This is a genomic window from Stenotrophomonas sp. STEN008 (assembly GCF_056760435.1).
Map to the genome: position 1 here is coordinate 111,019 of NZ_JBRRET010000001.1, position 113,471 is coordinate 224,489.

At 67.3% G+C, this 113,471-nt stretch carries 103 protein-coding genes and 2 tRNA genes (2 of these 105 only partly in view); 48 read left to right on the top strand and 57 right to left on the bottom strand.

Features of this window, described 5'->3' with window-relative positions; genetic code table 11:
- Positions 1-322: the final stretch of a bifunctional phosphoribosylaminoimidazolecarboxamide formyltransferase/IMP cyclohydrolase gene (gene purH, locus ACVOME_RS00570; protein WP_065174411.1), read on the top strand. 1,262 nt of this gene lie to the left of the window's left edge; only the last 322 of its 1,584 coding nucleotides appear in the window; the start codon falls outside the window, past its left edge; it ends in the stop codon at positions 320-322.
- A 61-nt stretch (positions 323-383) separates the two neighbouring features.
- The gene (gene purD, locus ACVOME_RS00575; protein WP_481504589.1) at positions 384-1,670 is read left to right on the top strand and encodes a phosphoribosylamine--glycine ligase; all 1,287 of its coding nucleotides are present in this window, start codon (positions 384-386) and stop codon (positions 1,668-1,670) included.
- A gap of 81 nt (positions 1,671-1,751) precedes the next feature.
- On the opposite strand, the gene rpoH is transcribed toward purD, so the two are convergent.
- The 6 genes from rpoH to rhlB form a co-directional block, all read right to left on the bottom strand.
- The gene (gene rpoH, locus ACVOME_RS00580) at positions 1,752-2,627 is read right to left on the bottom strand and encodes an RNA polymerase sigma factor RpoH (protein ID WP_053515659.1); all 876 of its coding nucleotides are present in this window, start codon (positions 2,625-2,627) and stop codon (positions 1,752-1,754) included.
- A gap of 277 nt (positions 2,628-2,904) precedes the next feature.
- Positions 2,905-3,618 carry a uracil-DNA glycosylase gene (gene ung, locus ACVOME_RS00585; protein ID WP_481504590.1) on the bottom strand — a complete coding sequence of 238 codons (714 nt, stop codon included), beginning with the start codon at positions 3,616-3,618 and terminating at the stop codon, positions 2,905-2,907.
- Positions 3,615-4,457, bottom strand: coding sequence for a response regulator (locus tag ACVOME_RS00590; protein WP_481504591.1), 843 nt, complete (start codon positions 4,455-4,457; stop codon positions 3,615-3,617). Before ACVOME_RS00590 ends, ung begins: the two co-directional genes overlap by 4 nt.
- 7 nt (positions 4,458-4,464) lie before the next feature.
- Positions 4,465-5,412: a permease-like cell division protein FtsX gene (ftsX, locus tag ACVOME_RS00595; RefSeq protein WP_481504592.1), complete on the bottom strand. Its 948-nt coding sequence runs from the start codon at positions 5,410-5,412 to the stop codon at positions 4,465-4,467.
- A gap of 3 nt (positions 5,413-5,415) precedes the next feature.
- Positions 5,416-6,102, bottom strand: a complete 687-nt coding sequence (ftsE, locus tag ACVOME_RS00600) for a cell division ATP-binding protein FtsE (protein WP_053515652.1) — start codon at positions 6,100-6,102, stop codon at positions 5,416-5,418.
- A 123-nt stretch (positions 6,103-6,225) separates the two neighbouring features.
- Positions 6,226-7,953, bottom strand: coding sequence for an ATP-dependent RNA helicase RhlB (rhlB, locus tag ACVOME_RS00605; protein WP_065174408.1), 1,728 nt, complete (start codon positions 7,951-7,953; stop codon positions 6,226-6,228).
- A 523-nt stretch (positions 7,954-8,476) separates the two neighbouring features.
- Between rhlB and trxA the strand changes: the two genes are divergently transcribed.
- Together trxA and rho are read left to right on the top strand one after the other, a co-directional pair.
- The gene (trxA, locus tag ACVOME_RS00610; protein ID WP_025878607.1) at positions 8,477-8,806 is read left to right on the top strand and encodes a thioredoxin; all 330 of its coding nucleotides are present in this window, start codon (positions 8,477-8,479) and stop codon (positions 8,804-8,806) included.
- 417 nt (positions 8,807-9,223) lie between these two features.
- A complete protein-coding gene (gene rho / locus ACVOME_RS00615; protein ID WP_481504593.1) occupies positions 9,224-10,975 on the top strand; it encodes a transcription termination factor Rho in 1,752 nt (583 codons plus the stop codon).
- A gap of 78 nt (positions 10,976-11,053) precedes the next feature.
- Here the strand turns inward: rho and ACVOME_RS00620 are convergent, their stop codons facing one another.
- A complete protein-coding gene (locus ACVOME_RS00620) occupies positions 11,054-13,585 on the bottom strand; it encodes a glycoside hydrolase family 3 protein (protein ID WP_481504594.1) in 2,532 nt (843 codons plus the stop codon).
- A gap of 341 nt (positions 13,586-13,926) precedes the next feature.
- Here ACVOME_RS00620 and ACVOME_RS00625 point away from each other — a divergent pair, with 341 nt between their 5' ends.
- On the top strand, positions 13,927-14,934 hold the full coding sequence (locus ACVOME_RS00625; protein ID WP_053515642.1) for a LacI family DNA-binding transcriptional regulator: 1,008 nt from the start codon (positions 13,927-13,929) through the stop codon (positions 14,932-14,934).
- A gap of 20 nt (positions 14,935-14,954) precedes the next feature.
- Here ACVOME_RS00625 and ACVOME_RS00630 read toward each other — a convergent pair whose 3' ends face one another.
- Both ACVOME_RS00630 and ACVOME_RS00635 read right to left on the bottom strand, forming a co-directional pair.
- Positions 14,955-16,232 (bottom strand): sugar MFS transporter, encoded by a 1,278-nt coding sequence (locus tag ACVOME_RS00630; RefSeq protein ID WP_481504595.1) that lies wholly within the window; start codon positions 16,230-16,232, stop codon positions 14,955-14,957.
- A 39-nt stretch (positions 16,233-16,271) separates the two neighbouring features.
- Positions 16,272-16,613, bottom strand: a complete 342-nt coding sequence (locus ACVOME_RS00635; protein WP_481504596.1) for a hypothetical protein — start codon at positions 16,611-16,613, stop codon at positions 16,272-16,274.
- A 28-nt stretch (positions 16,614-16,641) separates the two neighbouring features.
- Between ACVOME_RS00635 and ACVOME_RS00640 the strand changes: the two genes are divergently transcribed.
- The 3 genes from ACVOME_RS00640 (at position 16,642) to ACVOME_RS00650 (ending at position 22,465) form a co-directional block, all read left to right on the top strand.
- Positions 16,642-19,635 carry a TonB-dependent receptor gene (locus tag ACVOME_RS00640; RefSeq protein WP_111186563.1) on the top strand — a complete coding sequence of 998 codons (2,994 nt, stop codon included), beginning with the start codon at positions 16,642-16,644 and terminating at the stop codon, positions 19,633-19,635.
- A gap of 123 nt (positions 19,636-19,758) precedes the next feature.
- Complete coding sequence (locus ACVOME_RS00645; RefSeq protein ID WP_065174396.1) at positions 19,759-20,775, top strand: cupin-like domain-containing protein; 1,017 nt, start codon at positions 19,759-19,761, stop codon at positions 20,773-20,775.
- Positions 20,776-20,890: 115 nt separating this feature from the next.
- The gene (locus tag ACVOME_RS00650) at positions 20,891-22,465 is read left to right on the top strand and encodes a sensor domain-containing diguanylate cyclase (RefSeq protein ID WP_053515759.1); all 1,575 of its coding nucleotides are present in this window, start codon (positions 20,891-20,893) and stop codon (positions 22,463-22,465) included.
- A gap of 17 nt (positions 22,466-22,482) precedes the next feature.
- Here ACVOME_RS00650 and aceK read toward each other — a convergent pair whose 3' ends face one another.
- The 10 genes from aceK to ACVOME_RS00700 form a co-directional block, all read right to left on the bottom strand.
- On the bottom strand, positions 22,483-24,213 hold the full coding sequence (gene aceK / locus ACVOME_RS00655) for a bifunctional isocitrate dehydrogenase kinase/phosphatase (RefSeq protein WP_481504597.1): 1,731 nt from the start codon (positions 24,211-24,213) through the stop codon (positions 22,483-22,485).
- A 92-nt stretch (positions 24,214-24,305) separates the two neighbouring features.
- Positions 24,306-24,665: a hypothetical protein gene (locus ACVOME_RS00660; RefSeq protein ID WP_074900004.1), complete on the bottom strand. Its 360-nt coding sequence runs from the start codon at positions 24,663-24,665 to the stop codon at positions 24,306-24,308.
- 53 nt (positions 24,666-24,718) lie between these two features.
- Complete coding sequence (locus tag ACVOME_RS00665) at positions 24,719-25,135, bottom strand: roadblock/LC7 domain-containing protein (protein WP_065181544.1); 417 nt, start codon at positions 25,133-25,135, stop codon at positions 24,719-24,721.
- Positions 25,128-25,676, bottom strand: a complete 549-nt coding sequence (locus ACVOME_RS00670; protein ID WP_065174394.1) for a GTP-binding protein — start codon at positions 25,674-25,676, stop codon at positions 25,128-25,130. The genes ACVOME_RS00665 and ACVOME_RS00670 overlap by 8 nt, the downstream gene beginning before the upstream one ends.
- A complete protein-coding gene (locus ACVOME_RS00675) occupies positions 25,669-26,634 on the bottom strand; it encodes a hypothetical protein (RefSeq protein WP_197601421.1) in 966 nt (321 codons plus the stop codon). The genes ACVOME_RS00670 and ACVOME_RS00675 overlap by 8 nt, the downstream gene beginning before the upstream one ends.
- A 308-nt stretch (positions 26,635-26,942) precedes the next feature.
- On the bottom strand, positions 26,943-29,165 hold the full coding sequence (locus ACVOME_RS00680) for an NADP-dependent isocitrate dehydrogenase (RefSeq protein WP_065174392.1): 2,223 nt from the start codon (positions 29,163-29,165) through the stop codon (positions 26,943-26,945).
- Positions 29,166-29,460: 295 nt separating this feature from the next.
- Positions 29,461-29,967 (bottom strand): hypothetical protein, encoded by a 507-nt coding sequence (locus ACVOME_RS00685; RefSeq protein WP_053515624.1) that lies wholly within the window; start codon positions 29,965-29,967, stop codon positions 29,461-29,463.
- Between the two features lie 47 nt (positions 29,968-30,014).
- Positions 30,015-30,308 carry a LysM peptidoglycan-binding domain-containing protein gene (locus tag ACVOME_RS00690; RefSeq protein ID WP_053515622.1) on the bottom strand — a complete coding sequence of 98 codons (294 nt, stop codon included), beginning with the start codon at positions 30,306-30,308 and terminating at the stop codon, positions 30,015-30,017.
- A gap of 296 nt (positions 30,309-30,604) precedes the next feature.
- Positions 30,605-31,423 (bottom strand): NADPH-dependent 7-cyano-7-deazaguanine reductase QueF, encoded by an 819-nt coding sequence (gene queF, locus ACVOME_RS00695; RefSeq protein WP_481504598.1) that lies wholly within the window; start codon positions 31,421-31,423, stop codon positions 30,605-30,607.
- A 578-nt stretch (positions 31,424-32,001) separates the two neighbouring features.
- Positions 32,002-33,321, bottom strand: a complete 1,320-nt coding sequence (locus tag ACVOME_RS00700; RefSeq protein ID WP_053515620.1) for a M20 family metallopeptidase — start codon at positions 33,319-33,321, stop codon at positions 32,002-32,004.
- Positions 33,322-33,506: 185 nt separating this feature from the next.
- On the opposite strand from ACVOME_RS00700, the gene ACVOME_RS00705 reads away from it, so the two are divergent.
- The 9 genes from ACVOME_RS00705 to ACVOME_RS00745 all read left to right on the top strand — a co-directional run bounded on the left by ACVOME_RS00705 (position 33,507) and on the right by ACVOME_RS00745 (position 48,983).
- Entirely contained in the window at positions 33,507-34,748 is a 1,242-nt protein-coding gene (locus ACVOME_RS00705; protein ID WP_053515617.1) for an efflux RND transporter periplasmic adaptor subunit, read from the top strand.
- 74 nt (positions 34,749-34,822) lie between these two features.
- Positions 34,823-38,056, top strand: coding sequence for an efflux RND transporter permease subunit (locus ACVOME_RS00710; RefSeq protein WP_164151977.1), 3,234 nt, complete (start codon positions 34,823-34,825; stop codon positions 38,054-38,056).
- A gap of 31 nt (positions 38,057-38,087) precedes the next feature.
- Complete coding sequence (locus ACVOME_RS00715; protein WP_053515614.1) at positions 38,088-41,210, top strand: efflux RND transporter permease subunit; 3,123 nt, start codon at positions 38,088-38,090, stop codon at positions 41,208-41,210.
- Between the two features lie 222 nt (positions 41,211-41,432).
- Positions 41,433-43,490: a TonB-dependent siderophore receptor gene (locus ACVOME_RS00720; RefSeq protein ID WP_164151976.1), complete on the top strand. Its 2,058-nt coding sequence runs from the start codon at positions 41,433-41,435 to the stop codon at positions 43,488-43,490.
- A 96-nt stretch (positions 43,491-43,586) separates the two neighbouring features.
- Positions 43,587-45,767 carry a YccS family putative transporter gene (gene yccS, locus ACVOME_RS00725; RefSeq protein WP_065174388.1) on the top strand — a complete coding sequence of 727 codons (2,181 nt, stop codon included), beginning with the start codon at positions 43,587-43,589 and terminating at the stop codon, positions 45,765-45,767.
- A gap of 75 nt (positions 45,768-45,842) precedes the next feature.
- Positions 45,843-47,732 carry an MFS transporter gene (locus ACVOME_RS00730; protein WP_164151972.1) on the top strand — a complete coding sequence of 630 codons (1,890 nt, stop codon included), beginning with the start codon at positions 45,843-45,845 and terminating at the stop codon, positions 47,730-47,732.
- A gap of 182 nt (positions 47,733-47,914) precedes the next feature.
- The gene (locus tag ACVOME_RS00735; protein WP_053515606.1) at positions 47,915-48,202 is read left to right on the top strand and encodes a CD225/dispanin family protein; all 288 of its coding nucleotides are present in this window, start codon (positions 47,915-47,917) and stop codon (positions 48,200-48,202) included.
- Positions 48,203-48,232: 30 nt separating this feature from the next.
- Complete coding sequence (locus tag ACVOME_RS00740) at positions 48,233-48,511, top strand: CD225/dispanin family protein (protein WP_065174386.1); 279 nt, start codon at positions 48,233-48,235, stop codon at positions 48,509-48,511.
- Between the two features lie 52 nt (positions 48,512-48,563).
- Positions 48,564-48,983 (top strand): DUF2752 domain-containing protein, encoded by a 420-nt coding sequence (locus ACVOME_RS00745; protein ID WP_053515602.1) that lies wholly within the window; start codon positions 48,564-48,566, stop codon positions 48,981-48,983.
- A gap of 68 nt (positions 48,984-49,051) precedes the next feature.
- On the opposite strand, the gene ampE is transcribed toward ACVOME_RS00745, so the two are convergent.
- From ampE to ACVOME_RS00770, 5 genes are all read right to left on the bottom strand, one after another.
- Positions 49,052-49,939 carry a regulatory signaling modulator protein AmpE gene (ampE, locus tag ACVOME_RS00750; protein ID WP_053515600.1) on the bottom strand — a complete coding sequence of 296 codons (888 nt, stop codon included), beginning with the start codon at positions 49,937-49,939 and terminating at the stop codon, positions 49,052-49,054.
- Positions 49,940-50,083: 144 nt separating this feature from the next.
- The gene (gene nudC / locus ACVOME_RS00755; RefSeq protein WP_164151968.1) at positions 50,084-50,989 is read right to left on the bottom strand and encodes an NAD(+) diphosphatase; all 906 of its coding nucleotides are present in this window, start codon (positions 50,987-50,989) and stop codon (positions 50,084-50,086) included.
- 118 nt (positions 50,990-51,107) lie between these two features.
- On the bottom strand, positions 51,108-51,500 hold the full coding sequence (erpA, locus tag ACVOME_RS00760; protein WP_053515598.1) for an iron-sulfur cluster insertion protein ErpA: 393 nt from the start codon (positions 51,498-51,500) through the stop codon (positions 51,108-51,110).
- 31 nt (positions 51,501-51,531) lie between these two features.
- Positions 51,532-51,996, bottom strand: coding sequence for a bactofilin family protein (locus ACVOME_RS00765; RefSeq protein ID WP_053515596.1), 465 nt, complete (start codon positions 51,994-51,996; stop codon positions 51,532-51,534).
- Between the two features lie 4 nt (positions 51,997-52,000).
- On the bottom strand, positions 52,001-52,744 hold the full coding sequence (locus ACVOME_RS00770) for a DUF6776 family protein (protein ID WP_053515594.1): 744 nt from the start codon (positions 52,742-52,744) through the stop codon (positions 52,001-52,003).
- 179 nt (positions 52,745-52,923) lie between these two features.
- On the opposite strand from ACVOME_RS00770, the gene ACVOME_RS00775 reads away from it, so the two are divergent.
- The 3 genes from ACVOME_RS00775 to ACVOME_RS00785 are packed head-to-tail and all read left to right on the top strand — an operon-like array spanning position 52,924 to position 57,627.
- Complete coding sequence (locus ACVOME_RS00775) at positions 52,924-53,541, top strand: DUF4126 domain-containing protein (protein WP_053515592.1); 618 nt, start codon at positions 52,924-52,926, stop codon at positions 53,539-53,541.
- 44 nt (positions 53,542-53,585) lie between these two features.
- On the top strand, positions 53,586-55,463 hold the full coding sequence (locus ACVOME_RS00780) for an EAL domain-containing protein (protein WP_065174381.1): 1,878 nt from the start codon (positions 53,586-53,588) through the stop codon (positions 55,461-55,463).
- Position 55,464: 1 nt separating this feature from the next.
- Complete coding sequence (locus ACVOME_RS00785) at positions 55,465-57,627, top strand: ATP-binding protein (protein ID WP_065181535.1); 2,163 nt, start codon at positions 55,465-55,467, stop codon at positions 57,625-57,627.
- A 1-nt stretch (position 57,628) separates the two neighbouring features.
- Here ACVOME_RS00785 and bfr read toward each other — a convergent pair whose 3' ends face one another.
- From bfr to ACVOME_RS00800, 3 genes are all read right to left on the bottom strand, one after another.
- Positions 57,629-58,099 (bottom strand): bacterioferritin, encoded by a 471-nt coding sequence (gene bfr / locus ACVOME_RS00790; protein ID WP_005414691.1) that lies wholly within the window; start codon positions 58,097-58,099, stop codon positions 57,629-57,631.
- A 143-nt stretch (positions 58,100-58,242) separates the two neighbouring features.
- Complete coding sequence (locus ACVOME_RS00795; protein WP_032951724.1) at positions 58,243-58,452, bottom strand: (2Fe-2S)-binding protein; 210 nt, start codon at positions 58,450-58,452, stop codon at positions 58,243-58,245.
- Between the two features lie 108 nt (positions 58,453-58,560).
- On the bottom strand, positions 58,561-59,178 hold the full coding sequence (locus ACVOME_RS00800) for an RNA pyrophosphohydrolase (protein ID WP_053515586.1): 618 nt from the start codon (positions 59,176-59,178) through the stop codon (positions 58,561-58,563).
- 121 nt (positions 59,179-59,299) lie between these two features.
- Here ACVOME_RS00800 and ACVOME_RS00805 point away from each other — a divergent pair.
- Both ACVOME_RS00805 and ACVOME_RS00810 read left to right on the top strand, forming a co-directional pair.
- A tRNA-Met gene (locus ACVOME_RS00805) sits at positions 59,300-59,376 on the top strand.
- A 52-nt stretch (positions 59,377-59,428) separates the two neighbouring features.
- Positions 59,429-59,503: transfer RNA gene (locus ACVOME_RS00810), tRNA-Gln, on the top strand.
- Positions 59,504-59,778: 275 nt separating this feature from the next.
- Here the strand turns inward: ACVOME_RS00810 and rpsI are convergent.
- Together rpsI and rplM are read right to left on the bottom strand one after the other, a co-directional pair.
- Positions 59,779-60,171, bottom strand: coding sequence for a 30S ribosomal protein S9 (gene rpsI / locus ACVOME_RS00815; RefSeq protein WP_053515585.1), 393 nt, complete (start codon positions 60,169-60,171; stop codon positions 59,779-59,781).
- Between the two features lie 2 nt (positions 60,172-60,173).
- Positions 60,174-60,602, bottom strand: coding sequence for a 50S ribosomal protein L13 (gene rplM, locus ACVOME_RS00820; protein ID WP_005414692.1), 429 nt, complete (start codon positions 60,600-60,602; stop codon positions 60,174-60,176).
- 195 nt (positions 60,603-60,797) lie between these two features.
- Here rplM and coq7 point away from each other — a divergent pair, with 195 nt between their 5' ends.
- A complete protein-coding gene (coq7, locus tag ACVOME_RS00825; RefSeq protein WP_053515583.1) occupies positions 60,798-61,442 on the top strand; it encodes a 2-polyprenyl-3-methyl-6-methoxy-1,4-benzoquinone monooxygenase in 645 nt (214 codons plus the stop codon).
- A 61-nt stretch (positions 61,443-61,503) separates the two neighbouring features.
- On the opposite strand, the gene ACVOME_RS00830 is transcribed toward coq7, so the two are convergent.
- Positions 61,504-61,824 (bottom strand): DMT family transporter, encoded by a 321-nt coding sequence (locus tag ACVOME_RS00830; protein WP_005411314.1) that lies wholly within the window; start codon positions 61,822-61,824, stop codon positions 61,504-61,506.
- 167 nt (positions 61,825-61,991) lie between these two features.
- A complete protein-coding gene (gene speD, locus ACVOME_RS00835; RefSeq protein WP_019661504.1) occupies positions 61,992-62,786 on the bottom strand; it encodes an adenosylmethionine decarboxylase in 795 nt (264 codons plus the stop codon).
- Positions 62,787-62,935: 149 nt separating this feature from the next.
- Here speD and crp point away from each other — a divergent pair, with 149 nt between their 5' ends.
- Both crp and ACVOME_RS00845 read left to right on the top strand, forming a co-directional pair.
- Positions 62,936-63,625 (top strand): cAMP-activated global transcriptional regulator CRP, encoded by a 690-nt coding sequence (gene crp / locus ACVOME_RS00840; protein WP_010482649.1) that lies wholly within the window; start codon positions 62,936-62,938, stop codon positions 63,623-63,625.
- A gap of 62 nt (positions 63,626-63,687) precedes the next feature.
- On the top strand, positions 63,688-64,449 hold the full coding sequence (locus ACVOME_RS00845; protein WP_065181533.1) for a sulfite exporter TauE/SafE family protein: 762 nt from the start codon (positions 63,688-63,690) through the stop codon (positions 64,447-64,449).
- Positions 64,450-64,627: 178 nt separating this feature from the next.
- Here ACVOME_RS00845 and ACVOME_RS00850 read toward each other — a convergent pair whose 3' ends face one another.
- The 9 genes from ACVOME_RS00850 to ACVOME_RS00890 all read right to left on the bottom strand — a co-directional run bounded on the left by ACVOME_RS00850 (position 64,628) and on the right by ACVOME_RS00890 (position 72,274).
- Positions 64,628-65,344 (bottom strand): haloacid dehalogenase-like hydrolase, encoded by a 717-nt coding sequence (locus ACVOME_RS00850; protein WP_053515578.1) that lies wholly within the window; start codon positions 65,342-65,344, stop codon positions 64,628-64,630.
- Entirely contained in the window at positions 65,341-66,135 is a 795-nt protein-coding gene (trpC, locus tag ACVOME_RS00855; RefSeq protein ID WP_164151962.1) for an indole-3-glycerol phosphate synthase TrpC, read from the bottom strand. Before trpC ends, ACVOME_RS00850 begins: the two co-directional genes overlap by 4 nt.
- 74 nt (positions 66,136-66,209) lie before the next feature.
- A complete protein-coding gene (gene trpD / locus ACVOME_RS00860) occupies positions 66,210-67,241 on the bottom strand; it encodes an anthranilate phosphoribosyltransferase (RefSeq protein WP_476340197.1) in 1,032 nt (343 codons plus the stop codon).
- A gap of 18 nt (positions 67,242-67,259) precedes the next feature.
- Positions 67,260-67,847: an anthranilate synthase component II gene (locus ACVOME_RS00865; RefSeq protein WP_065181530.1), complete on the bottom strand. Its 588-nt coding sequence runs from the start codon at positions 67,845-67,847 to the stop codon at positions 67,260-67,262.
- A 108-nt stretch (positions 67,848-67,955) separates the two neighbouring features.
- Complete coding sequence (gene trpE / locus ACVOME_RS00870) at positions 67,956-69,431, bottom strand: anthranilate synthase component I (protein WP_065174375.1); 1,476 nt, start codon at positions 69,429-69,431, stop codon at positions 67,956-67,958.
- Positions 69,432-69,606: 175 nt separating this feature from the next.
- Positions 69,607-70,536 (bottom strand): lipid kinase YegS, encoded by a 930-nt coding sequence (gene yegS / locus ACVOME_RS00875; RefSeq protein WP_283219186.1) that lies wholly within the window; start codon positions 70,534-70,536, stop codon positions 69,607-69,609.
- A gap of 206 nt (positions 70,537-70,742) precedes the next feature.
- Positions 70,743-71,225 (bottom strand): GNAT family N-acetyltransferase, encoded by a 483-nt coding sequence (locus tag ACVOME_RS00880; RefSeq protein WP_065174518.1) that lies wholly within the window; start codon positions 71,223-71,225, stop codon positions 70,743-70,745.
- Between the two features lie 12 nt (positions 71,226-71,237).
- Positions 71,238-71,915, bottom strand: coding sequence for a ribulose-phosphate 3-epimerase (rpe, locus tag ACVOME_RS00885; RefSeq protein ID WP_065174373.1), 678 nt, complete (start codon positions 71,913-71,915; stop codon positions 71,238-71,240).
- A gap of 29 nt (positions 71,916-71,944) precedes the next feature.
- Entirely contained in the window at positions 71,945-72,274 is a 330-nt protein-coding gene (locus ACVOME_RS00890; RefSeq protein ID WP_005411327.1) for a J domain-containing protein, read from the bottom strand.
- A gap of 141 nt (positions 72,275-72,415) precedes the next feature.
- Here ACVOME_RS00890 and ACVOME_RS00895 point away from each other — a divergent pair, with 141 nt between their 5' ends.
- The 8 genes from ACVOME_RS00895 (at position 72,416) to ACVOME_RS00930 (ending at position 80,173) form a co-directional block, all read left to right on the top strand.
- Positions 72,416-73,342 carry a phosphoribosylaminoimidazolesuccinocarboxamide synthase gene (locus ACVOME_RS00895; RefSeq protein ID WP_053515559.1) on the top strand — a complete coding sequence of 309 codons (927 nt, stop codon included), beginning with the start codon at positions 72,416-72,418 and terminating at the stop codon, positions 73,340-73,342.
- Between the two features lie 118 nt (positions 73,343-73,460).
- Positions 73,461-73,946, top strand: a complete 486-nt coding sequence (locus tag ACVOME_RS00900) for an Mpo1 family 2-hydroxy fatty acid dioxygenase (RefSeq protein ID WP_053515557.1) — start codon at positions 73,461-73,463, stop codon at positions 73,944-73,946.
- A 319-nt stretch (positions 73,947-74,265) separates the two neighbouring features.
- On the top strand, positions 74,266-77,094 hold the full coding sequence (locus ACVOME_RS00905) for a monovalent cation/H+ antiporter subunit A (protein WP_065174372.1): 2,829 nt from the start codon (positions 74,266-74,268) through the stop codon (positions 77,092-77,094).
- Positions 77,094-77,471 (top strand): Na+/H+ antiporter subunit C, encoded by a 378-nt coding sequence (locus ACVOME_RS00910; RefSeq protein WP_053515553.1) that lies wholly within the window; start codon positions 77,094-77,096, stop codon positions 77,469-77,471. The genes ACVOME_RS00905 and ACVOME_RS00910 overlap by 1 nt, the downstream gene beginning before the upstream one ends.
- Complete coding sequence (locus ACVOME_RS00915) at positions 77,468-79,003, top strand: monovalent cation/H+ antiporter subunit D (RefSeq protein WP_053515551.1); 1,536 nt, start codon at positions 77,468-77,470, stop codon at positions 79,001-79,003. The genes ACVOME_RS00910 and ACVOME_RS00915 overlap by 4 nt, the downstream gene beginning before the upstream one ends.
- Positions 79,000-79,506 carry a Na+/H+ antiporter subunit E gene (locus ACVOME_RS00920; RefSeq protein ID WP_262101382.1) on the top strand — a complete coding sequence of 169 codons (507 nt, stop codon included), beginning with the start codon at positions 79,000-79,002 and terminating at the stop codon, positions 79,504-79,506. Before ACVOME_RS00915 ends, ACVOME_RS00920 begins: the two co-directional genes overlap by 4 nt.
- Positions 79,503-79,787 carry a K+/H+ antiporter subunit F gene (locus tag ACVOME_RS00925; protein WP_053515548.1) on the top strand — a complete coding sequence of 95 codons (285 nt, stop codon included), beginning with the start codon at positions 79,503-79,505 and terminating at the stop codon, positions 79,785-79,787. Before ACVOME_RS00920 ends, ACVOME_RS00925 begins: the two co-directional genes overlap by 4 nt.
- Positions 79,784-80,173 carry a Na+/H+ antiporter subunit G gene (locus ACVOME_RS00930; protein WP_053515546.1) on the top strand — a complete coding sequence of 130 codons (390 nt, stop codon included), beginning with the start codon at positions 79,784-79,786 and terminating at the stop codon, positions 80,171-80,173. Before ACVOME_RS00925 ends, ACVOME_RS00930 begins: the two co-directional genes overlap by 4 nt.
- Before the next feature lie 64 nt (positions 80,174-80,237).
- On the opposite strand, the gene ACVOME_RS00935 is transcribed toward ACVOME_RS00930, so the two are convergent.
- Positions 80,238-81,203: a sodium:calcium antiporter gene (locus ACVOME_RS00935; RefSeq protein WP_481504599.1), complete on the bottom strand. Its 966-nt coding sequence runs from the start codon at positions 81,201-81,203 to the stop codon at positions 80,238-80,240.
- Between the two features lie 73 nt (positions 81,204-81,276).
- Positions 81,277-81,933 (bottom strand): hypothetical protein, encoded by a 657-nt coding sequence (locus tag ACVOME_RS00940; protein WP_053515542.1) that lies wholly within the window; start codon positions 81,931-81,933, stop codon positions 81,277-81,279.
- A 121-nt stretch (positions 81,934-82,054) separates the two neighbouring features.
- Between ACVOME_RS00940 and ACVOME_RS00945 the strand changes: the two genes are divergently transcribed.
- A complete protein-coding gene (locus ACVOME_RS00945) occupies positions 82,055-82,579 on the top strand; it encodes a hypothetical protein (RefSeq protein WP_262101380.1) in 525 nt (174 codons plus the stop codon).
- A 3-nt stretch (positions 82,580-82,582) separates the two neighbouring features.
- On the opposite strand, the gene hmgA is transcribed toward ACVOME_RS00945, so the two are convergent.
- Positions 82,583-83,881, bottom strand: coding sequence for a homogentisate 1,2-dioxygenase (hmgA, locus tag ACVOME_RS00950; RefSeq protein WP_481504600.1), 1,299 nt, complete (start codon positions 83,879-83,881; stop codon positions 82,583-82,585).
- A gap of 83 nt (positions 83,882-83,964) precedes the next feature.
- Entirely contained in the window at positions 83,965-85,077 is a 1,113-nt protein-coding gene (gene hppD, locus ACVOME_RS00955) for a 4-hydroxyphenylpyruvate dioxygenase (RefSeq protein WP_481504601.1), read from the bottom strand.
- Between the two features lie 129 nt (positions 85,078-85,206).
- Here hppD and ACVOME_RS00960 point away from each other — a divergent pair, with 129 nt between their 5' ends.
- A complete protein-coding gene (locus ACVOME_RS00960) occupies positions 85,207-85,701 on the top strand; it encodes a MarR family winged helix-turn-helix transcriptional regulator (protein WP_065174367.1) in 495 nt (164 codons plus the stop codon).
- Between the two features lie 43 nt (positions 85,702-85,744).
- Here the strand turns inward: ACVOME_RS00960 and ACVOME_RS00965 are convergent, their stop codons facing one another.
- The 4 genes from ACVOME_RS00965 to ACVOME_RS00980 all read right to left on the bottom strand — a co-directional run bounded on the left by ACVOME_RS00965 (position 85,745) and on the right by ACVOME_RS00980 (position 90,186).
- Complete coding sequence (locus tag ACVOME_RS00965) at positions 85,745-86,884, bottom strand: hypothetical protein (RefSeq protein ID WP_481504602.1); 1,140 nt, start codon at positions 86,882-86,884, stop codon at positions 85,745-85,747.
- 131 nt (positions 86,885-87,015) lie between these two features.
- On the bottom strand, positions 87,016-87,615 hold the full coding sequence (locus ACVOME_RS00970) for a thioredoxin family protein (protein WP_053519849.1): 600 nt from the start codon (positions 87,613-87,615) through the stop codon (positions 87,016-87,018).
- A gap of 16 nt (positions 87,616-87,631) precedes the next feature.
- Complete coding sequence (locus tag ACVOME_RS00975; RefSeq protein WP_053519850.1) at positions 87,632-89,131, bottom strand: peptide MFS transporter; 1,500 nt, start codon at positions 89,129-89,131, stop codon at positions 87,632-87,634.
- A 179-nt stretch (positions 89,132-89,310) separates the two neighbouring features.
- Positions 89,311-90,186 (bottom strand): tryptophan 2,3-dioxygenase, encoded by an 876-nt coding sequence (locus tag ACVOME_RS00980; RefSeq protein ID WP_053519851.1) that lies wholly within the window; start codon positions 90,184-90,186, stop codon positions 89,311-89,313.
- 335 nt (positions 90,187-90,521) lie between these two features.
- Between ACVOME_RS00980 and pdhA the strand changes: the two genes are divergently transcribed.
- From pdhA to ACVOME_RS01000, 4 genes are read left to right on the top strand one after another with little or no spacing between them, the layout of a single operon-like run.
- Entirely contained in the window at positions 90,522-91,604 is a 1,083-nt protein-coding gene (pdhA, locus tag ACVOME_RS00985; RefSeq protein WP_053519852.1) for a pyruvate dehydrogenase (acetyl-transferring) E1 component subunit alpha, read from the top strand.
- Positions 91,597-92,664, top strand: a complete 1,068-nt coding sequence (locus tag ACVOME_RS00990; RefSeq protein WP_053519853.1) for an alpha-ketoacid dehydrogenase subunit beta — start codon at positions 91,597-91,599, stop codon at positions 92,662-92,664. Before pdhA ends, ACVOME_RS00990 begins: the two co-directional genes overlap by 8 nt.
- A gap of 1 nt (position 92,665) precedes the next feature.
- On the top strand, positions 92,666-93,019 hold the full coding sequence (locus ACVOME_RS00995; RefSeq protein ID WP_053519854.1) for an SH3 domain-containing protein: 354 nt from the start codon (positions 92,666-92,668) through the stop codon (positions 93,017-93,019).
- Complete coding sequence (locus ACVOME_RS01000) at positions 93,016-94,401, top strand: dihydrolipoamide acetyltransferase family protein (RefSeq protein ID WP_053519855.1); 1,386 nt, start codon at positions 93,016-93,018, stop codon at positions 94,399-94,401. The genes ACVOME_RS00995 and ACVOME_RS01000 overlap by 4 nt, the downstream gene beginning before the upstream one ends.
- Positions 94,402-94,570: 169 nt before the next feature.
- Here ACVOME_RS01000 and ACVOME_RS01005 read toward each other — a convergent pair whose 3' ends face one another.
- The 3 genes from ACVOME_RS01005 to ACVOME_RS01015 all read right to left on the bottom strand — a co-directional run bounded on the left by ACVOME_RS01005 (position 94,571) and on the right by ACVOME_RS01015 (position 96,422).
- Positions 94,571-94,957, bottom strand: a complete 387-nt coding sequence (locus tag ACVOME_RS01005; protein WP_111186830.1) for a VOC family protein — start codon at positions 94,955-94,957, stop codon at positions 94,571-94,573.
- Positions 94,958-95,079: 122 nt separating this feature from the next.
- Positions 95,080-95,787, bottom strand: coding sequence for a helix-turn-helix transcriptional regulator (locus ACVOME_RS01010; protein ID WP_065174363.1), 708 nt, complete (start codon positions 95,785-95,787; stop codon positions 95,080-95,082).
- Entirely contained in the window at positions 95,787-96,422 is a 636-nt protein-coding gene (locus ACVOME_RS01015) for a Rossmann-fold NAD(P)-binding domain-containing protein (protein WP_053519858.1), read from the bottom strand. Before ACVOME_RS01015 ends, ACVOME_RS01010 begins: the two co-directional genes overlap by 1 nt.
- A gap of 105 nt (positions 96,423-96,527) precedes the next feature.
- Between ACVOME_RS01015 and ACVOME_RS01020 the strand changes: the two genes are divergently transcribed.
- Entirely contained in the window at positions 96,528-98,066 is a 1,539-nt protein-coding gene (locus ACVOME_RS01020) for a GGDEF domain-containing protein (RefSeq protein ID WP_053519859.1), read from the top strand.
- A 52-nt stretch (positions 98,067-98,118) separates the two neighbouring features.
- Here the strand turns inward: ACVOME_RS01020 and ACVOME_RS01025 are convergent, their stop codons facing one another.
- Positions 98,119-99,045, bottom strand: coding sequence for a DUF808 domain-containing protein (locus ACVOME_RS01025; RefSeq protein WP_053519860.1), 927 nt, complete (start codon positions 99,043-99,045; stop codon positions 98,119-98,121).
- Positions 99,046-99,255: 210 nt separating this feature from the next.
- Here ACVOME_RS01025 and ACVOME_RS01030 point away from each other — a divergent pair, with 210 nt between their 5' ends.
- Together ACVOME_RS01030 and ACVOME_RS01035 are read left to right on the top strand one after the other, a co-directional pair.
- The gene (locus ACVOME_RS01030) at positions 99,256-100,899 is read left to right on the top strand and encodes an ABC1 kinase family protein (RefSeq protein ID WP_227255316.1); all 1,644 of its coding nucleotides are present in this window, start codon (positions 99,256-99,258) and stop codon (positions 100,897-100,899) included.
- A 283-nt stretch (positions 100,900-101,182) separates the two neighbouring features.
- On the top strand, positions 101,183-103,288 hold the full coding sequence (locus ACVOME_RS01035) for a phosphoglycerol transferase I (protein WP_346480341.1): 2,106 nt from the start codon (positions 101,183-101,185) through the stop codon (positions 103,286-103,288).
- 527 nt (positions 103,289-103,815) lie between these two features.
- Here the strand turns inward: ACVOME_RS01035 and ACVOME_RS01040 are convergent.
- A complete protein-coding gene (locus ACVOME_RS01040; protein WP_262219057.1) occupies positions 103,816-106,209 on the bottom strand; it encodes a DUF3772 domain-containing protein in 2,394 nt (797 codons plus the stop codon).
- A gap of 140 nt (positions 106,210-106,349) precedes the next feature.
- Complete coding sequence (locus ACVOME_RS01045; RefSeq protein WP_053520409.1) at positions 106,350-106,598, bottom strand: hypothetical protein; 249 nt, start codon at positions 106,596-106,598, stop codon at positions 106,350-106,352.
- Positions 106,599-106,780: 182 nt separating this feature from the next.
- Here ACVOME_RS01045 and ACVOME_RS01050 point away from each other — a divergent pair, with 182 nt between their 5' ends.
- From ACVOME_RS01050 to ACVOME_RS01060, 3 genes are all read left to right on the top strand, one after another.
- Positions 106,781-107,275, top strand: a complete 495-nt coding sequence (locus ACVOME_RS01050) for a lipocalin family protein (RefSeq protein ID WP_053520408.1) — start codon at positions 106,781-106,783, stop codon at positions 107,273-107,275.
- A gap of 9 nt (positions 107,276-107,284) precedes the next feature.
- Entirely contained in the window at positions 107,285-108,493 is a 1,209-nt protein-coding gene (locus tag ACVOME_RS01055; protein ID WP_065181517.1) for an NAD(P)/FAD-dependent oxidoreductase, read from the top strand.
- A 125-nt stretch (positions 108,494-108,618) separates the two neighbouring features.
- Positions 108,619-109,101, top strand: a complete 483-nt coding sequence (locus ACVOME_RS01060) for a hypothetical protein (protein ID WP_074900053.1) — start codon at positions 108,619-108,621, stop codon at positions 109,099-109,101.
- Between the two features lie 76 nt (positions 109,102-109,177).
- On the opposite strand, the gene ACVOME_RS01065 is transcribed toward ACVOME_RS01060, so the two are convergent.
- Positions 109,178-109,612, bottom strand: a complete 435-nt coding sequence (locus tag ACVOME_RS01065) for a PepSY domain-containing protein (RefSeq protein WP_262218987.1) — start codon at positions 109,610-109,612, stop codon at positions 109,178-109,180.
- A 147-nt stretch (positions 109,613-109,759) separates the two neighbouring features.
- Between ACVOME_RS01065 and ACVOME_RS01070 the strand changes: the two genes are divergently transcribed.
- Genes ACVOME_RS01070 through ACVOME_RS01080 form a run of 3 tightly spaced genes read left to right on the top strand, consistent with a single transcriptional unit; the run spans position 109,760 to position 112,049 of the window.
- Positions 109,760-110,050, top strand: a complete 291-nt coding sequence (locus ACVOME_RS01070; RefSeq protein ID WP_053520369.1) for a PepSY domain-containing protein — start codon at positions 109,760-109,762, stop codon at positions 110,048-110,050.
- The gene (locus tag ACVOME_RS01075; protein ID WP_053520370.1) at positions 110,050-110,709 is read left to right on the top strand and encodes a response regulator transcription factor; all 660 of its coding nucleotides are present in this window, start codon (positions 110,050-110,052) and stop codon (positions 110,707-110,709) included. Before ACVOME_RS01070 ends, ACVOME_RS01075 begins: the two co-directional genes overlap by 1 nt.
- The gene (locus ACVOME_RS01080; protein ID WP_197572272.1) at positions 110,706-112,049 is read left to right on the top strand and encodes a sensor histidine kinase; all 1,344 of its coding nucleotides are present in this window, start codon (positions 110,706-110,708) and stop codon (positions 112,047-112,049) included. Before ACVOME_RS01075 ends, ACVOME_RS01080 begins: the two co-directional genes overlap by 4 nt.
- A gap of 27 nt (positions 112,050-112,076) precedes the next feature.
- Here the strand turns inward: ACVOME_RS01080 and ACVOME_RS01085 are convergent, their stop codons facing one another.
- Positions 112,077-112,397, bottom strand: coding sequence for a DUF6122 family protein (locus ACVOME_RS01085; protein ID WP_065174355.1), 321 nt, complete (start codon positions 112,395-112,397; stop codon positions 112,077-112,079).
- A gap of 43 nt (positions 112,398-112,440) precedes the next feature.
- On the bottom strand, positions 112,441-113,471 hold the 3' portion of the coding sequence (speA, locus tag ACVOME_RS01090; protein WP_053520373.1) for an arginine decarboxylase. Its footprint extends 859 nt past the window's final position; 1,031 of the gene's 1,890 nt are visible here — the last part of the coding sequence; its start codon lies beyond the right edge, outside the window; it ends in the stop codon at positions 112,441-112,443.

Here is a 113,471-nt window from a genome sequence, read left to right on the forward strand (position 1 = left end):
CGCCAAGTTCGTGAAGTCCAACGCGATTGTGTACGCCAAGGACAACCGCACCATCGGCGTCGGTGCCGGCCAGATGAGCCGCGTGTATTCGGCGCGCATCGCCGGCATCAAGGCGGCCGACGCGAACCTGGTGGTTGAAGGCTCGGTGATGGCTTCCGATGCGTTCTTCCCGTTCCGCGACGGCATCGATGCCGCCGCCGCCGCCGGCATCAAGGCGGTCATCCAGCCGGGCGGCTCGATGCGCGACGCCGAGGTGATCGCCGCCGCCGACGAGCATGGTCTGGCCATGGTGTTCACCGGCGTGCGCCACTTCCGCCACTGATCCGCATCACCAAGCCGGGCCCTGCCCGGCTTTTCTTTTCTGCTTACGAGAACCCTGTCCCATGAAGATCCTCGTCATCGGCTCCGGCGGCCGCGAACACGCCCTGGCATGGAAGCTGGCCCAGTCCTCCCGCGTCGATGAGGTACTCGTGGCACCCGGCAACGCCGGCACCGCCACCGAAGACAAGTGCCGCAACGTGGCGGTGAAGGTCACCGACATCGATGGCCTGCTGGCCCTGGCCCAGGCCGAAGGTGTTGAACTCACCGTGGTCGGCCCGGAAGTGCCGCTGGTGGCAGGCGTCGTCGATCGGTTCCGTGCCGCCGGCCTGCGCATCTTCGGGCCAACCGCCGCCGCTGCCCAGCTGGAAGGCAGCAAAGCCTACGCCAAGGACTTCCTGGCCCGGCACAACATCCCGACCGCGTTCTACGCCGTGCACACCGACGTGGAGGCGGCACTGGCCTACATCCGCGAGAAGGGTGCGCCGATCGTGGTGAAGGCCGATGGCCTGGCCGCCGGCAAGGGGGTGATCGTTGCAATGACCCTGGCCGAGGCCGAGGATGCGGTGCGCGACATGCTCTCCGGCAACGCATTCGGTGACGCCGGCGCACGCGTGGTGATCGAGGAATTCCTCGACGGCGAGGAAGCCAGCTTCATTTCGATGGTCGATGGCGTGCATGCGCTGCCGATGGCCACCTCGCAGGATCACAAGCGAGTCGGCGACGGTGATACCGGGCCGAACACCGGCGGCATGGGCGCGTACTCACCGGCCCCGGTGGTCACGCCGGAGGTGCACGCGCGGGTGATGCGCGAGGTGGTGAACCCGACCGTGCAGGGCATGATCGCCGACGGCGTTCCGTTCACCGGCTTCCTTTACGCCGGCCTGATGATCGATGCCAGCGGCGCACCAAAGGTGATCGAGTTCAACGTGCGCTTCGGTGACCCGGAAACCCAGCCGGTGATGCTGCGCCTGCAGTCGGATCTGGTCGGGCTGGTGGAAGCCGCCATTGATGGCCGCCTGGACCAGGTGCAGGCACAGTGGGATGCGCGCCCGTCGCTGGGTGTGGTGCTGGCCGCGAAACCCTACCCGGAATCGCCGGTCACCGGCGATGTGATTTCCGGCCTGGATGAGGTGCCGGCCAGCGCCAAGGTCTTCCATGCAGGTACTGCACTGGACGCGCAGGGCCGGGTGGTCAGTGCCGGCGGCCGCGTGCTGTGTGTGGCGGCGCTGGGTGACAGCGTGCGTGATGCGCAGGCCAATGCCTACGCCGGTGTGGCCAAGGTCAGCTGGGCCAACGAATTCCACCGCAACGACATCGGCTGGCGCGCGATCGCGCGTGAGCACGCGTAAAAGGCAGCGGCCTGCTGCTTGGCAGGCTCAACAAAAAACCCGGCAATGCCGGGTTTTCTGTTGGATACCTGTGACGTCACATCACGCGGTGAACAGCGCCTTCATCTTCTTCAGGGCATTCGCCTCGACCTGGCGGATGCGTTCGGCCGACACGCCGTACTCGTCTGCCAGTTCCTGCAGCGTCACCTTGCTGTCCGCATCCAGCCAACGGCGGCGGATGATGTCACGCGAACGCGCATCCAGTTCGGCCATGCCTTCGCGCAGCAGCTGCAGCTGGTTGTCCTCGCTGTCGGCACGCTCGTAGGCCATCGACGGATCTTCATCGTTGGCCACCAGGTATGCGGCCGGCGACGGCGGCGCATGATCATCATCCTCGTCGCTGGGCGCATCGAAACCGATATCGCGACCGGACAGGCGCGACTCCATTTCCATGACCTCGCGCTCGGACACGTTCAGATCCTTGGCCACCGCGCTGACTTCCGCGGCGTTCATCCAGCCCAGGCGCGTCTTCGACTTGCGCAGGTTGAAGAACAGCTTGCGCTGCGCCTTGGTGGTGGCGACCTTGACGATGCGCCAGTTCTTCAGGATGAACTCGTGCATCTCGGCACGGATCCAGTGCACGGCGAAGGAAACCAGGCGCACGCCCATGTCCGGGTCGAAGCGCTTGACCGCCTTCATCAGGCCGATGTTGCCTTCCTGGATCAGGTCGCCCAGGGCGAGGCCATAGCCGTTGTAGCCGCGGGCCACGTGCACCACGAAGCGCAGGTGCGAATGCACCAGCTCACGGGCAGCGTCCAGATCGTTGCCGTCGCGGAAGCGACGGGCCAGGTCCTGTTCGTCATCGACCGACAGCACCGGGATCTGGTGCACGGCACCGATGTAGGCGTCCAGCGAACCGAGCGCACTGGGAATCGGGAGATTGTTTGCCACAAGGGCAGTAGAGGTGTTCTGGCTCATAGGCACCCATCTTAGCAGTCCGGGATTTGGACTGCTAAAGGAGGAAAAAGTTCCAGCATCCTATTGATGCAACACTGGTCCCAAACAGAGCCCTACCGTAGCGCGATTTGATGACAGTGGCGAGCGCGCTTTTCGGGATTCACAATCCCTTGGAATTCAATCAATTACCTGCCGGGAACCGGCCGATTCCGGTCAAGCGGAGCTGAACGGGCCGTTCCGGAGGCCCATTCAGGCCAGGAAACGTTGCCCGGTGTTCAGGCCCGGCTGCCGGCGGAGGTCAAAGCGCCGCGCGCGGCGGCAGCGACCAGTCGACCGGCGCCTGCCCGCGACGCTGCAGGTAGTCGTTGGCCATCGAGAAATGCCGGCAGCCGAGGAAGCCACGATGGGCCGACAGCGGCGAGGGATGCGGGGCTTTCAGCACACGATGGCGCCGGGTATCGATGACCTTGCCCTTCTGCTGCGCGTAGGCCCCCCAGAGCATGAACACCAGGCCTTCGCGTTCGCGGTTGAGCACATCCACCACGTGGTCGGTGAAGCCTTCCCAGCCGCGGCCCTGGTGGGCGCCGGCCCTGCCCTCCTCCACCGTCAGCACGGCATTGAGCAGCAGCACGCCGCGCTGCGCCCACGGCACCAGGCAGCCGTGATCGGGACGGGGGATGCCGAGGTCGCCCTCGATCTCCTTGTAGATGTTCAGCAGCGATGGCGGCACCGGAACGCCGGCGGGCACCGAGAAGCTCAGTCCGTGCGCCTGGCCGCGCCCGTGGTACGGGTCCTGGCCCAGGATCACCACTTTCACCTGTTCGAACGGCGTGGCGTCGAACGCCGCGAAGATCTGCGGCCCCGGCGGGAACACCGCCGCGCCGGCCGCCTTGCGCTGGCGCAGGAAGGTGGAGAGTTCGCGCATCTGCGGCTGCAACAGGTAATCGCCGACCTGCTGCTTCCAGCTCGGTTCCAGCTGGATCGTCGGGGTGTCCACTACGTCATCGGTCATCGCAACAGGGGTCCATCGTTCAAGCGGGCCAGGCGCAGCTGGAACAGCACCTTGGTCACCAGCAGGCGCTCCTCGATCGGCTTCAGCACCAGATCATTGGCACCGGCCTGCAGCAACCCGGTCTGGTTGTGTGGATTGCCGTCGCCGGTCATCACCAGCACCGGCAGTCGGCGTTTGCCGTAGCCGAAATCCACGCGCACGCGCTGCACCACGTCGCGTCCGCTCAATTCGCCCTTCAGGGTGACGTCGGTCAACACCAGGTCGATGCGGTGGCGGCTGCGGCCCAGCGATTCGGCCGTGAGCAGGGTGAAGGCCTCTTCGGCACTGACCACGTGCAGCACGTTGAGCTGCTGGCGTTCGAGCATGCGCTTGGTCGCCTCCGCCACCACCCGGCTGTCCTCGATGTAGAGGATGGTCGCCCCGGGAATGGTCTGCGGCTGCACATAGCCACGGATGAAGGTCGCCAGGGCCTCATGGCCCAGCGCCTTGTCGAAATAGTCGGTGACGTACTCGGTGAAGCGCCGCTGCTCCAGATGCTGCTGCGCATCGCCGGAGACGACGATCACCGGCACGTATGCCTGGCCGGCAGCTTCGCGGACCGTCCGCGCCAGCGCCAGGCCGTCGCCATCACACAGGGTCAGCGAGGTGGTGACCAGGTCCACCGGCCCCTGCGCCAGCGCCTGCTGGGCACCCTCGATGCTGTCGCAGCCGATCACCTCCACGCCCGGCAGATCACGCTGCAGCACGTCGGCGATCAGCTTGCGCACCAGTTTGGAACCGTCGACCACCATCACCCGCGTAGCGGGCCCTCCAAGGTGCTTCAGCGCTTGCGGTTGCATGCCGGTCTCAGGTGTCGGTCGGGCGGGTCTGACGGAGGAAGTGGCCGGTGACCAGCCACGCGCCCAGCCAGCCCAGCAGCAGCGTGCCCAGCAGGACCAGGCTGCCATGCAGCAGGTCCAGGCCATGCAGCACGAACGGGCTGCCGTAGCTGCGTGACAGGTCAGCCAGCGGCGCGCGCAGGGCGGCACCGGCAATACCGATCAGGGCCAGCGCCACCGCGCCGGCGCCCAGCCCGTACCAGGCGCCCAGATACAGGAAGGGCCGGCGGATGAAGCCATCGCTGGCGCCGAGCAGCTGCAGCACGCCGATCTCCTCGCGCCGTGCCTGGATGTCGAGGCGCACGGTATTGCCGACCACCAGCGCGGCGCCGACGCCGAGCAGCACCGAAAGCACCTGTACCAGCCGCGCGCCGAACGCCAGCCACGCATCCAGACGCTGGCGCCACAGCGCATCGTGCTGCACCAGATCGGCCTCGGGCAGGCTTTCCAGCGCACGCGCCAGACGCGCATCGTCCTTGCCCTGCCCCGGGGTGATGACCAGCAGCGAAGGCAGCGGATTGTCGTTCAGCGCGTCGATCGCCTCGCCAAGGCCGGCATCGCGCAGCTCCTGCAGCCCTTGCTCGGGCGTGCGCACGGTCACCTCGCCGACGTCATCGCGGTCGCGCAGCTGGCCGGCCAGGCGCAACGCACCCGGGCCATCCACCGTGCCCTTGAGGAAGACATTGATGTCGCGCGACTGCTGCACGCTGCCGGCGAAATGCTTGAGGTTGTCCAGCGCGATCGACAGGCCCAGTGGCAGTGCCAGCGCCAGCGCCATGACCATCACCGTCAGCAGGGTCGCCCACGGCTTGCGGCAGGCGCGGCCCAGGCTGAACACCACGCTGTGCACGTGGTGCTGGAACCACACGCCGAGACGCGAGGGTGCGGCGGCTTCGCTGTTTTCGTTCTTCGCCATGCGTTACTCCGCCAGATCCTGCGGCGAGATGTCGTCCACCAGCCGGCCGTGGTCGAGAATCAGCACGCGCTTGCGCATGCGACGCAGCAGGGGAAGGTCGTGGCTGACCACCAGCACACTGGTGCCGCGCGCGGGCAGCTCGGCAAACAGGGCCATGATCTCCGCCGCCAGGGTCGGGTCCAGGTTGCCGGTCGGCTCGTCGGCAACCAACAGCTTGGGTTCACCGACGATGGCGCGGGCGATGCCCACGCGCTGCTGTTCGCCGGCCGACAGCTGCGATGGCAGCGCCTTCTCGCGATGGCCCAGGCCCATCCGTTCCAGCACGGAACGCACGCGCTTGCCGATGTCGCCACGGCGCGTACCGCGCAGGATCAGCGGCAGTGCCACGTTCTCGGCGATGGTCCGGTCCATCAGCAGGCGATGGTCCTGGTACACCGCACCGACCGCGCGCCGATGGCGCGGGACGTCGCCGCCGCGCACCTTCAGCAGGTTGCGCTCGTCGAAGACCACCGCGCCGCGGCTGGGCCGCTCGTCGAGGTGAATCAACTTGAGCAGGGTGCTCTTGCCCGCCCCGGAATGGCCGGTGACGAACAGCATTTCGCCCGGCGCGACCTCGAAGCTGACGTCGATCAGGGCTTCGTGGCCACCGGCGTACTGTTTGCTGACATTGTCGAAGCGCAGGACACTCATGCCCCGATTATGCAGGACCGGCGCGAAGTATCGATAGCGCCGGGACGCGCCCGGGTGGAATCGTTGATCTGCCGCTGCGCGCGCTGGGCATGGCCCGGCGCTACCGCTGACCGGGCGCGCCGATCAGCCGCCCGACAGCATCCGGCGGATCTTGCGGCCGATGCGGGTCAGGAACGAGTCGGCGGCGTCGGTGCTGCGCACCGGCTTGGCCACCACGTGAACCGGCGTCACCGGCGAGGCACCGTTGCCGGCGCTGCCGTTGGCGACCATCGCCTCGCCACCCTCGACCGGACGGCCATGGCGACGACGACGGCGCTTGCGCGGCTTGCGCTCGCCGTCCGCCGCGAGCTCCGGAGCACCTTCGGCACGCGGCGGACGCGGCGGGCGCGGGGCCTGGGCCGGGGTGCCGGACCCGGCACCTTCCACCGGCGCGGTCGCGCCCTGCTCGCCTTCCACCCGCGGCTTGCGCGGACCACGCGAGCGGCGTTCGCCGCTGCGCTCGCCATCGCGGCGCTCGCCACGGCCGGCGCCGGAGCGACCACCGCTGCGGCCACCGCCACGACGCTCTTCCTCGGCGGCGCGGGCTTCGCGCGCCTCGCGGAAGATCTGGCCGACGCTCTCGTTCTCGTCACCGTCCTCGCCAGCGACCGTGGCCGGGCGTTCCGGACGCGGCAGTGCGGTCATCAGTTCCTTGGTGACCGGCTCGGACGGAATCTTCTGTTCGATGTAGGCCTCGATGTCCGGCAGGCTCATCGCATAACGCTCGCAGGCGAAGCTGATCGCGTCACCCTCTTCGCCCAGGCGTGCGGTACGGCCGATGCGGTGCACATAGTCTTCGGCGTCGAACGGCAGGTCGTAGTTGTAGACGTACTTGATGCCGTCGATATGCAGGCCGCGGGCAGCCACGTCGGTGGCGACCAGGATTTCCAGCTGGCCCTTCTGGAAGCGGTTGAGCAGGCTCTCGCGCTTCTTCTGCGGCACGTCGCCGGACAGGACGCCGACCCGGTACCCGGCCTTTTCCAGCGAACGCGCCACGCGCTCGACGAAGACCTTGGTGTTGACGAAGACCATGGTGCGGGCGCCCTCGCTGCGCGAGAGCAGGCCCAGCAGCAACGGGATCTTCTCGTCGTCGGCCGGGAAGTAGATCTTCTGGCGCACGCGCGCGGCGGTCACTGTTTCAGCTTCGACCACCAGCTTCTGCGGCTCGTTCATGTGCTCGTAGGCCAGCTCCAGCACGCGATGGCTGAGGGTGGCGCTGAACAGCAGGGTCTGCCGGGTGGTGCGCTCGGGCATGCGGCGCAGCAGGAAGCGGATGTCCTTGATGAAGCCCAGGTCGAACATGCGGTCGGCTTCGTCCAGCACGCAGATCTCGCAGGCGTGCAGCGAAACCACCTTGTGCTGCTTGACGTAATCGATCAGGCGGCCGGGGGTGGCGATGATCACATCCACGCCCTGCTGCAGGATCTCGCGCTGCTTGTCGTAATCCACGCCACCGTAGACGAGGGCGAAACGCAGGCCCAGGTCGGAACCGAACTTCACGGCGTCCTTGTGGATCTGGATCGCCAGCTCGCGGGTGGGCGCCAGGATCAGCGCGCGCGGGTCTTCCGCCTTGCGGTCGGCCAGCGCCGGGCGGCTCAGCAGGCGGTTGACCACGGCAACCAGGAACGCCAGCGTCTTGCCGGTGCCGGTCTGGGCCTGGCCGGCGACATCACCACCGGCCAGCGCGACCGGCAGTGTCAGCGCCTGGATCGGGGTGCAGCGGGTGAATCCGGCTCCTTCAAGGCCGGCCTGCAGGGCCGGATGCAGCTCAAAGGAGGAAAAGGTCAAATCGGTCAGCGGTTTGTCGCTCATGAGTCCGTCTTGGTATGGCCACCGGCCAGCGGGCGGGCGGCACTGCATCGTCTGGGGGCACCGTCGCAAACTGCGGCCCCTGCGGCGGGTCGGCGGACCGGGGACCACCGGGTCCGCGCGCCGCTCAATGCCCCAGTTTAACGCACTCCGGCGGCCAAACCGGAATGAACCGTCTCACACAACCGCGAGACAGGCCCGTGCGGGACGCCTCTTCACCCAGCCACACCGCGCTTGAACAGCCCTGCCGGGGTCGCTGGAGTCCGCGGCTGCCGGCCCCCACTTCAGGAAGACAGTGAAATCCGACACATACCGCGCTTCGAAGCGATCACGATACGCTGGGTTCCAGCCGGCCACTGTCCATGCCCCGCGATAGGGGTACACTGCCGGCCGTGAGCGTCCAGGCATCCCGCCGAACGCACCGCGGCAGGACGCCGCGAGGCAACGACGAGGGTCGCGCCACCGGGCAAGGCCCAGTTCACCCACCTCCGGCCTGGCCGGGTGCAATCCAAGACGAGAAACCAAGATGAGCGACAAGGTTGTACACGTCGGCGATGCCGACTTTGATAGCGCCGTGCTGAATTCCAAGGAACCGGTGCTGGTCGATTTCTGGGCCGAGTGGTGTGGCCCGTGCAAGATGATCGCCCCCGCGCTGGACGAGCTGGCCGATGCCTACCAGGGCCGCGCCAAGATCGCCAAGGTCAACGTCGACAACAATCGTGCGCTGGCCGCCAAGTACCACGTGCGTTCGATCCCGTACCTGGTCGTGTTCAAGGATGGCGAGAAGGTCGGCGAGCAGATCGGCGCGGTGGGCAAGGCCCAGCTGGCCGGCCTGCTGGACAAGGCCCTGGCCTGACCCTGTAACGACTCCGGCAGCCGCCCGGTGCGGCTGCCGGCCGGCGCGGGCCCCCCCCGCCGGCATGGTGTTGCCCGCGGCCCCAGCCCCGCGCCCCCGGCCGCGCCGAGTGTCGGGGAATACGGCCCCGGGGGGCGGGGGCGCCCCGCCCGGGGGGCGGGCCGGGGGCCCCGGCCGGGGCCCCGCCCCCTACCCCCCCCCCCCCCCCGCGGGGGGGGGGGCCCGGCCAGGCGCGGACCGCGCCTGCATGAATGCTGTTCCCGGCGACCCTTGCACGGCGCCGCGGGCCGATGATAGTGTCGGCATATCCGGCCGCGTTCGCGTGCCGCACCTTCTGGACGCAGTTTCTTCCAGACCCATCCCCAACGTTCGCCGCCCCAGCCGGGCGCTCGCACCTTCAAGCGAGGAATAACGCTCTTGTCCGATAACACTCCCGAAACCGGCAGCGCAGAAGCGCCCGCCGAAAAGCGCGTGCGCAAGGCCCGCGTGACCAAGGCTGCCGCACCGGCCGCCGCCGAAACCAGCGCGCCCCCCGCGCAGCCGACCCTGCCGCTGGCCGCCGCGCCCGAAGCACCGGCGCCGGGCGCAGCCGCTCCCGCGCCGAGCGCGCCCGCCGCCGAGGCCCCTGCCAGCAGTGGCGGCGGTGAAGGCGGTGAGGGTCGCGAATCCGGCCAGCCGCGGCAGCAGAACCCTCAGGGTGGCGGCCAGCATCAGCACAACCAGAATGGCCAGCAGGGCCAGCAGGGCCAGCAGGGCCAGGGCCAGGGCAACCGCCGTGACCGTTTCCGCAACCGCCGCGACCGCGACCGCAACAACCGCTTCCGCGATGACGGCATGCCCAACGAGGGCGGCGAGCAGCAGGCCTTCGTGCCGCGCGTGCAGCCGACGGTGCCGGAAGGCTTCCCGGTCTATTCGCTGAGCGATCTCAAGCGCATGCCGGCACAGAAGCTGCTGGAAATCGCCGAACAGCTGCAGATCTCCGAAGGCGTGGCGCGTGCCCGCAAGCAGGATGTGATCTTCGCCCTGCTGAAGGTGCTGACCCGCCATGGCGACGGCGTTGCCGCCGATGGCGTGCTGGAGATCCTGCCGGACGGCTTCGGCTTCCTGCGCGCGGCCGAAGCCAGCTACCTGGCCGGCCCGGACGACACCTACATTTCGCCCAGCCAGATCCGCCGTTTCAACCTGCGTACCGGCGACCACCTGTCCGGCCGCATCCGCTTCCCGAAGGACGGCGAGCGCTACTTCGCGCTGTCGATCGTGGACACCATCAACGGTGAGCCGCTGGAAGCGTCGAAGAACAAGGTGCTGTTCGAGAACCTGACGCCGCTGTTCCCGCGTCGCCGCTTCACCCTGGAGCGCGGCAACGGTTCGTCGGAAGACATCACCGGCCGCATCCTCGACCTGATGGCCCCGCAGGGCAAGGGTCAGCGCTCGCTGATCGTCTCCCAGCCGAAGGCGGGCAAGACGATGATGATGCAGCAGGTCGCCACCGCGATCACCACCAATCATCCGGACGTGCACCTGATCGTGCTGCTGATCGACGAGCGCCCGGAAGAAGTGACCGAAATGCAGCGCACCGTGCGCGGCGAGGTCATCAGCTCGACCTTCGACGAGCCGGCCGCACGCCACGTGCAGGTCGCCGAAATGGTGATCGAACGGGCCAAGCGCCTGGTCGAGCACAAGAAGGACGTGGTGATCCTGCTGGACTCGATCACCCGCCTGGCACGCGCCTACAACAACGTCGTGCCGAGCTCGGGCAAGGTGCTGACCGGTGGTGTGGACGCCAACGCCCTGCACCGCCCGAAGCGCTTCTTCGGTGCCGCGCGCAACGTTGAAGAAGGCGGCAGCCTGACCATCATCGCCACCGCGCTGGTCGACACCGGCTCGAAGATGGACGAGGTGATCTACGAAGAGTTCAAGGGCACCGGCAACAGCGAAGTGCACCTGAGCCGCCGCATCGCCGAGAAGCGCGTGTTCCCGGCCATCGACATCAACCGCTCCGGCACCCGCCGCGAAGACCTGCTGATCGAGCCGGAACTGCTGCAGAAGATCTGGATCCTGCGCAAGCTGCTGCATCCGATGGATGAAATGGCCGCGATGGAATTCCTGCTCGACAAGATGAAGAACACCAAGTCCAACGACGAGTTCTTCGGTTCGATGAAGCGATAAGAAAAAAGCCCCGCACTGCGGGGCTTTTTTTGCTCGGGAACGGCGCATTCGCCGGGCATGGCCCGGCGCTGCCTTCGGTTACGGGCAGGCCACCGCGCCCTCGGCGGTGGCCGTGTTGGCCGTCAACCTGACCTGGGTGAATGCCGCGGCGAACGGCGCGTCGGCGCTGACCACGAAGGGGGCTTCCACCGCGCCCAGGTCCACGCCGCGCTTTGCAAAGCAGGCCAATGGCACGGTCACCGTCTGCTTCTGCCCGGGCGCCAGCGCGACCAGCTGCGGGGCGATGTCCACCCCACCCTCACAGCCGCTGCCACACTGCATGGTCACCTTCACCGGCGATGCCGGGCGCTTCACCAGCTGCACATCGAACTGCAGCGCGCCGTTGCTGCGCGCCAGTGCGCCGAGATTGCGGCGCGAGGTGCTGCGTGCGATCAGCTGCGCCGGGGCCCGCCAGGTCACCTCCTTGGCATCCTGCTGGGTGTTCACCTGCACGGTGCGCACCTGCACCACCGGCTTGGCGGTGGGCCAGCGCAGCGTAGCGTTCAGATCATTGCCAAGCGGTTGGGTCGCTCCCGCGGCGGCAACGTGCAGGGCGAATGGCGGCGTGTCGGCGCGGTTGAAGATCGGCAGCACGGTGACTTCGCCGCAGCTGTCCGGGTCAGCTTCCTCGAGCCTGGCGACCTTGCCGCCCTTGGCGTAGCTGAGGCCATAGCCAAGCGCGAACAGCGCCGGCTTCTTCGCGTCGGGCTGGTCGATCGGTGCCGGGCACGGAACGCCCGGCCACGGGAAGCTGAGGCGTCCACGGAAGTCGTGTGCCGGCTTGCCGCCCTTGCCCGCCACCAGCACATCAGTCACGCCCTTGCCTTCGGTGCCCGGCAGCCAGGCGGCGACGAAGGCGCTGGACAGATTGAGCAGGTCGTTGACATACATCGGGCGACCGGACAGGTAGACGGTCACCACCGGCTTGCCGGTTGCAGCTGCGGCCTTCAGCGCGGCCAGGTCCTGCGGGTAGGCCCGGCTGTGGCTGACGGTATCCGAAGCGAGAATATCGCCGTTGGTTTCCGCATAGGGCGTCTCACCGATCACCGCCAGCACCACATCGAAAGCCTTCGGATCGACGCCTTGGCCATCGGCGCTGAAGCTGACCTTGTCCGCACCCAGTTCGGCGCGCAGCGCGCCCAGCACGGAATCGGCGTTGGGAAAATCGGAATTCCTGTTCTCGGTGCCCTGCCAGGTCAGCGACCAGCCACCGGACTGGTCGCCGATGCTGTCGGCGCTCTTGCCGACCACCAGCACCCGCGCATCGCGGCGCAGCGGGAGTGCCTCGACTTCATTCTTCAGCAGCACCAGCGATTCGCGCACGGCACGCCGGGCCAGGTCACGGTGCTGCACGGCACTGGCATCGCCGGCGTAGCGGCTGTCGGACGGCTTGTGGTCGAACAGGCCCGCGCGCAGCTTCACCCGCAGGATGCGGGCGACCGCATCGTCGATGCGCGCCAGCGGAATCTCACCGCTCTTGACCTGCGCGGTGGTGTTGGCGATGAACGCTTTCCAGTCGTCGGGCACCATCACCATGTCGATGCCGGCATTGATGGCCTGCGCACAGCTGTCGTTGCGGCAGCCGGGCACCTGCGCGATGCCGTTCCAGTCGGAGACGACGAAGCCATCAAAACCCATCTTGTCCTTCAACGCATCGGTCAGCAGCGCCCTGCTGCCGTGCATCTTGCCGTAGTCCACGCCTGCGGCGCGGTCGTTCCAGCTGTTGAACGAGGCCATCACCGTCTGCGCACCCTCGGCAAGCGCACCGTAGTAGCCCTGCGCGTGGACGTTGATCATGGTGTTCTTGTCGACCAGCGCCTCACCCTGGTCGCGGCCGTTGTCGGTGGCACCATCGCCCAGGTAGTGCTTGGCGGTGGTGACCACGTTACCGTCGTCCTTGAAGGTGCCCTGTGCTCCCTTCACGTAGGCGTGGGCGTAGCTGCGGATCACCGCCGGGTCGGACGAATAGCTCTCATAGGTGCGGCCCCAGCGAGGGTCATGGGCCACGGCCAGGGTGGGTGCGAACACCCAGCCGATGCCGGTGGCGCGCACCGAGCGCGCGGTCGCCTCGCCGATGCGTTCGATCAGTTCGGCATCGCCGGCCGCGCCCAGGCCGATGTTGTGCGGGAACAGGGTCGCACCCAGCACGTTGTTGTGGCCGTGCACCGCATCGGTGCCCCAGATGAACGGCACCGGCGTCTTCGCATCGGTTGCCAGCGATGCAGCGTGGTAGGCATCGGCCAGCTGCAGCCAGTCCTGCACGCTGGCGTGCTTGTCCATGCCCGGCCAGGAGCCACCGCCATTGAGGACCGAGCCGATGTAGTAGCGGCGCACCTCGTCCGGCGTGATGGTCTTGATCTCGGCCTGGGTCATCTGCCCGATCTTCTGCGCCAGCGTCATCTGCGCAAGGATCTCCTGCACGCGCCTTTCGATATCCGCATCAGCAGCGATCACGCTGTGGACGCGCGGCCAGTCCTGCAGGCGTTCGCCCGTGGACGGCGCGGCACCCGCTGATGCGGCCAGGGCGGCCAGCAGACAGCCGGCAAGAAGGGTCTGGGTGGGGCGCTTCACTGGGTACTACCTCCGTGGATGACGTTCCTGGCGTGCGGGACTGCAGCGGCACGTCGGCATGGGCGATCGGACGCCCGTCCTGACAGCGCTGTCATATAAGCCTGCCTGCATCGTGTCAATGAGCGATCGCACATCCTGTGGCGGCAATCGCGTAACGGCGGGCTTTGCGGCCGACGCAGCACACGGCCCGCGGCGGTGGGTGTTGCGACGCGACAAGAATTCAGGACGTGCCAGTCCCCCTCGCGTCGTGGCACCATCCGCCTGCTCCGGCAACGCCGACATCGCAGGTACGCACTACCATCGGCGCGTAGCCGCCGCCTTCCAGGAGGATCCACCGCATCATGCGCAGTCGAATCGAGGATGTCGCCGCCGTTGCCGGGGTATCGATCAAGACGGTGTCCCGCGTGCTCAACCGCGAGCCCAACGTGCGCGAGCAGACCCGCGAACGGGTGCTGGCGGCCGTGGCGCGCCTGGGCTACAAGCCCAATCTCTCCGCGCGCAGCCTGGCCGGACAGCGCTCGTACGCGCTGGCACTGGTCTACAACAATCCTTCGCGCAACTACCTGATGGAAATCCAGAACGGCATGCTCGAGGCCTGCCACGCACAGCACTACAACCTGATCCTCGGCCCGGTGGGCACTGGCCGGCGTACCCTGCCCGACATGACCGCGCTGTTCGAGAACTCGCGTCCGGATGGCGTGGTGTTGATCCCGCCGCTGACCGACGACGAAGTAGTGCTGTCGTACCTGGAAGAGCATGACATTCCCTTCGCCTGCATCGCCCCGCGACACCCGGAGGGACGCATCGGCGTGCGCATGGATGAAACCACTGCGGTGGTCGAGCTGATCGGCCACCTGGTCGCGCAGGGCCACCGCCGCATTGCCCACATCAAGGGGCCGCGCGCGCATGGTGCCTGCCAGTGGCGCTACGCCGGTTACCGCCAGGCCCTGCGGCAGGCAGGTATCGCCTACGATCCGGCGCTGGTGGTCAACGGCCAGTTCTCGTTCGAGTCCGGCGTGGACGCAGCCAACCTGCTGCTCGACATGGATGAGCCTCCCACGGCAATCTTCGCCGCCAACGACGACATGGCCGCGGCCGTGTATCGCGTCGCGGGCGAACGCGGGCTTCGCGTGCCGCGCGACCTCTCGGTATGCGGTTTCGACGACACGCCGATCGCAGGGCACATCTACCCTGCACTCACCACCGTGCGCCAACCGACCTCGCACATGGGGCGGCTGGCCACCGAACAGCTGATCGAGCACATCCGTGCCGAAGCCGCTGGCCGCATGATCACGGTCGAGCACGCGGTACTCGAACGCGAGTCGACCGCCGCACCACGGCGACGTTGAGCCAGCGGCGAACCTGCGGCTCACTCGGCAGGCAGCCGCGAACCCTTCCATGCATAGAAGGCAATGTAGAGATAACACAGCGCCGGCAGCAGGAACGACAGCTGCAGGCCATGATTGTCGGCAAGCCAGCCCATGGCCAGCGGAATGACCGCACCGCCGACGATCGCCATCACCAACAGGCTTGAAGCCTGTCCGGTGAAAGCTCCAAGGCGGGTGATCGCCAGCGCGAAGATGGTCGGAAACATGATCGAGTTGAACAGTCCGATGCTCACCACCGCCCACTTGGCCAGGCCACCCGTGGTGGAGACGGTGATGCCGAGCAGCAGCACCACCGCGAGCGCGAAAAGACCGAGCAGCCAGCGCGCATCCAACCGCGCCAGCAGCGCCGCGCCGAGCAGGCGCCCGACCAGCGCACCGCCCCAATAGAGCGAGACATAACCGGTGGCCTCCTGCTCGGTCATGCCCTGGCCGATGCCCGGCGAGGACAGGAAGTTGACCAGCACGCTGCCGATGGAAACTTCCGCGCCCACGTAGCAGAAGATGGCCAGCACACCCAGTCGCACATGGCGGTGGCGCAGGACGTCCCACGGCCGGCTTCGCGCGCCGGTGCGTTCCTCCACGCCGGGAATGGTGGGAAGACGGAACATCCAGATCGCTGCCGCCAGCAGGAACAGGACCACGGCCAGGCCGAAGTACGGCAGCTGCACCGATTGCGCTTCGGCTGCACGGTAGGCCAGTGCTTCGGCCTGCGGCAACAGCGCCAGCTGCTCCTCGCTGCGCGGCTGCGCCGACAGGATCAGCAGGCCACCGAACAACGGTGCCAGCGTGGTGCCCAGCGAGTTCATCGATTGCGCCAGGGTCAACCGGCTGGAGCTGGTGCGCTCCTCGCCCAGCAATGCCACGTAGGGGTTGGCCGCCACCTGCAGCACGGTGATGCCGGTGGCCAGCACGAACAACGCCGCCAGGAACAGCCCATAGACATGGGCGGCCGCAGCCGGCCAGAACAGCAGGGAGCCGACGCCTGCAATGGCCAGCCCGGCGACGATGCCGCGCTTGTATCCCACCGCAGCCACCAGCCGGCCCGCAGGCAGCGACATCAGGAAGTAGGCGCCGAAGAAGGTGAACTGGATGAGCATCGCCTGCACCCAGCTCAGCGCGAACGCCGCTTTCAGGTGCGGAATGAGGATGTCGTTGAGGCAGGTCAGGAAGCCCCACATGAAGAAGATGGCGGTGACCACCGCCAGTGCGCGGGTGGTGCCCTGCACGTGATGTCCTCGAACGGTCGTTACTGTGTCCATTGCTTGTCCTTCCAGTCAGTGATCGAAGCCATCCTGCGGTCATGCGTGACATTTGCAGCCATTGTGATTGTCCAGCGCTGTCAGTCCGACGAATGCCCTGACACGTGCGGGCTGAAAGCTGATCCGCGCAGTTTTGTTCTGCACCGCACAACACTCTCCTGCCCCCGTGTTGGCAGCGCTGTCATCCCTGAAAAACCGCTGCAGATGCCGTCGCACAAGGCGTTGTTTCCGAAGCGACGAGGTTCTGGCAACGATTTCACAGCGCGCCTTGCGACCGCCGACGCGGCGCACTTCATGGCAGTTTGTTGACAACGCTGTCAAGCGTCGCTCCAATCCGGGCCACATGCAGTAGTCCGTGATTGAACGAAGCAGGATCGCCATTACCGAATTCCCTGGGGAGGGAGCTTCCATGAAGACGTACAAGGCAGTACCTCGCAAGACGATGCTCACTTCCGCGCTGCTGGCTGCGCTGGCCGCCCCGGCATGGGCACAGGACGCACCCGGCACCAACGAACCAGTCGATCCGACCACGCTCGATGCGGTGCAGGTCACCGGTATCCGCGGCAGCCTGACCTCATCGATGAACCTCAAGCGCGACAGCCAGGGCGTGGTTGACGGCATCGTCGCCGAGGACATCGGCAAGTTCCCGGACACCAACCTGGCCGAATCATTGCAGCGCATCAGCGGCGTTTCCATCGACCGCACCTCCAGCGGCGAAGGGTCCAAGGTGACCGTGCGCGGCATTGGTCCGGACTACAACCTGGTGCTGCTGAACGGGCGGCAGATGCCGGCGTCGAATCTGGGCAACGGCGGCGGCGGCCTGTCCGGCTCGCGCTCGTTCGACTTCGCCAACCTCGCTTCCGAGTCGATCTCTGCGGTGGAGGTATACAAGACCAGCCGCGCCGACAATCCTGCCGGTGGCATCGGTGCCACCATCAACATCAAGACGCTGCGGCCGCTGGAGTCCGAGCCGGTGATCAGCCTTGGTCTGAAGGCGGTCAACGATTCGTCCAACGACAACCTGCCGCGGACCCTGCGCGGCTCCAACGTCACCGGTGAGCTCTCGGGCATCTTCAGCCAGCGCTACGCCGACGATCGCTTCGGCGTGACGTTCAGCGCCAGCCACCAGGAACGTGATTCCGGCTTCAACCAGGCCACCGTGGCCGAGGGCTGGGCCACGTTCAAGGGCGACGAGAGCGCGGACTGGCGGGCACTGCCGCTGCCGGGCCAGGGGTATTCCGACCGCATCACCAACCGCCCCGGCCCCGACGACGTCTACGCACGTCCGCAGAACACCGCCTACAACGTCAATGGCGTGCAGCGGCAGCGCACCAACGCGCAGGCGACGTTCCAGTGGAAGCCGGCCGACAATGTCACCACCACGCTGGACTACACCTATGTCGAGAACAAGGTGCAGCAGCAGCGCAGCGAGCTGTCGGTCTGGTTCAACTATGGTCCGGGCGACAGCATCTGGACCAACGGCCCGGTGTCCGCGCCGATCATCTACAGCGAGGACATGACCAATTCGGACGTGTCGATGGGCGGCGCCAAACTGGCCACCAAGACCGACATGCACTCGCTGGGCTTCAACGTCGACTGGGAAGTGAACGACGCGCTGGACCTGTCCTTCGATGTGCACAACGCCGAGTCGGAATCGCGGCCGGACAGTCCCTATGGCTCGGCGGGCGTGCTCGGCGTGGCCGCCTTCGTGCGTGGCACCACCACCGTCGACTACAGCGGCGACCTGCCGATCATCAACATCGCACTGCCGCCGGGCGGCGTGCAGGCCTCCGACGCACTGGTCACCGGCTCGGTGTTCCAGAACAGCTACAACAAGTCCAAGGTGCAGCAGTACCAGGGCCGCGGCACGTTCCGCTTCGCCGACTATTCGGCGCTGGACTTCGGCGTGGGCCACACCCAGGTGGAGAACCGCTCTGCCTCGGCCATCATGCAGCGCAACAGCTGGGGCGGTCTGGGCTCTCCGGCCGACTACGCCGATGACATCTGGTACGCCGACAACATGGGCAAGTACTTCAAGGCATTCTCCGGCCACAACGATCCGCGCCTGACCGGCCAGTTCCTGGTGTTCGACTTCGACCGCCTGATCGATCGCGCGGCCCAGGTCGGCACCGATTCCGATCCGGCCTGCCCGAGCTGCTACTACGCACCGACGGAGTACTCCGAGGACATCCGCACCACCGAGAAGTCGAAGAGTGCCTACCTGCAGTACCGCACCACGTTGGATTGGTCGATGCCACTGCACGTGGCCGTCGGCGCGCGCTACGAGCAGACCGAGGTGGAGTCGAATGCGCTGGTGCGCGTACCGACCGGCATCAGCTGGAGTTCGGCCAACGAGTTCAACATCGACTACGCCGCCGATCGCGGCTTCGTCGGTGGCAAGGGCAAGTACGACTACGTGCTGCCGAACGTTGATCTGAAACTGGACCTGGCCGAGACGCTGGCGCTGCGCGGCAGCTACAGCCGCACCCTGGGCCGGCCGAGCTGGACGCAGATCCAGAGCGGTCAGTCGCTGGCCGACATTGTGCGCACCCAGGGCGGCACCGGCACCCGCGGCAATCCGGGTCTGGAGCCGCTGATCTCGGACAACTTCGATCTGTCGCTGGAGTGGTACTACGGCGAGGCCAGCTATGCCTCCGTGGGCTTCTTCCGCAAGAACATCAAGAACTTCATCAGCGACACCATCGTGCGCGAGAACGCCGGCACCCTGCATACGCCGGTCGGTGGCGCGTACTGGAACGAGGCACTGGCATCGGGCTGCGGCACCACCGACATGCCCTGCATCCGCGACTACATCTTCACCAACCATGCCGGGGATCCCGGCGTGACCTATACCGGGCGCAATTCGGCCGGGCAGATGACCGGCACCATCGTCGGCCAGCCCAACGACCCGGTGGCCGGTTTCGACATCACGGTACCGGCCAACCAGCACTCGGATCACCTCGACGGCTGGGAAGTGGCGGTGCAGCACCTGTTCGGCCAGTCCGGCTTCGGCGTGGCCGCGAACTACACCAAGGTGAAGTCGGGGCTGACGTTCAACAACCTCAGCCTGGGCGACCAGTACCCGATGATCGGCCTGAGCGATTCGGCCAACGTGGTCGCGTTCTACGACAAGAACGCCTGGCAGATCCGCGCGGCCTACAACTGGCGCGACAAGTTCCTAAACGGCATCGGTGGCCAGGGCCCGAACCCGAACTACACTGCCGCGTACGGTCAGCTCGATCTCAACATCAGCTACGCGGTCAGCGAACAGCTGACGCTGAGCCTGGAAGCAATCAACCTGACCGACGAGACCATGCGCACCTATTCGCGGCACACCAACATGCTGCGTTATGCCACCCAGACCGGTCCGCGCTACATGTTCGGCGTCCGCTACAAGTTCTGACCGGCGGCGGAGGGCTCGTGGAGCCGGGTTCATGCCCGGCCCACGCCGCACGGGTGCATGATGCGCGGACCCAAGGCCGCCGGGCACGGGCCCGGCCCTCCATCACGACCAGGATGTCCACGCATGCTGCCCCACCCCCGACCCATCGATGACGTGCGGGACCTGGACCCGGATGAGCTGCCGGCCCGGCTGCACACCTGGACCACGCCGAAGGTGATCCGCGGGCTGGTCGCGCACTGGCCCCTGGTCGCGGCCGCGCGCCGCTCGCCTGCGGAGGCGGTTGCGCACCTGGCCGCGTTCGACCACGGGCAGATGCCGGTGACCGCGACCACTGCAGCACCCGACGCCGGCGGCCGGCTGTTCTACAACGCGGACATGAGCGGCTTCAACTTCCGCCGCGAGCAGGTACCGTTGAAAGTGGTGCTGGCCACGCTGCTGAAGTACGCCACCGATCCGGCGCCGCCATCGATCTACGTGGCATCGACGACGCTGGACAGCTTCCTGCCCGGCTTCACCCGGGCCAATCCGCTGCAGCTGGGCGTGGACGAACCTCTCAGCAGCATCTGGATCGGCAACCGCTCGCGCATTGCCGCCCATCAGGACGTACCGGACAACCTGGCATGCGTGGCGGCCGGGCGCCGCCGGGTGACGCTGTTCCCACCGGACCAGATCGACAACCTGTACATCGGCCCGCTCGATTTCACTCCCGCAGGGCAGGCGATCAGCCTGGTCGATTTCCACGCACCTGACCTTGATCGCTTTCCGCGCTTCCCGCAGGCGCTGCAGCAGGCGCTGGTGGCCGAACTTGAACCGGGCGATGCGGTCTTCATCCCTTCACTGTGGTGGCACCACATGGAAGGTCTGGAAACATTCAATGTGCTGGTCAACACCTGGTGGCGGCCGGTGCCGGCCTGGATGGACTCGCCGATGAATGCCCTGATGCTGTCGATCCTGGCCCTGCGCGGATTGCCTGCGGCACAGCGCGCGCAGTGGCGCGCGATGTTCGACCACTATGTGTTCGCCGACAGCGAGGCAGCGACCGCACACATCCCGATGCAGGCGCAGGGTGTGCTGGGAACGCTCGACGCAGCGGCGGCCGCGCACGTGCGCCAGACCCTGCTGCGCCGCCTGCAGCGCTGAGGCCGCCGGTCGCGCCGGGCTTCACCCGCGCCGACGCCGTTTCTGGCGATAATGCTGCCTGCATTCCGCCTGCGCCTGCCCGCATTGCGGTCCCCCCCGCCCCATCCTGCTCCGCATGCGCCTGATTTCGCCCCGCCTCAACCTGGGCAAGCTGATCCTGGCCCTCGCCCTGCTCAGCGCCATCATCGCCCTGGCCAATACACTGCTGGCCAGCTACCGTGTGCAACGCGACCAGCTGGTCGGCAACACGCTGGAGGCCAACCGCGTCTATGCCAGCAAGCTGGCCGAGACGACCCAGAACTTCCTGCTGTCCGCCCAGCAGCAGTTGGCCTACAGCGCGACCCGGCTGGGCGAGGCGGACATGGATCCGCGCCAGGCGCAGGGCGAAGCCAGCCGCCTGCAGCTGCAGTCGAGCAGCTTCAACTCCTCGCTGGTCGTGGATGCCGATGGCCTGGTGATCGCCACCTCGCCCCAGACGCTGCAGCTCCAGGGCGAGATCCTGCACAGCGCGGGCAACAATGCGGCACTGGCCTCCCGTCAGCCGATGATCAGCGATCCCTACCAGTCGGCCACCGGCAAGCTGCTGGTCTCACTGTCGCATCCGATTTTCGACGGCCAGGGCCGGTACCGCGGCTATATCAGCGGCACCCTGTACCTGCGCCAGCGCAGCGCGCTGCATACGCTGCTGGGTACGCATTACTATCGCGACGGCTCGTATCTGTATGTGGTCGACCGCCATGGCCGCCTGCTGTACCACGTCGAAGGCGAGCGGGTGGGCGACTATGTGGTCGGCAATCCGGCGGTGACGGCGGTGATCCACGGTGAGCGGGGAGCGCAGCAGGTACGCAACAACCGCGGTGTATCGATGCTGGCCGGCTATGCCCCGGTCGCTGTCACCGGCTGGGGCATCGTCGCCCAGCGGCCCACCGAAGCCACCCTGCAGCCACTGTCGCGGCTGATGTCGGCGGTGATCTGGAACGCGATCCCGCTGGGTGTGTTGTCACTGGTGATCACCTGGTGGTTCGCCCGGCGCATTTCGCTGCCGCTGTGGCAGCTGGCGCGCAACGTGCAGGCCGGCGAGGACACCGGCAACGCGATCAGCCATGTCAACGGCATCCGCGCCTGGTACTTCGAGGTTGCCCAGCTCAAGCATGCGGTGCTGCACAGTTTCAACGCACTGCAGGACCGGATCGGCACGCTCAACCGCGCCAGCCGCACCGATCCGATGACCGGTCTGTTGAATCGTCGCGGGCTGCAGCATGCGCTGGATGCGCTGCAGGCGCAGGGCATTCCCTTCGCGATCCTGGCGCTGGACATCGATCGCTTCAAATCGATCAACGACGGCCATGGGCATGACGTCGGTGATGCCGTCATCGTCCATATCGCCGAGCAGATGCGCCGCCACTCGCGCGAGAGCGATCTGTTGTGCCGCGCTGGCGGCGAGGAGTTCCTGCTGCTGTTGCCGGGTATCGGTACCGAGCCTGCGCGCCAGGCCGCCGAGCGCCTGCGCCAGCACATCGCCGATCACCCCTTCGCACCGGTCGGCACGATCACGGTGTCGCTGGGCGTGGCCCATTTCCCCAGCTTCCATGCCGATGCCGAGCAGGCCCTGCGCCTGGCCGACAAGGCCCTGTACCTGGCCAAGGAACAGGGGCGCAACCGGGTAATCGTCTACCCCCACGCAGACTGAAGCGCAGGCGCGCGGGGCTACGCCAGCCGGTGGCTGGCGGCATAGGGCGGCGTGTCCGGATAGTCGCCACTGGCGAAGCGGGCCTGCAGGGCCTGCCACCAGCCGGGATCGAACAGGTGCCGATAGTGCTCACGCACGGCCGCCAGTTCGCCGGCCGGCAATCCCATGAAGGGGCCGAAGCGTTCGGGGAACACATCGCGCGGGCCAACGTGGAACCAGGGCTCGTCGGCCATCGCCTCTTCCGGCGAGCTCGGCTGCGGCCAGGCACGGAACACACAGTCGCTGACGAGGCACAGTTCGTCGTAATCGTAGAAGACCGCGCGGCCGTGACGTGAAACACCGAAATTCTTCGGCAGCATGTCACCGGGGAAAATGTTGTTGCGCGCCATGTCGGTGATCGCCTGCGCGTAGTCGAGCACCGCAGCGCGCACCGGCTCTGCGCCCTGCTCGCGCAGGTACAGGTTCAACGGGCGGAAACGGCGCTGCACGTAGCACAGCGCCACTTCCACTTCGTCGTCATCGACGCGGATGCTCTGCGCGCACTGGCCCAGCAGTTCGTCAAGCAGCACCGGCGCAAAGCGGTCGCGCGGGAAGCGCAGGTGCCGATAGGGTTGCGCGTCCAGCAGGCGGCCGACACGGTCCAGGTTGAACACCAGCGCGTACTTCTCTTCCACCTGCTGCCGTGACATCGCCTTCGGCCAGGCGAAACGATCGCGGATGAGTTTGAACACCAGCGGATAGCTGGGCAGGGTGAACACGGCCATGACCATGCCGGGGGTGCCTTCGGCGTGGACCAGGCGCTCGTGTGGATGTTCATTGAAATGGCGGAAGAAGGTGCGGTAGCGCTCGGTCTTGCCCTGCTTGGCACGGCCCAGCACGGTGTAGATTTCGTCGATCGGCTTGCCCGGCAGCAGGCTGCGCAGGAACACCACGGCGTCGCCGACGGTGGCCAGGTCGGCCTGGAAATAGCTGCGCGACACGCCGAACAGGTGGGCGACATCGCGGCGACGGGTCAGCACTGCATCGGCACGCAGGCCCTGTTCGTCGTTGACCAGCGCGATCACGCAGGGCGAGAAGCGATGCTCGCCGAAGACGCGCCCTACCAGATAGGCGCGACGCTCGCGGTAGAACACGGTATCCAGCAGTTCGATGCTGCGCACCGGCGTGTCGCCCCAGTGCGCAAGATCATCCTGCAGCCGCACGGCGATGGCGGCGGCACAGCGCAGCTGGTGCGCGTAGGGAACGTCGAAGCGATAGTCAGCCAGTACGCGCTGCAGCGCCTCCACCGGGCGCGTCGGCGAGACCGCATAGGTGTGGCGGGCGACCGGATGGGTGATCGCATCGGACGGCTCGACATCGAAGGCGATGAACTCCACCGCCGGGTCCACGCCGCGGGTGGCGAACAGCCGCCGCGACAGCGTGTTGTAGAAGGTCTTGTACAGCTCGGCGTCGATCAGCCCCTGCAGCAGTGCGCTGTAGGCGCCGTGCACCTGCAGCCACAGCGACCGCTCGCCGATCGCCTCGCCGGCAAGCCGGCGCAGTGCATCCATCTGCTCGGCGATGCACAGGTCGTACAGGGCGATGCGCTCGACGGCGTCCTGGCGGGCACCGCTCCAGTCGCGCTGCTCGAAGCGCTGCCGCGCGCGGGCGGTGATCGCCGCGAAGCGGGCATGGTACTGCTCGAATCCATCGCGGATGGCGCCGGCGATGCGCGGCGCCAGCTCGGCAGCGATGTCAGGCGTGGACATGCAGGGCTCACCGGAGAAGATGGCTCAACCATACGCCGGCGTGGGGTGGAATGGGTAGAGCCGGGTCCTGCCCGGCTCCAACAGGCATCGGCTCAGATGGCCAGCTCGGCCTCCACTTCCTGCACCTTGCGCCGGGCCAATGCCAGATTGGATTTGCTACGGTCCAGCACGATGTAGAAGAACAGGCCCTTCTTCCTGGCCACCGGGCGCATGATGTGGTACGCCCTGCCCAGCGAGATCAGGATGTCCTCGATGCTGTCGTTGAGGTTGAGCGACGCTGCGGTTTTCATCTTCGCGCGGATCACTTCAGTGTTGCCGGCTGCCGCCACTTCCATGTCCATCCCCGCACCGGCTTCGCCCAACAGCATGCCGCTTTCATAGTCGACCAGCGCCACGGCCTGCGCGCCATCGATACCCATCAGTGCATTCAACGATTCATTCAATCCAGACACGTTGCACCCCTTGTCGGTGTAGGTTCGAGCCCCTCGTTCCCCTGCGGCCGGGCTCACGGTCCGCCGAGTTCGGCCAGGATCGCCTGGCCACATTCCCTGCTCTGCCACAGCACCTGGCCGATCACGCTGCGCTGGTCGCAGGCTGCCATCAGCAGCAGCGGCGCACGCCCTTCACCGTGAATGGCCAGCATCAGCACCTTGCCGCCCGCGGCTTCCAGCATCAGCGTCTGCAGGTCTCCCAGGACCAGCTCGCGCCCTACTGCTGCCGCCAACGCCAGCATTGCGCTGGTCATCGCGGCCAGGCGTTCACCACGCCCTTCGGCGCCGGCGCTGACCAGCGCGAAGCCATCGACACTGGCCAGCACCACGGTGCGCACCCCTTCCACCCGGTGCTGCAGGTCCTGCAGCAACGGCTGCAGGCGTTCGCGCTGGCGTGCATCGGGCAGCAGTGCGGCCTGTCCGTCAGCCATGCGCGGTCACCAGCGCGTACGCTTCGATCTCGCTCATCAGCACATCCATCAGCAACAGCCCCTGTTCGCGGTCGCGCGCATCCAGCGGCAGCAGCGGCAGCGGTTGGCCGTCGATCTGCGCATGTGCTGCCCAGTGTTCCATCGCGGCCGCCGGTGCCTGGTCCAGATGGGTCACCGCCACCACCAGTGCCAGCGCCGGTCCGAACGGCCGCAGCACCTGCAGGTAGCCGTCCAGTTCGGCAGCCACGCCGGCACGTCGGCCATCGAGCAGCAGCACCGCGCCGCGCGCGCCCTGCAGCAGGATCGGCCACAGGAAATCAAAACGTTGCTGACCCGGTGTACCGTACAGGCGGAGGCGCTCGCCATTGGGCAGATCGATGTCGGCGTAATCGAGCGCCACCGTGGTCGATGCCTTGTCGGCGCCAAGCCGATCGCTGTTGGCGACGTCGGTGTCCACTACCGTGCCGGCGGCGATGCTGCGCACCAGCGTCGACTTGCCGCTGCCCATGCCACCCAGCACGACCACCTTGTGCTCACGCATTGCGTTCGCTCCCGCGCAGGTGGCGCCACAGCCGGGCCAGCAGCCCATTGTCGTTGCCCGTGCCGCGCATGACCGTCACCGTCGCCGCAGGCGCCGGTTGCAGCTGCGCATAGCCACACAGATAAGCGGCGTGCACGAAATCGCGTACTGCAGCCTGCGGAAGGTCGAGCAGCACGGCACACTCGTCCACCGTACAGGCGCGCTTGAGCAGCAGCGAGCACAGGCGGAAGCCATCGTGATCGTGGCCCAGTACGCGGAAGTCAGGCCAGCGCAGCAGTTTCACCGAGGCGACGCGCAGGCGCTCGTCCAGGGCCTGCCAATGCGGGCTGCGCTGCGCCCACTGCCACAGCAACGGGCGCAATGGCTGCCGGGTGCGATCTGCCGCCTGGGCCTGCAGCTGCGCTGCTGTCAGCGCATCGAGCCAGAGCTGTTCGAACCCCCGCGCAAGGCGTTCGACCAATGCCACGACGGGCTCGTGCAGTGCGATGGCCTGGTCCTGCTCCAGGTCCAGCAGCAGCAGGGGCGCAGCGGCATCCCCCAGCAGCGCGTATCCCTGCCGCAGTGGCAAGCGCTCGCGCAGCAGGCGGGTGATCGCGTGTGCACCATCGGCCAGGCGGATCGGCGCGGGCACGTGTGGAATTACGGGTTCCGGTGGGCGCTGCATGCCACGCAGTGCGCGGCCGATGGCGCCGTCATCGAGCACACGCTGCTGGCCATCGCCGTCGCGCAGCTGGCCACCGGGATCTTCGATCCAGCACTGCAGGCGGGGCCGCTGCTGGCGCATGCGCAGGGCCGCGTTGCGCAATGCGGGCGTATCGCGGATGACCAGCAGATCACAGTCGTCCAGATCCTGGCTGCGGCGGATCTGGCCGTCAGGCAGGGCCGAAGCGATGCGCAGGCGCCTGAGCAGGGCCTGCTCTCCCTGGATATCGGTTCCCACTACCAGCACGCGTGCCATCCGTGTTCCCCGTGCGACCGCCTCCCCGGCGATCTCGCGTCGCCAAGGCTAGGTCATCGCCCTCGGCGTCCGTCGTGATCGACCGCTCAGATTGACAGTGCCCGCGCGTACGCACGCATCGGTTCTGCGACGGCCATCGCGGGCAAGTTTCATGCCGTATTGACGGCATTCCGACAGCTGACGGAAGTCACGTTTTCATCGCTTGGGGTCAGATCCCTTTTGCATGGCAAAAGGGGATCTGACCCCGGAGCCAAAAAGAAACCCGCGCCGAAGCGCGGGTTCCGGGGTCACGACCGAAAGGCGATGGATCAACCGCGCAGCTGCTCCAGCGCGGCGTTGAAGGTCGCGCTCGGGCGCATCGCCTTGCTGGCCTTTTCCACGTCCGGGCGGTAGTAGCCGCCGATGTCCACGGCCTTGCCCTGCACTGCGATCAGCTCTTCGACGATCTTCTGCTCGTTGTCGGTCAGGGCCTTGGCCAGCGGGGCGAAGCGTGCCTTCAGTGCGGCATCCTCGTCCTGCGCGGCCAGGGCCTGCGCCCAGTACAGCGCGATGTAGAAGTGGCTGCCACGGTTGTCGATGCCACCGAGCTTGCGCGAAGGCGACTTGTCGTTGTCCAGGAACTGGCCGTTGGCTTCGTCCAGCGCCTTGGCCAGTACACGGGCTGCTGCATTGTCGTAGCGGTTGCCCAGATGCTCCAGCGACGCTGCCAGCGCCAGGAACTCACCGAGCGAATCCCAACGCAGGTAGTCCTCTTCAACGAACTGCTGTACATGCTTGGGAGCCGAGCCGCCGGCACCGGTCTCGAACAGGCCACCACCAGCCATCAACGGCACGATCGACAGCATCTTGGCGCTGGTGCCCAGCTCCATGATCGGGAACAGGTCGGTCAGGTAGTCACGCAGCACGTTGCCGGTCACCGAGATGGTGTCTTCGCCCTTGCGGATGCGGGCCAGCGAGAACGCGGTGGCTTCCACCGGCGGCAGGATGCGGATGTCCAGGCCGGCGGTGTCGTGGTTCTTCAGGTACTGCTCGACCTTGGCAATGACCTGCGCGTCATGGGCGCGGGCAGCGTCCAGCCAGAACACGGCGGGGGTGCTGCTGAGGCGCGCGCGCTCGACCGCCAGCTTGACCCAGTCCTGGATCGGGGCGTCCTTGGTCTGGCACATGCGCCAGATGTCACCGGCCTCCACCGCGTGCTCGAACACCACGCTGCCCGCGTCATCGGTGACCTTGACCACGCCGTCGGCGGCGATCTGGAAGGTCTTGTCGTGCGAGCCGTACTCTTCGGCCTTCTGCGCCATCAGGCCGACGTTCGGCACCGAGCCCATGGTGGCCGGGTCGAAGGCGCCGTGCGCCTTACAGTCGTCGATGACGGCCTGGTAGACGCCGGCATAGCAGCGGTCCGGGATGACCGCCTTGGTGTCCTGCAGCTTGCCTTCGGCATTCCACATCTTGCCGGAGTCGCGGATCATCGCCGGCATCGAGGCGTCGACGATCACGTCGCTCGGCACGTGCAGGTTGGTGATGCCCTTGTCCGAGTTGACCATGGCCAGGCCCGGGCGCTGCGCGTACTCGGCCTTCAGGTCGGCTTCGATGGCGGCGCGGGTGGCCTCCGGCAGCGACGGCAGGCGCGCGACCAGGTCTCCGATGCCGTTGTTGGCATCGAAACCGGCCTGCCGGATGGCGTCGGCGTGCTTGGCCAGCACGTCCTTGTAGAACTCTTCCACGACCACGCCGAACATGATCGGGTCGGAGACCTTCATCATGGTCGCCTTCAGGTGCAGCGAGAACAGCACGCCCTGGCTCTTGGCATCGGCGATCTGCGCGTCGATGAAGGCAGCCAGCGCCTTGCGGCTCATCACGGCGGCATCAACGATCTCACCGGCCTTGACCGCGGTCTTTTCCTTCAGCACGACGGTGCTGCCGTCATTGCCATGGAAGGTGATCTTCAGGGTGCCGGCGTTGGCGAGGGTTGCCGACTTTTCGCTGCCATAGAAGTCGCCCGCGTCCATGTGCGAGACGTGCGACTTCGAATCGGCGGACCAGGCGCCCATGCGATGCGGATGCTTGCGGGCATAGTTCTTCACCGACAGCGGCGCGCGACGGTCGGAGTTGCCTTCGCGCAGCACCGGATTCACCGCGCTGCCCTTGACCTTGTCGTAGCGCGCCTTGTAGTCGCGCTGCTGGTCGTCGGCCGGCGTTTCCGGGTAGTCCGGCAACGGATAGCCCTGGTCCTGCAGCTCCTTGATGGCCGCCTTCAGCTGCGGCACCGAGGCGGAGATGTTGGGCAGCTTGATGATGTTGGCGTCCGGCGTGGTCGCCAGCTGGCCCAGCTCGGCCAGGTCGTCACTGACCTTCTGCTCCTCACCCAGCAGTTCCGGGAACTGCGAAAGAATGCGCCCGGACAGCGAGATGTCGCGGGTTTCCACCACGATGCCAGCGGTGGCGGTGTAGGCATCGACGATCGGCAGCAGCGACTGGGTGGCCAGGAACGGGGCTTCGTCGGTCAGCGTGTAGAGAATCTTGGACATGGGGGACTTGGACTCTGTAGCAGTGCTCAGGGAAAGCCCGGCGGCAGCGCCGGACCACGTGCAACCGTGTCTCGCGCGGGGCCTGGCCCCACGCTTTCCCCCGTCGCCGTCAGGGTGGGCGCGCGGCGGGGAAACCCCTGCATTGTCGCGTTTTCAGCCGCGCGGGGCAAAGCCGCGCCATACGCGCCGGTACTGCAACGGAGTGATTCACCCGGCTGGGGGTGTCACGCAAAAAAAAGACGCAGCCTCGCGGCTGCGTCCATCGTGAGCCCTGCCGGGAGAGAGTCGGCAGGACTTACTTGACCTCGAACTCCTGCGGCGTTCCGGCCGCCTTACCATCAACCATGACTTCGGCGCGGTACTTGCCGGCCGGCCAGCCATTGGCATTCTTGAAGGTGATGTTGGTGGTCTCGGCACCGCTGGTGTTCAGCGTGGCATTCTGCTCGCCGGCGACCTGACCGTCCTGGAAGGTCAGCTTGGCGCCGACGTTGACGTTGTTGGCAGCACCGTCTGTGCGGACCGACACGATCACATCGTCCTTCGGCGCGAACAGTGCTGCCGGAGCGACGGACTTGTCCGCTGCCGCCGTCTTGCCGACGGAGACGGAGGAGACGGCTACTGCCGCCTCAGACATCGGCGGCGGCGCGCCGGTCATCGGTGCCGGGGCCGTTTCGGCCGGGGCGGTGGCAGCGGGCGCTGCATTGCTGTCGGTCGACTCTTCCTTCTTCTTGCAACCCACCAGGGCGACGCTGCCCAACAGGGCGGTCAGCAGGGCGGTCTGGAGCGGCGTGGTCTTGATCATTCGGTGTTCCTCCCAGGATTGTCGGATGGCGTGCGGGCGCGGCCGGCTTACTTCGGTGGCAGTTTCAGGGTCTGGCCAGGGAAAATCTTGTCCGGGTCATCGAGCACGTCCCGGTTGGCTTCGAAGATCTTCTTCCAGGCATTGGCGTCGCCAAGATGCGCCTTGGCGATCTTCGACAGCGAGTCCCCCTTCTGCACGGTGTAGGTGCCGCCGCTGACCACCTCGGCGGTGCTGTCCACCGAGCCGCTGACGCCGGAGAAGTCCGCCTTCGGTGCCTGCTGGGCGGTACTGTCGACGCTGGCGCTGACGCCGGAGAAATCAGCTTTCTTCTCGGTACTCATCCACAACTCCCGTCTGCATGACTACGTGGTTCGCACGGTGCCATGGCGGTTGTTAAATGGGGATGGTGCAGATGTGAAGCCGCCCCCCCGGGGGGCTGAACAATCGGGAGATGGACACCCCCTGCCCGCTGCTCCACCGGTAGCGGGGGGGGGGGGGGGGGGGGGGGGGGGGGGGGGGCCGGGCCGCCCCCGGCGGGGGGGGCCGGGGCCCGCCCCCCCCACCGGGGGGGGGGGGGGGGGGGGGGCGGGGGGGGCGGGGGGGGGGGGCGGGGCGCTACCTTAACCGCCTGGGGGGTTTACGGGCGCTGCTCGCGGTAGGTCGCGGCCGGGGCCGCGATGCCGGGGCTGGCGCGCCATGGATTGATGTCGAGGCCGCCGCGACGCGTGTAGCGCGCTTCCACTTCCAGCCACTGCGGCCGGCAGCGCGCGGAGACCTCGCTGAAGATCCGCTCCACGCACTGCTCGTGGAATTCCGCGTGCTCGCGGTAGCTCACCAGATAGCGCAGCAGGCCGGCCCGGTCGATCTTCGGCCCCCGATAGCGCAGGCTGACCGTGGCCCAGTCCGGCTGGCCGGTAACCGGGCAGTTGGATTTCAGCAGCGCGGAGACCAACGTCTCCTCCACGGGCTGCGCAGCGTCGGCCGAGAGGAAGTCCGCCTGCGGGGGGCCGTAGCAGTCGATCTCCAGGTCCAGGCCGTCGATGGATTCGCCCAGCGGTACCGGGCGCAGTTCGGGCAGGCCGAACGCCACCTGCACGGGTGCGCCGGCACAGGCTGACAGATCGTCGACAAGACGCGCATGCAGTGCCTCGGCACTGTCGATGCGGGTGCTGTTGAGGGAATTCAGGTACAGCTTGAACGACTTCGATTCGATCAGGCACGGCGAGGTGCAGGGCACCTGCACGGTGGCGACGGCCACCTGCGGCTTGCCACGCGGGTCGAGCCAGCTCAGCTCGAACGCATGCCAGCGATCATGGCCGACGAACGGCAGCGCGGTGTCGTCGAGGCCGATCTCGGCGCGGGCGGCGCGGCGGGGGATGGGAAACAGCAGGCCGGGATCGTACTGCGACGGGTAACTGACCTCGCGACCGAGGCTGGAATCCTGGGGGGTGTTCATGGTGCGCATTGTATCGCGACGGGGCCGGGCCTCCGGCCGGGCCGGCCAACGGCGGAGCCCCTCCGTGGTGGTTTTGTCGGTTGGTCGTGGAAGGCGGTCTATCGGCTTGGGGCGGGGGGGGGGGGGGGGGGGGGGGGGCGGGGGGGGGGGGCGAAGGGGGGGGGGGGGGCGCCTCAACCCGGGGGGGGGGGGGGGGGCCCGGCCCCCCCCCGCCGCCCCCCCCCCCCCCCCCCCCACCCCCCCCGGCCCCTGACAGTTCCCTGCACGCAGCCACCACCACGGGAAAGATCAGAAAAATCAAAATCAAAAGCCAATCCTTCAGACATTCCCGATGTCTGCCTGTGTCGACCAAGGTCGACACCTACCAGCAGCCGCGTGAACCTGTCGGGGGCGGGGCGGTGTGGGCCTGCAGGACCGTTGGCGCCATGGATGGCGCCATCGAGCCCCCATGGACGGGTTTACGGCGTGTCCTGCAGGCCCACACCGCCCCGCCCAACCAACAGAAATCCAGCACCGCTTTTGCCGTTGACGTTGCCGTTGCTTCAGGGGTGCAGGGCTGCAAGCCCTGCCGCAAAGCCTCACCCTGCCGGGGTGCCGGCACCATGCAGGTAGTCCAGGCTCACCTGCAGCAGTGCACGCAGTCCCACGTCCAGCGCCTTCTCATCCAGCAGGAACTTCGGCGAATGATTGGCCGGTGCCGTCGCCGGATCGATGCCAACGCTGGTGGAGCCGACGAAGAAGAACATGCCCGGCACCTCCTTGGCATACAGCGAGAAGTCCTCCGCGCCCATCTGCAGGGGCGGTTCGTACACGTTGTCCTTGCCCACCACCGCCTGCAGGCTCGGCAGCATGCGCGCCGTCAGCGCCGGATCGTTGACCGTGGCCGGGTTGCCCTCTGATTCGTAGATGTCGGTGACCGCCTTTGCCCCGTGCGCGGCCGCAGTGTGCTCGGCGACGTTGCGCAGGTCAGCGAAGATCTGCTGGCGCATGCCCTCGTCGAACGTGCGGATGGTGCCGACCATCTCCACCTCGTCCGGAATGATGTTGTAGCGGATGCCGCCGTTGATCGCACCGAAGGTGAGCACCGCCGGCTGCTTGGACAGATTCGCGCGACGGCTGACGATGGTCTGCGCGGTACCGACCAGATCGGCCGTGGCAACGATCGGGTCGACACCGTTCCACGGCGCGGAGCCATGCGTCTGGCGACCGATCACCTTGATGCCGAAGCGGTCCGAGGCGGCCATCAGCGGACCGCCACGCACGGCGATCTGACCGGCCTGCACGCTGGAGAACACATGCAGGCCGAACACGGCTTCCGGCTTGAAGTCGGCGAACAGGCCCTCCTTCAGCATCAGCGCGGCACCGCCTTCTTCCGGCGGCGGCGCGCCCTCCTCTGCCGGCTGGAAGATCAGCATGACCTGGCCCGGCAGGTCCTTCTTCATTGCCACCAGCGCCTCGGCCACACCCAGCAGGGTGGCGGTATGGGCATCATGGCCGCAGGCATGCATCACGCCCACCGTCTGCCCGCGGTACTGATCGGTCGCCTTCGAGGCGAACGGCAGGCCGGTCTGTTCGGTCACCGGCAGCGCGTCCATGTCGGCGCGCAGGGCGATCTTCGGACCCGGCCTGCCGCCTTCGATGATCGCCACCACGCCATGATGGGCAATGCCGGTCTTCGGCTTCAGGCCCATTGCGCGCAGGTGCTTGGCGACCTCGGCCGAGGTCCGTACTTCGCGGTTGGACAGCTCCGGATGCTGGTGGAAATCACGGCGCCACTCCACCACTTTGGCCTGCAGCCGCTGTGCGGCCGCGGTCACCTCGGGGCGCTGCCCGTCCTGGGCATGGGCAAGGGCCGGCAGGGCCAGGATCAGGGCGGACAGCAGCAACGAACGGCGCATCTCGGTACTCCACGGCAGGGTTCTGCACCTGAATGTAGGGCAACGCTGCCTTTACGGGAACCTCCACGGCCGGCACCGGTCCTAGCGCCCGTCCCATCCGTCATGCAGGAAACGTGATGTGGCACAGGTATGCTTTGCGCATTGCCCACCGGGCCCCGCCCGTCCAGCCCTCTTGGAGTCCTTGAATGTCACGTGTTTGGAAGATCGTGCTGCTGGTCGTGGCCGTACTGGTGCTGGCCGTGGTGGGCCTGCGCGTGCTGGGCGGTGGCAAGGACAAGGCCGGCAGGCCCGGCGTCGCCGCCGGCCAAGGTGGCGATGACGCCGATGCCGCACCGGTACCGGTGACCGTGGTCGACGCCGTGCGCCAGGACGTGCCCGTCTACGCCAGTGCGCTCGGTACGGTCACCGCGATGAATACCGTCACGGTCAGCCCTCAGGTCGGCGGCCAGCTGATGAGCCTGAACTTCCGCGAAGGCCAGGAAGTGAAGCAGGGCGACGTGCTGGCGGTGATCGACCCACGTACCGCCCAGGCCAGCTATGACCAGGCCGCTGCCGCCAAGCGCCAGAACGAGGCGCTGCTGGCGACCGCGCGCTCCAACTACCAGCGCTCCAATGCCCCCGAGTACCGCCAGTACGTCGCCAAGACCGATCTGGATACACAACGCAACCAAGTGGCACAGTACGAAAGCGCAGTGGCCGCCAACGAGGCGAGCATGCGCTCGGCGCAGGTGCAGCTGCAGTACACCAAGGTCACTGCGCCGATCTCCGGCATCGCCGGCATCCGTGCAGTCGATGCCGGCAACGTGGTCAACGCGGGCACCGCCCTGGTCACCCTGACCCAGATCCACCCGATCCACGTGCTGTTCAACCTGCCCGAACGCCAGCTCGGCGATGTGCGCCAGGCACAGGCGGCCGGCAGCGTTCCGGTGGCTGCGCTGGACCGTGCCGATTCGCACGTGCTGTCCGGCGACGGCAAGCTCGATGTGGTCGACAACCTGATCAGCGCCGACAGCGGCACCTTCAAGGCACGCGCGGTGTTCGACAATGCGGACAACGGCCTGTGGCCGGGCCAGTTCGTCAATGTGCGCATGCAGCTGCGCACCATCGGCGGCGGCGTGGTGATTCCGACCCAGGCCGTGCTGCGTGGCCCGGACGGCGAGTATGTCTACGTCGTGCAGGGCGACAACACGGTGAAGATGCAGACCGTGCGCAGCGGCGTGGAAGTGGGCGACAGCCACGTGCAGATCGCCGAGGGCCTGAAGGGCGGCGAGCGGGTGGTCAGTGAAGGCCAGTTCCGCCTGAAGCCCGGCAGCAAGGTCACGGCCCTGAAGCCCGGCGAGACCCCGGCTGCACCCACCGAGGCCGAATTGAAGGCCGCCGAACAGAAGAGTGGCGGTGCAGGCCGCCGCGGTGGTGGCCCGCGCTGAGCGCAGGCCACCGATTCCTTTCGCGCCGGCATCGACGCCGGCGCTGCCATTGAAGCGCCAGCAAGGATCAGTCCGTGGGCTTTTCGACGATCTTCATCCGCCGCCCGATCGCCACCTCGCTGCTGATGGCGGGCCTGTTGCTGCTGGGCATTCTCGGTTATCGCAAGCTGCCGGTGTCGGCACTGCCGGAAATCGATGCGCCCAGCCTGGTGGTCACCACCCAGTACCCGGGTGCCAATGCCACCACAATGGCCTCGCTGGTCACCACCCCGCTGGAGCGGCAGTTCGGCCAGATCTCCGGCCTGGAGCTGATGACGTCCGATTCGTCGGCCGGGCTGTCGACGATCATCCTGCAGTTCTCGATGGACCGCGACATCGATATCGCCGCGCAGGACGTGCAGGCGGCGATCCGCCAGGCCACCCTGCCCTCGTCGCTGCCCTACCAGCCGGTCTACAACCGGGTGAACCCCGCCGATGCGGCCATCGTCACCCTGAAGCTCACCTCGGACACGCGCCCGCTGCGGGAGGTCAACAACTACGCCGATTCGATCCTGGCCCAGCGCCTGTCGCAGGTGCAGGGCGTGGGCCTGGTGTCGATCGCCGGCAATGTCCGCCCGGCGGTGCGCATCCAGGTCAATCCGGCGCAGCTGTCGAACATGGGCCTGACCCTGGAAGAACTGCGCAGCGCGCTCACCCAGGCCAACGTCAATGCGCCGAAGGGCTCGCTGAACGGCAAGACGCAGTCCTACAGCATCGGCACCAATGACCAGCTGTCCAGTGCCGCCGAATACCGCGACACCATCATCAGCTACAAGAACGGCCGCCCGGTGCGGCTGTCGGACGTGGCCGCGGTGGTGGACGGCGTGGAGAACGACCAGCTGGCCGCATGGGCCGACGGCAAGCCGGCTGTCCTTCTCGAAGTGCGCCGCCAGCCGGGCGCCAACATCGTGCAGACCGTCGAGCGCATCCGCGCGATCCTGCCGCAGTTGCAGGGCGTGCTGCCGGCCGACGTGCATCTGGAGATCTTCAACGACCGTACCGAGACCATCCGCGCCTCCGTGCACGAAGTGCAGTTCACCCTGGTACTGACCATCGGCCTGGTCGTGGCGGTGATCTTCGTGTTCCTGCGCCGCCTGTGGGCCACGATCATTCCTTCGGTGGCGGTACCGTTGTCGCTGGCCGGCACGTTCGCGGTGATGGCGTTCACCGGCATGTCGCTGGACAACCTTTCGCTGATGGCACTGGTGGTCGCCACCGGCTTCGTTGTCGACGATGCCATCGTCATGATCGAGAACATCGTCCGTTACATCGAGCAGGGCAAGAGCGGCAAGGAAGCGGCCGAGATCGGTGCGCGCCAGATCGGCTTCACCGTGCTGTCGCTGACGGTATCGCTGGTGGCAGTGTTCCTGCCGCTGCTGCTGATGCCCGGCGTCACCGGCCGCCTGTTCCATGAGTTCGCCTGGGTGCTGAGCATCGCGGTCGTGCTGTCGATGCTGATCTCGCTGACGCTCACCCCGATGATGTGCGCCTACCTGCTCAAGCCCGACGCGCTGCCGGAAGGCGAGGACGCGCATGAACGGGCGCACGCGGCCGGCAAGCAGACCGTGTGGAGCCGCACCGTCGGCCTGTATGAGCGCAGCCTGGACTGGGTGCTGGACCACCAGCGCCTGACCCTGGCCGTGGCCGGCGGCGCCCTTGTGCTGACCGTTCTGCTGTACGTGCTGATTCCCAAGGGCCTGCTGCCCGAGCAGGACACCGGCCTGATCACCGGCGTGGTGCAGGCCGACCAGAACATCGCGTTCCCGCAGATGGAGCAGCGCACCAGGCAGGTGGCCGAAGCGCTGCGCAAGGATCCGGATGTGACTGGCGTGTCGGCTTTCATCGGCGCTGGCAGCATGAACCCCACGCTCAACCAGGGCCAGTTGTCGATCGTGCTGAAGGAGCGCAGCCAGCGTGATGGGCTGGACCGGATCCTGCCGCGCCTGCAGGAGGCCGTCGCCGGGATTCCCGGCGTAGCGTTGTATCTGAAGCCGGTGCAGGACGTCACCCTCGACACCCGCGTGGCCGCGACCGAGTACCAGTACTCCCTGTCGGACGTGGACGCGGCCACCGTCGCCACCCAGGCCACGCGCCTGACCGAGGCCCTGCGCCAGCGGCCGGAGCTGGCCGACGTGGACAACAACCTGTCCAACCAGGGCCGTGCCCTGCAGCTGACGATCGATCGTGACAAGGCCAGCGTGCTGGGCGTGCCGATGCAGACCATCGATGACACGCTCTACGATGCGTTCGGCCAGCGCCAGATCTCGACCATCTTCACCGAGCTCAACCAGTACCGCGTGGTGCTGGAAGTGGCACCGGAGTTCCGCACCAGCACCGCGCTGATGGAGCAGCTGGCGGTGGCCTCCAACGGTGCTGGCGCGCTGACCGGCACCAACGCCACCAGCTTCGGCCAGGTCACCTCCTCCAACTCCTCCACGGCCACCGGCATCGGCGCGCAGAACACCGGCATCACGGTCGGTGCCGGCAACATCATTCCGTTGTCGGCGCTGGCCGAAGGCCAGGTGACCAGCGCGCCGCTGGTGGTCAGCCACCAGCAGCAGCTGCCGGCCGTGACCGTCTCGTTCAACGTCGCGCCGGGCTATTCGCTGTCCGAAGCGGTACGCGCGATCCAGGAGACCAAGGACAGTCTGGACATGCCGGCGCACCTGCATGCCGAGTTCATCGGCAAGGCCGCCGAGTTCACCGGCAGCCAGACCGATGTGGTGTGGCTGCTGCTGGCCTCGCTGGTGGTCATCTACATCGTGCTGGGCGTGCTGTACGAGAGCTACATCCATCCGATCACGATCATCTCGACCCTGCCGCCGGCAGGCGTCGGCGCGCTGCTGGCGCTGATGCTGTGTGGCCTGAGCCTTTCGGTGGACGGCATCGTCGGCATCGTGCTGCTGATCGGCATCGTCAAGAAGAACGGCATCATGATGGTGGACTTCGCGATCGAAGCACGCCGCGCCGGTGCCAACGCGCATGAAGCGATCCGCCGCGCCTGCCTGCTGCGCTTCCGCCCGATCATGATGACCACGGCTGCGGCCATGCTCGGCGCGCTGCCACTCGCGCTGGGTACCGGCATCGGCTCGGAACTGCGCCGTCCGCTGGGCATCGCCATCGTCGGCGGCCTGCTGCTCTCGCAGCTGGTGACGCTGTACACCACGCCGGTGATCTACCTGTACATGGAGCGCTTCTCCGAGTGGCTGGCGCGCCGCCGCGAGCAACGCGCACTGCGCGAGGGCACGCTGCAGGAGCCGCAGGCATGACCCCTGCCCCGCTGCTGCGGGGGGCCGCGCGATGAACCTGTCCGGCCCCTTCATCCGCCGCCCGATCGGTACCGCCCTGCTGGCCATCGGCCTGTTCATGGTGGGTCTGATCTGCTACCTGAGGCTGGGTGTATCGGCACTGCCGAACATCCAGATTCCGGTGATCTTCGTGCACGCCAGCCAGGCCGGTGCCGACGCGGCGACGATGGCCTCCACGGTCACCGCACCACTGGAGCGTCATCTGGGCCAGCTGCCGGGCATCGACCGCATGCGCTCGTCGAGCTCGGAAGGCAGCTCGCTGGTGTTCATGATCTTCCAGAGCGACCGTGACATCGATTCGGCGGCGCTGGACGTGCAGACCGCGATCAATTCCGCTCAGGCCGATCTGCCCTCGGGCATGGGCTCTCCGATGTACCAGAAGGCGAATCCGAACGACGACCCGGTGATCGCCATCGCACTGACCTCGCAGACGCAGTCGGCCGATGAGCTGTACAACGTGGCCGACTCGCTGCTGGCCCAGCGCATCCGCCAGATCAGCGGCGTGGCCTCGGTGGACATCGCCGGCGCGTCGACGCCGGCAGTGCGCGTGGACGTCAACCTGCGGCTGATGAACGCGCTGGGCCTGACCGCCGACGACCTGCGCAACGCGGTGCGCGCGGCCAATGTGACCTCGCCGACCGGCTTCCTCAGCGATGGCAACTCCACCACCGCGATCATTACCAACGATTCGGTGGCCCGCGCTGCGGACTTCGCCAACCTGGTGGTGAAGACCGAAGGCGACGGCCGGGTGATCCGCCTGAAGGACGTCGCCAACGTCTACGACGGCCAGCAGGACGCCTACCAGGCGGCATGGTTCGACCACAAGCCCGCGGTGGTCATGTATGTGTTCACCCGCGCCGGCGCCAACATCGTGGAGACCGTCGACCGGGTGAAGGCGCAGATCCCGACGCTGCGTGACTACCTGCAGCCGGGAACCACGATGACGCCATACTTCGACCGCACGCCGACGATCCGCTCGTCGCTGCACGAAGTGCAGATCACCCTGCTGATCAGCCTGGCGATGGTGGTGCTGACCATGGCGCTGTTCCTGCGCCGGCTCGCCCCGACCCTGATCGCGGCCGTGACGGTGCCGCTGTCGCTGGCCGGCGCCGCACTGGTGATGTATGCGCTGGGCTTCACCCTGAACAACCTGAGCCTGCTGGCGCTGGTGATCGCGATCGGCTTCGTGGTGGACGATGCGATCGTGGTGATCGAGAACATCATGCGCCACCTCGACGAAGGCATGCCGCGCCTGCAGGCAGCGTTCACCGGCGCACGCGAGATCGGCTTCACGATCGTCTCGATTACCGCCTCGCTGGTTGCGGTGTTCATCCCGCTGCTGTTCGCCAGCGGCATGATGGGCGCGTTCTTCCGTGAGTTCACCGTCACCCTGGTGGCGGCGATCGTGGTGTCGATGATCGTCTCGCTGACGCTGACGCCGGCGCTGTGCAGCCGGTTCCTCAGTGCGCACGACCATCGCGCGGCACCCTCGCGCCTGGGCCGCTGGCTGGACGCCGGCCACGAACGCATGCTGCGCATCTACACGGTGTTCCTCGATTTCTCCCTGCGCCACGCGTTGCTGCTCTCGCTCACGCCGCTGATCCTGATCGGCGTGACCGTCTTCCTGTTCGGCGCGGTGAAGAAGGGCGCCTTCCCGCCACAGGACACCGGGCTCATCTGGGGCCGCGCCAACTCCAGCGCGACCGTGTCCTTCGAGGACATGGTCAACCGCCAGCGCCGCATCACCGACATGCTGATGGCCGACCCGGCGGTGAAGACCGTCGGCGTGCGCCTGGGCAGTGGCCGCCAGGGTTCCAGCGCGCAGTTCAATGTCGAACTGAAGTCACGCAAGGAAGGCCGCCGCGAGACCACCGCGCATGCACTGGCGCGACTGAGCGCCAAGGCCGACCGCTATCCCGACCTGCAGCTGCGGCTGCGCGCCATCCAGGATCTGCCCAGCAACGACGGCGGCGGCTCCAGCCAGGGCGCGCAGTACCGCATCTCGCTGCAGGGCAACGATCTGGCGGCGCTGCAGGAGTGGTTGCCGAAGCTGCAGGCGGAACTGAAGAAGAACCCCAAGCTGCGCGATGTCGGCACCGACGTGGACAACGCCGGCCTGCGCCAGAACATCGTGATCGACCGCGCCAAGGCCGCGCGACTGGGCGTCTCGGTCGGTGCCATCGACGGTGCGCTGTACGGTGCATTCGGCCAGCGCCAGATCTCGACGATCTACTCGGACATCAACCAGTACAGCGTCGTGGTCAATGCCCTGCCTTCGCAGACGGCGACCCCCACCGCACTGGACGAGGTCCATGTGCGCGCAGGCAATGGCGAGATGGTGCCGATCACTGCGGTGGCCACCCAGGTACCGGGGCTGGCGCCTTCGCAGATCACGCATGAGAACCAGTACACGACGATGGACCTGAGCTACAACCTCGCCCCCGGCGTCAGCATGGGCGAGGCAAAGGCGATCATCGATGCGACCGTGGCCGGCATGCGCATGCCGGGCGACATCCGCCTGGCCGACGATGCGGGCTTTGGCTTCAATTCCGATCCCAGCGACATGCTGATCCTGGTATTGGCGGCGATCCTGACCGTGTACCTGGTGCTGGGCATGCTGTACGAAAGCCTGATCCATCCGGTGACGATCCTGTCCACGCTGCCGGCGGCAGGCGTAGGCGCGCTGCTGGCCCTGTTCGGTACCAACACCGAGCTGTCGGTCATCTCGATGATCGCGCTGGTGCTGCTGATCGGCATCGTCAAGAAGAACGCGATCATGATGATCGACTTCGCGCTGGTGGCGCAGCGCGAGCACGGGCTGACCCCGCGCGACGCCGCACGCGAGGCCAGCATCGTCCGCTTCCGGCCGATCATGATGACCACGATGGTGGCCATCCTGGCTGCGGTTCCGCTGGCGATCGGCCTGGGCGAAGGGTCGGAGCTGCGCCGGCCGCTGGGCATCGCGATGATCGGTGGCCTGCTGTTCTCGCAGAGTCTGACCCTGCTCAGCACGCCGGCCCTGTACGTGATCTTCTCCTGCCTGGCCGAGCGTTGGCGGGCGCGGCGCGCGCGCAGGCGCGAGGCGAAACTGCTCAAGCGCGCGCAGCGCGCCTAGCCTCGGTAGCGCCGGGCCACGCCCGGCGCGCCGCTACCACCCGGGCGACGCTCACGGTTTGACGCGCTGTAACGAAAAGAGAACAATTCGCAACCAGCCATGGTCCTGCGCCCCTGCGGCGCCCCGCTCCCAGTTCACGGACAGCCTGCGTGATCCCAGCCACTGCCTCTTCCCCCAACCATGGGTGGATGGCCTGTGGCCGTCCGCCGAGGAATCCGATCGATGCCTTCGTTCCGCACCCCGCGCCTGGCCCTGCTGGCCGCCGCCCTGTCCACCGCCTGCGCAGCCCATGCGCAAGCCCCGGCTGATGCCCGCAGTGCCACCAACCTGGACGCCATCAAGGTGGTCGGCGAACGCACCCACACCGAGGCCGGCGCGCTGGGTGACCGTGCCCTGCGCGATACCCCGTTCGCCATTACTGCGGTCGGCCGCGAACAGCTCGAGCAGCGCCAGGTCGTATCGCTGGGCGAAGCCTTCCTGTTCGATCCATCGGTCACCACCCAGGTAAGCGCCTACGCCAGCGGCTGGAGCTCGCCCATCCGCAACCGCGGCATCGATCTGAACTACGACAGCTACCGCGTGAACGGTCTGCAGGTGTCCTCGTGGGGCACCGAATGGCCGCTGGAAGTGATGGAACAGGTGGACCTGCTGAAGGGCCCCGGCGGCTTCCTGTACGGCTTCGGCGCGCCCGGCGGCATCGTCAACTACATCACCAAGAAGCCGACCGATACCCCTGCCTTCTCGGCGCAGCTGGGCTGGCGCGAACAGGCCATCATCAGTGGTGGTGTCGATGCTGGCGGCCGCTTCGGCAACGAAGATATGTTCGGCTATCGCTTCAACGCGTATCAGGAGAAGGGCGAAACCTTCAACAGCGGCCATGTCGACCGCAAGGTCGGCGCGCTGTCGCTGGACGCGCGCCTGAGCGATGCGCTCACCTGGACCTTCGACGGCGTGTTCCAGTCCCGCGACCTGAGCGAAGAGTCGCCGCAGTACTACTTCATCGGCATGACCTCGCTGCCGCGGCCGATTGCCGGCGACGTCGACAACAGCGTGCCGGGCACCTACTACGATACCCGTTCCAGCCTGCTGTCCACGGCGTTCACCTGGCAGATCAACAGCGGCTGGAAGGCCAGCCTGAGCTACGGCGTCACCACCTCCTGGAACGACGTCAACAAGATCTTCGCCTACATCGACGATCCGAACGGCGACTACAACGTGAATGTGTATGAGCTCGGCGGCAAGAGCCAATGGAAACTGGCGCAGGCGCTGGTGCAGGGCGGCTTCCGCACCGGCCCGCTGCAGCACCAGCTGGTGGCCGGCGTCAGCCACCAGACCGGGCTGGGCTGGGACCGCCCCTACGAGTGGAACACCATTGGTCGCGCCAACCTGTACCAGCGTTCGGCCATCCGCCACGACGCGGTGGGTTCGCGGGTGATGACCCGCGGCGATGAAACCGTGCAGCAGGCCGTATTCGCCAGCGATACCGTGGACTTCGGCGGGGGCTGGTCGGTGCTGGCCGGCTGGCGCTACAACGACTTCGAGACCAAGGGCCGTTACCACACCTACCCGGTCACCCCGACCTATGCGGTGATGTTCAAGCCCAGCGAGGCCGTGACCCTGTACGCCAGCTACATTGAATCGCTGGAAGCCGGCAGCCGCGTGGGCAACCCCTACATCAACGCCGGTGATGTGCTGGGTCCGACCATCAGCAAGCAGTACGAGGTCGGCGCCAAGGTGGAAGCCTCGCGCTGGAATGCGAACGTGGCCGCATTCCGCCTGGAACGCGGTGCCAACATCGACCAGCCCACCGACGCCGGCCTGCGCCTGGTGCAGGATGGCATCACCCTGTACGAAGGCGTGGAAGCCAGCGCCGACCTGCACCTGACCGATGCGCTGACCGTGGGTGGCGGCGTGACCTGGCTGGACCCGACCTACGACAGGCTGTCGCCCGACAATGCCGCGCAGGAAGGCAACCGCACCGTCGGCGCCGCGCGCTGGAGCGGTGTGCTGCATGCCAGCTACCAGCTGCCGTGGGTCGATGGACTGGAAACCTATGCTGCCGTGCGCTACTACGGCGATGTCTGGTACGACGCCGACAATACCCTGAAGCTGCCCGACTACACCCTGGTCAATGCCGGTGTGGGCTACCGCCTGATGGCGTCGGGGCACCCGGTCACCCTGCGCGCCAGCGTGGAGAACCTGGCCAATCGCAGGTACTGGTCGAACGCGGGCGTCGGCCTGCCGCGCACCTTCGCGGTGAGCGTGCGCTGGGAGATGTAACCCGGCTTGTGCGGGTGCGGACCGTGGGTCCGCACATTGAACACCGCACCCACGCGCACACCGCCATAATGGAGGCAATCCGCCGCCCGAGCCTGCATGTCCGCGTCCCATTCCCGCCTCAGCCGCCTGTGGGCACACGAGAAAGCCAGCTATGGCCTGCGCGTGTTCATCGCCCTGTCGGCTGCGATGGCCGTGTGCTGGCAGCTGGACGCGCTCCCCGCGCTGCCCGGGGCGTTCCTTGGCATCATCGCCAGCGCGATCGCCGAAACCGACGACAACTGGTGGGGCCGCACCAAGGCGGTGCTGCTGTCGCTGCTGTGCTTCTGCATCGCCGCCGCCTCGGTAATCGCGCTGTTCCCGTGGCCGTGGCTGTTCATCGGCGCACTGGCGTTGTCCACCTTCGGCCTGACCCTGCTGGGTGCTCTGGGCGAACGCTACGCCTCCATCGCCCAGGCCACGGTCACCCTGGCCATCTACACCATGATCGGGCTGGAACAGCATGGCGGCGCCGGAGATCTGCCACGTGCCTTGCATGCGGTCAGCCACCTGCTGGCCGGTGCGGTCTGGTATGGCCTGCTGTCCATCGTCTGGACCGCGCTGTTCGCCAACCGCCCGGTGCGCGAACGCGTGGCCCGTCTTTACCAGGAACTGGGCCGCTACCTGCAGCTGAAAGCCGCCTTGTTCGAGCCGGTGCGTGAGGCCGACCTGCAGCGCCGCCAGCTGGACCTGGCCGAACAGAACCGGCGTGTGGTGGGAGCCCTGAACGAAGCAAAGACGGCGATCCTTGCGCGCTTCGGCCGTTCCGGCCGGCCCGGGGTCAACTCCGGCCTGTACCTGCGCCTGTACTACATGGCGCAGGATTTCCACGAGCGCGCCAGCTCCTCGCACTATCCCTATGGCGCACTGGTGGATGCGTTCTTCCACAGCGACGTGCTGTACCGCTGCCAGCGCCTGCTCGATCTGCAGGGGCAGGCCTGCGCGCGTCTGGGCGAAGCCATCCGCCTGCGCCGCCCGTTCGTGTATGGCGAGAGCAACCAGCAGGCCGGACGCGACCTCGCCGACGCGCTGGCCTACCTGCGCGACCAGCAGCGTCCGCAATGGCAGCGCCTGCTCGGTTCGCTGGATCTGCTGGTGCACAACCTGCGCAGCATCGAGCGCCGGCTGCTCGACGCCGAACGCTCCGAGGCCAGCCTGGACAATGTCGACACGCGCCTGCGCGACAGCAACCCGCACACCCTGCGCGAGATGGGGGTACGGCTGCGCCAGCAGCTCACGCCCGGCTCGGTGCTGTTCCGCCATGGCCTGCGCATGGCGCTGGCGCTGATCGCCGGCTTCCTGGCGATCCGCCTGTTCAATGCCCAGAACGGTTCATGGGTGCTGTTGACCATCGTCTTCGTGTGCCGGCCGAACTTCGGCGCCACGCGCCAGCGCCTGGCACAGCGCATCGTCGGCACCCTGGCCGGCCTGGTATTGACCTGGGCGCTGCTGCAGCTGTTCCCACAGCTGCACGTGCAGCTGCTGATCGCCTTGCTGTCGGCGCTGCTGTTCTTCTTCACCCGCACCGATCGCTACCTGGTGGCCTCGGCCGCGATCACGGTGATGGCGCTGACCTGCTTCAACCTGATCGGCGATGGCTTCGTACTGATCGTGCCGCGCATGGTGGACACGATCCTGGGCTGTGCGATCGCTGCGGCGGCCGCCTTCCTGATCCTGCCGGACTGGCAGGGACGTCAGCTGCATCGGGTCCTGTCACGGGTACTGGATACCGCCGCGCGTTACCTGGATGCGGTGCTGGGCCAGTACCGCAGTGGCATGCACGATGACCTGGCCTACCGCATCGCCCGCCGCGACATGCACAATGCCGACGCGGCGCTGTCCACTGCACTGTCGAACATGCTGCGCGAGCCCGGCCATGTACGCCGCAACCTGGATGCCGGCTTCCACTTCCTGGCGTTGTCCAACACCCTGCTCGGTCATCTGTCGGCACTGGGTGCCCACCGCGACCAGGTCGACAGCTACGCCGGCGACCCGCTGGCACTGGCCGCCGGCGACCGGGTGCGCAAGGCGCTGCAGCAGCTGGCCGGCGCGCTGGCCGCACGGCAGGCGGTTGCGGAGGATGACAATGATGCCGACCGCGCAGTCGCTGCGGAGCTGGAGCAGATCGAGGACGTGATGCCACCGAAGCTGCAGTTGATCCGCACCCAGATGGCGCTGGTGCTGCGCCTGCTGCCGAAGCTGCGTGCCGCCGCCAACGAGGCCGTACGCAGCCTGACCTGACCGCCGCCCGGCAGCACTGGATCCGGGCCCGGCCGGCGGGCAGGAATGCTAGGCTGCGCCGGTCAAGGAGATTCCATGTCCGGTCACAACCAGTTCGCCCTGCTGCGCCAGCGCCGCTTCCTGCCGTTCTTCATCGTGCAGGCGCTGGGCGCTTTCAACGACAACGTATACCGGCAGGCCATCATCGGCCTGCTGTTCTACCTGGGCGTGTCCGAAGAGCAGCGTTCGCTGTACACCACGCTGGCGCCGGCGATCTTCATCCTTCCCTATTTCCTGTTCTCGGCATTGGCCGGGCAGATCGCCGACAAACTGGAGAAGTCGCGGCTCATCGTGATCACCACCACGATGGAGATCGTGATCATGTCGTTGGCAGCGATCGGCTTCCTCACCGAGAACCTGCCGTTCCTGCTGGTGGCGCTGTTCTGCACCGGCATGCAGTCGACCCTGTTCGGCCCGGTGAAGTACTCGGTGCTGCCCTCGGTACTCAAACCCGAGGAGCTGACCGGTGGCAACGGGCTGGTGGAGATGGGCACATCGATCTCGATCCTGTCAGGGATGATCATCGGCGGCGCCGTGTTCCTGCTGGCCGGCAGCCACGGGCCCGTGTTCGCGGCATCGCTGGTCATCGCCCTGGCGGTCTGCGGCAACATCGCGGCGCGGATGATTCCCAAGGTCGATGCCGGCGACCCGGGCCTGAAGATCAACTGGAACCCATTGCCGGAGTCGCTGGTGGTGCTGCGCATGGCACGCCAGCAGAAGGCGGTGCGCAACGCGATCCTGGGCGTGTCCTGGTTCTGGTTCGTCGGCACCGTGCTGACCTCGCAGCTGCCGAATTATGCGCTGGCCAACCTGGGCGGCGAACCCAAGCTGTACCTGCTGGCACTGGCGCTGTTTTCCATCGGCACCGGCGTTGGCTCGCTGCTGTGCGAGAGGCTGTCGGCGCGCACGGTGGAGATCGGCCTGGTGCCGCTGGGCGCGTTCGGCATGACCGCGTTCCTGCTCGATCTCTACTTCGCCCGCAGCGGCGAGGCCACCGTGCAGGGGCTGAGCATCACCCAGTTCCTGCAGCAGCCCGGCAGTGTGCGCATCGTCATCGACCTTGTCGGAATCGGCCTGTTCACCGGCATCTTCGTCGTTCCGCTGTTCGCCCTGATCCAGAGCCGCACGCCGAAGGCGCAGATGTCACGCGTGTTCGCCGCGTTGAACATCCAGAACTCCGGTTTCATCGTGTCCGCCGCACTGCTGTCGCTGGCCGCGCGCGAACTGCTGCACTGGAGCATCCCGCAGCTGTTCCTGGCGCTGGCGATCGCCAATGCCGTGGTGGCGATCTACATCTTCACCATCGTCCCCGAATTTCTGATGCGCTTCCTGAGCTGGGTGATGGTGCGCACCCTGTACCGGCTGCGCCCGCATGGCATCGAAGCCAATGTGCCGGATGAAGGCGCAGCACTGATCGTCTGCAATCATGTCAGCTACATGGATGCACTGATCCTGTCGGCGACGATTCCGCGCCCCGTACGCTTCGTCATGTACTACAGGATCTTCAACATCCCGGTGATGCGCTGGATCTTCCGCACCGCCAAGGCCATCCCGATTGCCGGGGCTCGCGAGGACGAGGCCTTGATGCAGCGCGCGTTCGAGGAGATCGATGCGGCGCTGGCCGAGGGTGAGCTGGTCTGCATCTTCCCGGAGGGAGCACTCACCCGCGATGGGCAGATGGCGCCGTTCAAGTCCGGCGTCGAGAAGATCCTCGAACGCCGGCCGGTGCCGGTGGTGCCGATGGCCCTGCGCGGGATGTGGTCGAGCATGTGGAGCCGGCGCGACAGCCGGCTTGGCCGCATGCGGGTTCCGCGCCGCTTCCGGGCCACCGTCGAGGTGGTGGCGGCGCCTGCCATCGATGGTCGCAGCACCGACGCGCCGGCACTGGAAGCCCAGGTCCGCGCCCTTCGCGGCGATCACGCCTGACGGAATCCCTCCGTTCGCGCATAGCCGGGCCATCCCCCACATACGCCAGCGTCAAGCGCCGTGCCCGTCATTGCCGGGCTGAAAACGCATACATGCGACGCAGGTTGCGGTAGATTACGCACCCACAGGGGGGAGGTCCGGCCCGTTCACTACGGTCGGCCACCAAGGAATGGAGTCTCACGTTGAATCAACCGCCACCACTCGGCCGTCCGGTCTACATCCCCAACCATCTGGTGTGGGCGATCCTGACGACGCTGTTCTGCTGCCTGCCGTTGGGCGTGGTGTCGATCGTGTATGCCGCCCAGGTCGACGGCCGCCGCGCGGCCGGCGATCTGGCGGGAGCCTATAGCGCGTCACGCAAGGCGGGCTGGTGGGCGGCGGCTTCGGCCGCGGCCCTGCCGGTCCTGTTGCTGTTGTGGTTCGGGCTCTTCGGCGGCCTGGCCGCACTGGGCGCTCTTTCCGACCATTGATCCACCACCACCCATCAAGGAGCTTGAATCATGAACACCGCTACTCCGCAGGTCCCGAACAACCTGGTCTGGGCGATCCTGAGCACCCTGCTCTGCTGCCTGCCGGTCGGCATCGTGTCGATCGTCTATGCGGCACAGGTCAACGGCAAGCTGGCCGCTGGCGATATCGCCGGTGCCCAGGACTCGTCCGCCAAGGCCAAGAAGTGGGCCATCTGGTCGGCCATCGCCTGGGTCATCATGGTCGTGCTGTACGTGCTGTTCTTCGTCGTGCTCGGTGGCATCGGCGCGATGAGCAACGGCAGCTACTGAGGCCTGCGGACGGATCCGGCGGCGTCCGCGCCGGATCCGTCTTCGCCTGATCGTGTCCGCTCTTCCTTCCCGGCTCGCCCGCTGGGCACCCTTGCTGGCCTCCACCGGCCTGGCCGCAGGCGCGGCCGTGGTGCTGCGCAACGTCAATCCCTACGTGGCCGGCAATCCCCTGCCGGGCTGCCCGCTTTACGCACTCACCGGCCTGTATTGCCCCGGCTGCGGCAGCACGCGCTGCCTTTACTCGCTGGTCCATTTCGATCTGGCCGGCGCGATGGCGATGAACCCGCTGCTGGTCATCAGCCTGCCCCTGCTGCTGCTGATGCTGCTGAACATCGCCGGCATCCGCCCGCGTGTGCTTGATCCGCTGATGCGGATTCTGGCCAATCCCATGTTCTGGCTGTGGCTGCTGCCCGGTTACGCACTGCTGCGCAACCTGCCGTGGGCACCGTTCACCGCACTGGCGCCGGTCTAGATTCCCACTTCGCGTCCAGGCGCGTCGCGAAGCGTGCTGCGGTCAGGCCGCACGCGCCTGGCCAGCGGCTACGTCACCCAGCCGGCGATCACCAGCACGGCCAGCACCGCCAGCCACAGCAGCAGCATCCGCCACACCAGACTCATGGCATCGCGCAGGTCAGGCAGACGTTGCCAGACCGGCAGCAGGCCCGCCTCGGTGTAATCATGCGCGTCCTCGCGCAGCTCGGCATTGACGCTGGCCCGCGCCACCGCACCCAGGAATCCGATGCCTCCGACCAGGCGCTCGCCATGCGCTTGCCGCCATGCCTTCCACGCCGTGTCGAAGTTGCCGACCAGTGCCATCGAGAACGCCATCAACTGTGCCACCGGCCATTCGATCCAGCCCAGCAGGCGCTGGGCCACTGCCAGCGGTTCCACCGGTACGCGTGCACGCATCGGGCTTTCGGACATCAGCGCCAGCAGGCGATAGCCCAGCGCGCCCACCGGGCCCAGCAGCAGGAACCAGAACAGCACCGCAAACCAGCGGCGCAGCGCATTGAGTACGGTCGCCTCCACCAGCGAGGGTACATCCTCGCGCAGGCTGCCACCGGCCGCCTGCAGATGGCGCACGGCCGCCTGCCGGGTCGGTGCGTCATCGGCATCGATGATCGCTTCGATGTCACGGTCCAGGTCGCGCGGCCCCCAGCACCAGGCCAGAACCGCCACGCCCAGCAGCAACGAGGGCAGCCCGAACAGCACGCCCCGCAGCAGCCAGGCCAGCAGCGCCATCAACACCAGCGGCGGCAGCAGCGCCAGCACCACGCCCATGGGGCCCTGCCAGGCCTTGCCGCCGTGCGCATCCAGCCAGCCCAGCCAGCGCCGGAAGCTGTCAAAGCGGCGCAGCGAGGCGGCAGCGGCCGGGGCGACATGGCCCAGGGCCAGTGCAACCAGCACGGCAGCCAGAGTGGTGAACATGGCAGGTCTCCCTACGAAACAAGGTGCTCGGCGTCGCTACCTTACCCGTCGCGACGCCGCCATCAGCGGTCTGCCGCACTGTAACCCGGGCCGTGTTCAGGTGGCGGCAATGGTCGCCGCCGTTCTGACAGGCCGATGCGGTCTTCACGCCCGCTGTTGGCGATACCAGTGCTCGATCAGCCCCCGCGAAATCGAGATCGGCGGCGACAGGCGGATGCCCTGGCCATCATCTTCGACATCACGTGCCAGCGCCGCGCCCACCTCGTCGGCACTGAACCAGCGCGCATCCTCCAGTTCGCCATCCACGGTCGGCACATCGTCCTGCGCCTGCGCGCGGAACCCCACCATCAGCGCGCCCGGGAACGGCCAGGGCTGTGAACCGAGATACTGGCAGGCAGTGATGCGCACCCGGCTCTCCTCGTGCACTTCCCGCACCACGGTCTGTTCGAAGGTCTCGCCTGGTTCGACGAAACCCGCCAGTACCGAATAGCGGCGCGGCGCCCAGTTGGACTGCCGCCCCAGCAGCAACCGGCCCTGGTTTTCCACCGCGACGATCACCGCCGGGTCCACCCGGGGATAGTGTTCGGTCGCGCACTGCCCGCAGCGGCCAACGAAGCCACCGCGGGCAAAGGCCACCGCCCCCCCACAGACGCCGCAGAAGCGCGTGCGCGAATGCCAGTAGGACATGCCGCGCGCGTAGCTGAAAGCGGTCGCATCGGCCACCGGCCACAGCAGTGCCGCCTGGCGCAGGTCGAGCCGGCCAGGCGCAGTGACGGCAACCGCGGACGCTTCCACCGAGAACCAGGCTTGCTCACCCCGCAGACCCAGGAAGATCGCGGCACCGGGGCCGCCCCCGATGTCGGCGCCGGTCAGCGCCAGTGGCTGGTCATCAGCACCGGTGAAGGCACTGCCGTCCTGGTCAAGCACGAGAACCCGCGCATCCGGCCACAGGCGTGCCAGCACATCGGCATCTTCGCGCAGGGCATCGGCGCGCTCCAGCGGTTCGCCAATGAAGGCGAAACCGGACAGCGGCGAAAGAATATTGGACATCCAGCAAGCCTGCCGCCATTCGATGCGGGTGGCAAGGTCGGCGCTGTGCGCATTCTGCTGTGAGGTGTGGAGACCGCTCGACACACCTGGCGCGGAGCGCAGGCCCCGCGCCCTGCAATCACATGCTGAAGCTGCTGCCGCAACCGCAGGTGGTCTTCGCGTTCGGATTGCGGATCACGAACTGCGCGCCGGTCAGGCTCTCGGTGTAATCCACTTCAGCCCCCATCAGGTACTGCAGGCTGAGCGGGTCGACCAGCAGGGTCACCCCGCTGGTCTGTACCGCCAGATCGTCCTCGGCACGGTTCTCGTCGAACTCGAAACCGTACTGGAAGCCCGAACAGCCGCCACCCTCGATATACACACGCAGCGCCAGATCGGGGTTGCCCTCTTCCTGGATCAACGACTTGACCTTGGAGGCCGCTGCTTCGGTGAAGTTCAGCGGCCGCTCCAGCGACTGGTAATCGGGCGCGGCCGCCGTGGGGGCGCCGGGCAGGGAGACTAGCGTGCTCATGGCATCAGCATGGGGGCACCGGCGGTGGCTTTCAAGCCATCGCTTCGGCCAGCTTGCGTCGGGCCGCGGTGTCGCCCTTGCCACTGGCGGGATCCCCGCTTTCGGGTGCAGGCAGGGCCGCCAGCGGTGCGCTGGCATGGATCAGGCGTCCATTCAGCTGGGCCCCGGCGTTCATCTCCACCACCTCGTAGTGGACATTGCCGTTGACCCGCGCGCTCGGGGTCAGTTCGACCTTTTCGGTGGCGTGGACATCCCCCTCCAGGCGGCCGCTGATGACCACCACCTGGGCACGGATCTCCCCTTCGATCACGCCATGCTCGGCGAGCGTCAGGGTCGCGGTGCTGGCGCCTTCGGCGGCGATCACCTTGCCATGGATGCGACCTTCCACGTACAGGCCACCACTGAACTCCACATCACCGCGGATCACCACCTGGTTGCCGATCAGGGCATCCACCACCAGCTGGCCGTCACGGTTGGATTTGCTGTTTCCGAACATCTGCCTACTCCCCTTTGCTGGCCGGCGCGCCGGCCTGTTTCCAGTCGAATACCTGGGTGGCGCCCCCCGCACCACTCCCCAATGTCACCCGCACGCGTTGCGGAGTGAAGTCAGCCGGCAGCATCACGCTGCCGGTGAGCTGCTGGAAGTACCGGAACGAATAGTCCTGTCCCGGCACCTTGCTGCGCTGGTGCAGATCATCCCAGCTGATCGTGGCCAGCTTGCCGTTCTTCACGCCTTCCACGGTGAAACGCATCTGCCCCTGGCTGATGGCCCCGCGGTTGAGATTCTGGGTCAGCACGGCGGTGTACTGCCAGGTGCCGGCCGATTCCGGGCTGAACTCGATCGAGTGGGTGTTCAGGCCCTTGCGCTGGCTGGTCGAACCGACCAGGCGCTCATAGAAGGCGACGTCCGCGCGCAACCCGGCGATCTCTTCGTCGCGCTCGGCGAGCGAGGACTGCACTTCGTTGTTGGCGGCGCGGCTGATGCGGTCGGAGGCTTCCAGCGTGGCCTGCTTCTGGCGCAGTTCAGTCAGCTGCGCCTGCAGGCTCTCGGCACGCTTCTCGGCTGCCTGCAACCGTTGTCCCTGCTCGCCACGCGGCGCCCCCATCCAGCAGCCTCCGATCGTGGCCAGCACCAGGCTGAGCAGCCAGATGCCTCCAATCACCCACAGGCGACGGCGGTCCGCGGGCGGATGTGACGCGCCGGGCAGGCGGACCTGCACGCGCATGGGAGGACGGTTGGTCATGGGTAGATCCCGTGGCATCGCGGGCGCGACACCGGCACGGCCCGTGTGGCAAACGACGGGCTAGTGTATGACAGGATCGGCAGGATTCCTGCGCTGGAGGCGACCGAGGTCTGTGGCGTTCAGGCACGCCATCGTCGATAGTGTGGCCCCTCGCACAGTTCCGCCGTCGGAGCATCGCCATGACCGAAGCCCACCTGTTCGTGATCGGCATCCTGCTGGCCTGGCTGGCCGGCATCCGTGTCTACCTCACCGTCTTCGGTGTCGGCCTGGCCGGCCTGCTCGGCTGGGTCGACCTGCCACCCGCCCTGCAGGCGACCGAGTCGTGGTGGGTGCTGGGTACCTCAGCGGCGCTGGCCGTGACCGAGTTCTTTGCCGACAAGATTCCCGGCGTGGATTCGGTCTGGGACCTGGTGCAGACCCTTGCCCGGGTCCCCGCCGGCGCCTTCCTCGCCGCCGCCACCCTGTCGCCGGATGGGCAGCTGGGTACCGGTGCGCTCGCTGCCGGCGCCGGCGTAGCCCTGGCCAGCCATGGCCTGAAGGCGGGCACCCGTGCCCTGCTCAACACCTCGCCGGAGCCGGCCAGCAACTGGGTCGCCTCGATCGCCGAAGACACCGTGGTGGTTGGCGGCCTGGCATTGGCCCTGGCACACCCGTGGATCGCGCTGGTCGTGGTGCTGGCATGCAGCCTGGCCGGCGCATTGCTGGTCTGGCTGGCATGGCGCGCTCTGTGGCGCGGCGTGCGTTGGCTTGCCCGTGCCGGCAACGGCACTGACCGGCAACAGCCACGCACCGGATGAACGCCGGGCGTGTCGCATAATGGCTGCGATCATCAGGAGCCCCCATGGCCGCAATTGAATCCCCCGCAGGCGTCCGCCCGGGTCGCGCTGAAACGCCACCGGCCGATCATTGGCAACGCTGGGCCACTGCGGTGGTGGACGCGGGTGCCTCCCCATCGGTTCCGTCCAGCGTCGCTGACAGTGGGCCTGCCTCCGGCGGTGCTCCGCCGCCGCTGCCGGGCGTCACCTCACAGCCCGAGGCGGGCAACCACGACCCGGCACCGGCGCCGGCGGATTCACCCTACCGCGTGCTGATCGTCGAGGACGACCGTGCGCAGGCCCTGTTCGCGCAGAGCGTGCTGCACGGCGCCGGCATGCAGGCCATCGTGCTCAGCGATGCCGAAGGCGTCCAGCAATCGATCAAGGACCATCGCCCTGACCTGATCCTGATGGACCTGCACCTGCCCGGCCTGGACGGCATGCGGCTGACGGCGATGATTCGCCAGCAGCCCGGCCTGCAGTTGCTGCCCATCGTGTTCCTCAGCGGCGATCCCGATCCGGAGCGCCAGTTCGAAGTGCTCGACAGCGGTGCCGACGACTACCTGAGCAAGCCGATCCGGCCGCGGCACCTGATCGCGGCGGTCGCCAACCGCATCCGCCGTGCCCGCGCGCAGGCGGCAACCTTGCCCGGCGCCTCCGGCACGCCGGCCACCAGCAATCCTGAAACCGGCCTGCCGACGCGCCATCATGTGCTGCAGCAGCTCAATGCCGCCCTGGCCCACCATGATCGTGGAGGCCTGTTCTTCATCGAGGTGGCCAGCGCGCTGGGCCTGCGCGAGCGCTATGGCTACGCTGCGTTCGAACGGCTGATGGTGCAGGCCGGACAGCGCTTGGCCGAAGCCGGCCATCCGCACCTGCTGGCGCGCCTGAACGACAACAGTTTCCTGCTGCTGGCGCGTGATGCCGATGAGGACAGGCTGGAGAGCGTGGCCGCCACCCTGCGCGAGCAGCTCTCCGCGAGGGCCTTCGTGATCCGCGATGACGAATCGGTGCACCTGCGTGGCGTGGTCGGCTATGCACCGCTGTCGCCCGGCTTCGAGGATGCCGCCAGTGCGCTGGAAGCCGTCGAGCGCACGACCCTGCAGGCACGCCTGCTCAGTGCCGGCGTGGCCGGCCACGTGCATCGGCAGGCCATCAGCGAACAGGAGCATCTGGCCCTGCTGGAAGGCCAGCTGGAACTGGCTTACCAACCCATCGTCGCCGTCGCCGGTGGAGGCAGCGCGCAGTACCAGGTCCTGCTGCGGCTGCGCCAGGCCGACGGCACCGTGCTGACCGCCGGCCAGGTGATTCCGGCCGCCGAAGCCGCCGGCCGCATCGCCGACCTCGACCAGCAGGTGCTCGATCATGCGCTGGGCCTGCTGGATCTGTACCGGCATGCCACCCAGCCGCTCAATCTGTTCGTCTCGCAGTCGCTGCGTACCCTGCAGCGCGACGCCTTCGCCGACTGGCTGCTGGAGTCGCTGCAGCAGCGTGACCTGCCAGGCAGCGCGCTGGTCATCGACGTGCGCCTGCCCGATGCGCTGATCCACACCGTGCCGCTGCAGCAGTTCTGTCAGCGCATGGCGCAGGCCGGCGTGCGCTTCTGCCTGAGCCAGTTCGAGCCCGGCAACGATGCCGACGCGCTGCTGGGCCAGCTGCCGCTTTCGTTCGTACGCATGGCTGCGCGCTTCTCCAGCAGCCACGCCAATCCAGGCACGCGCGAAGAACTGCGCAGGGCGATCGAGCGGGCGCACGGCGCCGGTCTGCAGATCATCGGGCAGCAGATCGAAGATCCGCAGGCAGCGGCCGCGATGTGGGTGGGAGGGGTCGACTACATCCAGGGCAACATGGTGCAGTCCGCCGGCAGCGACCTGAACTTCGACTTCCACAACGCGGTGCTCTGACATGCCGCTGTGGGCGGTGCTGCTGGTGGCCCTGGCCGTGGCGGCCATCGCGCTGCTGCTGGCGGGGCTGCGCCTGCGCACGCGCAGCCAGGCGCTGGCCGCACTGCAGCGGGATCGTGCCGCGCTGGCCAGCGAGCGCGACCAGCTGCGCCGCACCACCGAGCGCCAGGGCCAGCTCGAACAGCAGTTGCTGCAGGCCAAGCAGGCGGCCGAGGCGGCGGTGCTGGCCAAGGGCGAGTTCCTGGCCACGATGAGCCACGAGATCCGCACGCCGCTCAACGGCATCCTGCCGATGCTGGAGCTGATCGCGCGTGGCCCGCTGGGCGAGGACCAGCGGCAGATGCTGGCCACCGCATCGGCCAGCTCGCAGCAGCTGCTGCGTATCGTCGACGACATCCTCGATTACTCGCGGTTGGAAGCACAGGCACTGGAGCTGGAGATCACCAGCTTCAATCTGCGCGAGCTGCTCGACGCCGTGGTGCAGCTGATGCAGCGCGCTGCCGACGCCAAGGGACTGGCACTGGTGCTGCAACTGGATCCGACGGTCCGCCTTCCCGTGCGCGGCGATCCGGTGCGCCTGCGGCAGGTGCTGAGCAACCTTCTGGCCAATGCCATCAAGTTCACGGCACGCGGCCAGGTGCAGCTGCGCGTGCAACGGCTGGGCGAAGGTCCGGCCCAGCACCAGTTGCGCTTCGAAGTGATCGACACCGGCATCGGCATCGACGAGGCCCAGCAGGCACGCCTGTTCCAGTCCTTCAGCCAGGCCGATGCGTCGACCACCCGCATCTATGGTGGCACCGGCCTGGGCCTGGCCATCTGCAAACGCATCATCGACCTGATGCACGGCCACATCGGCGTCCAGTCGACCCCCGGCCAGGGCGCCCGCTTCTGGTTCGAGATTCCGTTGTTGAAAGTTCCCGGCGACCTGCCGGCGATGGCACGCGCACCGGCCACCCTGCTGCTGTTCAGTGCCGACAGCCACCTGCAGGCGCGCATCGAACGCATTGCCGCCCATCACGAGCTGCAGGTGCAGGTCATCGACGGGATGGACGCGCTGGCCGAGCGGCTGCGAGCCGTGCCCCGCCCCGGGCACGCTGCGCCGGCCTGGCTGCTGATCGATGCGCCTGCGCGCCGCAGCGGCGGAACCCGTCTGCGGCAGGCGCTGGCTGCGCGCGGTGAGGACGACACGCTGCAGGTGCTGTGGCTGCAGGACGAGCCGCTGCCCGCGCAGGAGCGCCATCGCCAGCTGCCGGTCGCCTTCGAGGATGCCGCCCTGCACGCCCTGCTTGCCACGCCCACCGCCAGCGCGCGCCCGTCCGCCTGGCTGGCTGCCGCCGAAGAGGGCCAGGCACCGGCTGCCCTGCCAGCGCTCGGTCTACGCGTGCTGCTGGTGGAGGACAACACGGTCAACCGCATGGTGGCCGAACACCTGCTGCGGGTGTTCCAGTGCGAGGTCCGCAACGCCGCCGATGGCGAGCAGGCACTGGTCGCGCTGCGCGAAGGCGGTGTGGATGTGGTGCTGATGGACTGCCAGATGCCGGTGCTGGACGGTTACGCCGCGACGCGCCAGTGGCGCGAGGAAGAGATCGCAGCCGGAGGCCGGCGCCTGCCGATCATCGCCATGACCGCCAATGCCATGGCCGGTGATCGCGAACGCTGCCTGCGAGCAGGCATGGACGATTACCTGTCCAAACCGATCGCGCGCGACACGCTGCACGCGCTGCTGCTGCGCTGGGGCCCCAAAGCCCTCCCCACGCCGGCAGTTCCGGCGGCGGCAGCGAAGGCCGGTCCAGAACCTGTCGCCCACCCGGTTCTGGACCGGAACGTGCTGGACGAGCTGCAGGCGGTCATCGGTGATGCCGCCACGCAGATCGTATCGGTGTACCTGGAAGACGCACCGGCGATGGTGCAGGCGCTGCAGCAGGCGGCGCAGGACCACGATGGCCAGCGCCTGCAGGCAGTCGCGCACAGCCTGAAGTCCTCCAGCGCGAATGTCGGCGCGATGTCGCTGTCGGCGGTCGCACAGCGGATCGAGCACGAGGCCCGCGCCGGCAGTCTGCAGCGCCCCGCCGTTGCGGTTGCGCTGCTGGTGGCCGAATTCGCCCGGGCACGGGTGGCGCTGGGCGGGTACCTGGCACAGCATCGCGCCGGCCAGGCGGGCTGACTCACTCTTCGAGCTTGCTCAGCAGGTACTTCGGTTCGCCGATGCGCTCGATCAGGTCCAGCTGCGTTTCCAGCCAGTCGATATGCTCTTCCTCCGAATCGAGGATCTTCACGAACAGCTGGCGGCTCACATAGTCGCCGACCGAATCGGCATAGGCCACCGCCTCGCGCAGGGTGACCACGCCATCACGCTCGAGCGAGAGGTCACACTGCAGGATCTCGGTCGGGTTCTCGCCGATGCGCAGCTTGCCCAGCGCCTGGAAGTTCGGCAGTCCTTCAAGGAACAGGATGCGGTCGGCGAGCATGTCGGCATGCTTCATCTCGTCGATCGATTCCTTGTACTCATGCTCGGCGAGTTCCTTGATGCCCCAGTTCTTCAGCATCTTGGCGTGCAGGAAATACTGGTTGATCGCGGTCAGCTCGTTGTAGAGGACCTTGTTGAGGAATTCGATGACCTTGGTGTCGCCCTTCATGGGGATACTCCTGCACGCTGAAAACGCAGGCACTTTACCGCCTTGCGTGCGGTCGTGAAGGAACGCGAATCGTGCGCATTGGCCTGTGCGGCCGCACGTGAAGGATGCGCAGGCGCGGTATCAACGCACCGCGGAAAAAACAGTCAGGCGACCTGGGCCAGACCGAGTACCGGCAGCGGCAGATCGTGGGTGGCACGTGCCTTGGCCAGCAGCTCGCCGGCCATGTCCAGACAGGACCCGCAGGTAGCGCCGCATCCGGTACGCATGGTCAGCTCGGCCACCGACGTCACGCCATGGCTGGCGGCTTCGCGGATCTGGTGGTCGGTGACTCCGTTGCAGATGCAGACGTACACAGGCGGGAACCGGGCTGACAGGCCAGAAGCGGCCTGGTCGCTATTCCAATGGAAACGAGAATGGTTGTCAATCAGAGACCTGAACCATTCTCGATACCGTTCAGGCGGTCAGCTCGTCGGTCCTTCCTGCGCCTTTTTTGGCCAGTAGCCCCTGCTGCGCGGCCGCTTGCGCGGACGGTCGTGGCCCGCGGTATTGCCGGGCATCCACGCTTCCGCTGCGCTCTTCGGCATGGCGGTGACGCCCTGCCCCGCCACCCCGCGCGCCAGCGGCGCCAGGTGTCGCAGCGCGCGCGCGTAGACGCCGCGCTTGAACATCACCACATGCTCCACCGGATACCAGAAATCCACCCAGCGCCAGTGATCGAACTCCGGCGAATCGGTATGGTCCAGGCACACATGGGATTCGTCACCGGTCAGGCGCAGCAGGAACCAGACCTGCTTCTGGCCGATGCAGACCTGCCGTTCATTGCGGCGGACCGCCCGCGCCGGCAGCTTGTAGCGCAGCCAGCCGGGCGTTGCCCCCAGCACTTCCACGTGCTCAGGCAGCAGGCCGGTCTCTTCCTGCAGTTCGCGATACATGGCCTCGACGGGTGTCTCGTCGGTGTTCATCCCACCCTGCGGGAACTGCCAGCCATCCCGGCGCACGCGTCGTGCCCAGAACACCTGCCCGTCCTGCCGCATCAGCACGATGCCGACGTTCGGTCGATAGCCGTCCGGATCGATCACGATGCGGACTCCTAAAAAAATCTACTGGTCAGGACTATCCCACGCCGCCTGTCAGGCGACAAGCGCGGCACAAATGTGTTGACAGTCCCACGGCGTATCAGCAGAATAGCGGGCTCACCAAGGCTATGTAGCTCAGCCGGTTAGAGCACAGCACTCATAATGCTGGGGTCGGTGGTTCGAGTCCACCCATAGCCACCATGCTGAAGTTGTTTTTCAGCGTGAAAAGTGAGAAAATAGTTACACGATACATTGCCCCGTCGCCAAGCGGTAAGGCACCTGACTCTGACTCAGGCATTCGGTGGTTCGAATCCATCCGGGGCAGCCAAATTAAACGCAGAAGGCCAGATCGAAAGATCTGGCCTTCTGCGTTTAATTTGGTCGCGCATTCCACCTTATCCCCGCGCCTGTCGGCGCACCCCCTTGAACATCAAGGGGGCTCCCCTCCAGAGAGAACCCCGGGGTCGGATCCTTCTCGCAGGCAAAGGCCCTGACCCTACCCTCTCCAATGCACAATCCCGAAACGACAAAAGCCCGGCGGAAGCCGGGCTTTTGCTTTTCCAACCAGCGGGCTCCCGGAGGAGCCCAGCCAGGCGCAGTGGATCAGCGCTTGGAGAACTGGGTGGCGCGACGGGCCTTGTGCAGACCGACCTTCTTACGCTCGACTTCACGGGCGTCACGGGTCATGAAGCCAGCCTTGCGCAGCTCGGACTTCAGGGTTTCGTCATACTCGACCAGCGCACGGGCGATGCCCAGACGGATCGCACCGGCCTGGCCGGTGGTGCCGCCGCCGGTGGCGGTGACCAGGATGTCGAAGCTTTCGGTGTTCTTGGTCAGCTCGAGCGGCTGGCGCACGATCATGCGCGCGGTCTCACGACCGAAGAACTCGTCCAGCGGACGGCCATTGACGGTGATGTTGCCCGAACCCTTGCGCAGGAACACGCGAGCGGTGGAGGACTTGCGGCGGCCAGTGCCGTAGTTTTGAGTGATAGCCATGATTAGATATCCAGAACCTGCGGCTGCTGTGCGGCGTGCGGATGCTCAGTGCCGGCGTAGACCTTGAGCTTGCGGTACATCTGGCGACCCAGCGGGCCCTTCGGCAGCATGCCCTTCACGGCGATCTCGATCACGCGCTCCGGGTGGCGCTCCAGCGCCTGGGCCAGGGACTCGGTCTTCAGGTTGCCGATGTAACCGGTGAAACGGTGATACATCTTGTCCTGCAGCTTCTTGCCGGTGACGGCAATCTTTTCTGCATTGATGACGACCAGGTAGTCGCCGGTATCAACGTGCGGGGTGTAGACCGGCTTGTGCTTGCCACGCAGACGGCGGGCCAGCTCGGTGGCGAGACGGCCCAGGGTCTTGCCCTCGGCGTCGACGAGGTACCAGTCGCGCTGGACGGTCTCGTTCTTGGCAGTGAAAGTGCTCATGAAGAACTCTAGGTTAGGTCGGGCTCATTGCGGCGAAGGACTCGCCGGAACTCTGCCACGCGTTGTGAAAGGTGAAGCGCAAGAGGCGGGATTGTACGCAGGTCCAGGCCCCGGCGCAAGCCGCCCCCTGTCCCGGGTTGGCAGGGGCGCGGGCGCGGGCGAGAATCGGCGGGTCTCCCGCCCCACCGTATCGCCATGACCGTGCTCCGCCAGACCACCCCGCTGGACCACCTGCTGACCGAAGCCCAGCGCGCCCTGGACACGGTGTTCGGCAACCCGCCGGCCAGCCGCCCCTATCCGGCGGTGGACACCGACGAGCCGGGCATGGACGCCCGCCAGCGCCGCCATGCGGCCGGGCTGATGCGGATCAACCACGTCGGCGAGGTCTGCGCGCAGGGCCTGTATTTCGGCCAGGCCGCCGTGGCCCGCGACCCGGCCACCCGCGAGCATCTGCTGGAGGCAGCGCAGGAGGAAACCGACCACCTGGCGTGGTGTGCCACCCGGCTGGCCGAACTGGACAGCCGGCCGAGCCTGTTCAACCCGCTCTGGTACGCAGGCAGTTACACCATCGGCACCCTGGCCGGGCTGCGCGGTGATGGCTGGAACCTGGGTTTTGTCGTCGAGACCGAACGCCAGGTCGAGGCCCACCTGGATGAGCATCTGGTGGATCTCCCGGCCGCCGACCTGCGCAGCCGCGCGGTCATCGAAGTGATGAAGCAGGACGAGGCCCGGCATGCGGACCATGCCGAGCAGGCCGGCGCCCGCCGCCTGCCCTTCCCGATTCCGGGGGCGATGGCGCTGGCCTCGAAGGTGATGAAGACCATCGCGTACCGCCTCTGAACGGCCGCCGCGCATGGCCCGGCGCTGCCGGCAACGCGGCATTGGACGCCTCAGCGCCGGCTCAGTTCGGCGACACCAGCTTCAGGCCGATCACACCGGCGACGATCAGGCCCACGCAGGCCAGGCGGGCCGGTGAAGCACTGTCGTTGAACAGGTAGATGCCCAGCACTGCCACGCCCATGGCCCCGATGCCGGTCCAGATGGCATAGGCCGTGCCGACCGGAATGCTCTTCATGGCCTGGCTCATCAGGTACAGGCTGATCAGCGCGGAAACGACCGTGGCGGCCGTGGGCAGTGGCTTGCTGAAGCCTTCGGAGTACTTCATTCCAAGCGCGAAGCCGATCTCGAACAGGCCGGCCAGCAGCAGGTAGATCCAGGGCATGGGTGGGGGTCCTTACCTAGTGGTTGAAAAACGAAACGGCCCGGTGTCTTCACACCGGGCCGTAGGTCGGTACATCGCCGTGGAACTATGAATTGCGCAGCACGCAGGTTCCACGGGGCGGGTCGTCCCGCCTGGGTGACGATGCCTGCCGGCATCGCACAGGGGTGTTACTCGGACAGGTTGCGACCGTGGAACAGCTCTTCGATCTCGCGCTTGAGCAGCGCCTCGATCTTCATGCGTTCCTTGAACGACAGGTTCCTGGCCTTTTCCTCGAACAGGTACTGATCCAGGTCGAAGTCCTTCAGGTGCATCTTCGTGTGGAAGATGTTCTCCTGGTAGACGTTGACGTCGAACATCTCGTAACGCGACTTGATGTTCTTGGCCAGGAAGTTCTGGATCGAATTGATCTTGTGATCGATGAAGTGCTTCTTGCCCTTCACATCGCGGGTGAAGCCACGGACGCGGTAGTCCATGATCACGATGTCCGATTCCAGGCTCTCGATCAGGTAGTTCAGGGCCTTCAGCGGCGAAATGACGCCACAGGTGGCCACGTCGATGTCCGCGCGGAACGTCGCGATGCCTTCCTGCGGATGGGTTTCCGGGTAGGTATGGACGGTGATGTGGCTCTTGTCCATGTGCGCGACCACGGCGTCGGAGATCAGCTCCTTGCCCGCCAGCTTCTTGTCGATCACCGGCTCTTCGGAGATCAGGATGGTCACCGAGGCACCCTGCGGATCGTAGTCCTGGCGGGCCACGTTCAGGATGTTGGCGCCGATGATCTCGGCGACATCGGTCAAGATTTGAGTCAGCCTGTCGGCGTTGTACTCTTCATCGATGTATTCAATGTAACGCTGACGCTCCTCTTCGGTGCGCGCGTAACACACGTCATAGATGTTGAAGCTCAGCGCCTTGGTGAGGTTGTTGAAACCCTGCAACCTCAGGCGAGGCAACGGCTTGACCACGGCGGTCGATTCCTGTGTAAGAAGAGAAAGGGTGAATTATGGGGCAAACCGCCCCCGGGGGGAACGTGAAGACGCAAGAGTTCTGGCACACTGTTTGCCCTTAACAATTGCGCTGGTTAAGCTCCGCTATCGACCCCGTGAATCCGTTCATGCGCAGAGGGAGCGCCCCTATCGTGTCAACCGTGCGCCTAGCTAGCAGTCCACTGGCCCTGGATATCGCAACAATCGATCGTTTCCTGGCGCACAGCCACAGGCGGCGATATCCCACCCGGACCGACGTCTTCCGACCAGGAGACCCGGCGGGAACCCTGTATTACGTCATCAGCGGCTCGGTTTCGATCATGGCCGAGGAAGATGACGATCGTGAGCTGGTGCTGGGCTACTTCGGTGCCGGCGAGTTCGTCGGCGAGATGGGCCTGTTCGTGGAATCGGACCGCCGCGAGGTGATCCTGCGGACCCGCACCGCCTGCGAGCTGGCCGAGATCAGCTACGAGCGCCTGCATCAGCTGTTCCTTGGCCCGCTGTCGGCCGACGCTCCGCGCCTGCTGTATGCGCTGGGCCAGCAGATCTCCAAGCGTCTGCTCGACACCAGCCGCAAGGCCAGCCGCCTGGCGTTCCTGGACGTCACCGACCGCATCGTGCGCACCCTGCACGATCTGGCCCAGGAGCCGGAGGCGATGAGCCACCCGCAGGGCAGCCAGCTGCGCGTCTCGCGGCAGGAACTGGCGCGCCTGGTCGGCTGCTCGCGTGAGATGGCCGGCCGCGTGCTGAAGAAGCTGCAGACCGACGGGCTGCTGCATGCCCGCGGCAAGACCGTGGTGCTTTACGGCACCCGTTGAACGTTGAGCACCCGGTGGGTGCGGACCTTGGTCCGCACTCCTTCGCGCGCTAGGCTCGGTGCATGGAACTGAGCAGCGAATTCTGGTGGTTCATTCTCATCGGCCTCGGTGCGCAGCTCGTCGATGGCGCGCTGGGCATGGCCTTCGGCCTGGTCTCCTCGTCGGTGATGCTGAGCATGGGATTGCCGCCGGCCCAGGTCAGCGCCAGCATCCACACCGCCGAAGTGTTCACCACCGGCGCCTCCGGTGTGTCGCATCTTGCGGCTGGCAATGTCGATAAGCGCCTGTTCGTGCGCCTGGCGCTGCCCGGCGCGATCGGGGGTGCGATCGGTGCCTATGTACTCGCCCAACTGCCCGGCGATTTCATTCGCCCGTTGATCTACCTGTACCTGCTGGTGCTTGCCATCGTCATCCTGGCCCGTGCTGCCGGGCGCTGGATGCCCAGCGGCGAGATCCGCCGCGTGCCGGTTCTGGGCTTCTTCGCCGGCCTTCTGGACGCCAGCGGCGGCGGTGGCTGGGGCCCGATCGCCACGTCCACCCTGCTGGCGCGTGGCGGCCAGGCCCGTACCACGATCGGCACGGTCAACGCAGCCGAGTTCGTGGTCACCTTGACCATCTCGGCCACCTTCCTGCTGTCGATGGGGGTGCAGCACCTGCAGATCGTCGCCGGGCTGCTGATCGGCGGCATGATGGCCGCGCCGGTGGCCGCGATCCTGGTCAAGCGGGTCAAGGAACGCTGGGTACTGGTCGCGGTTGGCGTGCTGGTACTGGGCATCAGCCTGTTCCAGATCGGCCACGCGGTGACCGGGTACCTGGCGCGGTGACCGCGCTCCGCGCCCGCTGGGCATGGCCCGGCGCTACCGGATGGCTTGCGGATTCGCCGGGCCGGGGGCCGCGCGGGGGGGGGGGGGGGGCGGGGGCCGCCCCCCCGGGCGCGCCCGGGGCGGGGCGCGGGGGGGGTGGGGGGGCGGCCGGCGCCCCCCCCCGGGCGCGCCGGGTGGATCAGGCCTTGTCGCCGCCGCGGTCGACGCAGCCCCAGTTGAGGATGCGGGTGCCCGCCGGCAGTACGCTGCGGAAGAACGCCACCTTGCCCGGCTTCGGGTTGACCACCACCGGCGCCTTCGCCGCCAGCAGCAGCGGCAGATCCGCAGTGCTGTCGGAGTAGGCAATGTCGATGTCGCCATAGCCACGTTCACGCAGCATGCGCATCTTCTCTTCGTTGTGGCAGTGACGGGTCGGCCCCACCCCTCCCAGGCGCGGCCCGACCTCCGTGCCGATGACCGGCACGTCCTGGTGCGCAACGAAGGCCAGGATCGCGCGGGCCAGTTCGGGCGGGGCGCCCGTGGCCACCACCACGCGATCCCCCTTTGCACGGTGCGCGGCGAACACCTCCAGCGCCTGCGGCAGCAGCTTGGCGCGCATCTGCGCCTCGTTCCTGATCACGTAGGCGTCGATCACCCGGTTGAACTCGCGCGCACGATGCAGGCCGAAGCTGCCGATCCACACGTAGATCGAAATGCCGGCACGGCGGGTCGGCAGCATCGCCACCATCGGCCCGGCGATCGGGGTGACCAGCAGCGCCGCGAGCATGCGCAACGGGTTGCGCTTGATCAGCGAGGCGAACAGGTGCGTGCCCGAATCACCGTCGTACAGGGTGTGATCGAAGTCGAAGACCACCAGCGGCGCATCCGCGCGTGGCGTCGGGTAATGCGTTTTCATGCCGCGAAGAATAGCTGACGCAGGCCCTCGCCCGGCTCTTCCACGCGCATGAAGGCCTCGCCGACCAGGAACGCGTGGATGCCGGCATCACGCATCAGCGCCACGTCCTGGGGCCCGAGGATGCCGCTCTCGGTCACCAGCAGGCGGTCGCGCGGCACGGCCAGGCGCATGTCCAGGGTGGTCTGCAGCGAGACCTCGAAGGTGCGCAGGTTGCGGTTGTTGATGCCGATCATCGGCGCCGGCACCTGCAGCGCACGCTCCAGCTCGTCGATGTCGTGCACTTCCACCAGCACGTCCATGCCCAGCGACAGTGCCAGTTCCGACAGCGTGGCCAGCTGGGTATCGTCCAGCGCCGCCACGATCAGCAGGATGCAGTCAGCGCCCAGCACGCGCGCCTCGTACACCTGGTAGGCATCGATCACGAAGTCCTTGCGCAGCACCGGCAGCGTGCAGGCCTCGCGGGCCTGCTGCAGGTAGGCGTCGGCGCCCTGGAAGAAATCCACGTCGGTCAGCACCGACAGGCAGCTGGCACCACCGAACTCGTAGCTGACCGCGATGTCGGCCGGGCGGAAATCCGGGCGGATCACGCCCTTGGAGGGGCTGGCCTTCTTCACTTCGGCGATCACCGCGGGGTCGCCGTTGGCCACCGCCGCCTGCAACGCGCGCACGAAGCCACGTACCGGCGGGGCGCTGGCCACGGCGGCCTGAAGCTCCTCGAGCGGGCGCTGGGCGCGACGCTGGGCTACTTCTTCGGCCTTGCGGGCCAGGATCGTCTGCAGGATGTCGCTCATCGTCTTCGGTTCGGTGCGGGGGCGGTGAGGACGGCCATTATCGGCCATCGACGGGGTCAGGCTGAACCACGCGCTCAGGCAACCAGTGCGCGGGTGGTCTCGATGTACTGGTGCAGGCGCTGGCGGGCGCTGCCATTGGCGATGGCGGCGCGGGCACGGGCCAGGCCATCGCCGATGTCGTCGGCCACGCCGGCCACGTACAGCGCGGCGCCGGCATTGAGCGCGACGATGTCCAGCGCGGGGCCGGGCTCGTTGTCCAGCACCGCGCGCAGCAGGGCAATGGACTGCTCCGGGCCATCCACGCGCAGGTTGCGGCTGGCCGACATGGCGATGCCGAAGTCCTCCGGGTGGATCTCGTACTCGCGCACCTTGCCGGCGCGCAATTCGCCGACCAGGGTGCCGGCGCCCAGCGAGATCTCGTCCATGTTGTCGCGGCCCCAGACCACCATGGCGCGCTCGGTACCCAGTTCGCGCAGCACGCGCGCCTGGATGCCCACCAGATCGGGGTGGAACACGCCCATCAGCACCGACGGTGCGCTGGCCGGATTGGTGAGCGGGCCGAGGATGTTGAAGATGGTGCGCACGCCCATCTCGCGGCGCACCGGCGCCACCACCTTCATCGACGGGTGGTGGATCGGCGCGAACATGAAGCCGATGCCGGTCCGCTCGATGGCCGCGGCCACCTGCTCCGGCTGCAGCTCGATCACCGCGCCCAGCGCCTCCAGCGCGTCGGCGCTGCCGGACTTGGACGACACGCTGCGGTTGCCATGCTTGGCCACGCGCGCGCCGGCAGCCGCCGCGACGAACATCGCGCAGGTGGAGATGTTGAAGGTATGCGAACCATCGCCCCCCGTGCCGACGATATCGACCAGGTTGGAGGTATCGGCCACCGGCACCGGCCGGGCGAATTCACGCATCACGGTGGCCGCCGCGGCGATTTCGTCCACGGTCTCCTTCTTCACGCGCAGGCCGGTGAGGATGGCTGCCGTCATCATCGGCGAAACATCGCCACGCATGATCTGCCGCATCAGGTCGACCATCTCGTCGAAGAAGATCTCGCGGTGCTCGATGGTGCGGTGCAGGGCTTCCTGGGGGGAGAAGCTCATCGGGATTGCTCCTTGGACTCAGGCGGCCGGTCGCTGCAGGAAATTGCGCAGCAGGGCGTGGCCGTGTTCGGTGAGGATGGATTCGGGGTGGAACTGCACGCCTTCCACCGGGAAGTGGCGATGGCGCAGGCCCATGATCTCTTCGATCGAGCCGTCGTCGTTCTCCGTCCAGGCGGTCACTTCCAGCACATCGGGCAGGCTGTTCTTGTCCACCACCAGCGAGTGGTAACGGGTGGCCTGGTAGCGGTCCGGCAGGCCGGCGAACACGCCCTTGCCTTCATGGCGGATCGGCGAAGTCTTGCCGTGCATGATGTTGCCCGCGCGGATCACCGTGCCGCCATAGACCTGGCCGATGCCCTGGTGGCCCAGGCAGACACCGAGAATCGGCGTGGTCGGGCCCAGGCGTTCGATCAGCTGCAGCGACACACCCGCTTCGTTGGGCGTGCACGGGCCGGGCGAGATGACGATGCGCTCGGGCTTCTGCGCGGCGATCTCATCCACGCTCATTGCATCGTTGCGCACCACCTTCACCTCGGCACCCAGCGTCTGCAGGTACTGCACGAGGTTGTAGGTGAAGCTGTCGTAGTTGTCGATCATCCACAACATGGTCGGGTTCCGTCGCTTATCGGGAGTGGGCGTACACGTGGGTGCCGCACAGGGAGAGGGCCAGGTACAGCAGAAGGTGCCGCAGCGCAGGCCACGGCGCAGGGTGCCTTACAGGCCCTTGGCGGCCTGGGCGACGGCGCGGAACAGCGCGCGGCCCTTGTTCATCGTCTCGTCCCATTCCTTGTCCGGGTCCGAGTCGTAGACGATGCCGGCGCCGGCCTGCACGTACAGGCGGCCGTCCTTGATCACCGCGGTGCGGATCGCGATCGCGGTATCGGCATCGCCGTGCCAACCGATGTAGCCGATGCTGCCGGCGTACACATTGCGCTTGATCGGCTCCAGTTCGCGGATCACTTCCAGCGCGCGGATCTTCGGTGCGCCGCTGACGGTGCCGGCCGGGAAGGTGGCGCGCAGCACGTCGGCATAGCTCAAGCCCGGCTGCAGCTGCCCGGTCACCTCGCTGACGATGTGCATGACGTGGCTGTAGCGTTCAATCACGAACTGCTCGCCCACTTCCACCGTGCCGGCCTTTGATACGCGACCGGCATCGTTGCGGCCGAGATCGATCAGCATCAGGTGCTCGGCACGTTCTTTCGGATCGGCCAGCAGCTCGGCTTCCAGTGCCAGGTCCTGCTCGACGGTGGCGCCGCGCGGACGCGTGCCGGCGATCGGGCGTACGGTGACTTCGCCGTCCTGCAGGCGCACCAGGATTTCCGGCGAGGAGCCAACCACCTGCAGGTCGCCGACATCCAGGAAATACATGTACGGCGACGGGTTCAATGCGCGCAGCGCGCGGTACACGTCCACCGGGCGTGCCTTGAACGGCACGCTCAGGCGCTGGCTGAGCACCACCTGGAAGATGTCGCCGGCGCGGATGTATTCCTTGCTGCGCTGGACCGCATCGACGAAGCCATCGCGGGTGAAACCGGAGACGAAATCGGATTCATCCAGCACATCGCTGTTGAGCGGTGCGGGATAGCCGGCACCCGGTGCACGCAGCTTTGCGGTGAGCGCATCCAGGCGTGCCTGCGCCTGCTCGAACGCGCCGTGGACGCGCGGGTCCGCGTGCACGATCAGGTACAGGCGGCCCTTGAGATTGTCGAATACCGCCAGCTCGTTGGAGTGCAGCAGCAGGATGTCCGGCGTGCCCAGTTCATCGCGGCCGGCCGGCGGTGCCAGGCGCGGCTCGATATAGCCGATGCACTCGAAACCGAACCAGCCGACCAGGCCACCGGTGAAGCCCGGCAGGCCCTCCAGCTTCGGCACCGAGTGGGCGCTGCGCAGCGCCTCGACTTCGGCAAACGGGTCGGCCACCTCGCGGGTTTCCACCACCTGGCCGTCTTCGCGCACGGTCAGCGTATGGCCATGGAAGGCATACACGCGGCGCGCCGGCAGGCCAATGATCGAGTAACGACCAAAGCGTTCGCCGCCTTCGACGGATTCAAACAGGTAGGTATTGGGGCCGTCGGCGAGCTTCAGATAGACCGAAAGCGGCGTGTCCAGGTCGGACAGCACTTCGCGGACAACGGGAATGTGGGTGTGGCCTTCAGCGGCCTGCAGCTGAAACTGAGCGTGCGAGTTCAAGACGACTTTCCTTCCGGGACACAGCGTTATGGGGGCGGACGACGGCAACGGGCCACCATCGCCACCAACGGCGTGCGGAAGAAAGGGTATGCGGGGTCGTCAGGCTGGACACCCCTTGACTGTATCGCAGCTTGGACGGGAGTGGAACCCCGCAGCGCCAGGCGTGGCAGCCACCTTACGTGGCCAGCAGCGGGCAATCGGCCGGCAGATGCATGCGCACCCGACCAGCCACGCAGTCGATGCGGAACCGCCGCGCCTGCACGGGCTCACCGTCCAGGTTCAGGGTCAGTGGCTGCGCCGACTCGAGCTGCAGCCAGGGCAGCCGGACGCGGGTGGCCACCCGTTCCAGCGCCGCTTCCTTGCCACCGGTGAGCATCTGCCCCAGCGTCGACGCCACCTCCCCCTCCAGTTCGGGTACGACGGTGACATCCAGCAGGCCGTCATCGATAAGTGCCTGTGGGCACAGCTGCTGGCCACCACCGGCCTGCCGGCCGTTGCCGATCCCCAGCGCGATGAAGCCGCCTTCCCAGGCGAAGTCCGGACCGTGCAGACGCGCGGTGATCGGCTCGATCCGCCCCAGCTTGGCAATGCCGGTGATCACGTAGGCCAGGCCACCGAGCATCTTCTTCAGGCCGGCATCGGTTTCCACGGTGACCTGCGTGCCGAAACCGCCACTGGCCAAGTTGGCGCACCACCAGGGTGTGCCATCGGCATCCACGCGCAGCAGATCGATGGCATGTGCCGTGGCCTGCCCGATCAGCGCGAGCGCGGCCTCCGGCTCGGTCGGAATGTTCGCCGAGGTGGCGAAGTCATTGGCGGTGCCCATCGGGACCAACGCCAGCGAAGGCAGGGCATCGGCGGATTCATCGCGGTGGGCCAGCGTTTCGGCCACCGCACTGAGCGTGCCGTCGCCGCCTGCCGCCACGATCACGTCTACCCCGTGGTCGATGGCCTCGGCCACATAACGCTCGGCGTCACCCTCTTCCCAGGTGACCCGTACCTCCAGCTGCACGCCCCGCTCCCGCCACTGGCGCACCGCGTCGCGCAGCTCGTCATTGCCTGCGGACTTGCCGTTGAGGATCAGGCGCCAGCGCGGTGCGGTCATGCGGGGATTCCGGTGTGGGGTGGCACAGGCTAGCAACGCACCGTTTGCCGGCAGTGAATGTCACATGCGTGTCATTCAGCTCCCGGAGAATGGAAGGCCATAGCAGGGACGACGGATGGAGGCAGGATCAGCCTCCCACGCATGCAGCGAGGCCACGCCAACGATGGGCGTGGCCTTTTTTTTGAAGTCGCACCCGGGCGCGATCGTCAGCCGTTGGCGAAATCGTGCAGCGCCTGGCCCTGCAGCCGGTATACGGTCCACTCATCCTGCGGTTTCGCGCCCGCTGCGGTGTAGAACTCGATGGCCGGCGTGTTCCAGTCCAGCACCGACCATTCGAAGCGACCGCAGCCTTCGGCGACCGCCTGCCGCGCGATGTATTTCAGCAGCGCCTTGCCAGCGCCCGCGCCCCGCTGCTGCGGGCTGACATACAGGTCTTCCAGGTAGATGCCCTTGCGGCCCAGCCAGGTGGAGTAGTTGTAGAAATACACCGCATAGCCGATGGCCTCGCCATCGGCTTCACAGATCAGCGCGCGGGCAGTTGCGTCGGGACCGAACAGGCTTTCGGCGATGCCGATCTCGTCGGTCTGCACCGAATGCTCGGCCCGCTCATAGATGGCCAGCTCACGGATGAAGCGCAGGATCAGGCCCGCGTCGGCGGCAGTGGCCGGGCGGATGTTCAACACGGCCACCGTGCTCATGCCTCAGCCCCGCGCCGCAGCGACGTTGGCGCGCATCTGCGCGATCACGTCCTGGTAAGGGGTCTTGGCATTGAAGATGGCCGAGCCGGCGACGAAGGTGTCGGCGCCCGCAGCCGCGATCTCGCCGATGTTGTCGGCCTTCACGCCACCGTCGATTTCCAGGCGGATGTCCTTGCCGCTGGCATCGATCTTCTGGCGGACCACGCGCAGCTTGTCCAGCGCCGAAGGAATGAAGGCCTGGCCGCCGAATCCCGGGTTGACCGACATCAGCAGCACCAGGTCCAGGTCATCCAGCACCCAGTCGAGGATGTCCACCGGCGTGGCCGGGTTCAGCACGATGCCCGGCTTGCAGCCCAGCGAACGGATCAGCTGGATCGTGCGGTGCACGTGGCGGCTGGCCTCCGGATGGAAGCTGATGTAGGTGGCACCGGCTTCGGCGAAGTCCGGGATGATGCGGTCGACCGGCTCGACCATCAGGTGCACGTCGATCGGCGCGGTCACGCCGTGCTTGCGCAGTGCCTGGCAGACCATCGGGCCGATGGTCAGGTTGGGTACGTAATGGTTGTCCATCACGTCGAAGTGGACCCAGTCCGCACCGGCGGCCAGGACGTTGTCGACTTCCTCGCCGAGGCGGGCGAAATCGGCGGACAGGATGGAGGGGGCGATGAGGCAGTGGGACATGGCCGGGCCTTGCAACGAGGGGAAAGGGGTCAGCGCTTGCGCAGGGTCTTGATGCGGTCGTAGGCGGCGTTGATGCGCCGCGACTTCTGCTCGGCCTGCTGCTGCAGCTCGGGGGCGGCGCCGCCAAGCTTGTCCGGGTGGTACTGCGAGATCAGCTTGCGGTAGGCGCGCTCGACCTCGGCATCGGTGGCCTCGGAGGTCAGCCCCAGCTCCCGGTACGGGTTCTCCTTGTTCAGGCGGAACCAATCCGAATCAAAGGCATGGCCGATCAGCAGGCCGACCACCGCGCCGAACAGCGGATTGGGCCGGAACAGCAGGGCGCCGGCGATGAATCCGAGCAGTTTTCCGTACCAGCGCATGGCGCTCCGGGGTCGACCGACGAAATGGACGCTCATTTTACGTCACAGCGGGCCCGGACGGCTTTACACTAGGCCGCCCGCTGGTCAGCGGGCCCGCCGGGTCCGTTGGGCAGCCGTATCGACAACGCCCCAGGAGTGCCCGTGCCAACCACGCTGTTGCAATCCGATCTCCCCGGCCTGCCCTTGCGCCACCGCGGCAAGGTGCGTGATGTGTTCGATATCCCGCGCGAGCGGCTGCCTGCAGGGACCCCGCCGGGCGACTACCTGCTGATGGTCGCCACCGATCGCCTGTCGGCGTTCGACGTGGTGCTGCCCGACCCGATCCCCGGCAAGGGCGAAATGCTCTGCCAGGTCTCCAATTTCTGGTTCGCCAAGACCGCGCACCTGATGCCCAATCACCTGACCGGCATCGACGTGGCCAGCGTGCTGCCTGAAGGCGTGGACCCGGCGCTGTACGCCCGGCGCGCCGTGGTCACCCGCAAGCTGAAGCCGGTGCCGGTGGAAGCGATCGCCCGCGGCTACCTGATCGGCAGCGGCTGGAAGGACTACCAGCGTACCGGCAAGGTCAGCGGCATCGACCTGCCCGATGGGCTGCGCCAGGCCGAGCAGCTGCCAGAACCGATCTTCACCCCCTCGACCAAGGCCGCGGTGGGCGACCATGACGAGAACATCGATTTCGATGCGATGGTGCGGCAGGTCGGCGCCGAACTGGCCGAGCGCGTGCGCGATGCCACCCTGCGCATCTACAAGTTCGCCGCCGATTACGCCCGCGAGCGCGGCATCATCCTGGCCGACACCAAGTTCGAGTTCGGCACCGATGCCGACGGCCGCCTGTACATCATGGACGAGATGCTGACGCCGGATTCATCGCGTTACTGGCCGGCCGACGAGTACGAAGTGGGCACCAGCCCGCCCAGCTACGACAAGCAGTTCGTGCGCGATTACCTGGAGACGCTGGACTGGGGCAAGACCGCCCCGGGCCCGAACATCCCGGCGGAGATCATCGAGCGCACCCGCGCCAAGTACGCCGAGGCGCTGCAGCGTTTGGCCGGGATCAGCGTCGACTGATCCCCTGCGCCCCCCGGTCGCAGCGACCGGGGGCGTCGTGCCCGGCAGCGCCCAGGGTGGCGCTGTGCGAAGGCGCCCGGGAGTATGCTGTCGGCCTCACCGGAGGAAGCGAAGAAGCATGCAGACCACCACCGAGCTCGCGCGGCCGATCGACCGCTACTTCGCCAGCTACTCCGACGATCACCGCAATACGATCAACCAGCGCATCCACGTGGTCGCGGTACCGGCCATCCTGTGGTCGGCCGTGGCCCTGCTGTGGTGCCTGCCCCCCCTGATCACCTGGTTCCAGTACGGCATCTGGTCGGCGTTCGCGATGTTCAGTGCCTGGTGCTTCTACAACAAGCTGTCGCGTCCGCTGGGCATCGGCATGCTCATCCAGTTCTTCGTGTTCGGCTGCCTGTGCCGCCTGCTGGAAGCCGAGATCGGCCTGCACAACCTGTTCTGGCTGGCGGTGACGGTGTTCGTCGTGGCCTGGATCGCGCAGTTCATCGGGCACAAGTTCGAGGGCCGCAAGCCCAGCTTCCTGACCGACCTGACTTACCTGCTGATCGGCCCGGCCTGGGTGATGGCCAAGCTCTATCGCAGGCTCGACTGGCGCTACTGACACGCCTCCGGGCGAGCGTCACCCTCGCTTCCTGAACGGGCGGGTTTCCTCACCTGCGGTCCACTGCCGGCCTGCCAGCCTGCACGCTCAGCCCTTTGCCTGAGCGCCTGTCGCAGCGGCAGCCCCTGTGCGACAGGGCCTGCGGTCGCCGTGCGCGGGCGTAGGGTGCAGCCCCTGCCGGCACCGCGGAGCAGATGCTGCACTGCAAAAAAATGAATCAGCGAACGTTACAGGCAATTGATCGCCGTTCGATGGCTTTCGGCGACATTTCGCAGCCTGTTATCCTCACTGACCTGCTCGTGAATCATGGATTCCCTGCATGCTCCCCAGCCTGCCTCTGCTGCTGGCCCTGCCGTTCCTGATGGCAGCGGCTGTTGCGGCCTTCCCCCGTAGTTCGCGCTCGACTGCTGCCTGGCTGGCGGCGCTGGCGCCGTTGGGCGGCTTGGCCATTCTCGGCTGGCTCACCCCGGCGGTGCTCGACGGCCAGATCGTCCGCACCCTGCTGCCTTGGCTGCCGCAGATCGGCCTGGACTTCCATCTGCGGCTGGACGGCCTGGCCTGGATGTTTGCCGGCCTGGTGCTGGGCATCGGCGCGCTGGTGGTGCTGTACGCGCGGTACTACCTCAGTGCGCAGGACAACGCCCACCGCTTCTACTGCTACCTGCTGCTGTTCATGGGCGCCATGCTCGGCATGGTGCTGTCGGGCAACCTGCTGTTGCTGATGATCTTCTGGGAAATGACCAGCATCAGCTCGTTCCTGCTGATCGGCTTCTGGTCGCATCGCCAGGATGCGCGCGAGGGCGCACGCATGGCGCTGGTGATCACCGGCGGCGGCGGGCTGGCCCTGCTCGGTGGCGTGCTGCTGATCGGGCGCATCGTCGGCAGCTTCGACCTGGATGTGGTGCTGGCGGCCGGTGAACAGATCCGCGCCAGCGCGCTGTATCCCTATGCCCTGTTCCTGGTGCTGGCCGGCATCTTCACCAAGAGCGCGCAGTTCCCGTTCCATTTCTGGTTGCCGCATGCGATGGCGGCGCCGACACCGGTCTCGGCCTACCTGCACTCGGCCACCATGGTCAAAGCAGGCGTGTTCCTGCTGGCGCGCCTGCATCCGGCACTGGCCGGCAGCGACCTGTTCTTCTATACGGTGAGCGGCATCGGCGCGCTGACCCTGCTGATCGGCGCCTGGAACGCGATCTTCCAGCACGACCTGAAAGGGCTGCTGGCGTATTCGACGATCTCCCACCTGGGCCTGATCACCCTGCTGTTCGGCCTGTCCACGCCGATGGCGGTGGTCGCCGGCGTGTTCCACATCCTCAACCACGCCACCTTCAAGGCCTCGCTGTTCATGGCCGCCGGCATCATCGACCATGAGACCGGCACCCGCGACATGCGCAAGCTGGGCGGACTGCGGAAACTGATGCCCTTCACCAGCGCACTGGCGATCATCGCCTCGCTGGCCATGGCCGGCATTCCGCTGCTCAACGGCTTCCTGTCCAAGGAAATGCTGTTCGCCGAGGCGATCAGCGCCGGCGGCACCGAGACCATGCGCATGGCGGTGTCGATCGCGGCGTTGCTGGCCGGCGTGTTCGGCGTGGCCTACAGCCTGCGCTTCGTGCACGACACCTTCTTCGGCCCCGGCCCGCACGGGCTGGACCGCGTTCCCCATGAACCGCCGCGCTGGATGAAGGTACCGGTGGAACTGCTGGTGGTGGTCTGCGTGGCAGTCGGCATCGCGCCCGCGCTGACGGTGGCGCCGGTCCTGCATGCCGCTGCCGCCTCCATCCTCGGCAGCGCCATGCCCGAGTACAGCCTGTCGGTATGGCATGGCTTCAACCTGCCGCTGGCGATGAGCGCGATCGGCGTGGTGGGCGGTATCGCCCTGTACTTCGGCCTGCGCAAGCTGATCAACCTGCATGCCGTGACCAATACCACCACCGGCCGCAACGTGTTCCATGCGCAGCTGGATGCGGTTTCCGCACTGGCCATGCGCCTGACCAACGGCATTGCCAACGGCAGCCTGCAGCGGATGCTGCTGGGCCTGGTGCTGGTCGCGATCGTGGTGGCCGCCGCGCCGTTCGTGGCGAACCCGGCGTCCCCGAACTGGACCGCGCCGCAGCCGATTCCACTGCTGGGCTGGGCGTTGTGGCTGGTGATGATGGGCTGCGCGATCGCCACGCTGCGTGTGTACAAGCAGCGCCTGCTGGCGGTGCTGCTGGTGGGCGGCGTCGGCCTGATGGTGGCGCTGACCTTCGTGTTCCTGTCGGCACCGGATCTGGCACTGACCCAGCTGCTGGTGGAGATGGTGACCCTGGTCCTGATGCTGCTGGGGATGAACTATCTGCCCGCGCAGTCCGGACCGGAGCGGCCGCGCTGGCGCAAGCGCCGCGACGCGCTGATCGCGGTCATCGCCGGTTCCGGTCTCGGCGCGCTGGCCTATACCGCGATGACCCTGCCGCCGAACACCATGGCCGGTGAGCTGGTGGCGCGTGCCCTGCCCGAAGCGTATGGCCAGAACGTGGTCAACGTGATCCTGGTCGACTTCCGCGGCTTTGATACCTTCGGCGAGATCACGGTGTTCGGCATCGCCGCGCTGGTGGTGCACGCGCTGCTGCGCCGCACGCGGATGGCCCCGGAGCAGATCATGCCCGGGCCGCCGATCAAGCTGCCGGTACCGGCCGACCTGGCGCAGATCATGTTCCCGCTGACGCTGACGGTCTCCATCTTCCTGTTCCTGCGCGGTCACAACGCCCCGGGCGGCGGGTTCATCGCCGGCCTGGTACTGGCGGTGCCGCTGCTGATCCAGTACGTGATCCAGGGTACGGCATCGGTGGAGTCGCGCTTCGGCTTCGACTACATCCGGTGCATCGGCACCGGCCTGCTGATCGCCCTGCTCAGTGGCAGTGCTTCGATGCTGTTCGGCGTGCCGTTCCTGACCAGCGGGCACCTCGACCTGCACCTGCCGCTGATCGGCGACGTGCCGCTGGCCAGCGCGATCGGCTTCGACATCGGCGTGTACCTGGTGGTGTTCGGTGGCGCCATGCTGATGCTGTCGATGATGGGCACGGTCAAGCCCTCTCGAACCCGCACCGCCCGCAAGGGCGAGATCGATCTGCAACGCCGTTCGGCCCGCACCGGGGAGATGCACTGATGGAACTGGCCCTGGCCACCGCGATCGGCGTGCTGACCGCCATCGGCGTGTACCTGCTGCTGCGGGCGCGCAGCTTCGACGTGATCCTTGGCATGACCTTCCTGTCCTACGCCACCAACCTGCTGATCTTTGCCGGTGGGCGCCTGGTGCAGGGCAAGGCCCCGGTGCTGCAGGAAGGCGTGGAGAGCCACCTGGGCAACTACACCGACCCGTTGCCGCAGGCGCTGGTACTGACGGCCATCGTGATCGCCTTCGCGATGACTGCAGTGAGCATCGTGCTGGCCATGCGCAGCCGCAGCGACAACCACAGCGACCACGTGGACGCGCACGAGCCCGATGACGATGCGCCGCCGCGCCAGGGCGAGGACCGCGCATGAACCATCTGGTGATCCTGCCGATCCTGGTTCCCCTGCTCGGCGCCGCACTGTCACTGTTCGTCGAGCATCGCCGCTATGGTCCGAAGGTACAGCGGACTGTGGCCTGGACGGCACTGGCGGCCCTGGCCGTGGTGGTCGGGCTGCTGTTCGCCGATACGGCAGGCGGTGACATCCGCGTCTACCTGCTGGGTGACTGGCCCTCGCGCCTGGGCATCGCGCTGGTGGCCGACCGGCTGTCGGCGTGGATGCTGCTGACCACCCTGCTGCTGGCCATCCCCTGCCTGCTGCATGCCTGCTCGGGCTGGGACCGGCGCGCGCCGCACTTCCATGCGCTGTTCCAGTTCCAGCTGGTCGGCCTCAACGGTGCGTTCCTCACCGGCGACATCTTCAACCTGTTCGTGTTCTTCGAGGTGATGCTGATCGCTTCCTACGGCCTGCTGCTGAGCGGCGGCCGTGGCCTGCGCATGCGCATCGGCCTGCACTACGTGGTGTTCAATGTCACCGCATCGACGCTGTTCCTGATCGCACTCGGCCTGCTGTACGCCTCGCTCGGCTCGTTGAACATGGCGGAGCTGTCGCAGCGCATCGCCGAGGTTCCGCCGGCACAGCTGACCCTGGTGAAGGCCACGATGGGCCTGCTGCTGCTGGTGTTCTGCGCCAAGGCCGCCCTGATGCCGCTGTACCTTTGGCTGCCCGAATCGTACGCGCGCGCACCTGCTGCGGTCGCTGCGCTGTTTGCGATCATGACCAAGGTCGGCCTGTACGCCGTGCTGCGCGTGCAGATGCTGTGGTTCGGCGAGGACGCCGGCGCGATGGCCGGATACGGACGCGACTGGCTGCTGTGGGCCGGCGTGGCCACGCTGGTACTGGGCGGCCTGGGCGCGCTGGCCGCCGCGCGCCTGCGCGTGCTGATCTCCTACCTGGTGATCGTCTCGGCCGCGACCCTGTTCATTGCCTTCTCGGTGGGCACGCCGAAGGTGCTCTCCGCCGGTCTGTACTATCTGCCACACAGCAGTTTCGTCGCTGCCGCGCTGTTCCTGGTGGCCGACCTGATCCGGCGCCGACGCGGCGGTGCCAGCGACCGCAAGGAAGTGATCGCACCGATGCCGGGCAAGGAAACGCCGGCGGTACTGTTCCTGATCGGCGCCGTGTCGGTCGCCGGACTTCCGCCGCTGTCGGGCTTCCTGGCCAAGGCCGCCCTGCTGGCCGGGATGCCGGCGCAGTACACCGGCGCGGTATGGACGGCCGTGCTGGTCAGCAGCCTGCTGGTCATCATGGGCCTGACCCGAGGGGGCATCCGCCTGTTCTGGCGCGTGCCGCTGCCCGAGCCGGACGCGCCGCCGCCCCGCAAGGCCAAGCTGCGCAGGGTCGAGCTGTTCGCTGCCTGCATCCTGCTGGCCTACGGCATCGGCATGACCCTGGCCGCCGCCCCGCTGATGCGCCATACCGACGCCACCGCCGCCCAGCTGCTGCAGCCGGGCGAGTACGTGCAGCAGTTGCGCGCGACCACACCGGAGATCCGCCAGCCATGACCGCGCAACGTTCCCTGTTCCGCCGCCTGGTACCGTCGCCCGCACTGAGCATGATGGTGGTGGCGTTCTGGCTGCTGATGTCCGACAGCTTCAACCTTGGCCAGATCCTGCTGGGCCTTGTGCTGGGCGTGGTCGTGCCGCTGTTCGCCGCGCGCCTGGACCGCGAGTTCGCCCGCATCGGCACGTTGCGCCCGGTACCGAAGCTGCTGTGCGTCACCCTGTGGGACATCCTGATGTCCAACATCCGGGTGGCCCTGCAGGTGCTCGGCCCGGAGAAGAACATCCATCCGGGCTTCATCTGGCTGCCGCTGGACATCGCCAACATCCACGGCATCGCCGCGCTGACCAGCATGATCACCCTGACCCCGGGTACGGTGTCGGCGGCACTCAGCGACGACCGCAGGTTCCTGCTGGTGCACGTGCTGCACCTGGAGGATCCACAGGCGCTGATCGACACGATCAAGCAACGTTACGAAGCCCCGTTGATGGAGATCTTCCCATGACCGGTTTTGAAGTCATCCAGACCACCCTGGTGGTATGCATGCACGTGGTCGGACTGGCCATGCTGCTGGCGACCTGGCGCCTGCTGCGCGGCCCGAGCGTGCCTGACCGCATCCTCGCCCTGGACACACTTTCAGTGACTGCCATCGCCGAACTGATGCTGTTCGGCATGTACCTCAACTCGCCGATCTACTTCGAGGCCGCACTGGTGATCGCCATGCTCGGCTTCGGCAGCACCGTGGTGCTGAGCAAGTTCGTGCTGCGCCGGGACATCGTCGAATGATCACCGCGATCCAGATCGGCCTGTCGGTCCTGCTGCTGTTCGGCTGCTTCTTCATCCTGGTCGGTGCGCTGGGCCTGGTGAAGCTGTCGACCTTCTTCAAGCGGCTGCATGCGCCGACCAAGGCCAGCACGCTGGGCGTGGGCTGCGTGCTGGTGTGTTCGGTCTGCTACCACATCTTCCTCGGCCAGGATCCGCAGCCGCGCGAGCTGCTGATCACCGTCTTCCTGTTCATCACCGCGCCGATCAGCGCGCACATGATGGCCAAGGCCGCGTTGTCGCTGCTGATGGAAACCCGTCCTACCCTGCCCGGCAACGAACGGGCTGCCGAAGAGCAGCTGCCGCCGCCGGAGCCGGCGCGGAAAGAAGAGCAGAGCCCGACACGCTGATCACACGACTCCCCGCATCCACTCAGGGCGGGGATCTGCTGCCGAGCCGTGCATGGGCTCGGCGCTACAGTGCCGGTGCACCCACCAGCAGCAGTTCCAATACGAACCAGCCGACGAACGCCACCAGCAGGATCACGCCTTCGCCACGGCTGATCTTCAGGTCGCCACGCAGCATCGGATACAGCACCAGGGCAAAGGCCAGCAGCGCGGGCAGTTCCAGGCGCACGAACGATGCCGGCAGGGCCAGCGGCTGCAGCGCCGCCATCGCGCCGATCACCAGCAGCAGATTGACCGCGCTGGAGCCGAGCACGTGGCCCAGCACCATGTCGCCATGGCCACGCCGCGCGGCGGCGATGGCGGTGGCCACCTCCGGCAAGGCCGTGCCGATCGCAAGCGGCAGCAGGCCGACCAGCAGCGGCGTCCATTCAAGTGCGACGCCGAAGTCGGCCGCCGCGCCAACGACCAGCCGCGCCCCCCAGTAGAGGGCCACCACGGCCACCAGCACACGCAGCACATTCAACGGCAGGCTGGTGCGGCTCAGCGCCGATCGTGCGATGGCCGCCTGCACATCGGCGGTCTCACTGCGGCCACGGCGCATCAGCACGGCCTGCATGACGACGAAGCCGGCCAGCAGCACGACACCTTCCCAGCGCGCGAGGCGGCCATCCAGCCCGAACAGGATCAACAGAACGCCGGCCCCCAGCAGCGACCACCAGAGCACGGTCTGCAGGCGTGCGCGCAGCAGCAACGGGGCCGCGATCGCCGCGATCGCCAGGGTCAGGCCCAGGTTGGCGATGCTGCTGCCCACCGCGTTGCCCAGCGCCAGTTCCGGCTGGCCCACGGCCAGCGCGCGGGCGTTGACCACCAGCTCCGGCATCGACGTCGCCACGCCGAGCAGCAGCAGACCCGCCGTGAACGGGCGGGCACCGAAGCGCTGGGCCAGGCCGGAAACGGCCTTGACGATGGAGTCTCCGCCGAGCCCCAGCAGCAGCAGGCCAAGCAGAAACCAGGCGATGGCAATGGCGATCATCGAGCACTCCCCCAGCGGTCGTCGCGCGATTCTACGCTTGGCCCGGCCGCGAGGCTGGGCGCTGCATCAAGGATCAGCCACAACCTTCGGTGTAATCGACCTGCGGGGTCTGGCCGACCCGCCACGCGCTGACCCGGCCGTCGGGCCCCAGGGCGAAATCGATCACCGCCGCACCTTCCTGCGCCGGACGCACGCGCAGGTGCTGGGCCTTGTCGTCGTACTTGTCGGGACCGACATCGGCACGCTCCGGGTACAGCACCTGCAACTCGCCCAGGGTCATGCCGACCCTGCCGCCGCCCGGCGCGGTGATGGCGGCGCTGCGCACGTCATAGCGGACCAGCTTGCGGCCTTCGATCATCAGGCGTGGGTCATCAGCCTGCTGCGGACGCAGGAAATAGCAGTCCTCGTTGCCGTCGTCGGCCGGCAATGGCCTGCCTGCCGCATCGCTGCCCAGCCCCTGCAGCGGCGCGCCGAAGCCGCTGCGCACCTCGGCGATGCCCGCACCCAGCGCCACCCCGCCGAAACCGTCCAGGCGCGCGGGGCTGTCGGCGCGGGCATCGTTGGCCGGCCGTGACGCCAGGTCCGGATCGGCCGATTGCGCCGGGCCGGTGGCACTGGCGGTCTCGGCCGGCGAGTCGCTGCCGCTGCCGGCCGCTCCCTGTTTGTCCGAACCACCGCCACAGGCGGTCAGGGACAGCAGCATCAGGCCAGCCAATGGCAGCAGCTTCATCGGTATCGCTCCAGGAGGGATGGGCGGACGCTACCGCAGGCCGCGTGCAGGCGCTGCATTGTCATCGCTGTTTCATCGCCTTCGTTCAGGCTCGGCGTGCACCGTCCTGGCTGTCCCATCCATGCAACCGCGCAAGACCGATCTCGCCCGAACCGCGCTGCAGGCGCACCGCGCGCCGCTGGACATGCGCCAGCGCCGGCTGCTCATCCTGTGCGATGGCCAGCGCAGCGTCACCGAGCTGAGCGGGCTGATGGGCCAGGAGACGCCGGCCATGCTGATCCAGCTGATCCATGCCGGCTATCTGGAAACCGACGCCCCGCCTCCCGCGGCGGCGGCATCCGGGCGCACACCTGCCCGGCCGCAGGCACCCGCGCCTGCGGCCACGCCGATCGAACGGCGCCGCTCGCTGGTCGCCTCACGGATCTATCTGCTGGGCATCCTGGAGATGCAGCGGCATCCGCAGGCAGCGGCTCTGTTCCGCGACCTGCAGCAGGCACGTGCGCAGACCGATGTGCTGCAGGTGCTGCACTCGGCGTTGCAGGTACTGCCCGCGCTGACCTCCGAAGGCTACTGCGAACGCGTACGGCAGCGGCTGCTGGAAGTCCTGCCGCTGGAGCACTGCGACGCCTTCACCGATGCCGCATGAGGCTCATCGGAAGTTGTTGCGCAGCCCTGCCCAGCACTGCTGGTAATCGGCCTGCCGGTGCCCGGCATCAAGCGCCTGGGCGGTCGGGCGGATCACCGCGCGGGTCTCGAACATGAAGGCCATGGTGTCCTTGACCACGTCGGGCTTGGACAGATCGGCACTGGAGGCCCTGTCGAAGGTCGGTGCATCCGGTCCGTGGCCGCTCATGCAGTTGTGCAGGGAGGCGCCGCCCGGCACGAAGCCTTCGGCCTTGGCATCGTAGGCACCATGCACCAGGCCCATGAACTCGCTGGCGATGTTGCGGTGGAACCACGGTGGTCGGAAGGTGTTCTGCGCCACCAGCCAGCGCGGCGGGAAGATGGCGAAATCCATGTTGCTGGTCCCTGCTGTGTCGCTGGGCGAATGCAGTACCAGGAAGATCGACGGGTCCGGGTGGTCGTAGCTGATCGAACCGAGGGTGTTGAAGCGGCGCAGATCGTAGCGGTACGGCGCGTAATTGCCGTGCCAGGCGACCACGTCCAGCGGCGAATGGTCGATCGGCGCGCGCCACAGGCGTCCTTCGAACTTGGCGATCAGTTCGAACTCACCGTCGAGGTCCTCGAAGGCCGCATGCGGGGTTTCAAAGTCGCGCGGATTGGCCAGGCCGTTGGCGCCGATCGGCCCCAGATCGGGCAGCTTCAGCAGGGCGCCGTAGTTCTCGCAGATGTAGCCCCGGCTCGGGCCATCAGGCAGCTCGACGCGGAAGCGCACGCCACGCGGAATCACCGCGATCTGCTGCGGTTCGATCTCGATCACGCCAAGCTCGGTCAGCAGGCGCAGCCCACCCAGCTGGGGCACGATCAGCAGTTCGCCGTCGGCATCGTAGAAGTAGCGGCCAACCATGTCCCGGTTCGCGGCATACAGATGAATGCCGACGCCGGCGTGGGCATCCGGCGAACCATTGCCGCCCATGGTGTACAGCCCTTCGACGAAGTCGGTGGGCAGTTCCGGCAGCGGCAGCGGGCTCCAGCGCAGCTGGTTCGGCGAGGCCGGCTGCGAGCCGAAATCGCACTGCAGGCGCGATTGCGCGAACGGGGTGAACTCACCATGGCTCACCGCCGGGCGGATCCGGTACAGCCAGCTGCGCCGGTTGCTGCCGCGCGGCGCGGTGAAGGCGGTGCCGGACAGCTGCTCGGCATACAGGCCATGGGCCACCTTCTGCGGCGAGTTCTGCCCGACCGGCAGCGCGCCGGCCACGGCTTCGGTGGCGAATTCGTTGCCGAAACCGGACTGGTAGCCACGGGCGGTGATGGAGGTGGACATGGGGGCTCCTGGAACGGCAAGGCCGGAACGGAAAGCCGCCGGGCATGGCCCGGCGCTACCGCTGAGAGTGCAGGTCTGAAACGTTACAGCACGCCGCGGCGGATCTGGTCGCGCTCGATGCTCTCGAACAGCGCAGTGAAGTTGCCTTCGCCGAAACCTTCATTGCCCTTGCGCTGGATGATCTCGAAGAAGATCGGGCCGATGCAGTTCTGGGTGAAGATCTGCAGCAGCTTGCGCTGGTGGGTTTCCGGATCGGCGTCGATCAGGATCTTGTTCTTCGCCAGGCGCGGCACGTCCTCGCCATGGTTCGGCACGCGCTGGTCGATCACGTCGAAGTAGGTGTCCGGTGTGTCGAGGAAATCCACACCCTGCGCACGCATCGCCTCGACGGTCTCGTAGATGTTCTCGGTGAAGCAGGCGATGTGCTGGATGCCCTCGCCCTTGTAGGCGTCCAGGTATTCGTTGATCTGGCTCTTCGGATCGGACGATTCGTTGAGCGGAATGCGCACGATGCCGTCCGGCGCGGTCATGGCCTTGGACACCAGGCCGGTCTTCAGGCCCTTGATGTCGAAGTAGCGGATCTCGCGGAAGTTGAACAGCCGCTCGTAGTAGTCCGACCACTGCTGCATGTTGCCGAAGTACAGGTTGTGGGTCAGGTGGTCGATGAAGGTCAGGCCGAAGCCCACCGGATGCTGATCGACGCCGGCGATCGGCTCGTAGTCGCCGTCGTAGATGCTGCCGGCGCTGCCATAGCGGTCGACCAGGTACAGCATGCAGTCACCGATGCCCTTGATGATCGGCGCGCCGACCGCCTTGCTGTCCGGCTTGAAGCCGATGGCCTCGGCACCGTTGCCCAGCGCGGTCTGGTAGACCTCCTGGCCCGGCTTCTTGAAGCGGATGGCGAAGCCGCAGGCGCACGGACCATGCTTTTCGGCGAAGTCGGCAGCGAACGAATCCGGGTCTTCATTGACCAGGAAGTTGACGTCGCCCTGGCGATAGACGGTAATCGGACGCTGCTTGTGCCTGAGCACCGCCGTGAAGCCCATCCTGCGGAAGTAGTCGTGCAGCTCCTGGCCGCGGCCGGCCGGGGCAGCAAACTCGACGAACTCGAAACCATCGATGCCCATCGGGTTCTCGAAGGTGGTGACCTGCATGCCCGGATTGGGATGCGAGGAGGGCTGGACTGCGGTATTCATGGCGGGGCTCCGAATCGGTACCGCATCGGTACAAACCAGGTGCGGGCAGGTAACGACCCGGCGAGAATGCAGGGTCTGGACCCAACCCTTATAGTTACACTTGAAACCACCAGCAAGGTGCACCGCAACATGAGCCCCGCCGATCCCGCTTCGACACGCCTGCGTGCATCGCACGTCCTGCTCGACCTGGAACAGTTCCTGCCCTACCGGCTGAGCGTGCTGTCCAACCGGGTCAGCGGCAACATCGCCAAGCTGTACGGTGATCGCTACGGTCTGGCCATTCCGGAATGGCGGGTCATCACCATCCTGGCGCTGTATCCCGGGTCGTCGGCCAGCGAGGTCTCCGACCGCACGGCGATGGACAAGGTGGCGGTCAGCCGCGCGGTGGCGCGCCTGCTCGAGCGTGGCTTCATCAAGCGCGAGACCCATGGCGACGACCGTCGCCGCTCGGTCCTGGCCCTGTCGGCAGCGGGCTTCGAGGTGTACGAGACCATCGCGCCGCTGGTGATCGAGATCACCCGCAAGCTGATGTCGGTGCTGAGCGAGGAGGAGGAACAGCTGCTGGAGACGCTGATCCTGCGCCTGGCGGGCGATGGCCTGGAACGGATGGGCGAAGGCGTCTGAGGCGTGCCGCCGGGGCTCGGCCCCGGTCTCAGGACAGCACGGTTCAGCTCAGGTGCTTGCGCCGCGCATGGATCCACGGCACTGCGAGTGCACCGATCGCGCCACCGGCAAAGCCCAGCGACGCGGCAACCGTGGCCGCTTCGACCGCCCCCGGCAGAGCCAGCGCGGCAGCCACCAGCAGCAGCGACGGCACGCCGACGAAGGTGCCGAGGAAGAAATGCCAGCGCGGCGACCACGTGTTGAGCTGCAGCAGGCTGACCGGTTGCCATGCTTCGCCGGCTGCGTCTTCGGCCATCTTCGCCACCACCTTGCCCAGATCCACCTCGGGCAGCGCGCGTCCCTGGCGCGCGGTCGCCAGCGCCTCGGCAACGGCGTCCACGGGCGGGAACGCGGACGGCCATGGCACCGGTGCGGGCACCCCGTACGCCGTCAACAGCGGCACGCTCAGCCATGGCGCGACCAGTGGACGCATGCGACGGCGAGCGTGCACGCACCAGACCTGCGACTGGCCATGCGCGACCACGCTGTACAGCGCCAGCTCGGTGGCCGCCGGATAGCCCAGCATGGTCACCCGCGCGGCCAGGCTGTCCTGCCCCACGGCACGCAGGAAGCCCGCGCGGCTGCGCCCCTCCTGCATCCACGCCACGCCCAGCGCCCCGACCAGAAAGGCTTCGGCCACGTCCCTGCCGCCCGCAGTGGCGCGTTCGTCACTGGCCAGGTACCACGCCAGCGACTTCGGTTCGGCCACATCCGGCAGGCCCCAACGGCTGTCGTCGCCCAGCACATGACGCACCGGCAGGCGTGCGGCCGCGGTCTCGCCACGTTCTCCCGGCTGCAGGAACGGCAGCACGCCCTGGATGAAGGTGGACAGCTCGATGGCGCGTACGCCGTTGCCCTGCCATTCCGGCGGCAGCAGGCCGGCCAGCTGGCCCTGCGACGCCAGCGCATCGAGTCGCGATTTCTGTTCCACCAGCATCTGCACCGCGCCCTTCAGCACGACGTTGTCAGGCAGTGCGATCTGCGGCAGGCGATGGTGCGGCGGGGCCGCTTCGGGGGCACTGTCGCCGATGCCGACGTCATCCAGCAGTGCGTCCTGCGCCGGCAGGGTCACGCCCTCGCCAGCACCACCCTCGCCCAGGCTGCTGGCAGGATCGGGCAATCGTTCGGCGTGGTCGCTGTGCATGGGCGTTCCAGTAGGGTGCGTCGACGTCGGGTCGACCGGGAGCCTTGCCGGTAACGGCGTGCGTGCGATGAAATTGAGGCGGCGATGCTGGGAATGTGACGGCGCGCGCATCCGCCGGGCATGGCCCGGCGCTACCGATCAGGCGCCCACTGCTTGAGGAAGGCCATCACCTGCGCCGGCAGGTAGGTCTCGCCCCTGCGCATTGCCGCCGTTGCCTGCGGTGCCAGCAGGGTGCCGTCGGCATCGAGCACCAGCAGGTAGGGGTAGTCGCGGCCCATCTCCGGGAACTGGCCGAGGAAAGCGCTGTTGGGCTTCTCGTCGCTCTCGTTGACCTTCACCCACACGTAGTGGGCATCGCGGAAACGGCGCAGGTCGCCATCCCCCTCCACGATCTGGTCCAGCGCATGACAGCGGTCGCAGCCGGCGTTGCCGACCTCGAGGATGATGCGCTTCTTGCCACGCTGGGCTTCCACCTTGGCGGTGGCCAGATCGTCGGCGGGGTCGCGGGCCGGGTCGAACTGTGCACTGAGCCCGGCGATGGCGGCGATATCCGCCGCCACCGGGGTGTTGCCCGAGGCCACCGGTTCGCTGGGGTCAGCGACCGGTGGCTCGGTGGGACGGGTATCCAGTGGCTGCGTCGGCCCGGTGGCGGCGGGTGGCGGCGGTTGCGAACACGCGCCGATCAGCGCCGCACAGACCATCCCCATCGCACCACCGAGCTTCGTACGCATGCCAGCTACCCTCTCATCACTTGACGCCGTGCATCAGCTTGTTGATCAGCGGGGCGATCAGGAACAGCACCACGCCGGAACCGATCAGGGCCCAGAAGCCGAAGGTGTACCCCTTCAGTGCCGAATCGATCGTCATGCCGCCTTCACCACTGACGGCGCCGGCGAAGATGCCCGACAGGTTGTTGCCGATGCCGGTGGACAGGAACCAGCCACCCATGCCGAAGCCGACCAGGCGGACCGGGGCCAGCTTGGTCACCATCGACAGGCCGATCGGCGACAGGCACAGCTCACCGACGGACTGGATGACGTAGACCATGAACAGAGTCCAGAACGGGATCTTGCCGTCCACGACCATCTGCGACAGGGCAAACATCAGCAGGGCGAAGGCCGCGCCGTTGAACAACAGGCCCAGGCCGAACTTGCGCGGGATGGACGGATTGGCGCGACCCAGGGCCACCCAGATCCAGGCGATCAGCGGCGCCAGGGTGATGATGGCCACCGAGTTCACCGACTGGAACCACGCGGTCGGGAAGGTCCAGTTGCCGAAGTCACGGTTGACGATGTTCTCGGCCAGGAAGGTGAACGAGCTGCCGGCCTGTTCGAAGAACATCCAGAACATGACGTTGAACGCGAAGATGATCAGCATGGCGATCACGCGGTCGCGCTGCACCTTGCCCTCGCGGATGCCTTCGACCAGCAGCAGCACGGCCAGCGCAGCGAACATCACGCCCAGGATCCAGGCCAGCGCGGTGGCGCCGGTCGCCAGCAGGAAGTAGGCGACCGGGATGGCCACCAGCGCGCCCACCAGCACCATCACGATGCGACCGAAGCCTTCGGCACCGGCCGGCGGTGCGCCGATGCCCTTCAGGCCGGCCCGGCCGATGTAGAACCACACCAGCGAGATCAGCATGCCCACGCCGGAGGCGATGAACACGACCTTGTACGACGGCATTTCCGAAGTGCCGAACACCTTGCGGGCCAGGTACTCGGTCAGCACCGGGGCGATCATCGCGCCGATGTTGATGCCCATGTAGAAGATGGTGAAGCCCGAATCGCGGCGCTCGTCCTTCAGGCCATACAGCTTGCCGACCATGGTGGAGATGTTCGGCTTGAACAGGCCGTTGCCCACGATGATCGTGGCCAGGCCGAGCTTGAACAGATGCTCTTCCGGCAGCGAGATCATGAACAGGCCGGCCGCCATGATGATCGCGCCGGTCAGGATCGAGCGCTGGTAGCCCAGCACCCGGTCGGCCACGTAGCCGCCGAAGATCGCCGCCGCGTACACCAGCGCCAGGTAGGCACCGTAGATGCGGCTGGCATCGCCCTCGCCGGCGGCGTTGCCGTTGTAGAACTGGGCGACGATGTACAGCACCAAGGCCCAGCGGATGCCGTAGAACGCAAAGCGTTCCCAGAACTCGGTCATGAACAGCATCCACAGCGGGCGCGGGTGGCCCAGCGTGGTCTTGAAGTCCGGCAGCGCCGGCTCCGGGGTGTTCGCAGTGGCGTTTACGCTCATGCGGGATTCCTGGTTCGGTGGATGACGAGCACGTCCGATGTGCAATGGAGCAACGCGCGAGGATCACCGACTTGTGGCGTTCACGTCAAATACACGCCGTTTGAGGCAGGTGCCCGCCTGCTCGCTGAACTTGCATCTGAAACGATCCAGCCGCCGGCCGGGATCCGGATGAATGGGGATCAGCCCAGCTCCGGCGGGGGCGCGGCCTGCAGCGTGGTCCGCACCTGGAACAGCTCGGGGAAGAAGGTCAGCTCCAGCGCCTGGCGCAGGAAGCCGACCCCGGACGAGCCTCCGGTACCACGCTTGAAGCCGATCACCCGCATCACCGTACGCATGTGGCGGAACCGCCAGAGCTGGAAGGCCGTCTCCAGGTCCACCAGGTCCTCGCACAGCGAATACTCGCGCCAGTAGCGGTCGGTGTCCTGGTAGATGCGCTCGAAGACCGGCTGCAGGGCGTCGTCGGCCACATGCGGCTGGGTCCAGTCGTGGGTCTCGTACATCGCCGGCACGGCGTGGCCGAAGCGGGCCAGGTACTTCAGGAATTCCTCGTACAGGCTGGGTGCCTCCAGCACGCTCCGCAGCTGCGCCTGCCCGGCCGGATCATGCTCGAACACCTGCAGCATCTGCGCGTTCTTGTTGCCCAGCAGGAACTCGATGTAGCGGTACTGCAGCGACTGGAAGCCCGAGGAAGGCCCCAGCACGTCGCGGAAGCCCATGTACTCGGACGGGGTCAGGGTTTCCAGCACCGACCACTGCTCGGTGAGCTGGCGCAGCACCTGCTTGCTGCGGGCCAGCACCTTGCGGCACTGCCAGACTTCATCGCGCTGCAGGAAGCCGATGGCCGCGCCAAGCTCGTGCCCCAGCAGCTTCAACCACAGCTCCGACGTCTGGTGCTGGATGATGAAGAGCATCTCGTCATGGTGCGGCGGGTTGGACAGCGGCTGCTGGGCACTGAGCAGCTGGTCCAGCCGCAGGTAGCCGCCGTAGGTCAGCCGGCCGTGCAGGTCGGTGTGGATGCCGGCTTCGAGATCGCGTTGGTTGTTGTCGACGGACATGGGCGGGACCAGATCGGGGGCGGCAAGGGTAGCGCGTTGCCGCCGCGCTGGCAGCCGGAGGATCCATACCGGGCCGTGCGGTGGGCCGTGGATCACCCGGCGATGGCGCGCCCGCGCGTGGAACCGTTTGCGACGTTGCACCGGCAGTCAGCCGGAGGCGTATTCTGATGCTATGCAGCAACGACTGAATACGTTGTTGTTATTGGCCCTCCACCCGCCGGCAGGGGTACAACGGGGAATCGCCGTGTTGCGCCGCAGGAAGGCTATTTCGTACGCGTTCCTTAACATGGCGATTCATATCATTTGTAACTTCTCTGTCGAAGGTGCAGTACGCGATGACGGTTGCCGCTGAATTCAAGATCGAATACCTGCAGTATCTGGATGCGGACGGCACGCTCGTCCGCGACGACCTGCCCGAATCCCTGAAGGATCCGCGCGTCCTGGTGCCGCTGTTCAAGCAGATGCTGTACGTACGCACGTTCGACAGCAAATCCATCGCCCTGCAGCGCACCGGCAAGCTGGGTACCTATGCCGCCTGCCTGGGTCATGAGGCGGCGCACGTGGGCATCGGCGCCGGCATGCGCGAAGGCGACGTGCTCGGCCCGAGCTACCGCGAGTACGGCGCGATGTTCATGCGTGGCGTGCGCCCGTACGACGTGCTGATGTACTGGGGCGGCGACGAGCGCGGCAACGACTTCACCGGCAATGCGGTGAAGGACTTCCCGTTCTGCGTGCCGATTTCCACGCAGTGCCTGCACGCTGCGGGCGCCGCGCTGAAGTTCAAGCTCAACAACGAGCAGCAGGTCGCGGTGGCGGTGTGTGGCGATGGCGGCAGCTCGAAGACCGACTTCTATGCCGCACTGAACTCTGCCGGTGCCTACAAGCTGCCGCTGATCCTGTGCATCGTCAACAACGGCTGGGCCATCTCGGTGCCGCGCTCGGCGCAGACCGGCGCCGAAACGCTGGCACAGAAGGGCCTGGCTGGCGGCCTGCACTGCCTGCAGGTGGACGGCAACGATCTGATCGCGGTGCTGGCGGCGATGGAACAGGCGCGCGAGCGCGGCCTCGCCGGCGAAGGCGGCACCGTGCTGGAACTGATGACCTACCGCCTGTCCGACCACACCACCGCCGACGACGCGCGCCGCTACCGCGACGACGCCGAAGTGAAGGATGCCTGGACCCGTGAGCCGATGCTGCGCCTGCGCAAGTACCTCACCGCCCAGGGCGTGTGGAGCGAGGATGAAGAAAAGGCCTGGGTGGAGCAGTGCGGCGCCAGGGTCGACGAGGAAGTGAACCAGTACCTCAATACCCCGGTGCAGCCGGTCGAGGCGATGTTCGACTACCTGTATGCCGATCCGCCGCCGGATCTTCTGGCCCAGCGCGCGGCCGCCATTGCCCTGGAGCAGCGCCATGGATGACATCAAGACGGGCGCTTCCGCTTCCCAGGCCAATGCCGCCGACAGCGCTGCTGTCGCTGGTGGAGACATCGCAATGACCGCTACCCCCATCACCCTGATCGAAGCCATCACCCAGGCGCTGGCCTGGGAGCTGGAACACGACCCGTCGGTGCTGGTGCTGGGCGAGGACGTGGGCGTCAACGGCGGCGTGTTCCGCGCCACCGCCGGCCTGCAGCAGCGCTTCGGTGCGCAGCGCATCCTCGACACCCCGCTGGATGAAACGACCATCGCCGGCCTCACCGTCGGCCTGGCCGCGCAGGGCATGAAGCCGGTGGCCGAAGCCCAGTTCGATGGCTTCGTCTACCCGATGGTCGACCACATCATCTGCCACGCCGCGCGCCTGCGCACCCGTACCCGTGGCCGCCTGCACTGCCCGATGGTGCTGCGCGTGCCGTGGGGCGGTGGCATCCGTGCGCCGGAACACCACAGCGAAGCCAACGAATCGATCTTCACCAACGTGCCGGGCCTGCGCGTGGTGCTGCCGTCCAGCCCGCAGCGCGCCTATGGCCTGCTGCTGGCCGCCATGCGCGATCCCGATCCGGTGATCTACATGGAGCCCAAGCGCATCTACCGCCAGTACAAGGAAGTGGTCGTCAACGACGGCGAAGCCCTGCCGCTGGACGTGTGCTTCGTGCTGCGCGACGGCACCGACGTGACCCTGGTCGCCTGGGGTGCGCAGGTGAAGGAAGCGCTGGAAGCGGCCGACAAGCTGGCTGGCGAGGGCATCAGTGCCGAAGTCATCGACGTGGCCACGCTGCGTCCGCTGGACTTCGCCACCATCGCCGAGTCGGTGTCCAAGACCGGCCGCTGCGTGATCGTGCAGGAGGCCCCGAAGACCGCGGGCTTCGGTGCGGAAATCGCCGCGCGTCTGGCCGAGGAATCGATGTACGACCTGCTGGCCCCGGTCGAGCGCGTTACCGGCTACGACACCCACATTCCGCTGTTCCGCCTGGAGATGAAGTACCTGCCGAGCGTGGACCGGATCGTGACCGCGGCCAAGCGCGCGGTGGCGGCAGGCTGACATGCGGGCCCGCCTCCTTGGGGCTTACCGCAGCCAGTATCCCAACCCGCTCCGGTTCCGCACCGGCCAGATCGTCGAAGTAGGCGTACGTGACGAGGAATGGCCGGCGTTTGCCTGGGTACGCACCAGCGATGGACGCGCCGGCTGGGCGCCCGTCGCCTGGCTGCAACTGCTGGACGACGGTCGCGCCGAAGCCCTGCGCGATTACGACGCCCGCGAGCTGGATGTGGAAAGCGGCGAGATGGTCAAGCTGCATCACGAACATGGCGGATGGTGGTGGTCCGAGCGCGCCAATGGTGCGACGGGCTGGCTGCCGGCCCGCGAACTGGAACTGCTGGAAGAGAACTGCAAATGAGCCAGACCAAGAATTTCAACCTGCCCGACCTGGGCGAAGGCCTGCCGGACGCGACCATCGTCGAGTGGTTCGTGAAGGAAGGCGATGTGATCAAGCTGGACGAGCCGCTGGTGTCGATGGAGACCGCCAAGGCCGTGGTGGAAGTGCCGTCGCCGGTCTCCGGCAAGGTGCTGAAGCTGTCCGGTGCGGCCGGTGACATCATTCCGACCGGCTCGGTGCTGGCCAGCTTCGAGATCGACCCGAACCTGCCGCAGCGTGCCGATGGCCAGGACACCGGCCACAGCCACGGCCATGCGCCGGCACCGGCTGCGGCCGCAGCACCGACCCCGCCGCCGCTGCCGACTCCGGCACCGGCCGCCGCCGAGGACGCCAAGGCCGAGCGCGATGACGCCGGCACGGTGGTCGGCGCGATGCAGAGCTCCAATGCCGTGCACACCGAACAGGCGCTGGCCGTCGGTGGCGTCAAGGCCGTACCGGCGGTGCGTGCGATGGCCCGCAAGCTGGGCGTGGACCTGAGCCGCGTGCGCGCCACCGGCAGCGATGGCGCGGTGACCATGGCCGACGTCAAGCAGGCCGCCGCCAACGGCACCGCCAAGCTCGGCGCCGCGCCGGCCCCGGCTGCCGCTGCGGCCTATGCCGCGCCGGCCCCGGCGCAGGTGTCTGCACCGGTACAGAACGAAACCCGCACCCCCTTGTCTGCGGCAGGCAAGCCGATGCGCACGCAACCGCCGGGCGTGGTCGCCAAGGGCCAGCCGGAACCGCTGAAGGGCGTGCGCCGCAACATGGCGCGGGTGATGGCCGATGCGCACAGCAAGGTTGTACCGACCACGCTCAACGACGACGCCGACATCCATGCCTGGCTGCCCGGCAACGACGTCACCGCCCGCCTGGTGCGTGCCATCGTGGTTGCCGCGCAGAAGGTGCCGGCGATGAACGCCTGGTTCGATGGCGAAGCGCTGACCCGCACCCTGCACGCGCAGGTGGACATCGGCATCGCCGTGGACACCGATGACGGCCTGTTCGTGCCGGCCCTGCGCAACGCCGACATGCTGGACGCCCGTGGCATCCGCGAAGGCGTGAACCGCCTGCGCGAGCAGGTGGAAGCGCGCTCTATCGCGGCCTCGGAACTGAGTGGCTACACCATCTCGCTGTCCAACTTCGGCATGTTCGCCGGCCGCTACGCGACCCCGGTCGTGGTGCCGCCGTGCGTGGCCATCGTCGGTGCCGGCCGTGCCCGCCATCAGATGACCCCGGTGATGGGCGGCGTGGAAGCGCACAAGGTCATCCCGCTGTCGGTCACATTCGACCACCGCGCAGCCACCGGCGGCGAAGCTGCCCGCTTCCTGCGCGCGATGATGGACGACCTGGCCCTGGCCAGCTGATCGACGACCATCTCTGAAACACAAGAAGCGCCGGGCAGTGCCCGGCGTTTTTTGTGCGCGCTCTACGGTAGAGCCAAGCCCATGCTCGGCAGCTTCTTGCTGGTCAACCGAAGGTGGGCGGAACCACATCCGGGAAAAGGGGAACCGGCAGGTACCGGCTCCCCTCATTTCAACCGCGCGCGGGCAGGCCCTCGGCGCGGCTGTACACACGCAGGCGGTGACCATCCGGATCAACACCCACGAAGGTATGCCCGAATTCCAGGGTGACCGGGGCCTGCACGATCTGCACGCCGAGTGCGCGCCACGCGTCGTGCATCTGCTGCACAGCCTCCGGGTTGGCAACCACCATCGCCAGTTCCGCGGCGCCGGCCTGCGTGGACACCGGTGGCTGCACGTCATCGCGCTGCCACAGGCCGAGCGCGGCGCCGTCGCCAAGCAGGAACAGGGCAAAGCCGGGCGACTGCTCGATGGGGGGTGTGCCGAGGATGCCGCTGTAGAAGGTGGCGCTGGCGGCGACATCGCTTGCGTACTGCAGCAGGGTGCTGGGCCTGAACATGGGGACGCTCCGTTGTTGGGAGCCTTCATGGTGGTACCGCCCTGCTGACAGATTCTGTCAGCAGCATCGCGATTGTTCGCCCGCTGTTCGCCAAGCTCGAAGGCCGTCGAGCAAGCCCGGCACTACGAACGATCCAACCAGTCCGGTGCGATGCCCTGGGCCTTCTGCCAGCGCCGCAGCAGGATCGCGCGTGGCACGTGATAGCGATCCTCCAGCGCGCGCACCTGCCGGATGCGGTCCAGCCGGAAGTGGCGGAAGTCTTCGCGGCTCTCGCACCACGCCGCCAGCATCGGAACTTCGTCGAAGTAGCCCAGCGCGAAGGGCCAGACGATGCGCTCGCTGCGCTGGCCGTGCGCATCTTCGTAGCCGAACTTCAGGCGCTGCTGTGCGCTTACGGCTTCGCGCACCGCCTGGAGCCGGGCCGCCGGCACCTTGGCCGCTGTTCGTGAAGGGCCCACGCGCAGACCGCTGTCACGCAGTGCCTCGCGGCGGGCGGCGGGCAACACATGCGCGATGCGCGCCAACGCATCACGGGCAGCCTCGGCCAGCGCCGGCTCGGTGCGGGCCGCCACCCAGCGCAGGCCCAGCACCAGCGCGTCGATCTCGGCCGGTGGCAGGGTCATCGGCGGCAGCGTGTCGCTCGGCGCGAGCTGGTAGCCGACGCCGGCCTCGCCGCGCAGGTCAGCGCCCTGCCCGCGCAGCGTCTCGATGTCGCGGTACAGCGTACGCAGGCTGATACCCAGCGCATCGGCCAGCACCTGTCCGGCCACCGGCCGTCGATGGCGGCGCAGCAGCTGCAGCAGCTGGGTCAGGCGCAGCGCACGCGACATCAGCCGACCAGTGCGCTTGATGTCACCACGTGCTCACCCGGTTGCGGGGCCAGCGCGGCTCCGGTCAGTGCCTTGGCGATCTCGGCGGCTGGATTGATCCGCCATGCCCGCGGCAGTGCCGGCCCCAAGGCACCGAGCACCGCCAGTGCGAAACGCTCGCCACGACGGACCTCGGTGCGCTCGCCGCCGATCAGTCCAGGCCGCACCAGGGTCAGCGAGGCGAAGCCCAGCGCGCGCAGGTCACGCTCCAGCTCGCCCTTCACCCGGCTATAGAAGATCGACGACTGCGGGTTGGCACCGGCGGCGGAATTCAATACATAGGTCTTCGCGCCCTGTGCCTGTGCGAGGCGGGCGAACGCCAGCGGATAGTCATGGTCGATGCGGTGGAAGGCCGCGCGGCTGCCGGCCTGGGCGATGGTGCTGCCCAGTGCGCAGATGACCGCGTCCACGCGCGCCCACTCAGGCGAGGCCGGCAGCGCGTCAAAGGCCAGCACCGGGTTCTCCAGCTTCCCATGGGTCAACGCCAGCGGACGCCGGGTGGGCGCGATCACGGCGCTGCAGCGCGGGTCGTCCAGCAGCCCGGGCAGTGTCAGCCCGCCGACCAGGCCGGTCGCCCCCAGCAACATCACGCGCATCACCACCTCCCGTGCGGCATCCTGTCGCCCATCCTAGCCGTTCAAGCCATCGGCAGCCGCGCCGATATGCTGGAACCAGACCCTGCCAGCCCCAGGATTCGCTCCATGACGGACCACCCCGATCCGCGCCCCGCCCCCGGCACCGCCCTCGGTCCGCCGGCACGCGTGCGCGCGGTTGCCGACGCGGGTGAGGGCGAGCGCGTGGTCCTGCAGGGCGGCAGCAGCGCAAGCCTGCAACGGCTCTTTGCCGGTGCCGATGCGCCGGAGCCGCTGCTGGCCGCGTTCGCCAATGGCATGGCGACGCTGCCGGGCGAACTGGGCGACATGGGTGATCGCCTGCAGTCCGCGCAGGCCAGCGCCGACTGGCCACGCTACGGGCGGGCGATGCGGCAACTGATCGACAAGTACATCCGCACCATCGACCAGCATTCACCGGATGGGCAGCCCGACAGCCTGCGCCTGTCCGAACAGCTGCGCCTGCTGCTGGGCGGCGCGGTAGTGGCGCTGCTGCAGCACGACCCGGACCTGCGCGAGCAGGCGCAGGCGCTGTCCCTTCGCCTGCGCCACTGGCAGCCGGGCAGCGCCCTGGAGCCGATCGAGCAGGGTGTGCGCGAGCTCGGCCATCAGATCGGCGTGCGTGCCGGCAGCTGGCAGGAACAGCAGGCGCTGCTGCTGGAGCTGTTCGCACTGCTGCTGGAGAATGTGAGCGAACTGCTGGACGATCGCAGCTGGCTGCAGGGCCAGATCGCGGCGGTGCGGCAACTGCTGTCCGGCCCGCTGCAGGCTGAGGCGGTTGAACGAACGCGTGCCGAGCTGCGCGAGGTGATCTACCGGCAGGGCCTGCTGCGCCAGGGCATCGACGACTCCAAGGCGGCGATGCGCGGACTGATGGGGGATTTCATCGAACGCATGGATGGCATGGCCACCAGCACCGGTGAATACCATGACCGTATCGGCAGCTACGCACTGCAGCTGCGCGAGGCGCGCAGCATCGCCGATCTGAACCAGCTGCTGCAGGAGGTGATGCGCGATACCGGCAAAGTGCAGCAGCAGGCCGCGCAGGCACGCGACCACCTGGCCGCCGCACGGCTGGATGTGGAGCGCGCTGAACAACGCATCGCCGAGCTGGAACAGGAACTGCGCATGGCCGGCGACCTCGCGCGCATCGATCCGCTGACCCAGGCACTGAACCGCCGGGGCCTGGACGAACTGCTGCAGCGCGAGCTGGCGCGCGCCGAACGCAACAACACGCCGCTGGGCGTGGCGGTGATCGATCTGGATGACTTCCACCAGACCAACAACGCGCATGGTCACGCCGGCGGTGACGCGCTGCTGCAGCACATGGTGGCGGTGTGCAGGCTGCTGCTGCGCGCCACCGATGGCATCGCGCGGCTGGGCGGCGACGAGTTCGTGCTGGTGCTGCCGGAGACCCCCGGTGCGGACAGCATGGCCACCGTGCAGCGCCTGCAGCGCTCACTGGCGCATCGGGTACTGACCGTGCAGGACCGGCGCGTGCCGGTGCATTTCAGTGCCGGACTGGCGCAATGGCAGCCCGGCGATGACAGCGAGGCGCTGCTGCGACGGGCCGACGAGGCGCTGTACGCGGCCAAGCGGCAGGGCAAGAACCGCGTGCAGGCGGGCTGAAGCGCTCCGCCGGGCATGGCCCGGCGCTACCGCCGCCCGTCCGGCGACGCGGCTACTTCCCGCGCAGCTTCTGGATGCCGGTCACCGCCGCCAGCACGATGGCGCCAGCGACGATACCCACCACCATGTTGGCAACCGCGCCGATCAGCCAGCCCCACTGGCCCTGGCCACCGAGCGCCTGCACCGCGTGGTGCAGCGCCGGCACGTTGTGCACCAGAATGCCGCCGCCGACCAGAAACATGGCCACGGTGCCGGCGATCGACAGGAACTTCATCAACCACGGCGCCGATGCGACCAGGCCGCGTCCGAACGCTGCGACCGCTCCGCCCTTGCGCGAGAGGTACAGGCCCGCGTCGTCCAGCTTGACGATGCCGGCAACCAGTCCGTAGACGAACACCGTCATCGCCAATGCGACCACCACCAGGGTGAGCACCTGCTGGGAGAACGAGGCGGCGGCAACCACGCCCAGTGTCAGGACGATGATCTCGGCAGAGAGGATGAAGTCGGTACGGATCGCACCTTTCACCTTGTCCTTCTCCCACGCCACCATGTCCACCTGCGCATCGGCCAGCGCCCTGCGCCGCTCGGCCTGGTGCTCGGCGTCCTCGTCCGCCGAATGCAGGAAACGGTGCGCCAGCTTTTCCACCCCCTCGAAGCAAAGGAATGCGCCACCGATCATCATCAAGGGCACGATCAGCGGCACGTTCCAGCCACGACCATGCAGCCAGGCTTCCAGGGCGCTGATCGCCAGCGCGGCCGGAACCAGGATCACCTTGTTGAGCAGCGAGCCTTTGGCCACCGCCCAGACCACAGGCAGTTCACGGTTGGCAGAAACACCGGTTACCTGCTGCGCGTTCAGCGCCAGGTCGTCGCCAAGCACACCGGCCGTCTTCTTCGCGGCCACCTTGGTCAGGATCGAGACGTCATCGAGCAGCGTCGCGATATCGTCGAGCAGGGCAAACAGGCTGGCACCGGCCATGGGGGTTCCAGGAGGGAGGATGGACGGATTCTGACCGATCCAACGGCCCGGGAGGAAGTGGATTCACCGCGTGCCTACCCTGCCCCGGCCAGACTGGCGAGGTGATCCCGTTCCGCCGGGCATGGCCCGGCACTACCGGTCGTTGTCCACAAGGAGTGCCGTTTGAACAATCCGCCCACCGCCACTGGCAATCCACCGCTGGTAAAAGGCATGAGCCGACGCAGCCAGATCCTGCGCCTGCTGATGCGCTACCGTCATTCGGGGGTGTTCTCCGGCATGAACCTGGACGCAGCCGGCAGCCAGGCCGAGGTACCGGCCGACGGCAATCCCGAGCAGTTCGTCAGTGACCTGGAAGCGCTGGGGCCGACGTTCGTCAAGCTGGGCCAGATGCTGTCCACACGTCCAGACATGGTGCCGGTGGAGTTCGCCACGGCACTGGAGCGCATGCAGGAGAAGGTGGCCGAGATTCCGGTCGAACGCATCCATGCCATCGTCGAGCAGGAGCTGGGGGCACCGGTGAGCAAGCTGTTCGCGGCCTTCGACCCCGAGCCGCTGGGCTGCGCCTCGATCGCCCAGGTCCATCGTGCGGTGATGCATGACGGCCGGCAGGTCGCGGTGAAGGTGCAGAAGCCGGAGGTCGCCGCGCAGCTGCGTTCGGACCTGGAAGCGTTGCGCAGCTTCGCTCTGGCCGCCGATCACCTGACCCAGGTCGGCCGCCGGGTGCGCCTGCGCGACTGGCTCAACGAGTTCGCCAAGACCCTGATGCAGGAGCTGGATTACCACGCCGAGGCCGAGAACCTGGCCCGCTTCGGCCGCCATCTGCGGCCCTTCCGGCGCCTGTGGGTCCCGCAGCCGATCTGGGATTACAGCAGCCAGCGCGTGCTGACCATGGAACTGGCCACCGGCGTACGCGTGGACGCGATACCCGGCGTACGCCGTACCGAGCAGTCGATGGACCCGTTGGCAGCCGCGCTGATCCGGGGCTACCTGGACCAGATCTTCGTGCATGGCGAGATCCACGCCGATCCCCATCCGGGCAACCTGCGGGTGATGCCCGATGGTCGCCTCGCCATCTTCGATCTGGGCATGGTCGCGCACATGCCACCGCGGCTGCGCGAGCGCCTGCTGAAGATCCTGTTCGCCGCCGTCGATGGCCGCGGCGAAGAAGTGGCGGACGATCTGATCAGCATCAGCACCCGGCTGGAAGCCTTCGACGAGGAGCGTTACCTGCGCGAGACCGGCCAGTTGATCGCGCGCTATGCCGCCAGCGGCAACTTCTCCGAGGGACGCGTGGTGCTGGACATGGTGCGCATCGCCACGGCCTGTGGATTGCGTACGCCGCCGGAACTGAGCCTGCTGGGCAAGGCGCTGCTGAACCTGGAGACGGTCTGCCGCCTGCTCGCGCCCGAACTGGACACGCGCCGCATCGTCGAGCGCCAGCTGCAGCATGTGATGCGCGCGCGCCTGAAGAAGTCGCTGTCGGCCGCCAACCTCGCCAGCGAGGCAATGGAGCTGCAGCAGCTGCTGCGCGATGGGCCGCGCAAGCTGTCGGACATCATGGCCCTGCTGGCCGAGAACCGCCTGCAGATGAAGGTGACCGGGCTGGAGGAATCACGGCTGATGGAGAACCTGCAGAAGATCGCCAACCGCGTGGCGGCGGGCATCATCAGCGCAGCGCTGATTCTCGCCGCATCGCTGATGATGAAGCTCGATACCGGCTGGCATGTGTTCGGTTACCCGGCGATCGCGCTGGTGCTGATGCTGATCGGCGTGGCGTTGGGGCTGGGCATCGTCACCAGCGCGCTGTTGTTCGATCGGCGCGCGCGGGCACGCGAGGAACGCGGCCATCGATGAGCGGAGTGCGTGGTGCGCGATATGTGCACCTGCGCCATACGTCCATCTCCGAAGTGCCGCATTCATGCGGTTCTTAATGCAATCCAACGCGCATTTTCACGCTCGTTTTACTTGATCGCGCTGTTACCGCACGCGGTCGATCAACAAACATTTCAGTCAGGTTCGTGCATGCACTATCGGGTCATCGGCCTGTCATGCACACATGCTAGCGGCAGCGCCGGTCGGATGGACACGCGTCGGTACGACGTCCATCGCACCACCCCGTTCACTGCCGAAGCCGCCTATGCTCTGGATCCTTCTGCTGTCGTTGTTGCTGCTGGTCTGGCTGTTCCTCGCTTCCGACAAATGGATGTGGTGGAAGGCCGGTTCGTTCTCACTGCTGTTGCTGGCGCTCAGCACGTGGTGGCTGATCGACAAGCTCTCCGGTGACGGACTCAACGCCGCCACGCTGTACCACCTGGGTGCGGACATGGAGGGTGCCGGCGTCGCCGACTTCAAGGGCTACATCGCCGGCTTCATCGTGCTGGCCCTGGTTTCGCTGCTACCGCTGTTCGCCACGCGGGTCCGCCGCTGGCATCGGCCCGGACGGGGTGCGGCCTGGTTCGCCGGCTTCGCCGTCGCATGGGTGGTCACGCTCATGGTCAGTCCGCTGGCGCGCGACGGCCAGCGTCTTTACCAGCAGCTGCGACCGGTTGATTTCGCGCGCATCGCGCCGGAATACCAGGTGCCTACCCAGCCGTTGCAGCGGCCGCGCAACATCGTCTGGATCTACGGCGAAAGTCTTGAACGCACTTATCTGGACGAGAACGTGTTTCCCGGGTTGATGCCCAATCTCAATCGTCTGGCCGCCAGGTCGTTGGATGTGCGCGGCCTGGCATCGGCCGAAGGCAGTGGCTGGACCATCGCCGGGCTGGTGGCATCGATGTGCGGCGTGCCGCTGACCACCTCGCAGGGCGATGAGAACAGCATGGACCGGATGGGCAGCTTCCTGCCCAAGGCCGTGTGCCTGGGCGACTACCTGAAGCAGCAGGGCTACACCAACCATTATCTGGGCGGCGCCAACGGCCAGTTCGCCGGCAAGGGCCAGTTCCTGGCCAGCCACGGCTTCGACGAAGTACATGATCTGGCGTGGTTCAAGCAGCAGAAGAAGATCGGGCGCATTCACTACTCTGCTTGGGGCGTACACGATGACGTGCTGCTGGACACCGCCTACCAGCGCTTCGAGCAGCTCTCGCGCGCCGGCGCACCGTTCATGCTGACCACGCTGACCATGGATACGCACCATCCCGCAGGCCACCTGCCGGTGTCGTGCAAGGGCGAACGCTACCAGAGCCAGTACGGCAACATCGGCCTGCTCAACGCGCTCAAATGCACCGACCGCCTGATCTCGCAGCTGGTCCAGCGCATCCAGGCCAGTCCGTACGGCAAGGACACGCTGATCGTGATCGCCTCGGACCATCTGGCGATGCCCAACGATCTCAGTCACGTGCTGGCCAGGCAGAAGCGCGAGAACCTGCTGCTGTTCCTCGGTGATGGCGTGGCGCCGCGCCAGCTGGCGGCGGAGAACGGCTCGACGCTGGACTCCGGCGCCACCCTGCTGGGCCTGCTCGATCCGGGCCTGCGCACGATGGGCTTCGGCCGCTCGCTGCTGGACGAAACGCGTGCCCCCAGTGCCAGCGTCGCGGCGCGTCGCGATGGCGGCCGCGATTACCCGCAGTACCTGGCATTCGCCCGGTCCCTGTGGCTGGGCGAGCCGACCCGCGAACTGAGGATCGACAACGACGACCAGGTGGTGGTGGGCATGCAGCACGTGCAGCCGCCGGTCCTGCTGGAGTACGACAAGGACTGGAGCCTGAAGTCGGTGTATCTGGAGAACACGTCCCGCCAGTTCGACGATGCCGATCCGGACAACACCCTGGCCTATGTGGATCGCTGCACCGCATTCGAGGATGGGTCGGCCGACGGCGACTGGTGCGCCTTGCTGGTGAACCGCGACAACGGCATCAAGCTGTACCGCGACGACGACCTGCGTGGTGGCATCGCGGTGGACGCGCCGCTGGATGCGTTCCAGGGACCACGCCCGAGCGTGCGCCAGGCCCACATGATCACCCAGAAGGGCCGCCGCACCCGCGCCGGCCAGTACATGCTGCAGCTGGTGGCAAGCACGCGCCCGGATCGCGGTTTCTGGATCGAGGCCGTGTCATCGCAGCGCAAGGTGGTGCTGGCCCAGCAGTGGGTCCAGCCTGATGCCGACGGCAAGATCAATGTGTCCTTCGGACTGGATCATGAAGTGGACGATCTGGAGATCCGCGCCTGGTTGAATCACGCCGAGAAGCTGGCCGTGGATACCTTCGCGCTGGTGCCTTCGCGCAGCCGACCGCGGGGATAGGGTTTTCTGCAGGGCTGCGCCCTGCACCTGCTGCAAGCTGGAGCAAAGGCAACAGCAACAGCAACAGCAACAGCGTGCATTCCGTGGGATGGCGGGGCGGTGTAGGTTGGCAGGACACGCCGTAAACCCATCCATGGGGGCTCGATGGCGCCATCCATGGCGCCAACGGTCCTGCCAACCCACACCGCCCTACCTCTGACGGTTTCCGGCAGCCGTAGGCAGGTGGCGACCTTGGTCGACACTTCTGTCAGATATCGAAATCAATCTGGGGTCAGATCCGGTTTCTGCGGAAGAAAACGGATCTGACCCCAAAAGCAATTCCAGCAGATCGCGGAAATCTGTCGAAGGCGGGGTGGGTCCGGTTGCGGGGGCGTGAGCCGCACGGATGCGGCGACCGAGCTTACATGGACGTACTTGCAGCGGCCCCCGCAACCGGACCCACCCCGCCATCCCATGGAATGCTTGGTGTTGCTGTTGCTGTTGCTCCGGCCTCGGCAGGTGCAGGGCGCAGCCCTGCCGGGAATCCCCTACTCCTGGGGGTCGCGGGTGATGTGGATGTCCGTTGGCGTGGACAGCGGAATGTTCCGCTCCGCCAGGATCTGCAACAGACTGAAATACAGATCGCTGCGGGTGCCGTACACCTGCCGTGGGCTGGCCACGTAGGCGAAGCTGTTGATGGTGATCTGGCCGCCGGCAATGCCGTCGATGTACACCGTCGGCGCGGGCGTCTGCAGCACGCTGGTGTGCGCGCCATAGGCATCCAGCATGGCCTGCCGCAGGCCGGCGACGTCGGTGCTGGTCGGTACCGCGAACTGGATCTGGATGCGGCCCTGGTTGTTGCCCATCGTCATGTTGCGGATGGTCTTGGTGATCAGCTCCGAGTTGGGCACGATCAACGTGGACTTGTCGCCCACCTGGATCTCGGTCGAGCGCACATTGATGCGGCGGATGTCGCCTTCCTGGTCACCCAGCTTCACCCAGTCACCGATCTTCACCGGTCGCTCGGCCAACAGGATCAGGCCGGAAACAAAATTCTGGGTGATCGCCTGCAGGCCGAAACCAATACCCACCGACAACGCACTGACCAGCAGCGCCAGCTTCTGCAGGTTCAGGCCCATCACCGTCAGGGCCCACAGCACCGCGATGATGATGCCAAGATAGCGGGCGACGGTGCTGATTGAATTGCGCGCGCCCAGATCCAGTTCGGTCTTGGGCAGGTAGGTGTCGGCCAGCCAGCGCTGCACCACCTGCATCACCCCCAGCCCGGCCAGCAGCACGCCGATGGCCAGTACGATGCGGCCCGGCTCCAGCGTCAGGTCCTTGGCGATGGGAATGCCATTGGCCAGCGACGCGAAGCGCTCCACGATCGAGCCGACATTGCCGAAGGGCGCGGCCAGTGCCAGCAGCGCGATCAGGACCACGAAGGTGCGCAGCACCGCCGACAGCAGCACGCCGGCCTGCTCCAGCCTGGAGACGCTCAGGCCGGTGCTGAGCAGGATGGTCTGGCCAACCTTGCTGTCGGCGTTCAACAGCCAGGTGCAGAAATCATCGACGAACTTGAACAGCAGGGTGGCTGCCAGCACCACGATGCTGCCGCCGATCAACTGCTGGTTCACGAACTTGGCGAAGTTCACATAGCCCAGCAGCGTGGCGATGATCGCCGCCACCACCGCGATGTTGCCAGCCACGCGCGCCAATACCAACCAACTGCTGCGGCGCACCGGCTGCTGTGCGCCGAGACCATCGGCCTGCGCTTCCAGCTTCGCTTCGGCTTCGGCCGTCTGCCGCCGGTGCAGGCGTGCCAGGGTCACCAGCATGGCCATGATCAGGCCGAGGTAGGTCAGCGCAATCACGCCATCCAGTGCCACCGTGGTCACGTCGCTGGTGCGGGTGGCACGGTCGATGGCCACCAGCACGTTGCTCAGCCAGGCCAGCGCAGCGGCACCCCAGGCGTACTTGCGCAGCTTCAGCGCGGCGGTGTCATCCAGGTTCAGCAGCCGCCAGGAGGGGCGCCTGGGCATCAGCAGGCACGCGCTGAGCGCGGCGATGAAGGCCGCAGCGAAGGTCGCCGCCACCAGGCCATCGGCCACGTTCTGCAGGCGCGGGGCGATGCCGCCAATGGCATTCAGCGAAGCCACCAGCACCACCACCGCATAGCCCGGCAGCAGGGTGCCCACCAGCAGCAGCCACATGGCCAGGCCGGAACGGCGCAGGCGGCCGTCCGGCGCGCGTTCCGAGGCGGCAAACCGGCGCCCCAGCGCGCGCAGCCACAGGCGCAGCGGGAACATCATCACCAGTGCTCCGGCCAGGCCGAGCAGCAGGGTGCCCCAGCCGTGGGTGTCGATGGCCTTGGCCAGGGTGTCACGCCCCTGTTGCGCCAACGGGCGCACGCGGGCGATGTCATCGGGAAGCTGATCGGCCACCTGCCGCCAGAGCGACGGCGACAGCGGTGAATCGACCTTGCGGCCCAGTTCCTCGCTGATCTGCGCGGAACGTTGCTTGTCGATGTCCGCACTCAACTGCTGGGCACGCACCGCGATGGCTTTGGCTTGGGCCACCGAGGCGGCCAGGGCATCGCTCTCGCGGCTGAGCGTACGTCGCTGCGCGGCCAGGTCGGGGGGCTCGGTGGTGCCCTGCGGCGCTTCACCCAGCTGGGCCAGCTGCTCTTTGAGCTGGTCCAGCTGTGGCTGCAGGGACTTTTCCAGCGCCTCGGCATCCCGCTTGGCCTTCGAGGCGTTCTCTGAAAGCGTGCCGAGTGTTTCGGTGGCTTCGGCGTCGTCACGCTTGCGGTCGATCTCCTTCAGCGCGCTGTCAATCTGTGCCAGCTGCTGCTTCGGCGTAGGCGCCTCGTTCTGCGCGAGCACCGGCGCGGACAGCAGAAGGACGGCACCCAGCAGCAGGCCCAGCCAGGGCCCGCGCATGCGGATCGATTGCAGGAAGGAAGACACGCCAGATGCACACCGGTTCGCGCGGACCACCGCGCCTGCGCGCGACTATACGGCACGACCGGTCAAGGTCGGATGCCCGGGGCGGCCCCGCCCGCAGCACCCGCCCCCGCGGTTCAGTACTTCAACCGCAGCTCCTCCACCGTCGGCTGCTGCAGCGCATACCAGTCCTGGAACTCTTCCTCGGTGATTTCGTCCGGGGCGTACACCGCCACCGGAGGCCAGTCGTGGTCGGTCGGCAGCGGCTGGCGCGGACCGGCGCGCAGGCTGTAGCTGACGCCCTCATAGTCCACCAGATCGTCGACCTGCGGCCATTGCTCGCGCGCGAACGCGGTTTCACTCTTCAACAGGATCACCTGGTACATCGGCACCTCCACTTCAGGTTGGATCGGAACACCCGGCGCTGGCGGCAGGATACCGCCGCGCCGATGACAGCGGGAATGACGCCGCGGCGACGCAATGTTCTGGACACCGCCATCGCTCCGGCTTCACCCGCTCGTGGCGAGGCCGTCGGCATCGTGGAGGCCCGTTCCCGCTGCGCCTGCCGATGACCGAACAGCTGCCACTGAAGACCGTCGCCGACCTCAAGCTGCCCCGCTACCTGGGCACCTGGTATGAGATCGCGCGCCTGCCCATGCGCCACGAGCCGGAAGGCTGCACCGATGTCTCGGCGCACTACAGCCTGCTCGACAACGGCAACGTCAGCGTCCACAACCGCTGCCGCATGGACGGCCAGGTCGAGGAGGCCAGCGGCGAAGCCTGCCCCGTCGACAACGACAGCGCGCGCCTGGAAGTGAGCTTCCTGCCCAAGGGCCTGCGCTGGCTGCCCTTCGCCAAGGGCGACTACTGGGTCATCCAGATCGCTCCGGACTACAGCGTGTCGCTGGTTGGCAGCCCCGATCGCCGCTACCTGTGGCTGCTGGCACGCGAGCCGAAGCTGGACGCCACCGTGCGGGACCATTATCTGGCCACGGCGCGGCTGCAGGGCTTCGATCTGTCCGAACTGATCCACACGCCGCACACCGGCCATCCCACCGCCTGACCCATCACCATGGACCTGAAAAGTGGCTATCCCTGGTGGGCCGTACGCAATGGCCTGATCCAGGCATTTCCCCCGCTGGAGGGCGACCTGCGCTGCGATGTGCTGGTGGTCGGCGGCGGCATCACCGGCGCACTGATCGCCGATGAGCTGTCAGGTCACGGTCACGATGTCGCCCTGATCGAGCAGCGCGACATCGGTTGGGGCAGCACCGCCGCCAGCACCGCGCTGCTGCAGTACGAGATCGACACCCATCTGCTGGAACTGGCCCAGCGCTATGGCCACGACGCGGCCACGCTGGCCTACCGGGCCTGTGCCGAGGCGATCCCGGCACTGGGCGAAGTGGCGCGTGGCCTGAAGGACGTGGACTTCCGGCGCATGGACAGCCTGTACCTGGCCAGTCGCCACCGCGACGTGCCCCGCCTCATGGCCGAGGGCCAGGCACGCCGCAGCGCCGGCCTGGACGCCCGCTGGCTGGGCCCGGAGGCGCTGGCGGAGCGCTTCGATGTGGACGCCGGCGGCGCATTGCTGACCCGGCAGGCAGCGCGGGTCGACCCTTACTGCCTCACCTATGGATTGCTGAAGCGGGTGCGCCAGCGCGGCGGCCACATTCACGATCGCACCGTGCTGCACACGCTGACGCCAGGCACACGGGGCGTAACCGCCCAGACCGAATCAGGCGCGACGATCCGCGCAGGCCACGTGGTGCTGGCGATGGGATACGCCAACCAGCGCTGGCTTTCGCAGCGCGTCGCACGCAACCGCAGCAGCTATGCCTTCATCACCGACCCTGTCGATGCCGCGGTGCTGGGCCCCCTGCAGCGCACAATGGTGTGGGAAAGCGCGCGCCCCTATCTGTACCTGCGGGCTACCGGCGACCGTCGCCTGCTGGTGGGCGGGCTGGACGATGCCATCGACATTCCGGCACGGCGCGACCGGCGGGTGGAAGGCAAGGCAGACAAGCTCATGAAGCAACTGCTGCACTGGTTCCCCAAGCTCGACCCGGTACCAGCATTCTCATGGGCCGGTACCTTCGCCGAGACCGCCGACGGATTGCCGTTCTTCGGCCCGCATGAACAGTGGGGGCCGCGCGTGCACCTGGCAATGGCCTACGGCGGCAATGGCATCACCTATTCCATGATCGGCGCACAGCTGCTGCGGGCCCGCATCGAGCGGCGCAAGCATCCGCTGGCGGAGCTGTTCGGGTTCGGGCGGCTGTGACCTGCAGCCGGGCATGGCCCGGCTCTACCCCAATCCGGCGCCGACAGGCATCATTCAAGCACGCCCTGCTAGCGTCGGCCTGTAACGCCGCGTGTGGCGTGGTCCCTGTCCGCTGGAGCGCCAAGATGATCCGCCCCCTGACCCTGCTGTTGTGCCTGGCCCTGCCCGGGACCGTGCTCGCCCAGTCCGCTGCCGGCGCCACCGCACCGCAGGCATCCGGGTTGGACCTGACATTGCCGCAGGCGCCGATGCGTTACCTCAACGATCCGACGTTGCAGCAGGACCCGCCGGGCACCTACTACGGTGACAAGAGTGGCCCGCGCGTGCACGACGATGCCCGCATCGCCGACGTGCAGGACGACAAGGTGAAGGTCTCCGGCAGTTTCACCACCGGCATCGGGTACTCCAAGCGGGGTGGCAACAGCCACTACAACGCCGCCACGCTGAATCTGAGCAAGAACTACACCACCGACGAGGGCAAGACCCGCGGGGTGAACCTCAACATCCACGTCAGCGAAGGCGAGGGCCCGGGCTTCTTCGGCCCGTATGGCGGCTACTACGGTCGCGGCCCCGGCTACTGGGACTACCCGCCGCCCTACGGCTGGTAAGCAGCGCCGGGCCATGCCCGGCGAGCGCAGCGCATGCATCAGGCCGCCGGGCATGGCCCGGCGCTGCCCGAGGCGCTCAATCCAGCCAGCCGTCGCGTTCGCTGTGCAGGATGCGGCCGTCATAGCCGCTCAGGCGCACCTCGACCTTGTGGTTGCGGGCATTGCGCGCTTCCAGCGACCAGGTGGCGCCATCGCGCTCCAGCGAGTGGATCTCGCGCAGGCCCTGCGACTGTGCCTTGGCCAGCACCTGCTCGGTCGGCAGCAGCGCGCGGCCGTTGTGCTCATCGAAGATCTCGCCGGTCTTCGGGTCCACGTAGACCTCGCTGAAGCGGCCATCGGCGCGGCTGACGTCGGCTTCCCACAGGCCGTCATCGCGTTCGATCTCGTGGATCTGGGTGTAGCCGGCCTTGCGCAGGGCCTGCTCGGCCTGGGCCATGCCCAGCGGTGCAGCGTGCGCGGCCGGAGCGATGGCCAGCACGGCGACGGTGGCGAGGGTGAGCGACTTCAGCATGGGAGTTCTCCTGTTCGTGGCCGGACCATTCCGGCAGCACCACGATGCCGCGGTCGGCTAACAGCCCCTTAGCGGCCATCGTTAGTCGGCTGTTAGTCGGCGGTGCCATGCTCGCGCCTGTCGCCATCGCCCGAGGATCCGTCACCGATGCTGGTCTCCCTGCCCCTGCTGCTGGCCCTGGCCACTCCGGGCTCCGCTGCCGGCCCTGCGCCGGACCCGGCGCAGCAGGTCGCGCGCCGCGCCGTGCAGCAGGGCCGTTACGTGCCCCTGGAACAGGTGGTGCGCGACGCGCTCAGGCGCCAGCCCGGCCAACTGCTGGAGGTGGAGTTGGACGACGCGGTGTACGAGGTGGAGATCCTGCGTGACGACGGCGCAGTGGTGGAGCTGGACTATGATGCGCGCAACGGGACGTTGTTGAAGATGGAACTGGACGACTGATGCGGATCCTGCTTGCCGAGGATGACACCGAGCTGGCCAAACGCCTGCAGCCCCTGCTGGAGCAGGCCGGCTACGTGGTCGATGTGGCCACCGATGGCCGTCGTGCGGAAGAGATCGGCCAGATCGAGGACCTGCATGCCGCGGTCGTCGATCTTGGCCTGCCCGGCCTGGATGGACTGAGCGTGATCGAGCGCTGGCGTGCCCATGGCCGCGATTTTCCGGTGCTGGTGCTGACCGCACGCAGCCGCTGGCACGACAAGCTGGCCGGCTTCGATGCAGGCGCCGATGACTACCTGACCAAACCGTTCCAGGCCGATGAACTGGTGCTGCGCCTGCGTGCCCTGATCCGCCGCAGCCGGGGCCACGCCAGCCCGCGCCTGCAGTGCGGCCCCCTGCAGCTTGACGTCAACGCCGGTCGCTTTGAACTGGACGGGCAACCGTTGCCGCTGAGTCCCCAGGAGTTCCGCGTACTGAGTTACTTCATCCATCACGCCGGCCGCGTGATCAGCCGCGACCGCCTCGGCGAACAGGTCTTCGAAGGCGGTTACGATCCGGACTCGAACGCGCTGGACGTGCTGCTTGGCCGGGTGCGGCGCAAGCTGGGCGTGGAACTGATCCATACCGTGCGTGGCCAGGGTTGGCGGCTGGCCGAGGCATGAGCGCGCGCCAGCCTTCATTGCGGCGGCGGCTGCTGCTGGTGGGGGGCATCGGCCTGGTGCTGGTGTCGGTGCTGGCCAGCGTGCTGCTGGGCGAGCTGTTCAAGCGCAGCGCGCGCGACCGTCTTGACGGCGAGTTGCAGCAGGACATGCTGACTCTGCTCGCGCAGGCGGAGATCGATCCCGACGGACAGCTGCGGCTGCGCCAGGAACCCAACGACGCGCGCTTCCAGCGTGTGTTCTCCGGCGCCTACTGGCAGATCACCGACCACAACGGCAAGGTGCTGCTGCAGTCGCGCTCGCTGTGGGACCAGACCCTGCCGGTCACAGCCACCGGCCCGGCCGAGCGCAATCTGAGCGGGCCGATGCAGCAATCGCTGCGTGCCCGTGTGCAGCAGGTACGCCTGCCACGTGCATCGCAGCCCTACATTGCGCTGGTTGCCCATGATCGCAGCGCGCTGGACGCGGACACCGCCGCCTTCCGTCAGCGCAGCGCGCTGGCGCTGGGCCTGCTGGTCGCGGCATGGCTGGCGGTGCTGGCCAGCCAGGTGCATTTCGGCCTGCGCCCACTACGCGGCCTGGGCCAGCAGCTGGAACGCATCCGCCGTGGCGATGCCGAGCGCATCGACCGCAGCCGGCTGGATCTGGAGATCGCGCCGCTGGCCGATGAGCTCGATGCCCTGCTCGATCACCACCAGCGCATGGTCGCGCGCGCGCGCAGCAGCGCCGAGGACCTGGCGCATGCGCTGAAGACGCCGCTGAGCGTGTTGGCGGCCGAAGCGGAGGGTGAAGGACGCGGCTGGCGGCGCACGGTGCACGAACAGGGCGCGCGCATGCGTGCGAGCATCGACCGCTACCTGGCCGCCGGCCTGGCCGTGGACCACCACCAGCGCAGCGATGTGGCGCCCGCGGTGGAGGCATTGTGCCGATTGATGACCCGCGTGCATGCCGGCCGCCGCATCCGCTTCCAGATGGACGTGGCACACGGGCTGGCCTTCGCCGGCGCAGCCACCGACCTGGAGGAGATGCTGGGCAACCTGCTGGACAACGCCGGCAAATGGGCCGCCAGCGAAGTACGCCTGCGGGCCCTGGCCAAACAGGACCGGCTGCATATCGAAGTGCGCGACGACGGCCCGGGGCTGGACGAAGCCAAGCTGGAGAGTGTCCTGCAGCGTGGCGTACGCCTGGACGAACGGGTGGAAGGCAGCGGCCTGGGCCTTGCGATCGCCGCGGAGATCGCCGCCAGCCACGGCGGCTCACTGCGCCTTTCCAACGAGAACCCGGGACTGCGCGCACGGCTGGAACTGCCGCTGGCCCCGACGGACGCCCCGCCTCCCCGGTAGAGCCGCCCCGGCGCTGCACGACCCGCCTCAGCGGTGATGCATCCACCAGCAGTCGATGGCGTCGAGCACGATGTGGATCACCAGGCCGATGCCCACCAGACGGGTCTTCTTCGGCACGCACAGCCCGGCGTACACCGCGATCGCCGGCGCGGTGTGCAACGGGTGGAAGCCGATGCTGCAGCGGTTCGGCGCGTAGATCGGATCGGCCAGCAGATGGTCGAGGTCGATGATCCAGCCCAGCAGCATCAGCAACCACGCCGACGCAAAGCGCTTGCGCCAGAACAGCCATGCCAGCAGGGCTGGCACGGCGGCATGCAGGAACAGGTGGAAGATCGCGCGGGCGCTCATCAGGACCGGTAGCGCCGGGCCATGCCCGGCGTGGCCGCAGGCATCAGACCAGCGGCTCGTCGGACAGGTAGGTGTAGCCGGTCAGGCCCGCCTCCAGCGCCTGCGACAGTTCCTGCGCACGCTCCGGCGACAGCCCGGCGGCAGCCACGCGCTGGGCATAGGCCGCGCGCAGGTCGTCCAGCCGGTAGCCCACGTAGTCCAGCATCACGTCGGTGGTGTCGCCACGACGCTGCTGGGTGATCGCGTAGCCGTCCGCATCGGCCACCACTTCCACCGCGTCGGTGTCACCGAACAGATTGTGGATGTCGCCCAGGATCTCCTGGTAGGCACCGACCATGAAGAAGCCGATGCGGTAGCTCTCGCCGTGCTTGATCGCGTGCAGCGGCAGCGAACTGTCCAGGCTCTCGTTCTCGACATAGGTCTTGACCATGCCGTCCGAGTCGCAGGTCATGTCGGCAATGATGCCGCGACGGTCCGGCACTTCGTCCAGCCGCTCGATCGGCACGATCGGGAACACCTGGTCGATGGCCCACGCGTCGGGAATCGATTCGAACACGCTGAAGTTGACGAAGTACTTGTCGACCAGGCGCTCGTTCAGTTCATCCAGCGCCGGACGGTGGCTCTTCTCGTCATAGCTCAGGCGCGCACGCACGCCGTGGGCGATGGCGTAGAACAGGTCGTCGATGCGCGCACGCTGCGGCAGGTCGATCTGGCCCAGCGCGTAGCTGGACAGGCCTTCGGCATGGAAGTGCTGCGCCTCCTGGAACAGTTCCACCGCCGGGCGCACGTCCAGTTCCTCGTGGATCTCGCGCAGATGACGGATCGAAGCCGGCTCGTCATCGTGCTGGTCCGGCACGCGGCCTTCCTGCGCCTGTTCCACTTCGGACACATTCGCGATCAGCACTGCATGGTGCGCGGTCATCGCACGGCCGCACTCGGTAACGATGCGCGGGGGGGGCAGGCCGTGCTCTTCGCAGGCGTTGGCCAGCGGCTGCACGATGTTGCTGGCATACGAATTCAAGCCGTAGTTGATCGAGCAGAAGCTGCGCGACCGGGTGCCTTCGTAATCCACGC

Bases quoted from the DNA above. Each gene is read 5' to 3' on its own strand.
- ACVOME_RS01035 (WP_346480341.1), top strand. From the start codon at position 101,183: ATGCTCTGGATCCTTCTGCTGTCGTTGTTGCTGCTGGTCTGGCTGTTC.
- ACVOME_RS01005 (WP_111186830.1), bottom strand. From the start codon at position 94,957: ATGTTCAGGCCCAGCACCCTGCTGCAGTACGCAAGCGATGTCGCCGCC.
- ACVOME_RS01010 (WP_065174363.1), bottom strand. From the start codon at position 95,787: ATGTCGCGTGCGCTGCGCCTGACCCAGCTGCTGCAGCTGCTGCGCCGC.
- ACVOME_RS00775 (WP_053515592.1), top strand. From the start codon at position 52,924: ATGACCGAAGCCCACCTGTTCGTGATCGGCATCCTGCTGGCCTGGCTG.
- ACVOME_RS00920 (WP_262101382.1), top strand. From the start codon at position 79,000: ATGACCGCGCAACGTTCCCTGTTCCGCCGCCTGGTACCGTCGCCCGCA.
- bfr (WP_005414691.1), bottom strand. From the start codon at position 58,099: ATGAAGGGCGACACCAAGGTCATCGAATTCCTCAACAAGGTCCTCTAC.
- ACVOME_RS01050 (WP_053520408.1), top strand. From the start codon at position 106,781: ATGACCGAACAGCTGCCACTGAAGACCGTCGCCGACCTCAAGCTGCCC.
- ACVOME_RS00640 (WP_111186563.1), top strand. From the start codon at position 16,642: ATGAAGACGTACAAGGCAGTACCTCGCAAGACGATGCTCACTTCCGCG.
- ACVOME_RS00650 (WP_053515759.1), top strand. From the start codon at position 20,891: ATGCGCCTGATTTCGCCCCGCCTCAACCTGGGCAAGCTGATCCTGGCC.
- ACVOME_RS00645 (WP_065174396.1), top strand. From the start codon at position 19,759: ATGCTGCCCCACCCCCGACCCATCGATGACGTGCGGGACCTGGACCCG.
- ACVOME_RS00945 (WP_262101380.1), top strand. From the start codon at position 82,055: ATGCAACCGCGCAAGACCGATCTCGCCCGAACCGCGCTGCAGGCGCAC.
- rpsI (WP_053515585.1), bottom strand. From the start codon at position 60,171: ATGGCTATCACTCAAAACTACGGCACTGGCCGCCGCAAGTCCTCCACC.
- ACVOME_RS01065 (WP_262218987.1), bottom strand. From the start codon at position 109,612: ATGCTGAAGTCGCTCACCCTCGCCACCGTCGCCGTGCTGGCCATCGCT.
- ACVOME_RS00590 (WP_481504591.1), bottom strand. From the start codon at position 4,457: ATGCAACCGCAAGCGCTGAAGCACCTTGGAGGGCCCGCTACGCGGGTG.
- trxA (WP_025878607.1), top strand. From the start codon at position 8,477: ATGAGCGACAAGGTTGTACACGTCGGCGATGCCGACTTTGATAGCGCC.
- purD (WP_481504589.1), top strand. From the start codon at position 384: ATGAAGATCCTCGTCATCGGCTCCGGCGGCCGCGAACACGCCCTGGCA.
- ACVOME_RS00930 (WP_053515546.1), top strand. From the start codon at position 79,784: ATGATCACCGCGATCCAGATCGGCCTGTCGGTCCTGCTGCTGTTCGGC.
- ACVOME_RS00995 (WP_053519854.1), top strand. From the start codon at position 92,666: ATGCGGGCCCGCCTCCTTGGGGCTTACCGCAGCCAGTATCCCAACCCG.
- ACVOME_RS00675 (WP_197601421.1), bottom strand. From the start codon at position 26,634: ATGGCACGCGTGCTGGTAGTGGGAACCGATATCCAGGGAGAGCAGGCC.
- trpC (WP_164151962.1), bottom strand. From the start codon at position 66,135: ATGAGCGACATCCTGCAGACGATCCTGGCCCGCAAGGCCGAAGAAGTA.
- yegS (WP_283219186.1), bottom strand. From the start codon at position 70,536: ATGACCGCACCGCGCTGGCGCCTGATCCTCAACGGCAAGTCCGCAGGC.
- ACVOME_RS00965 (WP_481504602.1), bottom strand. From the start codon at position 86,884: ATGCACAGCGACCACGCCGAACGATTGCCCGATCCTGCCAGCAGCCTG.
- ACVOME_RS00690 (WP_053515622.1), bottom strand. From the start codon at position 30,308: ATGAGTACCGAGAAGAAAGCTGATTTCTCCGGCGTCAGCGCCAGCGTC.
- ACVOME_RS00890 (WP_005411327.1), bottom strand. From the start codon at position 72,274: ATGCGCTGGTACGGAAAACTGCTCGGATTCATCGCCGGCGCCCTGCTG.
- nudC (WP_164151968.1), bottom strand. From the start codon at position 50,989: ATGTCCAATATTCTTTCGCCGCTGTCCGGTTTCGCCTTCATTGGCGAA.
- rpoH (WP_053515659.1), bottom strand. From the start codon at position 2,627: ATGAGCCAGAACACCTCTACTGCCCTTGTGGCAAACAATCTCCCGATT.
- ftsE (WP_053515652.1), bottom strand. From the start codon at position 6,102: ATGAGTGTCCTGCGCTTCGACAATGTCAGCAAACAGTACGCCGGTGGC.
- ACVOME_RS00900 (WP_053515557.1), top strand. From the start codon at position 73,461: ATGCAGACCACCACCGAGCTCGCGCGGCCGATCGACCGCTACTTCGCC.
- yccS (WP_065174388.1), top strand. From the start codon at position 43,587: ATGTCCGCGTCCCATTCCCGCCTCAGCCGCCTGTGGGCACACGAGAAA.
- ACVOME_RS01015 (WP_053519858.1), bottom strand. From the start codon at position 96,422: ATGCGCGTGATGTTGCTGGGGGCGACCGGCCTGGTCGGCGGGCTGACA.
- hmgA (WP_481504600.1), bottom strand. From the start codon at position 83,881: ATGTCCACCTCCATCACCGCCCGTGGCTACCAGTCCGGTTTCGGCAAC.
- ACVOME_RS00905 (WP_065174372.1), top strand. From the start codon at position 74,266: ATGCTCCCCAGCCTGCCTCTGCTGCTGGCCCTGCCGTTCCTGATGGCA.
- ACVOME_RS00765 (WP_053515596.1), bottom strand. From the start codon at position 51,996: ATGTTCGGAAACAGCAAATCCAACCGTGACGGCCAGCTGGTGGTGGAT.
- ACVOME_RS00865 (WP_065181530.1), bottom strand. From the start codon at position 67,847: ATGTTGTGGATGATCGACAACTACGACAGCTTCACCTACAACCTCGTG.
- ftsX (WP_481504592.1), bottom strand. From the start codon at position 5,412: ATGGCGAAGAACGAAAACAGCGAAGCCGCCGCACCCTCGCGTCTCGGC.
- rhlB (WP_065174408.1), bottom strand. From the start codon at position 7,953: ATGAGCGACAAACCGCTGACCGATTTGACCTTTTCCTCCTTTGAGCTG.
- ACVOME_RS00680 (WP_065174392.1), bottom strand. From the start codon at position 29,165: ATGTCCAAGATTCTCTACACGCTGACCGACGAAGCCCCGTTCCTGGCC.
- ACVOME_RS00705 (WP_053515617.1), top strand. From the start codon at position 33,507: ATGTCACGTGTTTGGAAGATCGTGCTGCTGGTCGTGGCCGTACTGGTG.
- ACVOME_RS01080 (WP_197572272.1), top strand. From the start codon at position 110,706: ATGAGCGCGCGCCAGCCTTCATTGCGGCGGCGGCTGCTGCTGGTGGGG.
- erpA (WP_053515598.1), bottom strand. From the start codon at position 51,500: ATGAGCACGCTAGTCTCCCTGCCCGGCGCCCCCACGGCGGCCGCGCCC.
- ACVOME_RS00670 (WP_065174394.1), bottom strand. From the start codon at position 25,676: ATGCGTGAGCACAAGGTGGTCGTGCTGGGTGGCATGGGCAGCGGCAAG.
- ACVOME_RS01070 (WP_053520369.1), top strand. From the start codon at position 109,760: ATGCTGGTCTCCCTGCCCCTGCTGCTGGCCCTGGCCACTCCGGGCTCC.
- ACVOME_RS00685 (WP_053515624.1), bottom strand. From the start codon at position 29,967: ATGATCAAGACCACGCCGCTCCAGACCGCCCTGCTGACCGCCCTGTTG.
- ACVOME_RS01020 (WP_053519859.1), top strand. From the start codon at position 96,528: ATGACGGACCACCCCGATCCGCGCCCCGCCCCCGGCACCGCCCTCGGT.
- ACVOME_RS00625 (WP_053515642.1), top strand. From the start codon at position 13,927: ATGCGCAGTCGAATCGAGGATGTCGCCGCCGTTGCCGGGGTATCGATC.
- ACVOME_RS01085 (WP_065174355.1), bottom strand. From the start codon at position 112,397: ATGAGCGCCCGCGCGATCTTCCACCTGTTCCTGCATGCCGCCGTGCCA.
- ACVOME_RS01045 (WP_053520409.1), bottom strand. From the start codon at position 106,598: ATGTACCAGGTGATCCTGTTGAAGAGTGAAACCGCGTTCGCGCGCGAG.
- ACVOME_RS01025 (WP_053519860.1), bottom strand. From the start codon at position 99,045: ATGGCCGGTGCCAGCCTGTTTGCCCTGCTCGACGATATCGCGACGCTG.
- ACVOME_RS00940 (WP_053515542.1), bottom strand. From the start codon at position 81,933: ATGAAGCTGCTGCCATTGGCTGGCCTGATGCTGCTGTCCCTGACCGCC.
- aceK (WP_481504597.1), bottom strand. From the start codon at position 24,213: ATGTCCACGCCTGACATCGCTGCCGAGCTGGCGCCGCGCATCGCCGGC.
- rpe (WP_065174373.1), bottom strand. From the start codon at position 71,915: ATGTCCCACTGCCTCATCGCCCCCTCCATCCTGTCCGCCGATTTCGCC.
- ACVOME_RS00925 (WP_053515548.1), top strand. From the start codon at position 79,503: ATGACCGGTTTTGAAGTCATCCAGACCACCCTGGTGGTATGCATGCAC.
- ACVOME_RS00935 (WP_481504599.1), bottom strand. From the start codon at position 81,203: ATGATCGCCATTGCCATCGCCTGGTTTCTGCTTGGCCTGCTGCTGCTG.
- ACVOME_RS00845 (WP_065181533.1), top strand. From the start codon at position 63,688: ATGGAACTGAGCAGCGAATTCTGGTGGTTCATTCTCATCGGCCTCGGT.
- ACVOME_RS00850 (WP_053515578.1), bottom strand. From the start codon at position 65,344: ATGAAAACGCATTACCCGACGCCACGCGCGGATGCGCCGCTGGTGGTC.
- ACVOME_RS00720 (WP_164151976.1), top strand. From the start codon at position 41,433: ATGCCTTCGTTCCGCACCCCGCGCCTGGCCCTGCTGGCCGCCGCCCTG.
- crp (WP_010482649.1), top strand. From the start codon at position 62,936: ATGCGCAGAGGGAGCGCCCCTATCGTGTCAACCGTGCGCCTAGCTAGC.
- ACVOME_RS00715 (WP_053515614.1), top strand. From the start codon at position 38,088: ATGAACCTGTCCGGCCCCTTCATCCGCCGCCCGATCGGTACCGCCCTG.
- ung (WP_481504590.1), bottom strand. From the start codon at position 3,618: ATGACCGATGACGTAGTGGACACCCCGACGATCCAGCTGGAACCGAGC.
- ACVOME_RS01055 (WP_065181517.1), top strand. From the start codon at position 107,285: ATGGACCTGAAAAGTGGCTATCCCTGGTGGGCCGTACGCAATGGCCTG.
- ACVOME_RS01000 (WP_053519855.1), top strand. From the start codon at position 93,016: ATGAGCCAGACCAAGAATTTCAACCTGCCCGACCTGGGCGAAGGCCTG.
- ACVOME_RS01060 (WP_074900053.1), top strand. From the start codon at position 108,619: ATGATCCGCCCCCTGACCCTGCTGTTGTGCCTGGCCCTGCCCGGGACC.
- ACVOME_RS01075 (WP_053520370.1), top strand. From the start codon at position 110,050: ATGCGGATCCTGCTTGCCGAGGATGACACCGAGCTGGCCAAACGCCTG.
- ACVOME_RS00700 (WP_053515620.1), bottom strand. From the start codon at position 33,321: ATGCGCCGTTCGTTGCTGCTGTCCGCCCTGATCCTGGCCCTGCCGGCC.
- coq7 (WP_053515583.1), top strand. From the start codon at position 60,798: ATGACCGTGCTCCGCCAGACCACCCCGCTGGACCACCTGCTGACCGAA.
- ACVOME_RS00990 (WP_053519853.1), top strand. From the start codon at position 91,597: ATGGATGACATCAAGACGGGCGCTTCCGCTTCCCAGGCCAATGCCGCC.
- ACVOME_RS00740 (WP_065174386.1), top strand. From the start codon at position 48,233: ATGAACACCGCTACTCCGCAGGTCCCGAACAACCTGGTCTGGGCGATC.
- ACVOME_RS00830 (WP_005411314.1), bottom strand. From the start codon at position 61,824: ATGCCCTGGATCTACCTGCTGCTGGCCGGCCTGTTCGAGATCGGCTTC.
- ACVOME_RS00770 (WP_053515594.1), bottom strand. From the start codon at position 52,744: ATGACCAACCGTCCTCCCATGCGCGTGCAGGTCCGCCTGCCCGGCGCG.
- hppD (WP_481504601.1), bottom strand. From the start codon at position 85,077: ATGAATACCGCAGTCCAGCCCTCCTCGCATCCCAATCCGGGCATGCAG.
- ACVOME_RS00635 (WP_481504596.1), bottom strand. From the start codon at position 16,613: ATGGCGATCCTGCTTCGTTCAATCACGGACTACTGCATGTGGCCCGGA.
- ACVOME_RS00915 (WP_053515551.1), top strand. From the start codon at position 77,468: ATGAACCATCTGGTGATCCTGCCGATCCTGGTTCCCCTGCTCGGCGCC.
- trpD (WP_476340197.1), bottom strand. From the start codon at position 67,241: ATGAGCTTCTCCCCCCAGGAAGCCCTGCACCGCACCATCGAGCACCGC.
- ACVOME_RS00780 (WP_065174381.1), top strand. From the start codon at position 53,586: ATGGCCGCAATTGAATCCCCCGCAGGCGTCCGCCCGGGTCGCGCTGAA.
- ACVOME_RS00665 (WP_065181544.1), bottom strand. From the start codon at position 25,135: ATGGCTGACGGACAGGCCGCACTGCTGCCCGATGCACGCCAGCGCGAA.
- ACVOME_RS00960 (WP_065174367.1), top strand. From the start codon at position 85,207: ATGAGCCCCGCCGATCCCGCTTCGACACGCCTGCGTGCATCGCACGTC.
- rplM (WP_005414692.1), bottom strand. From the start codon at position 60,602: ATGAGCACTTTCACTGCCAAGAACGAGACCGTCCAGCGCGACTGGTAC.
- ACVOME_RS01040 (WP_262219057.1), bottom strand. From the start codon at position 106,209: ATGCGCGGGCCCTGGCTGGGCCTGCTGCTGGGTGCCGTCCTTCTGCTG.
- ACVOME_RS00910 (WP_053515553.1), top strand. From the start codon at position 77,094: ATGGAACTGGCCCTGGCCACCGCGATCGGCGTGCTGACCGCCATCGGC.
- pdhA (WP_053519852.1), top strand. From the start codon at position 90,522: ATGACGGTTGCCGCTGAATTCAAGATCGAATACCTGCAGTATCTGGAT.
- ACVOME_RS01030 (WP_227255316.1), top strand. From the start codon at position 99,256: ATGAGCCGACGCAGCCAGATCCTGCGCCTGCTGATGCGCTACCGTCAT.
- ACVOME_RS00630 (WP_481504595.1), bottom strand. From the start codon at position 16,232: ATGGACACAGTAACGACCGTTCGAGGACATCACGTGCAGGGCACCACC.
- queF (WP_481504598.1), bottom strand. From the start codon at position 31,423: ATGAACACCCCCCAGGATTCCAGCCTCGGTCGCGAGGTCAGTTACCCG.
- ampE (WP_053515600.1), bottom strand. From the start codon at position 49,939: ATGTTCACCACTCTGGCTGCCGTGCTGGTTGCACTGGCCCTGGGCCAT.
- ACVOME_RS00730 (WP_164151972.1), top strand. From the start codon at position 45,843: ATGTCCGGTCACAACCAGTTCGCCCTGCTGCGCCAGCGCCGCTTCCTG.
- ACVOME_RS00785 (WP_065181535.1), top strand. From the start codon at position 55,465: ATGCCGCTGTGGGCGGTGCTGCTGGTGGCCCTGGCCGTGGCGGCCATC.
- ACVOME_RS00975 (WP_053519850.1), bottom strand. From the start codon at position 89,131: ATGAGCGTAAACGCCACTGCGAACACCCCGGAGCCGGCGCTGCCGGAC.
- ACVOME_RS00970 (WP_053519849.1), bottom strand. From the start codon at position 87,615: ATGCGTACGAAGCTCGGTGGTGCGATGGGGATGGTCTGTGCGGCGCTG.
- ACVOME_RS00980 (WP_053519851.1), bottom strand. From the start codon at position 90,186: ATGTCCGTCGACAACAACCAACGCGATCTCGAAGCCGGCATCCACACC.